A 114,344-nucleotide genomic window follows, 5' to 3' on the forward strand; every position below is an offset into this window, starting at 1 on the left:
CCGGACCGGGTTTCAGTGTTCAAGAAGGTCAAGCACGGCGCCGACTGGACGCCGGACCGGCCGACGCCGCGACGAGCAAGGCGACGCCGCCGCCCGGCCGTTACTCGCCGACGCAGCCGGTGACCCCGCACAGCCCCGACGGCTCGCGGCCCCCGGGCCCGCCCGGTGCGCCGACCCCGCCCGGTCCTCCCGGTGTGCCCGGCACCCCGCCCGGTGGTGTCGCGTACGCCGCGACGATGCTGGCGCACCCGGGCCAGATGGGTCCGGGCCAGATGGGTCCGGGGCAGCCCGGTCAGCCCAGCCAGGGTGGCAACACCCCGCCCCCGCCTCCGCCGCCGGGTGTCCCCGGCACGCCTCCGGGCGGTGTCGCGCATGCGGCGACGATGCTGGCGCAGCCCGGGCAGATGGGTCCGGGGCAGCCCGGTCAGCCCAGCCAGGGCGGCAACACCCCGCCCCCGCCCCCGCCGCCGGGTGTCCCCGGCACCCCGCCCGGTGGTGTCGCGCACGCGGCGACGATGCTGGCGCAGCCCGGCCCGGGTGGTCCCGGTGGCCCGGCCGGACCGCCCCCGCCGCCGGGACCCGTGCCCGCGCCCGGGTCCGCCGGGGGCCCCGGTGGTGCGTACGGCTACCCGCAGCCGACCGGTCAGCCGACCGTCGGCCCGGGCTATCAGGCCGTGCTGCGCTACCGCGCGCCCGACGGTTCGGAGCAGCAGCTCATCCGCCGCTCCGCGCCGGGCACCCCGCACCCGGAGTGGCAGATGCTGCACGAGCTGCGGGCGATGAACGTGCCGCCGCAGCAAGTGCTCGAACTCCACACGGAGTTGGAGTCGTGCGAGCTGCCGGGCGGTTACTGCGCGCGGATGATCCGGGAGACGTGGCCGCAGGCGCGTATCACCAACATCGCGCCGTACGGCCGTGAGCACGCGGGCCGTCGCCAGGGCATGCATCAACTCCTCACTCACCAGGGTGAGTTGCATCAGGTCGCGGACGGTCCGGCGCGCCCCGCGCCGGTGCGGGCGCCGCTGCCGCAGGTGCAGCCCGCGCCGCCGCTGCCGCCGGACGGGGTGGCGCAGGAGCTGGCCGGGGCGTTCGGCCCGGGCATCCTGCGCTTCGACCAGCGTGCGGTGTCCCGGCAGGGGGTGCCGGAGCTGGTGGCGGTGACGCTCGTGTGGGCGGGGCTGCCGGCCGACTTCGGTCCGTTCTTCTGGGCGCAGCCGCCGATGCCGGTGGTGCCGACGCTCGCGGAGCTGGCGCAGCAGCGGCAGATCCAGCCGGCGTCGGACGCGGGTTCGTATCTGGTGCTGGGGTCGGACTTCGGCCGGGCGATCTGTGTGCAGTACGGGACGGCGAACATCGTGGCCGTGCCGGTGGAGCCGGGTCCGGGCGGGCAGTCGGCGCCGCCGCAGTTCGTGAACACCGGGGTGCCGGAGTTCGTGCGCTGTCTGGCGCTGCTGGGGCGGATGTGGCGGCTGCGGTTCGGGCTGAACCCGGAGCAGGCGGGCCGCTGGACGGTCGACTTCCAGGCGCAGCTGGCGATGCTGGACCCGGCGGCGCTGTCGTCGCCGGAGAACTGGTGGTCGGTCCTGCTCGAACAGATGTGGGACGGCCTGCTGTAGGCCGCACGGCCCGCGCGGGGTTCCGTTCCGCGCGGGCATTCGTGTGAAGATTCAGCTGGTGTGACAAAAGGCGCTCGATGTGTGATCACATTGGGCGCCTTTTGTTCGTTTGCATGGCGCATCCTTGATTTTTGATGGCAAAAGCAGTCGAAGGGGCGTCGATGTTTTTCTCCGTGGGTCGCGGGCGTGGTTACCGTCCGGAGCAGGTCGACCGTCGGCTGGCGGACATCTCCGCGGAGCGCGACGCCGCCTGGGAACGGGCCGCGCGGCTGACCGTCCTGGCCAAGGAGATGGAGACGGAGGCGGCCCGGCTGCGCGAGCTCGCCGCGACGCTGCCTCCGCAGCGTTACGACTCCCTGAGCGAGCGCGCGCGCCGCATCCTGGCGGACGCGGAGGCCGAGGACGAGGCGTTGGTACGGGCCGCGGAGGCCGAGGCGCAGACGCTCGCGGAGACGACGGAGGCGGCCGTCGCGGAGCTGGCGGACACGGCCGCCACCTACGCCGAGGAGGTCCGTACGGGTGCCGACGAGGCGGCCCGCGAGACCCTGAAGACAGCAGGTGAGCGGGCCGACGCGCTGGGCGAGGAGGCCCGCCGTGACGCCCGCGAGCAGCGCGCCGCGGCCCGGCAGGCCTACGAGACCACCGAACGCGAGGCCGAGGCGCTCCTCGCCGACCAGGCCGAGCGGCAGCGGGTGGCGGAGGAGGAGGCCGACCGCGCGGAGACGGCCGCCCTCGCCGCGCAGCGGGCCCGGCACGAGGAGATGATCGCGCGCGCCGAGGAACGCCTGGAGGAGGCCCGCCGCGCCCTCGCCAGGACCGAGGAGGCCGCCCGCCACGGGCAGGAGGACGCGGAGGCGCGGGGAGCGGAGATCCTCGCCGCCGCGCGCGTTGAGGAGGAGCGCGTCGAGCGGACGACGGACCGGGTGCTGCGCGAGGACGAGGAGGAGCGCGAGGAGATCCGCTCCCACATGGAGCACATCCGCGCCTCGCTGGCGGCCCTCACGGGCGGCCGCCCGGGCCGCCGCGCGAAGGACACGGCGAAGGACGGGGCGAAGGACGGGGACGCGGCGGAGGCCACGGAGGCCGGGGGCGCGGCGGAGACCGGGCGTCCCGAGCGCGCGGTCGAGGAGTAATCCGGCGGGGGAATGTCTGCGGGCCCGTTCCGTGGGTACTCGCGTGGGCGGCGGGGGGTGGGTGCGGCACACGCGCGGACACGAGAGGAACGGGGAGATGAGCGAGAACACCCCCTCTGCGGACACATTCGGGGACGACGTCTACCAGCCGGCCGGCTCGGACAGCGCGAACCGGCCCAGCGGCCCGTACGACCCCGGCAACGCGCTCGACACCGACCCGACCGAGGACCTGGCCGAACCCGGCTACTCCCCGCCGGAGCGGCCGCGCGGGGTCGCCCGCCACGGGACGACCGCCCGCGAGCAGCGCGAGCGCGCGTCCCTCGACGACCGGCTCGCCGAGGAGCGCCCCGACGACCCGGGCGACGCCTGGCTCGGGGACGGCCTGGGCGACCTGCCGGGCGGCGAGGGCGAACCGCTGGACGAGGAGTCCGGTGCCCGCCGGGCGGGACGGCTGGCCTGGCGGTCCGACGACGGCGTCAGCGCCGTGGACGTGGGGACGGACGACGGTACGGCCCCGGCCGAGGAGGCCGCGATGCACCGCGACACTGGCATCGACGGCGCTTAGGCAGGCCGTGTCCGCGAGGTAGTGCCGTCTGCCTGCCCGGAGGGCGGGCCGTGTCGGGGTTTTGGTTCTTCCGTCGGATGCCGAGCAGCGATCGCAAGACGGAGGGTCGCCCCGGGACGTACGTGGTGGGGGCGCTTCCCGTGCCCGAAGGGCCACGGGGGGGCGCGCCGGGGGCACCTCCCGGGCGAAGCCTTGGGAGGAAGGGCATCGCGGACACGGCCCAGGGCCGGGCCCGGAGCCGGGGCGCTTGGCACGGGACCTGGCCGCGTTGCCGACCTGCCGGAACAGCTCCGCTGGGACATCGCTCCGTCGCCTCGCCATCCTTTCCCCCGCCGGAACCCCCAGGTCCTCCGGCGGATCTTCGCCGGGGGGCGAGGCCGGGGTCGGGTTCGGGGCCGGGGCCGTGACATCTGTTTCGACCGGCCCGGGTGGTGACCGCCGGAGGCCGGTCTCCCCGCCGCCCGCCGTCATCACTCCAGTGGCGCAACGCTGTCGGGCCCCGCGCGCCCGCCGTGTGGGGCCGTACGCGGCCCGGCGGGCGGGGCGGGGGCGGGCCGGAGCGGGGTGCGATCAGTACGGGCGGTTGCCTAGCCTGAGGCCGTACGAGCCCGGTGAGGTTCCCCCGGACGGCCCTTGGGCTGTTCGGCGGTACGTGCCGGAGCCCGGAGATCCGCCCGCCATCGCATGGGCCGTGCCCCCGCCGTTTCTCGCGCGCGGTGGTCCGCGCCCTTGCCGAGCGGAGGAAGGAGACCGATCGCCATGCTCATCCGCCACTCCTTCGAGGACGGCGTCCTGCACGTGTCGCTCCCGCATGATCTCGACGTCACCGGTCGGCCCGTGGCGGCCCTGGAGACCGAGCTCCTGGTCCATGTCCACCGTCCCCGGCGGGTCAGGGTCCAGCTCCCCACGTTCGATCCGTCGCCCGCCAGCCTGGGTGCGCTGTCCCGGACCCGCCGGCTCTGCGAGGCGCTGCGGATCCCGCTCACGGTCGTCGGGCCGGTCACGGTGGCCCGCCGCCTCGCCGCGAGTTTCGAGTCCGGTCCGGGCCTGAACCCTGGCCCCGGCCCGAACGCGGACCCGGACCCGAACGCGGGCTCCTTCGAGGTCGGCGACCCCGCGTAGGCGGCGGCAAAAGGCGAGCGGCGATCGCCGATCACGGCCTAGGGTGAGGGCCCGTTCACGCGATCCGGGGGATTCATGACCAGCCGCTTCACCGAACTGACCGTCGACTGCCACGATCCGGAGCGCCTCGCGGCCTTCTGGTGCGCGGTCCTGGACTTCGAGGTGATCGACCGGGGCGAGGACAAGGTCGAGATCGGTTCCTGGGTGCCGACCGTCGAGGCGGTCCGGGCCCGGCAGATGCCGCCGACTCTGGTGTTCATCCGGGTGCCCGAGGGCAAGACGGCGAAGAACCGGCTCCACCTCGATGTCAGCCCGATCGACCGTGGCACGGACGAGGAGGTGGAGCGGCTGCTCGCCCTCGGCGCCACCACGGTGGACGTGGGACAGGGCCCGGGCCGGAGCTGGGTGGTCATGGCGGACCCCGAGGGCAACGAATTCGACGTCCTGCGCACCCTGGCGGCGCCCGAGTAGCCCTGGCCTGACCCCTGGAGGACTGTGCGCCGGCCGGCCTCCCCGCCCGGCGCGCGCTCTCCCCTGCCCTTCTACCGGACGGTCCCGGGCCCTTCCTGAACCCGCACGTCCCCGGAAGTTCCCTCTTCTTCCTCCTTCTCTCCCTGTTCCTCGTGCTCCTTCAGGACGGGGAAGCGGCGTGGGGCGAGGGTGAGGAGGACCAGGAGGGCGAGGGCGGCGGCGCCCGCCGCGCCCAGGTAGACGTAGTCGACGGCGGCGGCGACCGCGCGCCGGAGGTGGTCGGCGGCCGGGGCGGTGAGGGCGCCGGGGGTCTTCAGGGAGTGGAGGAGGCCGTCGAGGTCGGCGCCGCCGGTCCGCGCGGTCAGTACGCCGTTGGCGATGGCCCCGAAGAGGGCGGCGCCGATGCTCTGGCCGATCTGGCGGACGAAGAGGACGGACGCGGTGGTGGTACCGCGTTCCTCGTACGGGACGGTCGACTGGACGCCGACGAGCAGCGGCAGTTGGAAGAGTCCGAGCGCGCCGCCGAGCAGCAGCATGAGCAGGGCGGGCTGCCAGGGTTCGCCGGGGAACGGAAGAAGCGGGAAGGCGAGCAGGACGAGCAGGGCCAGGGTCATGCCGAGGAGGGCGGTCCGGCGGAAGCCGATGCGGTTGTAGACGCGGTTGGACAGAGCGGCGCTGACCGGCCAGCTCAGGGTCATCACGGACAGGACGAAGCCGGCCGCGATCGGTCCGAGGCCGAGGACGGCCTGGGCGTACGTGGGGAGGAAGACGGTCGGGGCGACCATGAGGAGCCCGAGCGCGCCGAGGGCGAGGTTGACGGCGGCGATGGTGCGGCGGCGCCAGACCCAGCCGGGGATGATGGGGGCGGTGGCACGTCGTTCGATGACGACGGTCACGGCGGTGAGGACGGCGGCCCCGCCGAACAGGCCGAGGGACGGTACGGACAGCCAGGGCCAGGCGACTCCGCCCTGGACGAGGGCGGTCAGGAGGAGGGTTCCGGAGGCGAAGACGCCGAGGGCCCCGGCCCAGTCGACGGAGACCCGCGCCCGGCCCTGACGGATCTCACCCCGACCGCGACCGCGACCACGCCCTCGCCCCCGCTTCTCACCTGCGAGCTTGCCCTCCCCCGGCCCGAGATCCGCTCCCGACCCCTCCTCCTCGGCCTCCCCCTCGACCTCTCCGCGTCCCCCGACCCTTAGGGGTTCGGCGGCCCCTCTCAGGGTTGCCGCCCCCACCTCTTCCCTCGCCCCCATCCGTCCTGGTTCGACCAGATATCGGACGATCAGCCAGAGCGCGGCCCCGCCCACCGGCAGGTTGACGAGGAAGATCCAGCGCCAGTCCGCGTATCCGGCGAGGAGCCCGCCGGCCGCCGGTCCGGCGACGGCGGAGGTGGCCCACACGGTGGAGAGCCGGGCCTGGATCCTGGGGCGTTCCTTCAGCGGGTAGAGGTCGGCGGCGATCGTCTGGACCGTGCCCTGGAGGGCGCCGCCGCCGAGGCCCTGGACGACGCGGAAGGCGATGAGCGAGCCCATGTCCCAGGCGGACGCGCACAGGACGGAGCCGGCGAGGAACAGGACGATTCCGGTGACGAGTACGGGTTTGCGGCCGAAGGTGTCGCTGAGTTTCCCGTACACCGGCAGGGTGACGGTCACGGCGAGCAGATAGCCGGAGAACAGCCAGGAGAAGACGGACAGTCCGCCGAGGTCGCCGACGATCTGGGGGACGGCGGTGGAGACGACGGTGCCGTCGAGGGCGGCGAGCGCCATGCCCAGCATCAGGGCGGCGACGACGGGCCCGCGCCGCGTGTCGCCGGCGGCGCCTCCGCCACCACCGGGCCCCGTACGCCGTATCGCAGGTTCCGGTCCTGGTCCTGGCCCTGGCCCTGGCCCTGGTCCCGGTCCCGGTGTGCTCGCCCCGGACATCCTCAGCCGCCCCTTCCGCCCCGAACCCCCGCCCGTAGAACCACCGGTCGGTGCTTCGTACATCGAAAGGGGCAGGGGCAGCCTCTCACCGGTACCAGGGGCTGAGGAACCCCTAGGGGTGGCTCCCCCAGTAAGGCCAGGGGCCGTTCGTCCCGCCGGAGGACGAGGGAGGCCGGTCACCCTCCTTAGCTTGTTCTTACGTGGTCAGCGCATCGCATCCCGCGCCGCACACGCCGTCTTGACGCTCCGTCAAAAGCCGCGACCAAGACCGCCGACCAAGACCACCGACCGAGACACCACCACCAAGGAGAACGACCGTGACTTCGGCTGTGACCATCCCCAGGCTCGGGGGAAGCGGAGAGAGTACGGCCGTCGCCGCGCGGGCGCGTCAGGTCGTGAAGGCGTACGGCTCGGGGGAGACCCGGGTGGTCGCGCTCGACCATGTCGACGTGGACATCGCCCGGGGCCGCTTCACCGCCATCATGGGGCCCTCGGGTTCCGGCAAGTCCACGCTCATGCACTGCCTCGCGGGTCTGGACACGGTCAGCGGCGGTCAGATCTTCCTGGACGAGACCGAGATCACCGGTCTGAAGGACAAGAAGCTCACCCAACTCCGGCGGGACCGGATCGGGTTCATCTTCCAGGCGTTCAATCTGCTGCCCACGCTCAACGCCCTGGAGAACATCACGCTCCCCATGGACATCGCGGGCCGCAAGCCGGATGCGGAGTGGCTGCGGCAGGTGGTGGAGACGGTCGGTCTGACGGAGCGGCTGAAGCACCGGCCCAACCAGCTGTCCGGCGGCCAGCAGCAGCGGGTGGCGGTCGCCCGGGCGCTCGCCGCCCGCCCCGAGATCATTTTCGGTGACGAGCCGACCGGAAATCTCGACTCGCGTGCCGGGGCGGAGGTGTTGGGCTTCCTGCGTCAGTCCGTCGACTCGCTCGGCCAGACGATCGTCATGGTGACCCACGACCCGGTGGCCGCCTCGTACGCGGACCGCGTCCTCTACCTCGCCGACGGCCGGATCGTGGACGAGATGTACGCGCCGACCGCCGACCAGGTGCTCGACCGGATGAAGGACTTCGACGCGCGCGGGCGGACGTCGTGACCGTGCTCAAGACCTCGCTGCGCAACTTCCTCGCGCACAAGGGCCGCATGGCGCTGTCCGCCGTCGCCGTCCTCCTCTCCGTGGCGTTCGTGTCGGGCACGCTGGTGTTCAGCGACACCATGAACACCACGTTCGACAAGCTCTTCGCCTCCATCGCCGACGATGTCACCGTCCAGCCGGGGAAGTCGAAGGACGACGACGCGAGCCGGCTCACCGGCCGCCCCGACACGCTGCCCGCGTCGCTCGTCGAAAAGGTGCGGGCCGCCGAGGGCGCCCGTAACGTCGAGGGCGTCGTCAGCTCGGCGGCCGTGACCCTCGTCGACTCCAAGGGCGAGAACGTCGGCCCGACCTCCGGTGCGCCCACCATCGCGGGCAACTGGTCGTCGCGCGACCTGCGTTCGTTCGAGATAGCCTCCGGCCACGAGCCGCGCGGGCGGGGCGATGTGGTCGTGGACGAGACCACCGCCGAGAAGCATCACCTGAAGATCGGTGACGAGCTGCGCGCCATCGCCGTCACCGGCGACTTCACCGCGAAGATCTCCGGCATCGCCGCCTTCAAGGTCACCAACCCCGGTGCCGCCGTCGTCTGGTACGACCTCGCCACCGCACAGCGTGAACTCCTCGGCAAGGAAGGTGTGTTCACTCACATCACCGCCGAATCCGCGCCCGGCGTGAGCGACGACGTGCTGAAGAAGCGGATCGCCGAGAAGGTCGGCTCCGGCTACCGCCTCCAGACGGCCGCCGAGTCCGCCGACGCGAGCCGCGAGAGCATGAGTTCCTTCCTCGACGTCATGAAGTACGCGCTGCTCGGCTTCGCCGGGATCGCGTTCCTCGTCGGCATCTTCCTCATCGTCAACACGTTCTCGATGCTGGTGGCCCAGCGGACCCGCGAGATCGGCCTGATGCGGGCCATCGGCTCCAGCCGCCGCCAGATCAACCGTTCCGTGCTCGTCGAGGCGCTGCTGCTCGGCGTGGTCGGCTCGGTCGCCGGTGTCGCGTCGGGTGTCGGTCTCGCCGTCGGCCTGATGAAGATCATGTCCGCCGTCGGCATGGATCTGTCGACCGGCGATCTCACCGTCCGCTGGACGACCCCGGTCATCGGCCTCACCCTCGGCATCGTCGTCACCCTCCTCGCCGCCTTCGTCCCGGCCCGCCGGGCCGCGAAGGTCTCCCCGATGGCCGCCCTGCGCGACGCCGGCACTCCCGCCGACGCCAAGGCCGGCCGGGTCCGCGCCGTCCTCGGCCTGCTCCTGACCGCCGCCGGCGGGGGCCTGCTGTGGCTCGCGTCCCGCGCCGAGGAGGCCGGCCCGGGCTCGGGGCTCCTCGGTCTCGGTGTGGTCCTGTCCCTCCTCGGCTTCATCGTCGTCGGCCCGCTCCTCGCGGGCGGGGTGGTCCGCGTCCTCGGCGCGGTCGTCCTGCGGGTCTTCGGCCCGATCGGCCGGATGGCCGAACGCAACGCCCTGCGCAACCCGCGCCGCACCGGCGCCACCGGCGCGGCCCTGATGATCGGCCTGGCGCTGGTCGCCTGCCTGTCGGTGGTCGGCTCGTCGATGGTGGCCTCGGCCACCGAGGAGCTGGACCGGACCGTCGGTACGGACTTCATCATCCAGACCACCAACGGCCAGCCGGTCGTGCCGCAGGCCGAGGCGGCCGTGGCGAAGGTCTCCGGGCTCGACCACGTCACCCGCTACAAGGCGGTCGCGGCCACGGTCATCGATCCGAAGGGCAAGGCGGAGAAGAACGGCATCGTGGCCGCCGACCCGACGTACGCGACCGACCTGCGCCGCGACACCACGGCGGGCAAGCTGTCCGAGGCGTACGGGCAGGGCGCCATGTCCGTCGGCAGCACGTACGCGGCCGAGCACCACGTCACGGTCGGCGACACGCTCACCGTCGTCTTCCCGGACGGCAAGCGGACGAAGCTGCGGATCGCGGCCGTCACGTCCGACAGCAACAACATCGACAAGGGCGCGATGTACACCAGCATCGAGACGGCGGAGAAGTTCGTGTCCGCCGAGCAGATGCCCAGCCTGGTCCTCTTCGCCGCGGCGAAGGACGGCCGGACGGACGCGGCGTACAAGGACCTGAAGAAGGCCCTCAAGCCGTATCCCCAGTACCAGGTCGCCAACCAGGCCGACTACAAGAAGATCCTCCAGGACCAGGTCGGGCAGCTGCTCAACATCGTGTACGGGCTCCTCGCCCTCGCGATCATCGTCGCCGTCCTCGGCGTCGTGAACACTCTCGCCCTGTCGGTCGTCGAACGCACCCGCGAAATCGGCCTCATGCGCGCCATCGGCCTCTCCCGCCGCCAGCTGCGCCGCATGATCCGCCTGGAATCCGTCGTCATCGCCCTCTTCGGCGCCCTCCTGGGCCTCGGCCTGGGCATGGGCTGGGGCGTCGCGGCCCAGAAGCTCCTCGCCCTGGAGGGCCTGCGCGTCCTCGACATCCCCTGGCCGACGATCGTCGCCGTCTTCGTGGGCTCGGCCCTGGTCGGCCTCCTCGCCGCCCTGGTCCCGGCCTTCCGCGCGGGCCGCCTGAACGTCCTCACGGCCATCGCCACAGACTGACCAGACCCAAATGGGTGAGGGGCGACCGCGCGACCAGCGCGGTCGCCCCTCACTCATTTCCCCCACCCCACCAGCGGAACCATCCACTTTCCCTCAACCAGAGCCACCCCCACCCGAGCCCTCATCTCCGCCCCTTCCCCCCCATCCCCGCCTCTTCCCCTCTCTTTCCTCCCCTTTCAACCAGAGCCGGCCCCACCACGCTCACCCCCACCCACCTCCCCTCCCACCCACGGACGTGAGGCGCCCCCACCTACCCCACCCAGCGGGCGTGGGGGTGGGGCGCGACGGACGGGAGCGGGGGACGGGAAGGGGGTCGTGTTCGAAACGTAAAGCGTGATTTGTGGCGCGGAAAAAGAACGCTTTACGCACTACGGAGGCGACCGCGCCGTAAATCATGCAGTGCAGAACACGACCCCCGGACCGGCCCCCGCGCACCCACCCACCACGCCCCCCGCCCCACCCCCAACGCCCGCGCACCCTCCCCACGCCGCCCCCAACGCCCGCACCCACCCGCAAACGCCCACCCCCACAACCACCACGCCCACCCCCCAACCGCAGCGCCCCGCCCCACGCCGCGTCGTACGCTGGAACCCCCGCCCCGTCCCACGTGTCGGGCGTTCCGCGTTGCCCACTTGCCGGGATGGAAACCCCCATGAGCCTGCACGGTCTGCTTGACCTCGTCGTCCACGACCCTGCCCTCGCCGAGGCGGTCGACGCCGCCCGCGACGGCAACCGTCCCCACGTGGATCTCGTCGGCCCGCCCGCCGCCCGCCCCTTCGCCGTCGCGGCGCTGGCCCGTGACGCCGCGCGCACGGTGCTCGCGGTGACGGCGACGACCCGGGAGGCGGAGGATCTGGCGGCGGCGCTGCGCACGCTGCTGGATCCGGAGACGGTGGTGGACTACCCGTCGTGGGAGACGTTGCCGCACGAGCGGTTGTCGCCGCGTTCGGACACGGTGGGCCGCCGGCTCGCGGTGTTGCGCCGGCTGGCGCATCCGTCGCCGGACGATCCGGCGGCGGGCCGGGTGAGTGTGGTCGTCGCGCCGGTGCGTTCGGTGTTGCAGCCGCAGGTGAAGGGTCTGGGCGATCTGGAGCCGGTGGCGCTGCGCACGGGGCAGCGGGCGGATCTGGAGCAGATCGTCGCGGGTCTCGCGGCCGCCGCGTACTCGCGGGTCGAACTGGTGGAGAAGCGGGGCGAGTTCGCGGTCCGCGGCGGGATCCTGGATGTGTTCCCGCCGACGGAGGAGCATCCGCTCCGGATCGAGTTCTGGGGCGACGACGTCGAGGAGATCCGCTACTTCAAGGTGGCGGACCAGCGGTCGCTGGAGGTGGCGGAGCACGGTCTGTGGGCGCCGCCGTGCCGTGAGCTGCTGCTGACGGACGAGGTGCGGGAGCGGGCGGCGGCGCTCGCCGAGCAGCACCCTGAGCTGGGTGAACTCCTCGGCAAGATCGCCGAGGGGATCGCGGTCGACGGTATGGAGTCGCTGGCTCCGGTCCTCGTGGACGACATGGAGCTGCTGCTCGACGTGCTGCCCGCCGGGGCGATGGCGGTGGTCTGCGACCCGGAGCGGGTCCGTACCCGTGCCGCCGATCTCGTCGCGACGAGCCAGGAGTTCCTGGCGGCGTCGTGGGCGGCGACGGCGGGTGGCGGCGAGGCGCCGATCGACGTGGGCGCGGCGTCGCTGTGGGGGATCGCGGATGTCCGGGACCGGGCACGCGAGTTGGGGATGATGTGGTGGTCGGTGTCGCCGTTCGCGGCGGACGATCCGTCGGCGAACGGGGGTGCCGACACGCTCAAGCTCGGCATGCGTGCCCCGGAGGCGTATCGCGGGGACACCGCCCGCGCCCTCGCGGACACGAAGGGCTGGCTGGCGGACGGCTGGCGCACGGTGTACGTGACGGAGGCGCACGGCCCGGCGTCCCGTACGGCCGAGGTGCTGTCGGGCGAGGGGGTCCCGGCCCGGCTGGATCCGGATCTGCCGGGTGCCGCCGCGCTGTCGCCCTCCGTCGTCCATGTCTCGTGCGGGTCGATCGACTACGGCTTCGTGGATCCGGCGCTGCGGCTCGCGGTCCTCACGGAGACCGACCTGACCGGTCAGAAGGCGGCGGGCAAGGACGGCCGGCGGATGCCGGCGAAGCGGCGGAAGACGATCGATCCGCTGACGCTGGAGGCGGGCGACTACATCGTCCACGAGCAGCACGGTGTGGGCCGCTACATCGAGATGGTGCAGCGTACGGTGCAGGGCGCGACGCGCGAGTACCTTCTGGTGGAGTACGCCCCCGCGAAGCGCGGCCAGCCCGGCGACCGGCTGTACATCCCGACGGACCAGCTGGAGCAGGTCACCAAGTACGTGGGTGGCGAGGCGCCGACGCTGCACCGGCTGGGCGGCGCGGACTGGACGAAGACGAAGGCACGCGCGAAGAAGGCGGTCAAGGAGATCGCCGCCGATCTGATCAAGCTGTACAGCGCGCGGATGGCGGCTCCGGGGCACGCGTTCGGTGCGGACACGCCGTGGCAGCGGGAGCTGGAGGACGCGTTCCCGTACGCGGAGACGCCGGACCAGCTGTCGACGATCGCCGAGGTCAAGGAGGACATGGAGAAGTCGATCCCGATGGACCGGCTGATCTGTGGCGACGTCGGTTACGGCAAGACGGAGATCGCGGTACGGGCGGCGTTCAAGGCGGTGCAGGACGGCAAGCAGGTCGCGGTCCTCGTGCCCACCACGCTGCTGGTGCAGCAGCACTTCGGCACGTTCTCCGAGCGCTACTCCCAATTCCCGGTGAATGTGCGGGCGTTGTCGCGTTTCCAGACGGATACGGAGGCGAAGGCGACGCTGGAGGGGCTGCGCGAGGGATCGGTGGACGTCGTCATCGGCACCCACCGTCTCTTCTCCTCCGAGACGAAGTTCAAGGACCTGGGCCTGGTCATCGTGGACGAGGAGCAGCGGTTCGGTGTCGAGCACAAGGAGCAGCTGAAGAAGCTGCGTGCCAACGTCGACGTCCTCACCATGTCCGCGACCCCCATCCCCCGTACGCTGGAGATGGCGGTCACCGGCATCCGCGAGATGTCGACCATCACCACGCCGCCGGAGGAGCGGCACCCGGTCCTGACCTTCGTCGGCCCGTACGAGGAGAAGCAGATCGGCGCGGCCGTCCGCCGTGAACTGCTGCGCGAGGGGCAGGTCTTCTACATCCACAACCGGGTCGAGTCGATCGACCGGGCCGCCGCCCGGCTGCGCGAGATCGTGCCGGAGGCGCGGATCGCGACGGCGCACGGCCAGATGTCCGAACAGGCCCTGGAACAGGTCGTGGTGGACTTCTGGGAGAAGAAGTTCGACGTGCTGGTGTCGACCACGATCGTGGAGTCCGGCATCGACATCTCGAACGCCAACACGCTGATCGTGGAGCGCGGCGACAACTTCGGTCTGTCGCAGCTGCACCAGCTGCGCGGCCGGGTCGGCCGGAGCCGGGAGCGCGGCTACGCCTACTTCCTTTACCCGCCGGAGAAGCCGCTGACGGAGACCGCGCACGAGCGGCTGGCGACGATCGCCCAGCACACCGAGATGGGCGCGGGCATGTACGTGGCCATGAAGGACCTGGAGATCCGCGGCGCGGGCAATCTGCTCGGCGGCGAGCAGTCCGGCCACATCGCGGGGGTCGGCTTCGATCTGTACGTACGGATGGTCGGCGAGGCCGTGGCCGACTACCGGGCGTCCCTGGAGGGCGGCGTGGAGGAGGAGCCGCCGCTGGAGGTGAAGATCGAGCTGCCGGTCGACGCGCACGTCCCGCACGACTACGCGCCGGGCGAGCGGCTGCGCCTGGCGGCGTACCGGGCGATCGCCTCGGCGAACTCGGAGGAGGACGTCAAGGCGGTACGGGAGGAACTGACCGACCGCTACGGCAAGTTGCCTGAGCCCGTCGAGAACCTCCTGCTCGTCGCCGGCCTGCGGATGCTGGCCCGCGCCTGCGGCGTCGGCGAGATCGTGCTCCAGGGCCCGAACATCCGCTTCGCGCCGGTGGAGTTGCGCGAGTCGCAGGAGCTGCGCCTGAAGCGCCTGTACCCGCGTACGGTCATGAAGCCGGCCGTCCACCAGATCCTGGTCCCGCGCCCGACGGCCGGCAAGATCGGCGGCAAGCCGGTCGTGGGCCGCGAACTCCTGGCGTGGACGGGCGAGTTCCTGGCGGAGATCCTCGGGTCCTGACGGCTGACGGACCCGTGCGCTCGTCCCGCCCCGGTGCGGGCTCCGGCCGGCGCGCCGGGACGGGACGAGCGGCGCGCGGTCACGGTCGCTGTACGAATCGTCGGGGAACGCGGCGGCCGCGAGACCACCCTCGTCGGACAGGGGGCTCCCGGCACCGGGAAGGCCCCCGGCCCCGCATGAGCGCGGCGGCCGGGGGCCTTCCCGTCTATCGGATCAGTCCCGGATCAGTCCCGGATCGGACCCGGATCAGTTCCGGATCGGCCCCGGCGCCCGGGGCATGCGCGGGCAGCGGTGGGCGTCCCGGTTCCGGACTCAGACGATGCTGGGGATGTACGTGTTGCAGTAACCGGCCTTGGTGACCTTCTCGTCGTAGCCGTAGACCGGGTCGCCGTCCCACAGGAGGGCGTAGCCGGACTCCGGGCCGACGATGCCGTCGACCTGCCAGGGGAAGTACGCCTTCTGGAAGAAGCGGATCGCCTCGTCCGTCTCGGGCCCGAACTTGCTGTCCTCGGAGATCTGGCGGTGCGGGGTCACGCCGGGGCGCCAGTTCCAGTTGTTGGCGAAGAGGAAGTTCAGCTGGTGCTGCACGCACCACACGCCGTTCGGGTTGTTCGTCTGGCCGTATCCGATGTACGGGGCGCCGACCCGGGCCTGTGCCGTGCCGGAGAAGGCGAGGACGGACAGGGCGGCGGCCGCGGAGACAGCGGCGACGACCCGTGAGGCGGGCTTCTTGAACATGACGAACCTGCTTTCCGTGCGGAGCGGGGCGGGGATCGGTACCGGGGGCGGGCTTGGCCGGACGCCACCGGACAGCCGGAACACTAGGCCGGGTTCGGGCACTTCCCGGTGTCCCGGCCGTCCCGGGGCAGTCCCGGGCGGCCGGCGGGGCGCTCCCGGGAATCCGTCTTCCGTGGTCGGCGGGAGTGCACGGGGGACCGTCCCGCGAACCGGTCCGGGACGGGGCGCCCGTCCCGGAGGGCCGCCGCGCCGTCCCTGTGCCTGGGACGGCGTTCCCGTCCCGTGAGCCGGGCCCCACACGGGACGTCCCGGGGAGGGTTTCGGGCCCGAACCGCCGTACGCGGCCCCTACATTGCAGGCGTCGGACGGCCCCGGGCCCCGTGCGCGGCCCGCCCGGGGCCTGTCCTTCCCGACCCATCCCCATCCCCACCCCCTCCCGCCGAGCCGGCCCATGTTGCCGCCTGTCGCCGTGTGCCGCTGTGCGCCGCCCTGTGCCGCCGTCATGCCGGCCTGTGCCTTGGTGCGTCGCCTCACGCCGGTTCGGTGCGGATGTCACGGAACGGAGAGAGAAGACCCTTGAGACGACACGAACGACACAGACGACGGCCGTCGGCCGTCGCCGTGGTGCTCACCACGGCGACGGCACTGATGGCGCCGCTCACCCTGTCCGCCCAGGCGGCGTCATCCGCGGCTCCGGCCGCCCCCACGCAGAAGCCGAACCCGTCCGCACCGGGCGCCGACCGGCACCCCGCCGAGGTCCCGGCCCGCGACCGGGCCGAGGTGGTCGGTGGCGCCTCGGACCGGGCGTGGACCACGTCCGGGGACGCCTCCGGATTCCATGTGCTGGTCGCCGAGGCGAAGGAGGGCTACCTCTGGAAGACGGCGGCCACCCTCTCGGAGCCGGGCTTCGACACCGACGCCTGGATCGGCAACGCGTGCGTCACCGCCTCCGGTGACCGCGCGGTCGTGGCGTACGCGCCCCGTACGTTCACCAACAAGCCCGAGCTGATGACGCGCGGCGCGTTCACCGCCGTGGTCGAGCTGGCCACGGGCAAGGTGACGAAGCTTCCGGTGCAGGCGTCCCTGTCGTACTTCTCCCCCGGTTGCGGCGAGGGGGAGACGGCGGTGCTCTCCCAGTTCACCGACGACGAGTCGAAGGAGAACGCGACCCGGCTGATCACCGTCGACGCGAAGGCCGGCCGCACGGCGGCCCCGCTGAAGCTGACCGGCCAGGTCACCTCCGCGATTCCCTACGGCGGCGGCGAGATCGTCGCGGCCGATGGCGCGCGGCTGGTCCGTATCGGCAAGGACGGCGGCCGGCGCGCGATCGCGCGTACCGACCAGGTCCCGTTCCGGATCACCCGGGACGCGGCCGGCGGCATCACCTTCCTGGACGCACCCGTCGAGGCGGGCAAGGGCTCGAAGGCGAGCGGCCAGGTCAAGCACGTCGACGCCGCCGCGGTGCGCTCGGCGGGCAACGGCGCGGCGAAGCCGCGCCTGGTCGCCTCCGGGCGGCTCACCGCGCTGGACGTGGCCGGTTCCCCCTCCGGTGAGGTCTACGTCACCGGCGAGGCCGACAGCGACGGCACGCTGCCCGCGCACGTCCACAACCCCGGCGGCCTCGACAAGGACGCGGTGCTGAGCGCCCGCGGCCAGTCCGCGGTCTCCACCCGCTGGGCCCATGGCAAGGACGGCAGCCCGATCAGGCCCGAACAGGCCACCACCGAGCGGACCGTCGTCAACCACGTCACGGTGCTCGGTACCGGGAAGGACGTCGAGCTGGAGGCCACGCCCGGGGCCGAGCCCCTGGCTCCGGCCCGGCGTGCCGACGGCCTCGCGACCTCGCCCGCTCTGCACAGAGCGGGCGCGCCCGCGGCCGCCGCCCCCAGCGCGCGGACCACGCAGAAGGCATCGCTCGCGGCCCCCGCCGCCTCCGGTGCCTCGGCTCCCGCCGCCTCCGGTGCTTCGGCCCTCGCCGCCTCCGCCTCCGCCTCCGCCTCCACCTCCGGCGCCGCGCTGGCTGCCGCCGCCTCGCCGAACGACCCCGCCGAGGCGGAGCGCACCTGCGCCGTACCGCGCGGCGACGTGCGCAAGCAGGCGTTCCAGCCCACCCCGCGCCAGATCGAATGGGCCGTGGACCAGGCCGTGATCATGGCTCTGAACCAGCGTGTCAACCGGGTGTCCGACTGGAAGTCGATGGGCATGGCGGCCTACAGCCCGCAGGCACTGTTCCCGCTGCGCGTGCTGAGCGGCGACCCCAACGGCTATATCGACAAGGCCGACGACTGGCACATCCCCGCGCAGATCATGCTGGGTGTCATCACCCAGGAATCCAACATGTGGCAGGCCGGCCGGTACGTCGTCCCCGGTGCCACGGGTAATCCGCTGATCGGCAACTACTACGGCATCGAGTACGCCCCCGACGGCACCCAGGGTGATCCGTGGCTGGTCAACTGGTCCAAGGCCGACTGTGGTTACGGCCTCACCCAGATCACCGACGGGATGCGTCTGCCCGGGCACGACCAGCCCACCCTGTCGCCCGCGCAGCAGGAGGCCGCGGCGCTCGACTACACGGCGAACATCGCCGCCGGTGTCGACAAGCTCGCCGAGAAGTGGAATGAGACCCGCGACGCCGGTCTGATCATCAACAACGGCAAGCCGAGGTTCATCGAGAACTGGATCTACGCCCTGTGGGCGTACAACGCCGGTTTCCATCCGCAGGCCGACGCGGCGAAGAACAACGGCGCGTGGGGCGTGGGCTGGATCAACAACCCGGCCAACCCGCTCTGGAAGGCCAACCGTCCCCCCTTCCTGGAGGCGGTCAACGGCGACAACGACTACTCCGCCGCCTCCCACCCGCAGGACTGGCCGTACCAGGAGAAGGTGATGGGCTGGGCGGCCCGGCCCATCTCGGCGATGCTCAAGCCCGGCACGATGGGGGCCGGGTTCATCCAGGCGTGGTGGAACTCCAACGCCTACCGCACCATGGGGCTGAAGCCCTGGGAGTCGCTGTTCTGCGACGCCGAGAACGAGTGCGACCGCACCAAGATCGGCCCGGACGACAAGAACGAGCCGGGGCTCGGCGCCTGCACCCGTGCCGACCTGCACTGCTGGCAGCACCACGCGGTCACGTACCGAAACTGCGACAACGGCGAGTGCGGCTATCCCGTACACCGCTTCGACACCACCTACCCGGAGCAGCCGGACGAGAACGACTCCTACCGGCCGCGGTGCAACGCTGATTTGCCGGAGGGTTCGCTGGTCGTCGACGACGTACCGGACAACGTCTCACCGACGGGATGGGCTGCCCGCGGTTGCGGGACGGTGAAGTCGGCGGGGACCTTCGCCTTCGACTTCAACCTGTGGAACGGCACGTATCCCGGGAAGATCGACATGCATCAGGTCGGCGGCGGCTACCTGAACCACTTCTGGTTCTCCCACACCCGTGACACCGCCGGCAACGACGGCGGCCGGCTGCTGACCACCGGTACCTGGACGCTGAACCGGAACATCGGCGGCAGCGGCTGGGCCCGGGTGATGGTGCACATCCCGGACCACGGCGCGCACACCCGGCAGGCCAGGTACGTGGTGCACGGGACGGACTCCACCAGTCCCGTACGGGTGGTGCCGCAGCGCACCCAGGAGAACCGCTGGGTCGACCTCGGCGCGTTCCACTTCACCGGTACGCCGAAGGTCTCGCTGAGCACGCACGCCGACGGCGGCAACGGCTCCGAGGACGTGGCCTGGGACGCCGTCGCCTTCCAGCCGCTGCCCGGCAAGCCCGGCGAGTCCATCGTCGCGCTCGGCGACTCGTACTCCTCCGGCGAGGGCGCGTCCGTCTCCGGCGGATCCGACTACTACCGGGAGACCAACTACCAGGACCGCTCCAACGGCGCCACCCGCGACGCCTGCCACCGCTCCAAGCTGGCATGGTCCCGGCAGGCCACCCTGCCCGGCCGCGGCAGCTCGATCGGGGCGCTCGCAGACGCCCATGACCCGTCGCTCGACTACCACCTGATCGCCTGCTCCGGCGCCCGTACGTACAACGTCCTCGGCAAGTCGGACGGCGGCGGCAAGTCGGAGTACGGCGAGATGGCCCAGCTGGACCAGGGCTATCTGGACCAGAACACCACGCTGGTGACGATCTCCGTCGGCGGCAACGACGCCCTGTTCACACCCATCTTCCAGCAGTGCCTCTACCACCTCCCGTTGTGCCCGGGCGCCGAGATCGACGACGTCGACGCCAACGGGAACAAGACGGGCAAGAGCTCGGGGACCCTCTCCGACTACGCCCCCGCCCGCATCCACAATCTGGTGCGCCCGCAGATCGTGAAGACCCTGAAGGCCATCAAGGCGAGGGCCCCGCAGGCCAGGATCGTGCTGATGGGCTACCCGCCGCTCATGGAGTACAACGGGAACTGCCTGCCCGGCATCGACGACAGCGAGGGTTCCTGGCTGAACTCCATCGGCGATGTCCTGCTCCAGGAGATGGACGGCGCGGCCCAGGACGCGCGGGCCGAGGGGGTCCGGGTGTGGTTCTCGAACCCGAAGGAGGCGTTCAAGGGCCAGGCCATCTGCGGATCGCCCGAGACGGTCCATGGCATCGTCACGGACCTGGTGGAGAGCGACGGCCTGCTCGTCGACGCCGATGTGCTCAAGTTCGGTGTCTCGGCCCAGTCGTTCCACCCGAAGATCGCCGGCGCGCGCCACTACGCCGACTCTCTGGAGCAGACCCTGAGCGGCATGCCTCTGTCATGACCCTCACGCCCCTCATGACCCTCATGACCCGCTGACGAGACATCCCTCTCCCGTGCCGTTCCACGTCCCGTGGGACGGCACGGGACAGCGGGACGGGCGTGCGGTCTTGTCCCGGCGCCCCCCGGTTCTTAGCGTCGGTCCGCGACTTCCCGACCGGCTCCGCGAAGGGACCCACATGACCACGCCGACGGCACGCATGCTGCTCCACCGACGCTCCCTGCTCGCCGGCGCGCTGGGCCTGGGGGCGGCGCTGACCACCCTGGGTACGGGGGCGGGGCGGGCCTGGGCCACCGACGGGCCGCTGGTGTCCGGCTGCGAGGCATGGGGCGCGCGGCCGCCGAAGAGCCCCGTGAAGGTGCTCCCGGCCCGGGCGCAGAAGATCATCGTCCACCACACGGACACCCCCAACGTGACCGATTACGGGCAGGCCCAGGCATTCGCGCTGTCCCGTGCGATGCAGACGTACCAGATGGACGATCAGGGCTGGATCGACACCGGGCAGCACTTCACCATCAGCCGGGGCGCGTTCGTCACCGAGGGCCGGCACGGGAGTCTGGCCGCGCTCGACAGCGGTACGCAGATCGTCGAGGCCGCGCACTGCCCCGGCCAGAACACCGTGGCCATCGGCATCGAGAACGAGGGCACGTACATCACCGAGGAGCCCCGCCCCGAGCAGTACGCGACGCTCGTCGCCCTCTGCACCCGCATCTGCCTCCAGTACGGGATCCGGCCCTACCAGATCTACGGCCACCGGGACTTCCACAACACCGAGTGCCCCGGCGACCGCCTCTACGCCCGGCTGCCGCAGTTGCGCGCCGACGTGGCGGCTCGGATCGGCGGCGATCCGACGGCGCCGGTGTGGCCGGTGGTGGGCATGGGCGAGGTGAGCGAGCGGGTCCGCGTCCTCCAGCGTCTGCTTGTCCAGCGCGGGGCGACGATCACGCCGGACGGCGCCTTCGGGCCGGTGACCGATGCCGCGGTGCGCGCGTTCCAGAAGCAGATCGAGGCCGCCGTCGACGGGGTGGCGGGCAACCAGACCTGGAACCAGCTGTGCGCGCCGGTGGCGCGGGGCGCGGTCGGCGAGGCGGTGACGGCGATACAGGGCCGGCTGTCGGACCTCGGCTTCCCCACCACGGCGGACGGCGAGTTCGGGCCCGGCACCGCGGACCAGGTGACGGCGTTCCAGGGCTCGCGCGGGCTGCCGCAGGACGGCGTCGTGGACGCGCGGACCTGGAGCCGGCTGCTGGCCTGACCCGCCGTCCGGCAGGAGGGGCGATCCTGCGTCGACACGGCCCCCCGGGAGCGACACTCCGGGGGGCCACAACCATGGGGTGGTTCATTCGGGTGACTGGTACCGTTCGCGCGCCGAGGGCCAGGGGGCCCCGGAGCGAGACATGGGGAGTCACGTGATGGCAGGGGCACTTGGGGAGTCGGGCGGCGGCGAGGCCCCGAGAGGCGACCTCTTCGCCGAGATGCGGCGGATCAAGGACGCGTCTCGGCTGAGCTACAACCGCCTTGCGGACAAGACGCACTACAGCCGCTCCTCCTGGGAGCGTTTTCTCAATGGCAAGCAGGTCCCGGCCAGGATCGCGGTGGAGGAGTTCGCGGCCGCGGCCAGGACGGATCCCGGGCCGCTGCTGGCCCTTCTCGACCAGGCCGTCGTACGCGACGAGACGCCGGCGGAGGGGCCGGGGTCCGCGCCCGCGTCCGCCCCCACATCCACATCCACATCCACACCCACACCCACACCCGCGCCCGTGTCCTTGTCCGCGCCTGCGGAGAGCCCGATTCCGGTTCCGGTTCCGGAGCCGGGGGCGGAGTCCGGGCCTTCCGTCTCCGCGGCGATGGCCCCGGGGGAGGGGCCGGGCGCTCCGGGATCGGGAGCTTCGGAACCGGACGCTCCGGGACCGGATGCTCCGGGACCGGCAGAGGACGGGCCGGCACGGACGTTCTCCTGGTTGCCGCCCCTGCGCTCGGCGGCCGGGATCCTCGCCGGTGCCCTGCTCGGCAGCATCGTCACCCTCCTCTACATCGAACCGGCCGGCGCGGACAACGCCGGAGCGAAGGACTCGCCGTCGGCGGCGCCCGAGCGGACCCTGTCGAACGCACCGATCAAGGTCGGCTGCAAGAGCGACACGTGCCAGCTCCGCGAGCCGCAGGCGGAGGACTGCCAGTGGGACGCGCGGACCGTGCGTCGGACCTTCCTGCGCGGCATGAGCATCCAACTGCGCTACAGCGAGGCATGCCAGGCGGTGTGGGGCCGGATCGAGAACGGCGACATCGGCGACACGGTCATGATCAGGGACAAGCGCGGCTCGTCCGACGACGCCGCGATCCGGATGGAACACGACACCTACACGCGGATGCTGGCCGTCTCGCCGGACGCGCCGTGGGAGACCATCACGGTCTGCGGGGCGATCCCCAGCCAGAAGGAAGAGGAGTGCTCCCCGCTGGGCGCGATCCATCCCTGATCCATCCCTGATCCGGGCACGGACAGCGGCGGTACCCAGGCGGTACCCGGGCGGTACTCGGACGGTACTCAGGAGGTACCCAGGCAGTACTCAGGCGGGAACCGGACGGGACCAGGCGGGACCCAGGACGGGACGGTGTCCGGGACACCCCCGGGACGGTACGAGACAGGGTCCCGCCCGGCCCGGCAGCGCCCCGTAACCGCAGGTCCGGGGCCGTCCCGGAGCTGCGGTGGGAGGGGTGCGGGGCGGCCCGGCGGCCCCTGTGCCGGCGGACGGCGCGTTGCTAGTTTTCGACTCGCCGTCGTCCGCCGACACGGCCCAAGTCCATGACTCCCCGGGGGGATCCACTCATGAATCTGAAGCGCACTCTCGGATCGCTCGGCGCGGTCGCCGCGCTCACGCTCGGCGTACTCACCACGGGTTCGGCGCCGGCGAGCGCCGGCATCACCACCCAATGCACCGGGCACTCCACCTACACCGACACCGCGGGCTACTACGTGAAGGTCCCGACCGATTACATGGGCGGCAGCAACTTCTGCGCGATGAGCCAGGGCGCCTCCGGGGAGCAGGTCCGCTGGCTGCAGGAGACCCTCTGGCAGTGCTACGGCCAGAACATCGTGTCCGACGGCCAGTTCGGGCCGGCCACCGCGGCCGCCCTGAAGAAGGTCCAGGCCGCCCTCAACCTCAGCGCCGACGGCGTCTACGGTCCGCAGACCCGCGACGCGATCAAGTGGAACTGGATCCTCTGGGAGACCGGCGGCCACCGGTGCCTCCGCCTGACGCAGGCCCCGGGTCCGCTCCGCTAGACCGTTGCGGTGAAGCCGAGTTCAGTCGGAGCACCGGCCAGTGGGGTGGTCGGCGGTACCGGCGGAACCGGCGTCCATGGAGGGGGAGCGCGGGCGCCTCAGGAAAATCGTTTTCCCTGATCAGCGCCCTGTCGCTAGCCTGCCCCGCATGGACCTGAACATCACGACTCTCGCCGAACGCCCACACCTTCAGGGCAAGTTGTGGGACATGAAGCATCTCTGGCCGGAGTTCATGATGTACGACCCGGTCGGCTGGGGGTACATGGGCCGGATCGTCACCGACTTCCCCGAGTACGTCCTGGTCGCCACCGACGGGGCGGACGGTCCGGTCGTCGCGCGCGGGTTCAGCGTGCCGTTCCGGCTCGCGGCCCAGGGGCGCGGCGAACTGCCCGACACCGGCTGGGACCAGGTGCTGCTCTGGGCGTTCTCGGATCTGCGGGCGAAGCGCGAGCCCGACACCGTCAGCGCGATCGAGATCACCGTGGAGACGGGCGCGCTCGGCCAGGGCGTCTCGCACCGCATGCTGGCGGCGATGCGCGCCAACGCCCAGCGGCTCGGCCACACCGATCTGGTCGCCCCGGTCCGCCCCAACGGCAAGCACCTGGAGGCGCGTTCGTCCCTCCACGAGTACGCCTTCCGTACCCGCGAGTCCGACGGACTGCCGCACGACCCGTGGCTGCGCGTCCACGTCCGCGCGGGCGGCACGGTGGAGAAGGTGGCGCCCGCCTCGATGACCATCGGCGGCTCGCTGGAGCAGTGGCGCGCGTGGACCGGCCTGCCGTTCGACACCGACGGCCCGGTCGAGGTCCCCGACGCCCTGATCCCCGTGCACTGCGACACCACCGCCGGCTACGCGGTGTACGTGGAGCCGAACGTCTGGGTCCGCCACCGCCTTTGAGCCGGTACGCGGACCCGCGGACACGCGCGAAGGGGGTGAAGGCCGTTCCCCGGTGACGGCCTTCACCCCCTTCGCGTATCCCGGATCCCCCGGATCCCCCCGGATCCCGGATCCCCCCTGAGTCCCCCCAGACCCCCTGAGTCCCCCCAGACCCCCTGAGTCCCCCCGGACCCCCGGTCCCCCTGGGCCCTACCCCCTCGGGCCGGTCAGCCGAGCATCTTCTCGTCGACCATGTCCTTCTTCGCCGGAGCCGTGACCCGCACCGGCTTGCCGAAGTCCGAGAAGCCGATCGTCCCCGGCTCCTTGCCCCCGGTCACGCTGATCTTCAGGAGGTACGGCGTGCCCTCCGTCGCCACGTACGCGGTGCTCTTCTCGCCGCCCTCGCGCTGGGTGAGGACCAGCGCCTTCTTCCCGTCGAGCGTCGTCTCCGCGCCCTTCACCGTGCCGGCGCCGGAGGATGCCTCGAAGTCGGCGAGGAGTTCCTGGAGCCCGCAGAGCTGGAGCATGTCCTTCATGTCGGGGTCCTTGGGATCGACCTTCATCCAGCGGCCCTTGAGCTCCTTCAGCACGGCCGCCTGGACCTCGGCCGACTCGTCCTCGACCTGCCCCTTGATCATCCGCTCGTCGAAGCGGATGTAGGCGGTCTTGTCGGCGGTACGGATCAGGTCGGCCGAACCGGCGCCGCCGACCTGGATCGTGCCGGTGCACCGGCCCTCGCGGTCGGTCGAGACCTTCGCCTTCACGCGGCCGTCCGACATGCGCATGTTGACGTCCATGGTGAGGGAGTCCGCGCCCTTGGTCGCCGCGAGCGCCTTGTCGGATATCCGGGCGCCCGTCATGTTCCCGAACGGTCCGGTGGCCTCGGGCCCGGACGTGGGGCCGCACGCGGTCGCGCCGAGGGCGAGGGCGGCGGTGCACAGGGCGGTGGCGGTGAGAGCGGCGCGGCGGCGGGAACGGGGGCGGGGGTGGCTGGCGGCGAGCATGGTGGTTCTCCGTGCGAGAGAGGGGGGAGGGGGCGGTGCGGGTGTGGCGACTGCTTCAGGCGATGTGCGGGGTGCGTGCGGTGCGCGCGTGATGCGTGGGGCGAGAGCGGTGCGTGCGAGCGGTGCGTATGAGCGGTACGGAGACGGAGACCGTCAGCCGACCTTCAGCTCCCACTGCGAGCCGTCGTACGCGAAGCCCGGGCTGACCTCGACCGAGAGGTCCTTGGCGTCGGCCGGGGCGTCGAAGGCGTAGGTCGCCGTGGCCTTCTTGCCGGGCAGGAGGGCGCCGCTGAAGCCCTCGCCGACCTTCTCGTCCGTGATCTCCTCGGCGTCCTTGCCGTCGGCGCCGGCGCGGGCGGTGAGGGTCGTCAGGGTGCTGTCGAACTTCTTCTTGCCGCCGTTCTCGATGGTGACGGTGACCTGGTACGCCTTGTTGCCCTTGGTGTGGCCGATGGCGAACTCGCTGGGCGTGTACGGCGTGGCCTCGGAGACCGTGACCTTCAGATCGTCGTCGTAGACCGAGCTGTCGCCGGCCGCGAGCGGCGTGTCCTTGGAGCTGTCGCCGCCCTTGCCGCTCCCGCCCTTGCCGGAGTCCTTGCCCGGGGTCTTGGGGGCGGTCTCCTTGGCCGCCTTGTCGATCTCGTTGACCACGTCGTTGACCGCCGTGAACGTGATGACCGCGCCGACCACCGAAAGGATCATGGCCGCCAGGCCGAGCAGGGCGCCGGTCAGCGCCATCCCCTTGTTGTTCGCCTCGCCGCGCTTGGCCCGGCCCCGGCCGACCAGACCCAGGATCAGCGCGATCAGGCCGAGGACGCCGGCCATCCAGAAGAACAGCGGGATCAGGCCGGAGACCGCGCCGATGATGCCGAGGATCAGGGCGGCGGTGCCGAGCCCGTTGCGCATGGCCGCCACCGGAGCCGGGTGCTGCGGGAGCTGCGTGTCGTACGACATGGGTGTGTCCTCCAGGACAGTGAACGTGTCTGGCGCGATGGGTCAATCACAGCAGAGCCTGTGAACCGAGTCAACACGGTTCACAGGAAACGGGTCGGCTCACGCTGTGAAGGGTTGGCGCGCGTGTTCATCAGTAAGATCGGAGTCACACAGGGCCGGACGAGAGGAGTGGCACATGCGGGAGAACACGGAGCGCCCGGAGCACCCGGACACCCCGGAGGGCCCGGAGCGCCCGGAGAACACCGCCGGGGCCGAGGTGACCGCCGCGGGCATCGCCCGCCTCGCGGGCGTCGGCCGGGCCGCCGTGAGCAACTGGCGCCGCCGCCACTCCGACTTCCCGAAGCCCGTCGGCGGTACGGAGACCAGCCCGTCCTTCGCGCTCGGCGAGGTCGAGGCGTGGCTGCGCGACCAGGGCAAACTCGCCGAGGTCCCGCCGCGCGAACGCGTCTGGCAGCAGATCGCCGGCCACCCGGCGGGCCCCCTCGCCGCCCTCGCGCACGCGGGCTGCGTCCTGCTCCTCCTCCGCGACCGGCCCGCCGCCCGCCCCACCCTCGCCGCCACCCCCGACGAGCGGCTGGCGGAGGTCCTGCCGGGCCTCCTGGACGAGGTGCTGACCGCGCGTCTGGGCGCCGGCCGGGCGGTCCGCACCCCCGCCGCCCGCGACCTGGCTCCCTCCGTCCCGCTCCTGCGTGGGGTGGCCGAACTCGCCCACATGGAGTCCGCCACGGGCGGCCCGGGTGGTCCCATCGGCCCCGGCGCGGTCTTCGAGTTCCTGCTCGGCCGCCAACTCGACGCCAATCCGCGCCAGTTCACCCTCACCCCGCCCGGCCCGGCCGCCCTGATGGTGGCGCTCGCCGGCCCGGCCGCCACCGTGCTCGACCCCGCCTGCGGCACCGGCGCCCTCCTCCGCGCCGCCGCCACCGCCCAGGCCACGGAGGCGGGTGAGAACGCCCCCGCCCCCGAGACCGCCCCCGCCTTCTACGGCCAGGACGCCGACGCCGATCTCGCGGCCCTCACCGCCCTGCGCCTCGCCCTCGCCGAGCCCGCTCCGGCCCCCGCCCCGGCCTCCGACAGCTCCGCTGCCCCCGCCGCCCCCGAGGTTCACGTCCTCCCCGGCGACACCCTCCGCGCCGACGCGTTCCCGTCCCTCGCCGCCGACGCCGTCGTCTGCCACCCGCCCTTCAACGAGCGCAACTGGGGCCACGAAGAACTGGCCTACGACGCTCGCTGGGAGTACGGCTTCCCGGCCCGTACGGAGTCCGAACTGGCCTGGGTCCAGCATGCCTTGGCGCGGCTGCGCCCCGGTGGCACCGCCGTCCTGCTGATGCCGCCGGCCGCCACCTCCCGCCGCTCCGGCCGCCGGATCCGCGCCGACCTGCTGCGCCGGGGCGCCCTGCGCGCCGTCGTCGCGCTGCCGCCCGGCGCCGCGCCCCCGTACGGGATCCCGCTGCACCTCTGGGTGCTGCGCCGCCCCGTCGCCGGGGCCCGCCCGCCCGCCGAACTCCTCCTCGTCGACACGGCCGGTGCCTCCGGCGCCGCCGCCCAGACCGCCGCCGCGAACCCGGCGACGGGCCCCGGCGCGAGCACCGGCACCGGGGGTGGCGGGGGTGGCCGGGACCGGCTCGACTGGCCCGCCGTCGAGAGCGCGGTCCTCGCTGCCTGGCGCGCGTTCGACGCGGACGGCACGCTCGCCGAGACGCCCGGCGAGAGCCGTTCGCTGCCCGTGGTCGACCTGCTCGACCAGGACGTGGACCTGACCCCGGCCCGGCACCTGCCGCCGCCGGCCGCAGCCGAGGGCGCGGCGCAGCTCGACCAGATCCGCACCCGGCTGACGGATACCCTGCTCCGGACCCGCGAGCTGACCCCGCCGCCCGCCGCCGACACCGCGCTCGCGCCGGGCACGGCCGCCCCCGGCCCCGGGCCCGTCACGACGGTCGGCGAACTCGCCCGCGCGGGCGCCCTCGTGCTGCGCGCCGGCGGCTCCGGCACGATCCTCGCCGGGGCCGCGCCCGTCGCCGTCCTCACCGACACCGATGTCCTCGCCGCCCTCCCGCCCTCCGGTGTGCTGCCCGAGGCGGCGCCGGGCGAGAGCGCCGAGGAACCGGCGCTGCTCGCCGCCGGCGACGTCGTCGTGCCCGTCCTCGGCGGCGGCGCGGTCGCCCGGGTCGTCGACGCGGCCTCGGCCGGTGCCGCCCTCGGCCGCAACGTGCACCTGCTGCGCCCCGACCCGGCGACGCTCGACCCCTGGTTCCTGGCCGGGTTCCTGCGCGCGACCGCCAACAGCCGCCAGGCCAGCTCGTACGCCTCCACCGCCACCCGGCTCGACGTCCGCCGTCTCCAGCTGCCCCGGCTGCCGCTCGCTCAGCAGCAGCGGTACGGCGCGCGGTTCAAGGCCCTGGCGGAGTTCGAGGAGGCGCTGCGGCTGGCGGGCCGGCTCGGCGAACAGCTGATGCAGGGTTTGTACGACGGCCTGGCGGACGGCACGGTCGCTCCCTGAGCAGCCTCCGACCCGCCCCTGATTCGCCCCTGATCCGCGCTCGGGGGCGGGGCAAGGCAGCCACCGACACGCTCCGGGACCGCCCCTGACGTGCCCCTGACGTGCCCCTGGGGGCGCCCCTGATCCGTCCCCGATCCGGGCGGTCCGGGCCCCGGCCCGTACAACCCTTGGGCCCCGGCCCGAGTCCGTGTATACGCTCGTCTCAGATGTCTTCGACAGCAGGTTCGAACCGGGAGCAGGAGAGCAGGAATGTACGGCCAGGGCTTTCCGCCGGCCACGCCGCCGCAGCGACAGCGCGGTGTGCCGGCGTCCGTGATCGTGCTGCGGGTGCTGTTCGCCCTGCTGCCGCTGCTCTCCCTCGGGCTGTTGACCTGGGGTACGGCGCTGCGTATCGCGCTGATGACCCGGCGCGTCCTGGACTGGGTGCTGTTCGTGCTGTCGGTGGTGGTCGTCGTCGTCGCCATCGTGCTGATGCCGGACGAGAACGACACCTCGCTCACGGGCGATCTGATCGTCGGGGCGATGCTGCTGTGCGCGGTGGCGTTCACGGCGTACTTCCTGGTGGTGGACATGCGCCAGGGCGGTCGCCAGCGGCCTCGGCGGGCCGACGTCCGGCCCGGGTTCGCTCCCGCGGAGCCGTACAACCCGTACGCGCAGACCGTCCCGCAGGGGCACTTCCCGCAGCAGGCCCCGCAAGCCCCGCAGGCCCAGCAGCTCCCGCCCCACCAGCCCCACCCGTTCCACCACCTCCAGACCCAGCCCGGCTATGGCTACCCCCAGCCCCACCCCCAGCCGACGGCCGCACCGCCCGGCACGCCGCCCGGCACCCCGCCCCCGACCGCTCCTCCCACCCCCTCCACCGCCCGCATCGACCAGGTCCGCGCCGAACTCGACGAGCTGAGCGACCTGCTGCGCAAGGACGAGGGCGGCGGCCGGTGAACGGTCGGATCATCGCGGGCCGTTACGAGCTGGCCACCCTGATCGGCCAGGGCGGCATGGGCCAGGTCTGGACGGCGTACGACGGGCGGCTCGACCGCCGGGTGGCCGTGAAGCTGCTCCAGCCCGCCGCCCTCAGCGGCCCGGCCACCGCCGCCGACGAGCTGCGCCGCCGATTCGTGCGCGAGTGCCGGGTCACCGCCCGGGTCGACCACCCCGGTCTGGTCACCGTGCACGACGCGGGCAGCGACGGCGACGACCTGTATCTCGTCATGCAGTACGTCCAGGGCGCGGACCTCGCCGACCACCTGGCCGAGAACGAGCCGTACCCCTGGCAGTGGGCGGTCTCCGTCGCCGCCCAGTTGTGCGCGGTGCTGGCCGCCGTGCACGCGGTCCCGATCGTGCACCGCGACCTCAAGCCGGGCAATGTGATGGTCCGCCCGGACGGTTCGGTCACCGTGCTCGACCTCGGTGTGGCGTCCGTCCTGGACTCCGAGACCACCCGCCTCACCCACACCGGCTCGCCCATCGGCACCCCGGCGTACATGGCGCCCGAGCAGGCCATGGGCGGCGCCGTCGGCCCGTACACCGATCTCTACGCGCTCGGTGTGCTGCTGCACGAACTCCTCAGCGGCACCGTCCCCTTCGCGGGCTCCACGGCGCTCGGGGTGCTGCACCGGCATCTGTACGAGGCGCCCGAGCCGGTACGCCGGACCCGCCCCGAGGTCCCGGCGGAGCTGGAGGCGCTGGTGCTGCGGTTGCTGGCGAAGGACCCGCAGGACCGGCCGTCGGGGGCGCAGGAGGTGTACGAGCGGCTGTTGCCACTGCTGCCCGCGCATGGCGCGCCGGGGCCGTCGGCGCCGCTGGACCCGACCCGTCCGTTCCGCCGGCCGCACGCGCCGTGGCCGGAACGCGCCACGGCCCCCCAGCCCGCGCCTGTCCCGGTACCGGCCCCCGCGCCCGTACCCGCGCCGCCGAGCCTGCCGCCGTTCGCTCCGGCGCCGGTTCCGGCAGCGGCCCGGGACCCGAGGGTCTCTGGAGCGGCCGCCTTTGCCCCCGTCCCGGCCCCGGCCCCGTCCCGGGCCTCCGCTCCCACCTCCGCGAAGCCGGATGTGGCGGCGGCCGTGGACGAGGTGAAGCGGCTGCTAGGCGAGGGGTCGATCACGCGGGCCGTGGACGTCCTCGGCGGCATCCTTCCGGCCGCCGCCGCCGAGCACGGCGAACACTCGCCGGTGGTCGGCATCCTGCGCAAGCAGTACGCGAGCACGTTGATGGACGACGGCCAGTACCGCCGCGCCCTGCCCGAGCTGCGGCGGCTCGTCGCCGACCGCGAGGCGGCGGCGGGTCCGTCCGATCCGCAGGCCCTGCGGTTCCGTTACGACGTGGCTCAGTGCCTGGAGCAGGTGGGTGAGACGGGCGCGGCGCTCGCGGAGTACCGCGCCCTGCTGGCGTATCACGAGCCCGGCGAACGGAGCTTCGACATCCGCTACCGGATCGGTCTGCTGCTGCTCGCGACGGGCGATCACGGGGCGGCCGCCGCCGATCTGGGCGCGTTGCTGTACGACGTCGAGCGCGCGCACGGCCCGTACCACCCGCTGGCGGCCGAACTGCGTCGCGCGCTCGACCGCCAGCGCCAGATGGGCGGCCCTTACCGCTGACCGCCCACGCCCTGTTGTCCCTTGGCCCCGTCGTCCCTTAGGGGATCGTCAGAGCTGGGCCCCCGCCCCGGCGGCGAAGTGCGTCTGCACGGGCGCCGCGAACCCCTGGGTGGTCAGGCCCTGCGGGGCCGAGTGGGCCGAGGGGACGGAGTGCGCCGAGGGGGTGTTCTGGGTGGCGCCGGTGGAGGTCACGGGCAGCGGGTCGTGACGGATCCGGTCCTGCGGGACGCCCGCCTCCGTGAACCGCCAGCCGGCCGAGGCCACGAGGCCGGCCGGACCGCTGACGAAGACGGTGTGCCGCGACCAGTCGGCGCCCCCGGACCCGGACGCGGACCCTGACGTGGACCCGGAGCCGGACGCGGAGCCCGAACCGGCGGCCCCGGCCCCGGCCTTGAGGACGGTGTCCATGAGCAGGTCGCCGTGGCGCCCGTCGTCGATGACGCGGGTGACGCGCAGCCACGGGCAGCGCTCCTCCAGGCGTGCGAGGGCGGTCTCATCGTACAGTTCCGCCTCCGTCCGCGAGCCCAGGAAGAGGTGGGCGGACAGGCCCGCCGGGCGGCGGTGGGACAGCTCCTGGAGGAGGCCCTTGGCGTTGGCCCAGCCGGTGCCGCCCGCGACGATCAGGATGTCCCGGTCGAGCTGTTCGTCGAGCGTGGCGTGGCCCTGGGCGGGGCCGAGGCGCAGTTCGTCGCCGACGCGCGTCTGGGTGACGAGCGCGTCGCTGACGCCGCCGGGGCCGGTGCGCCGGACGTGGAACTCCAGCTCCTCGCCGGGCACGCAGGCCGGGGTGTACGGCCGCCAGGTGTGCGGCAGCATCGGCGATTCCACGCGCGCGTACTGACCGGCGCGGAAGGGGTACGGCTCGGCCGGCCGCACCCGGATGACGGCCAGGTCGGCGCCGCGCCGCTCATGTTCGGTGACGGTTGCGTTCCACGACACGGGCTCGCCAATGGCGCGTTGGGCCCCGTTCACCATGGCGGCGGAGACTGTACGCGTCATCCGGACCCAGGCCTGCTCGGCCTCGGCCGTCCATGCGTGGCCCGCGCATGAGCGCAGGGCCGTGACCAGGGACGCCTCGAACACCTCGTAGTGCACGGGAAGAACCCCGAGCCTGCGGTGGTCGCGGCCGAGCTGGGCGAAGGCCGCGGTGAGCTCGTCCGGCCGGTCGAGGTGGTCGATCATGTACCAGAAGGCCTTCTCAAGGTGGGCCTGCTGGAACTCCATCGCGTCCGGGAAGAGCTGCCGCAGATACGGGTGGTGGCTGAACATCGCCTCGTAGAGGCGGTTGATGAGGGTGCTGAAGGGGGTCACCGCGGCGAGGCTCCGGGTGATCGCCTCCTGGTCGGCCGCGCCGTCGTACGGCTGGAGCGGGGCGGGCGGGTGGCCGTTGTCCCCTCCGGTCGAACGGGAAGGCCGAAGGAGGTTGTCCCGCAGCTTCATCGCCTCACGTCGGGCGAGGAGCGCGTGGTAGTCGTCGTGATGACCGGTCATGTCAATGATCGAATCGCGGCCGAGTTATCCACAGGGAGGGCCGTTCGGCCCTATGAGGTGGGGTCGTCAGACCTCTGACCGACACACCACCCCTGAGGGTGTGATGTGCGCCGCAAAATTACGAGTCCGTATCTGATTGGGTTTCGGATCGATCTAGATCCTTTTTGGTCGTTTTGTGGTCTGTAGCGTGCGTGTTAGATCATGTCCACGCCGTTCAAGGATGATTCCGCGATGACTACGCCTCCGCAGTCCAACCCCTTCGCCGACCCGCAGGGTGCTCCGGTTCCGCCTCAGGCGCCGATGTCCGCTCCCGAGCCGGCTCCGCAGAAGAAGGGTTCCGCCGTGCTGAAGAAGGTCGGCGGTTTCGTCGCGATCCTCGTCGTCGGCACCGCCGTCAAGCTCGGCATCCCGTACCTCACGGGTGACGCCCCGGTCCACGCCGAGGTCGGCGAGTGCATCACCGTCACCGGTGCGGAGAACGACCCGAAGGTCGAGACCACGGACTGCTCCAAGGGTGGCGCCGATCTCTACAAGGTCACGCAGGTCCACAAGGGCACCTTCGACCTCGACAAGTGCGGCGAGGAGCTGTCGGCGGTCGCGCAGAAGCTCGGTCCGGACAAGTTCGTCCTGTGCATGGAGCCCGTCGAGAAGGGCTGATCTCGCGCGCGAGCGGTAAGGATCTTGGAAGGGGCCGGTCTTCGGATCGGCCCCTTCGGCATGTCCGGGGGAGGGGTCGGGGGCGGGGGCGGGATCGGAGGCCGGGGGTGAGGGCCGAGAAAGGGGCAGGTGGGGGGCCGGAACGTGGAAACGCGCGAGGCGGTGGTGAATGCCCCGGTGGCCCACGCGATCAAAGACTTAAGTACCGGAGGGAAGTACCCAACCCCACCCCTCCCCTCCTCCCCGTGGCAACGCTTGAGGGGGTTGTCACCTGGATGGGTGAACTGTGCCAAGTGGTCTGGATTTGCGGTCTGTTGCGTGCCATATGCTCGCCCTCGCCAAGTCAAAAAAGTCGGCCCCCGGCGGGACTTGCACTCCCGAGCCGAGGGCCTGACCAACACGGAAGCCAAACCTTCCTGATGGATATTCAGAACCTTAGCGGCCGCCGCCGCGTCCTGCCGCTGAACCGCATGACTGTGACCCGATCCGGTGTCCTTCACGTCAACTTGAAGCTCACGCACGGGTATTCGTGCGTCGCCGACGCGCTCTCCCAGCACAAGGAGATGTCGCTGATGGCCATCGGCCTCGGCGTCCACCTCCTGTCGCTGCGCGACGGCGCACCGGCGGACATCCGCACGCTCGCCCGCGAGTTCCCCGAAGGGGAGATCCGGATCGCCTCCGCGCTGCGCGAGCTGGAGGAGCACGGCTTCCTGTACCGCTTCAAGGAGAAGCTCCCCGAAGGGGGGATCATCAGCCGCACGATCTTCTACAACCACCCCGACGCCTGCTGGATCGAGATCGAGGGCCTCGACGGCGAGAGCGACGAGAAGGGCTGCGAGACGGTCTACGAGTCGCTCGGCGGCGGGGTCTACGCGCAGCTGGAGCCCGAGCCCGAGCCGGAGCCCGAGCCCGAGCCGGATTCGGACCTCTCCCCGGAGGAACGACGCTTCCTGCAAGCCGCCTTGGGCGTGGCGGCCCTGGGGCCCGCGTGGCCGCTGGAGGCGAGGTTCGTACCGCAGCAGCGGACCGGGCCCGTCCTGGCGGCGGAGAGCACGCCGGAGGCGGAGCGGGCGCCGGATCGGGAGCTGGAGGTGGAGCCGGAGCCGGAGCCGTGGTCGGAGCCGGGAGCGGAGGCCGTACCGCCCGCCGAGCGGCCCCCGACGCCCGCTGCGGAGCCCGACCCGGAGCCGGACCCCGACACGGACCCCGAGCCCGACCTGGACGCGGCCCCCGCCCTTGATGCGGACCCCGGCCCCGACGCGGGCCCCGAGCCGGATCCCGGCCCTGATGCGGGACCCGAGCCCGCCCCCGGCCCCGACGCGGATCCCGACCCCGACCCGGACCCCGAGCCGCCTTCGGGAGGCCGTGCACCGGCCCGTAAGGGTGCACCCCGTGCGGGGAGACGCACGTACACGTCGGGTGCGCAGCCGAAGCGGCAGCCCCCGGACATCCCGCCGCCCACCGGCCCTGCCGCCGAACTCCTCATGGGCCTACGGCAGTACGACCCCCGCCTGTTGCTCTCGGCGCGCGATGTCCACAAGTTGGTGCCGGGGGTGAACGCGTGGTTCGCACGCGGGGCCCATCCCGACGGCGTACGCCACACCCTCACGGCCCTCCTGCCGGACCGCCTGGCCCACCCGGCCGGCCTGCTCGCCTACCGCCTGAGAACCATGCTGCCGCCACCGCTCCCGGTCCCGGCCAGGGCGGCGGGGCCGATCCCCCTCCAGAACTGCGACAGTTGCGACCGCGCCTTCCGCTCCCCGCACCCGGGCACATGCGGCGGCTGCCGCTCCCAGGGGGAGCAACGGACCGCCGCCTGAGCCGAAGGCCATGGAGGCGGAAAACGAGCGCACAACGGGTGCGCGCAAGCCCTGCCGCAGGCCCGCTGATCACCCTTACGATCAAGCGGGAGGGGGCATCACACGCGCACCCCGGACAGAGGGGCTCGTCATGCGGTCGATCACTTCACGGCCGGTGTTCCGGCGGCTTGTCGGCACGGTCGTCGTCGGCGTGGCCCTGGCCACGACCTCGGGGTGCACGGTCCCGGTGGACGCCGTCGCCGGCGTCTCGGTGTCCGGCGAGGGGCAACTGCTCGGCGTGATGATGGTCTGCGGTCATCACATCGACGGCGCGACGCTCTTCGTGAGCAGCGAGGACCCCGACCTGGACGTGACGGTGGGCTCCTGGGCGTCCGACCGCCACCTCGCGCCGGGACTGACCACCTGGCCCCTGGACACCCCCGCCGACGGCTGGACCACGACCACACCGCTCGCCTCGCTCACCGCCGAGACCGTCTATTCGTTCTACGGGTGGACCAAGGACAGCTCCTGGTCGGCGGCCAGCGTTTCGTTCACCCTGGCCGACCGCGCCCGGCTCACCCCGGGGATGGTCCTCTACGACGACGGCGAGGAGCCGACGGCCCTGGTCCCGATGGAGGAGTTCAAGGCGAAGGCGTGCGCCCCGGAGAGCGGCACTGCCACCGCGTCTCCTTAGACCGATGAGGTGGGGTGGGTGCAGCTGCTCGGTCCGGACGGCGACGGCGACGGTGACGGTGACGGTGACGGTGGCTGCCGTGGGTGGGGGCCATTCGCATGGTCCCGGGTGCGGGGAAGAGCGTGTTGCGGTATACGGTCGCAGCAGGTTCACAAAATGTCATTTATGAGAAGAAGTCTGGCAAGAATCGGTCTGCTGATGGCGGCCCTCCTGCCGCTGGCCACCGCGCAGAACGCCTGGGCGCAAGACGACCGACTGACACAGCTCACCCTGGACAAGCACATGACCAGGGAGACCCGGCTGCGGGGAAATCTGCATCCCGGGGACGTGGCCCGGTACGAGTACGTCATCACCAACAACCGCGACACCACGGTCACCGGCGTCTATGTCACCGACGACCACAACCCCGTCCACTGCCCGGGCAGCGTGCTGCCCGGCCGCCGGCAGATGACGTGCACCGGGTCGTACACGATCACCCAGGCCGACGAGGACCACGAGTCCGTCACCAACACGGCCGTCGCACACGGCAGGGTCGGCATGGCCGAGATCGCCTCGCCGCCCATCCAGGAGATCGTGCCGACGGACGACGGCCCGCAGGCGGCGCCCTTCATCGTGCACAAGATCGATGCCACGACCGGCGAGCCCGTGCCCGATGCCGTCTTCGAGCTCTGGACGGAGAGCAACGGCATCCCCGGCCTCCAGACCACCGGGGACGACCCCGACTATTTCGTCGCGCGCTGCATCTCGAACATCATGGGCGAGTGCCGGGTCAACTCCCTCGTCTTCAGGGACTACTACCTGCTGGAGGCCAGGACTCCCGACGGTTACGAGCCCCCCGCCGACCCCGTCACGGGGCCCTTCGTCTTCAACGACGCCTACTATCCCGACGGCCTCACCATCACGCGCACCAACACTCCGATCGCGGAACCCTCCCGGGGCCGCATCACCGTCGTCAAACGCGCCGAGGAAACCGGCCGGCCCCTCGCGGGCGGCACCTTCCAGCTCTGGGAGGAGACCAACGGCATCCCCGGCCTCCAGACCGAAGGCGCCGACCCCGACACCCTCGTCAACGTCTGCACCACGGGCTCCTCGGGCACCTGCGGGTTCGACGACCTCGAACTCGGCACGTACTACCTGAAGGAAACCGCCACCCCCGATGGATTCCTCGCCCCGGCGGACCCGGTCTCCGGCCCCTACACGCTCACCGAGGAGAACGCGGAGGCAGGGCTGACCGCCGAAATCTCCAACAGCCGCGCCCCGGGCAAGCCCTGCAAGCCCGAACAGAAGCCCTACGGGGACGACACCTACGGGGACAGCCCCTACGGCGACGACCACTACGGAGACGAACAGCACGTGTGACCGGCGAACGGATCACTTGATCCCCTCCCGCCGATCTCCATGCCGGAAAATGCGGCGGGTGCCTCACCCCGAGAGGGGAGGCACCCGCCGCATGGTTGGTGCAGTCGACTACTTGACCCCGTCGACGAAGGTTCCCCAGACGCGCGTCGGGAAGACGAGCGTGGGTCCGGTGGGGTTCTTGCTGTCACGGACGGGGACGAGGGGAAGGCCGTCCGAGACTTCGAGGCAGTTGCCGCCGTCGGCGTTGCTGTAGGAGCTCTTGCGCCAGGAGGCGTGGGCGAGGAGGTCATCGGACACCTCGACACACTCGCCGCCGTCGGCGTTGCTGTAGGAGCTCTTGCGCCAGGAGAGGCGGCTCAAGTCGACGGATCGCACGGCATTTCCTCCGGTGACTCGGGAATCGGCAGGCGTCTCGGCGGCGAGCTTTCCCTTGCTTGCTGATCGTCATGCCGGAAAATGCGGCGGGTGCCTCACCCCGAGAGGGGAGGCACCCGCCGCATGGTTGGTGCGGTCGACTACTTGACCCCGTCGACGAAGGTTCCCCAGACGCGCGTCGGGAAGACGAGCGTGGGTCCGGTGGGGTTCTTGCTGTCACGGACGGGCACGAGGGGGAGGCCGTCCGAGACTTCGAGGCACTGCCCGCCGTCGGCGTTGCTGTAGGAGCTCTTCCGCCACGTGATGTGGTTCAAGTCGACGGATCGCACTGCGCTTCCTCCAGCGTCTTCAGGATCAACTTCTGTGTCTGGACCGGTGACAGGGCCCGATCGCGGACGTGATCGTAACCGAGCTGAAGGCGCTCGATCGCGCTTGCGTCCGTGAGGAGTTCACCTGTGTGGAACGTCTCGACCCAGGCCACAGTACGGCCGTCTGCAAGGCGCAGGAACATCACGTCCGTGCTGGACAGGGCGTAGAGCCCTTCGGAGGCCGGCATGACCTGAATGGTGATGTTGGGGCGTTCGCTCAGCATCAGCAGGTATTCCAGCTGCTCACGCCACTCGCCGAGGTCGCCCAGCGGCGTACGCAAGACAGTCTCGGAGAGAATCGTGCGGAACTGCGGGGCCTGATCTCCGGACAGCAGCTCGCGACGCCCTATGCGTGCCGCTACTTGCTCCTCCAGTTCCTTTCCCTTCAGACCGCCGGATGCCAGCAGTGTTCGCGCATATGCCTCGGTCTGAAGCAGCCCTGGCAACACGCTCACGGCGTGATGCCACAGGTTCACTGCCTCGGCCTCAAGCGCCATGTACCGCCGGTATCGCTCCTTGAACTGCGTCGGGTCCCCCAACGCCAGTTCCCAGAGTGCCAGGAGCAGCCCTGGCACCTTGTAATACGTCTCCAGCGCCTGGATGACCTCCGGGCCGCCGATCGTCTCGCCTTTCTCCATCTTGGAGAACAGGGACCAGTCCCAGCCCAGCGCGTCGCCCAGGGCCCGGAAGGTCAGTTTGTGGTGTAGCCGCAGTTGCCGCAGTTCTTGAGCGAACCGCGTGCGCGGTTCCTGACTGCGACCCGTGATCACCCTTCTTGGTGGCATCACGCACTCCCTCTGGAAGGTGTGGAAGTACCGGAGCGACGCCGTGAGCGACGTCCCCTGATCCGGCTGTGCCAGCCTGCCCAGGGTCCATTCTCGACATGCCCCACTACAGAGGGTATTCGCCGAGAGGACCGGTTGTCATGGAATGCGGCTCTTTTGTGTATGACGAAGTGGCGGGTGTGGTAGGGGAGTTCCGGGGTGATGACGGACCGTATGTGATGCTGCGGCCCATCGGCGGCGGGCGGGAGTGGTCGGCGGATCCGCGGCGCGTCCGGCCCGCCACCCCGGCCGAGCGGCTGAGCGCGGGGGTTCGCGTGGTCAACGACCGCGCGCGGGCCGCCGTGGCCTCGCAGCTGGACCGGGAACTGCCGCCGCTGCCCGTGCCCGTAAAGGGCTGCGTGGCCTGTGACGACCTGGCCGGGCTGTGGCGGAAGGCGCTGGTGCGGTACGACGGGAGCGCCGAGACCGACGTCATCGTGCTCCTGCGCCGTCATCTGGCGCAGGAGCACGATGGTGGGTGAAGGGCGTCAGCCCTTCGTGGAGTACTGGCCGACCTTGTACTCGCCCGCCGGGAGGCGGAGCATGACGTTGATCCGGTTGAAGGCGTTGATCAGGGCGATCAGGCCGGTGAGGGCGATCAGCTGGTCCTCGTCGAAGTGCTTGGCCGCCGCCTCCCAGACGTCGTCCGGGATGCCGTACCCGTCGGCGAGACGGGTCCCGTACTCGGTGAGGGCGAGGGCCGCGCGCTCGGCGTCGGTGTAGACGGTGGCCTCGCGCCAGGCGCCGACGAGGGCGAGCCGCACGGAGGTCTCGCCGGCGGCGGTGGCCTCCTTGGTGTGCATGTCCAGGCAGGCGCCGCAGCCGTTGATCTGGCTGGCGCGGATCTTCACCAGCTCCTGGAGGGACTCCGGGAGTGTGGAGTCGGTGACCAGGGCCATTCCGGCGCCCGTGAGGTGCTTGAACATCTTGAGGGCGAGCGGGTTGCCGAAGGGGTTGATGCGGGGTTCCATGACGCTCTCCTCTGTCGTGTGTCAGCTTCACCCCTACGACGTCGCGAGTCGGGGAGTTGTGACAGGGATCCGAGTGACCCCCGTCACTCCTCCTCTCACAGGGGGTGCGCGGGTGTCGAGCGAGCCCTGGAAGGTTCAGTCGATCCAGTGAACTGTGGGCGGGGAAGGCGAAGTTCGGGCGAGAGGCGTCGTACTGTCCTCCCAGAGGCTCTTCCGCGAACCTCTTCCCTCCTTGTCCGGTCGGCCCCGCCCCCACGGCCCCCAGACGCCGGGCCCCAGCCGCCTCCCCGTTGGCGGTAGGGGCCCGGTCCCTTTTCCGGCTCTGCTCTTCGGCTCCAGGTCTAAGGTCGGGGCGTGACGACGACCGACGTGGTGAATCTGTGGCGGCGGGAACTGGGTGAGGTTCCGGAGTCCGTGTGGGAGCGCACCGACCTGCGCGTGCTGATCCTCGCGGACAACGGGCTCACCGAACTCCCCTCCTCGATCGGCGGTTTGCGGGCCCTGTCCACCCTGGACCTCGGCCACAACCGGCTGACCGAACTGCCCGTCGAACTGGGGGAGCTGGCCGCGCTCGACGGCTTCCTCTACGTCCACGACAACGAGCTGACCGAACTCCCCGAGGCTTTGGGCCGGTTGACCCGGCTGCGCTACCTCAATGCCGGGGAGAACCGGCTCGCCGCGCTGCCGGAGGCCGTAGGGCGCATGGCCGGCCTGATCGAACTGCGCGCCCAGCACAACCGGCTGACCGCCCTGCCCGACACCCTCGGCGGACTCACCCGCCTGCGCGAACTGTGGCTCCGGGGCAACCTGCTCGACCGCCTGCCCACGTCCACGGCCGGGCTGCGCGAACTGCGCCACCTGGACCTGCGGGAGAACTCCTTCACCGAGTTCCCGCCGGTACTCGCCGGACTGCCCCTGCTCCGCCACGTCGACCTGCGCGCCAACCGCCTCACCCGGCTGCCGGATTGGGTGACGGACCGGCTGCCGTCACTGGAGAAACTCGACCTCCGCTGGAACCCCTGCGAGCTGCCCCCGGAGCTGTCGACGGCGCTGGAACGGCGCGGGTGTGTGGTGCTGCTGTAGGGCGGGCCGGGGGTGTTCTCCCCGGCCCGTCCGTCCGTCTCTGTTCCGTCCGTCCTACGAAGCTGCCGGGGTGCCGTAGGGGCTGGTGAGGATCTCCATGTAGTGCCCGGACGGGTCCACGAAGTACAGACCGCGCCCGCCGTGGTTGTGGTTGATCTCGTTGACCCGCGTGCGGTGGGGATCGGCGTAGTACGTGATCCCGGCCTCCTTGATGCGCTCGAAGGCGGTGTCGAACACCTCGTCGGAGACGAGGAACGCGTAGTGCTGCGTGGTGATGTCCTCCGCCGGAACGGTGGCGTAGTCCAGGGTCACCCCGTTGGCGGTGGTCACGGGGATGAACGGGCCCATCCGGTCGCCGACTTCGAGGCCCAGGAGATCGGCGAGGAACTTGGCCGATTCCAGGTCGTTCAGGGAGTGGACGATGGTGTGGTTCAACTCGACTGACATGAGTGGATGCCTCCGTGTGAGAGGAGTGAATGCGCTTCCGGGCACTGCGTGTGGAGGGGCAGCGCCCGCCCGGACGGGCGGTATTCCGCGCAGTGACCGTTTTCGGCCAAAGAAGCGTCACCCCTGCGCGAGCCCGCCTGACATGAAGACGCTCGCCGAGGGGATGTCGTGACGGCGTACGGTCGGCCGTGTCGGGAGTGAGAGCAGGGGGGGGCGGCGGTATGTGCGTGGTGACCGGGGCGATGAAGGAAGAGGCCGTCGCACGGCTCCTGCGTGCGTATCCGTGGCTGGAGGGGCCCGCGTCGGCCGGCCATCCCGCGTTGGCGGGCTGCGAGGAGGTCAACTGGTCCGGGATCCACGGATGTCCGGCCGGCGTCCCGCTCGTCCTCCGGGCACTCCTTGACGACACCGGCGGCCCCGAGGCCCTGCGTGCGCTGGACTGCGTCACGATGGACAGCCCGTTGCACATCGGCGGGGCGATGCCGGCCGTCCTGCCGTTCGTGATCCGGCTGGCGGCCGATCCCGGTCTCGTGGTGCGCAAGGGCTTGATCGAGCTGGTGGTGTTCGCCGCCATGATCTCCGAGCCGGACGAGTCCGACGCGGCCGACACGGGCGGCGGGCTCGGAGAGCCCTTGGGCCCGATGGACCGCGACCGCCGGGAACGCGCCGCGTGCCGGGCCGCCTTCGCGGCCCATGCCCCCGAGGTGCACGCGCTGCTGGCGGACCCGGGACTCACGGACCCGCTGCTCAGTGCCGACGACCGGGCGTGGCTGCTGAAGGCCGTGGAGTGGGAGCGCGCCCCCTCCTGACGGAGTCACGGCGCCCTGGAGTCATGGTGTTGCGGCGGCCCCGGGCCGGTTCTTCCTTCGGCTTCGGCCTCGGCGGCTGCTCGCCGTCACCCACGCCGTGAGCAGCAGCAGAGCCGCGCCCGCCGTCCCCAGTCCCGCGCGCAGGCCCGGGGGACGGAAGGAGCAGGTGACGGTGCGCGCGGTCGGGGTGGCGGGGGCGGCCGAGGTGGCCGGGGTGGCGACGAGGCCGGCGTAGGAACCGGCCGGGCGGCCGTCGCAGGTCCAGCCCGGGATGCGGGGCGCGGAGAGGACGACGGTGCCGGTGGTGCCGGGGCGCAGGGTGGCGCGGACGCCGGTGCCGGTGACCTCGATCGCCGTCGGCGCGGCGGCCCGCAGCGCCGCCACCGCCGTCCGCAGCCGGGTCCGGTCCAGACAGGCGACCTGCCCGCGCGCGGGGATCAGGGCGCGCAGACCGGGGATCCGCTGGACGCCGAGGGAGGTCAGGGCCGCGCGCCGCTTGGGCAGCCCGCCGCGCAACTCCACGGTGCGGGTGCCGAGCCGGGCCGTCCCGGTGAACTGCGGCGCCCACAGGAACACTTCGGTGCCCACCCGGCACGCCCCGGTCGCGCGGGCCGGCGGCTCGTAGACCCGGGCGCCGAGCAGGAGTTCCTGATTGCGGAACGGCGAGGCGCCGAACCGGGGCGCCGGGCCCGGGGGCCGTACCGTCAGCAGCGGGGCCACCGGTCCCGTACGTACCACCGCACCGTCCCGCCAGCGCGCGCCGACCGCGAACAGCGCGTCCGTCACCGGGTTGTCCAGGCTCTGGAGATTGCGGCCCCGGGAGGTCCAGCCGCCGCCGAGCGCGGCCATCGTGCGGGTGAGGACGTCCGGGGTGAGGCTGCTGTAGTACGCGCCGCCCTGGCCGCCGACCGACATCGGCTCGTTGCCGGTGACCTGGGGGCGGCCGGAGTCGGTGCGGTACGCGGGCCAGCCGTCCGCGTCCGCGAGCGCGGCGGCCCGGCGGGAGTCGGCGGCGGTCCAGGGACGGTAGTCGTCGAGCCGGCCGAGACGTTCCTTGTTGCCCCACGCCGTCGTCGCGGCGGCCTGCGCCACCAGGACGGCGGGCAGGAGCGCGAGCGCCGCCACGCGTACGGAGGGGCGGGAGGCGGCCTCCCCGCGCGCGTACGGGAGGGCGAAGACCGACAGCAGGCCCGCCGCGAACAGTGCCCAACCCCACACCGTCGCCTCCCCGCTGCCCAGCGCCGCGAGCGCCAGGGCCCCGATCAGCGTGGTGCCACCGAGGAGCGAACGGCGGTCCGGCAGGCCGTCCGCGAGCGCCGCCCACGCGGCGATGACGAGGACGCCCGCGAGGACGAACGTCTGCCGGTACGGGCTGCCGTTCGGCGTGGTGAAGACATGCCACACCAGATGCGTCGGCTCCCACTGGAGCGACAGCGCGACCCCCGCCACCAGGCACGGCCACCGCCACCGGCGGCGGAACACCAGCGACGCCACGAGTACCGGGACCAGCGTCGCGACGAACAGCGCCGGGGTCGAGAACCCGTACGTGGCGGGCATCAGCCGCGCCGCGAGATCCGCGCCGCCCGCCGGGGCGAAGTCCTTGACGAGACCCGGGTAGGCCGAGCGCGTCCCGAGAAACACCGGCACCAGGACCGGCGCCGCGAGCCCGATGCCGAGCAGCACGGTCGCCGTGCCGCGCAGCACCACCCGCCAGTGCGGCGCCGTCACCAGGAGGACGAGCGCGGCGCCGAGGGTCGCCATGTACGCGGTGTAGAAGTTGGCGGTCCAGCACAGGGCCACGACCAGCGGCCCGAGCAGGGGCCGCCGGCGCTCCCGTACCCACACCCCGCCCACCAGGCACAGCAGCGGGAACGCGATCAGGCCGTCCAGCCACATAGGGTTGTAGACGGCTTCGAGGATCGACCAGCCGCACAGCCCGTACGCGGCCCCGAGCAGCGCCGGCGCCCACCGCTGCCATCCCGTGTTCGTGGCGGTGGCGGTGGCGGTGGCGGTGCCCGTGTTCGTGTCGGTGCCGGTTGGCGCCTTCGGGGGCAGCAGGCGTGGCAGGACGTGGGCCATCGCGGCGGAGGCGGTGGCCATCTTCAGGAGGGTGACCGCGTAGAGGGCGTACTCCAGGTCGGCGCGCGGGGCGAGGGCGACCAGCGGGGCGAACGGGCTGGTCAGATACGTTCCGAGGTCCGGCAGGAAGCTGGTGCCCCAGCCGGACTGCCAGTTGAGCAGCAGACCGCCGTCGGCCCGTCCGTGCAGCAGGTCCCACAGGTGGGCGTGGAACGGCAGGAACTGGTTGGCCAGGTCGTTGACCGAGCGGTGATGACGGCCGAAGGGCCAGGTCGTGGCGACGGCGTCCCCGGCGCAGACGGCGAGGACGGTGAGCAGCCCGGCGAACAGCGGCGCCAGACCGGCTCGGCCCAGGCTCCGGCCCAGGCTCCGGCCCAGGCTCCGGACCCGTGCTTCCGACCGCGGAATCCTGATCTTCATGGTGAGACGAATATGGCAGGGGGGAATACGTAAACAGGCTTCTCCGCCGGGCAGTTCACGCGATGGACGCCTGCGCGTCACCGGGCGAATCCGGCATCGACACACGGGACCGTTGAGGTGTCGTGCGTGCTGCTCTCGATCGTGGTCCCGTGCTTCAACGAAGAAGAGATCATCGGTCGTTTCCACGACCAGGTGACCCAGGAACTCTCGCGCCCCGGCGGTGATTCCGCTTTCGATTTCGAAATCGTCTATGTGGACGACGGAAGTCGTGACCGGACCCTTCCGCTTCTGGAAGGGATCGCCGCCGGCGACCCCCGGGCGCGCTACGTCTCCTTCAGCCGCAACTTCGGCAAGGAGGCGGCGATGCTCGCCGGGCTGCGGCACGCGCGCGGCGACGCCGTCGTCATCATGGACGCCGACCTCCAGCACCCGCCGGAGCTCGTCCACCGCATGCTGGACCTGCACGCGGAGGGATACGACCAGGTCATCGCCCGGCGCTCGCGCACCGGCGACCGGTTCACCCGCACCCTGACCGCCCGCGTCTACTACTGGGCGATCAACCGGCTCGTCGACGTGGAACTCGTCGACGGTGTCGGAGACTTCCGGCTGCTGTCCCGCCGTACCGTCGACTCGATACTCGAACTGACCGAATACAACCGTTTCTCCAAGGGCCTGTTCGCCTGGGTCGGATTCCGGACGACGACCTTCGCGTACGAGAATGCCGTGCGTGACCAGGGAACTTCCAAGTGGACCTTCGGAAAACTCCTCAACTACGGTCTCGACGGCCTTCTCTCCTTCAACAACAAACCGTTGCGGGCCGCCGTCTATCTCGGAATGACCCTCGTCGCGGTCGCTTTCGCCTATGCCGCCTGGATCGTGGGTGTCGCCCTGGTGAACGGCGTGGACACCCCCGGTTATGTGACCCTCCTCGTGACGGTCACGGCGCTCGCCGGTGTCCAGATGGTGATGCTGGGATTGGTGGGCGAGTACGTCGGCCGTATCTACTACGAGGTGAAGCGCCGCCCGCACTACCTGGTGCAGGCGACGAACACGGCCGTCCCGCCGGCGCCGCGTTCGGGGGAGGGGCGGGACGGGCGGGACGGGCGTCCTGAGCGGGCTCAGAGTGTGCAGGGCTCGGCGGACGGGCTCACGGAGGAGTTGGCGCGCCGATGACGACGGCCTGGCAGGTGATCCGCTTCGCCCTCGTGGGCGCCGTGAACACCGGGACGTACTACGGGCTCTACCTGCTGCTCGGCCAGTGGCTGCCGTACCTCGCCGCGCACGTCGCCGCGTTCGCGCTGTCGATGGTCGGCTCCTTCTTCCTCACCACGTACGTCACCTACCGCACCCGCCCCACCTGGCGGAAGTTCCTGCTCTTCCCGCTCACCAACGCGGCGAACTTCGTCATCACGACCGTCGGCGTCTACGTCCTCGTCGAGCTGGCGGGCGTCGACGGGCGCTATGCCCCGCTGCTCGCCGCGGCCGCCGCGATCCCCGTGACGTTCCTCGTCTCCCGGACGATCATGCTGCGACCCGACACCCCCCGAACGCGCGCGTCGTTGACCGAAGCGACGACCGGACCGGCCGGATCGACCGAAACGAGCCAGACAGTCACCGCCAAGTAGTGGCCCGCGCCACGGCGACTGCCTACCATCGATCACCGCACGGTCGTCCCATCTGACGCACGACCCACGCCGGGAGGCTCCTTTGCACCGCCGCACAGCGCTCTCCGTCTCCGCCGCCGCCCTGATCGCCGCGGCACCGCTCCTCACCGCCTGCGGAAGCGACGCCCATCCCGGGGCCGCGGCCGTCGTCGACGGTCAGCGGATCGAGGTCTCCACCGTCCAGGCGCAGGTCAAGGACGTCAGGACCGCCCAGGCCGCGTCACCCGAAGCGGACCGGCTGATCAAGGCGACCGGCGACCTCACCCGGCAGAAGCTGCACAGCCTGATCTTCGACCAGGTGGTCGCCCGGGTCGCCCGGGACAACGGAGTCACCGCCAGCCGCGCCGAGATCCAGCAGGCCCGCGCGTCCTTCGCGCAGCAGAGCGGCGGCGAGAAGCCCATGGCCGCCACGCTGCTCCAGCAGCAGAGCGTGGCACCCGACGAGATCGACGACGTCGCCCGCCGCGCCGTCCTCATGGACAAGATCGCGACGAAGCTCGGGGCGACGAACAGCCCCGAGGGGCAGCAGAAGCTGACCGAGGCGTTCAGTACGGCGTCGAAGGCGCTGCGGATCGACGTGAACCCGCGGTTCGGGGCGTGGGACAACGAGCGGATCACGCTGGGGACGTATGCCGCGCCGTGGGTGCGGCAGGCGCCGGGGGGCGCGGTGGAGGCCGGCGCGTAGCGCTGCGCGCTGCGGTGCGGTGGGGGTGGCGTGGCGTGGGCGTGGCGTGGTGGTGCGGGGCGCGGTCGGGGTTGCGGGGCGGTGCGCTGGGGGTTCGTGGTGGGTGCGCGTGGGCCGGTCCGGGGGTCGCGTTCTGCACTGCATGATTTACGGCGCGGAGCCCTTGCTTGTGCGTGAAGCGTCCTTTTTCCGCGCCACAAATCACGCTTTACGTTCCGAACACGACCCCCTTCCCAGCCCCCGCTCCCGTCCCGCGTCGTGGCGCACCGCCCCGCACCCCTCCCGCTGGGGTGGGTGGGGGAGGGGCGGGCGCCGGTGGGTGGGGAAGTGGGGGTGGGTGGAGGGAAGGTTTCCCTTCCGTCCACCGTCTGCGTACCGTCCCGCAGCCCTCCCGCTGGGGTGGGTGGGGTGTGGGGCGGGCGTCGGTGGGTGGGGGGGAAGTGGGGGTGGGGGTCTGGGTGGGTGGGCGGGGTAGGTTCGAAGAGTGAAGTCTGAGAACCCCGGTCGTGTCGTCCTGCTCACCGCCAGCCATCGGGTGGCGCCCGGGCTGCTGTCCTGGCCCGCGTGGCAGACGCTGCACGCCGCCGACCGGGTGCTGTGCCCCGACGCCGGCCACCCCCAGTTGCCGTACTTGCGGGAGGCCGGTGTCGCCGTCGAGATCCTGCGGCCCGCCGCCGACGAACTCGTCGAAGCGTGCGCCGGCGGGCGGACCGTCGTCGTCCTGCCCTCGGGCGAGGGTGACGGGGCCCTGACCGACGGACTCGCGCGGATGGCGGGGTCCGGTCGTTTCACCATGCCCGACCTGGAACTCCTGCCCGGCTCGTACGACCTGCCCGGCGCCCGCCTGCTCGACCTCGTGCAGGTCATGGACCGGATCCGCCGGGAATGCGCGTGGTCCTCGCGGCAGACCCACCAGGGACTCGCGAAGTACGGCATCGAGGAGATGTACGAACTCGTCGAGGCCATCGAGGACGGCGACCGGGAAGAACTGCGCGAGGAACTCGGCGACGTACTCCTCCAGGTCGTCTTCCACGCACGGATCGCCGAGGAGGACGAAGAGGAACCCTTCTCGGTGGACGACGTGGCCGGCACGATCGTCGCCAAGCTGATCAACCGCCACCCGCACGTCTTCGGCGACGCCACCGCCGAGACGCCCGAAGAGGTCCGGGCCCAGTGGCTGCGGAGCAAGGCCGTCGAGAAACAGCGTGAGTCCGTCACCGACGGCGTCCCCGTCGGCCAGCCGGGCCTCGCGCTCGCCGCGAAGCTCGCGAGCCGCGTCCGCACCGCCGGCCTCGATGTCCCCACGCCCACCGGCGACGGCATCGGCTACGAACTCCTCGCCCTCGCCGTCCGCGCCGAAGCCGCCGGCATCGACCCCGAAACCGCCCTCCGCGCCGCCGGCCGCGTCTACCGCGACACGATCCGCGCCGCCGAGGGCCTGTCCGTCAAGGCAGAGGCAGAGGAAGAGGCAGGGGAGTAGGGCCCCGTCCCTGCCTGGGCGGGGCGGCTGTCGTGGTCGCGTCGGAGAGGCGGGCTCCCTTCGGGGCCTGGCCGTCGCGCCGCCCGGCGGCAGGTGCATGTGCGTGTGCGGTCGTCGCTCAGGCCGGGGGATGTCGCACGGTGGCTTCGCCCGCGCGCTGACCTTTGTTGTCGGTTGTCGGTTGTCCGCCGGGCGCCGGTCACGTCCCGGTCGGGGCCTCGCGTATCCGTCCACGCCCTGTGGACAGGCGCGAACGAGGTCACCCGAGGGCGGGGATGTCTTCCTGTGGGGACTCGAAGGCGGCCAACTGGTCTGCGGTGCCCGTGAACGCCGGACCTTCGTGGGGCGGCAGGCGGTCGAGGACCGCTGCCACCGCCTCGTAGGGGCTGTGGGTCTCGATGATGCGTGGGGCGCGGCGGCTCGGACCCTCGACGTAGTAGGCGTCGGATCGCAAGATGCCGATGTAGGGGATGTCCCAGGTGTACGGGACTTCCGTGCACCGGCTGAGATGGAGCTCCCACATGCCCGTCCAGGGGAAGAACCGGCGCAGCCCTGGTTCCGCGTGCGCGACCCGGATCAGTTCGGCGAACGCGCCGTGGAGCGGTGACTCCGAGACGCGCATTCCGCCGCCCGGGGCGAGCAGCTCGTTCCACTTCGCTTCGACCATGTCCGACATCCCACGATGATCGACCAGGTGGAGACGGCCGGTCCATTGGCCGCGAGGTGAGCCGGTGGCCCGGCTCCCGGAAGCCCGGGACGGCGGCACCCGGGACGGCGGCACCCGATGGGGCGGCACCCGGCGGGGTGGTACTCGGTGGGTGTTGGGCACGTCGGCACGCCGCTGACAGCGGGGCGTGGACGTGGGCGGGCCGTGGAAGCGGTCGGGGTGAGGGCGTGGTGGGGGTGTCGTGGACGGCGGCCGGTGTGGGTCGGGTGGGAGGGGCTTGGGTCGGTGTCGGTGCGGGCGGTGGTGGGGCTGACCGTGGAGGTCAGCGCGTAGGGCCTCGGGTCTCCTTCGGTGTCGAGTCGGGTCGTCTCCCGCCCGCCTCTGTGCCGGGTCGGGTCGGGCGGGAGGTGAACTGGCTGCCTGTCAGTACGCCCGGGGCGCGCGGGCGTCCGGGTTGTGCCAGTGGAGGGACGGGCGGCTCATGCGGCGTTCGGAGAGGGACATCGGGCGGGCCGGTGCCGTGGAGGTGGTGGCGCGGGTGATCGGGGGAATGCGGTCGTGGAAGATGCGGACCGGGTCCGTTCCCAGCCCCGCCAGGATCGACGAGACCTGGGTCAGGAACTCCGGCGGACCGGCGAGATAGACGTCGTGGGCCGGCCAGTTGACGCCGGAGCGCAGTGCCTGGAACAGCCGTTCCGTGGCCTGACCGCGCGGTGCGCGCGGGGCGGCCGTGATGGAGGTGAGGCGCATCCCCGGGATGTGCGCGGCCAGCCGCTCCGCGTCCGCCCGGCCGTAGAGGTACTCCCGGGTCCGGGCGACGAGGAACAGCCGTCCCTCGCACGCCGGCTCGTCGGTCGCCGCCTCTTCGAGCAGGGCCCGGATCGGCGCCCAGCCCGTGCCTGCCGCGATGTAGGTGCGCGGCTTGCCGGGCGGGGTGCGGGCGGTGAGCGCGCCGCTCGGGGCGGACAGCCGCACCGTGTCGCCCGGCCGGAGCCGGTCGGACAGCGCGGTGCTCATCGCCCCGCCCTCGACCCGGCCGATGTGCAGATCGACCGTGCCGTCCGGGCGCGGCGCGTTGGCGAGCGAGTACGTACGCCAGATCCTCGGCGCGTGCGGCGTGCTGACACTCGTGTACTGGCCCGGCAGGTAGGGGAACGGCGTCCGGGGGCGCAGGGTCAGCAGCGTCAGATCCGGCCCGTACCGCTCGTGCCGCACCACGTCGGCGTCCCACCAGGCCGGCTGCCCCGCCTCGGCGGACCGCCCGGCGCCGGCCTGCATCAGGTCGGACACCAGCCCGTACGCCTCCGTCCACGCCTTCTCCGCCTCCATGCTCCAGGCGGCCCCGGACGCGTGCGCGAACGCGGCGAGGAGGCTCGCGCCGACCGCGCTGTAGAGCGCGGGCGTCGCCAGGAACTTCCGGTGGTCGCGGCCCAGCTGCCCCAGGTACTCCCCGAGCGCCGGGTCGTCCAGATGCGTCACCACATGGGTCAGCGCGGCGAACAGACGGTCTCTCTGTGGCGCCATGTCGGCGGGGAACAGCTCGCGGACGCGCGGGTTGTTCCAGAAGAGGTGCGAGTAGAAGTAGGTGACAGCGTGCTCCGCTCGTCTCTCGACGACCGCGAACGTGCTTTTGAGTAGCTGGGCATCCACTTGACAAGATCTAAGCACCTCACGCGCCGGCCAAGCGCCGCAGCCGGGGCCTTCAGGGTGTGAGAAAGGTCCGTCACCCCGCCTTCGCGCCGAAGGAGTCGGGTCACCTCGCCTTCGCGCCGAAGAAGTCGGCGAGGGCGGGCGCCAGGACCCCCGGGGCTATCGCGTGTTCCTCCCCGGGGAAGACCCGCAGGGTGAAGTTGTCGCCCGCCGTGGCCAGCTCGCGAGCGCCGGTCAGGATGTGCGGCGCGCCCCGGTCGCCGCTGCCGACGAACACCGGCACGGTCACCGACGCCCAGCGGCCCAGCGGCAGCGGGCGCCCTGACATGATGTCGCCCATGACCCGGCCGTCGTAGGAGAGCGTGGGGGCGAGAGCCTCCATGCCCGCCCAGAACGGGGCCTGACGCATCCCCGCGACGACCTCCTCGGGCACGCCGACCGCCGCCGTCATGAAGTATTCGACCGCGTCCCCGTACGCCCCACGGCCGACCAGCTCGGTCAGCCGTGTCACGTAGTCGGCGGGCAGCGGCGGGCGGCTGTCGTCGGTGATGAACGGCGGCTCGTAGACCGCGAGACGGGTCACCGCGCCGCCGCCGATCCGGGCCGTGGCCTCCAGAGCGAGAGCGCCGCCGGACGACATCCCGAAGAGCGCGGCGGAGCCGCCGGCCGGTCCCTGGATCAGCGCCTCCAGGTCCTCGATCTCCCGCGCCACCTCGTACGGCGCGGTGTCGCCGCTGCCGCCCCGGCCCCGGCGGTCGTAGGTGATCACGGTGAAGTGCTCGGCGAGCAGTCCGGCCAGTTCGGCGGATTCGGCGCCGGTCATCAGCGCCCCGCCGACCAAGACGACGGACGGGCCGGTGCCACGGACCGTGCAGGCGATCGCGGTGCCGTCAGCGGAGACGACCTTGTGCGTGGTCGTGGTCGTGGTCATGAGAGATCCCCTTCCCCCGAGTTCGCACGGAACTCGATCCCGATGCTTGCTGACGCGGCGGCCGTGGGAGGGGCCGTCGATCAGGTACTAGACCGTACAGTACTCAGGTGGGTACTGGTCGGTCCAGTACTCTTTCGGGTGAGCGTTTCCGGCGGGGACGGGGGCGGAGAGAAGAAGAGAGAAAAGGGAGAGGGGAACGGCCATGGACAGCCGCTCGGCACTCAAGCACCAGTCGATCCTGGAGGCGGCGACCTCCGTGTTCCTGACCAAGGGATACGCGGGGACGAGCATGGACGACATCGCGAAACTGGCCGCGGTCTCCAAGCAGACCGTCTACAAGCACTTCGCCGACAAGGACACCCTCTTCGCCGAGATCGTCCTCGCCACGACGGACGACGTCGACGGGATCATCGGGGCGGCGGCCGAGTTCCACACCGTCGTGAATGGCGGTGGCGGTGGCGAGGGGAGCGGGGCCGGGGACGGGAGTGGGGTCGAGGCCGGGGCCGGGGCCGGGGCCGGCGGTCTGGAGGAGGGGCTGGCCCGGCTCGCCCGGAGCTTCGTCCGTACCCTCACCCAGGACCGCGTTCTGCGGTTGCGGCGTCTGATCATCGCCAACGCCGACCAGTTCCCCGAGCTGGGCGCCGACTGGTACGAGCGCGGCTTCGAGCGGGTGCTCGCCGGTCTCGCCGACACCTTCCGGCAGCTCGACGCCGAGGGGCGGCTCACCGTCCCGGATCCGAAGCTCGCCGCGCACCACTTCGCCGGGCTGCTGCTCTGGATCCCCGTCAACGCGGCCATGTTCCACGGCTCCGCCCAGCACACCGACGCCGATCTGGACCGGTACGCGGAGGAGGGTGTCCGGGTCTTCCTCGCCGCCTATCGCGGGAAGGGTGGAGATGGGGCCGGCGATAGGGGATAGGGGAGAGGGCGGGGGCATGGGCGTGGGCTGACAGCCCGGGGCGGGGCGCTCCGGCTCCGCCCGGCCCGGCTCCGCCCGGCTCCGCCCGGCTCCGCCCGGCTCCGCCCGGCTCCGCCCGGCCCGGCCCGGCCCGGTCCGGCCGGGACCCATGGGCCCCATGAGGCCCATGGTCCCCGTGGTGTCCCGCCAGGCGCCTTGTACCGTCGGAGCATGAGCACACCCCCCGCCCCCGAGCTGTTCACCTGGGAGTTCGCCACCGATCCGTACCCGGCGTACGCCTGGCTGCGCGAGCACGCGCCCGTCCACCGGGCGACGCTGCCCAGCGGGGTGGAGGCATGGCTGGTGACCCGGTACGCGGACGCCCGCCAGGCGCTCGCCGACCAGCGGCTGTCGAAGAACCCGGCGCACCACGACGGGCCGGCGCACGCCAAGGGCAAGACGGGCATCCCCGGCGAGCGCAAGGCCGAGCTGATGACGCACCTGCTCAACATCGACCCGCCGGACCACACCCGGCTGCGCCGCCTCGTCTCCAAGGCGTTCACCCCGCGCCGCGTCGCCGAGTTCGCGCCGCGCGTGCAGGAGCTGACCGACCGGCTCATCGACGGCTTCGCGGAGCGCGGGAGCGCGGACCTCATCCACGAGTTCGCGTTCCCGCTGCCGATCTACGCGATCTGCGACCTGCTCGGCGTACCGGCCGAGGACCAGGACGACTTCCGCGACTGGGCCGGGATGATGATCCGGCACGGCGGCGGGCCGCGCGGCGGCGTCGCGCGCTCGGTGAAGAAGATGCGCGGCTACCTCGCCGAACTCATCCACAAGAAGAGGGAAGAGCCGGGAGACGACCTGATCTCCGGACTCATCCGCGCCTCGGACCACGGCGAGCACCTGACCGAGAACGAGGCCGCCGCCATGGCCTTCATCCTTCTCTTCGCCGGCTTCGAGACCACCGTCAACCTCATCGGCAACGGCGTCTACGCGCTGCTGCGCGACCCCGGGCAGCGCACCCGCCTCCAGGACTCGCTCGCCGCGGGGGAGACCGGCCTGCTGGAGACCGGGATCGAGGAGCTGCTGCGGTACGACGGGCCGGTCGAGCTCGCGACCTGGCGCTTCGCGACCCAGCCGCTGACCATCGGCGGGCAGGAGATCCCGGCCGGCGACCCGGTCCTCGTCGTCCTCGCCGCCGCCGACCGCGACCCGGCCCGCTTCGACCAGCCGGACACCCTGGACCTCGCCCGGCGCGACAACCAGCACCTGGGATACGGCCACGGCATCCACTACTGCCTGGGCGCGCCGCTGGCCCGGCTGGAGGGCCAGACGGCGCTCGCGACGCTCCTGACCCGGCTGCCCGACCTGAAGCTCGGCGCCGATCCGGCCGAGCTGCGCTGGCGCGGCGGGCTCATCATGCGTGGCCTGCGGACCCTTCCCGTGGAGTTCACCCCGGCCCCTCGGCGCCACGAAAGCTGACGACAGGTCAAAAATGTGATGTTCGCGTGATCTGCGGTGCATCGACTTGTGACGCCCGTTCGAATGCGGCTACGTTCACCCGCAGTCCACGCCGTCACGCGAAAGGCACTCCGCATGCGCTCCGGGAACGGACGTCACCGTCGACCTCGCCAGGCCCCCGCTATCGTCGTCGCCGCGGGAGTGACCGGATCGGCCCTGGCCCTGCCCCTGCTCGCCACCGGGTCCGCTTCCGCCGCCGATGCCCAGACCTGGGACCGGGTCGCCGAGTGCGAGTCGGGTGGCGCGTGGAGCGCCAACTTCGGCAACGGTCTCTACGGCGGGCTCCAGTTCACCCAGGACGGCTGGGAGCGGCACGGCGGTCTCGCCTACGCGCCCAGCGCCGACCTGGCCAGCCGGGCCCAGCAGATAGCCATCGCCGAGAAGGCGTTCGCCGCCGGCGACACCCAGTGGGACACCTGCGCCCCGATCGCCGGGCTCCAGCACGACGGCAAGGCGCCCGCCGTCGACCCGGGCTCCGGCCCGCTGCCCAGCGCGTCGCACTCTCCCGTCGCCGAGTCGAACCGCACCGACGGCCTGCCGTCCGAGGCCGGCCAGAGCAACGGCAGTCAGGGCAACGGCAACCAGGGCAACGGCAGTCAGGGCAACAACGGCCAGGGCAACCAGGGCAACGGAAACCAGGGCGACCAGTCCGGTCACGGCCAGAACGGCAACCAGGCCAACCAGGGGAACGGTCAGAACGGCCACGGCCAGGGCGGCCAGAGCGGTCAGGCCGGTCAGGGTGACCCGTTCGGCCAGTCGCAGGGCAACCAGGGGAACCAGGGCAACCAGGGCGACCAGGGTGGTTACGGGCAGGGCACCGGCCCGGCCGCACCCGGCGGCTCCGTGGACTCGTACCCGGGCGGGATGGCCACTCCGGCCACCCCCGACGCCTCCGCCGCCCCGGCCACCCCGGCGCCGGCGGCCACTCCCTTCGGCCCGATCGCGCCGGGCGTCTCGCTCCCGCAGGCGCCGACCGGCCTCCTCGCCATTCCCGGCGTCCTCCAGCTGCCCGGCCTCCCGGGCGCGCCCACGACCCCGGCCGCTCCCGCGGCTCCGGCCGCCCCGGACACGTCCGTGACGCCGGGTCTGCCGACCGCGCCCGGGACGGCCACCCCGGGTCAGACAACGGGGCAGAGTCAGAGCCACGGCCAGGGCCAGGGCCAGAGCGACAGCAAGGGCAAGCACCGGGGTGACGCCGCGCCGGAAGGTACGGACGGCTCGGACGCCGCGCGTGAAGCGGGACGGCACGCCGCCCCGGCCGGCAGTGACACCGACGCTGCCGATGCCGCCGAGGGCGCGAAGGGCGCGAAGGGCGGCGAAGGCGGCGCCGCCAAGAGCGAGGTCGTGGCCGGAAACGCCGTCACGGCGGACAAGGCGGACGAATACACCGTCAGACCGGGAGACAGTCTGACGGAGATCGCACGGCGTACGGGCCTCGTGGGTGGCTGGTCCGCGCTCTACGACGCCAACAAGAAGGAGCTCGGCTCCGACCCTGACCTCATCGTCCCTGGTCAGAGCCTCAAGCTGGGGTCGCAGAACTCCTCGTCCGACGAGTAGTCAGGGGCTGAATGTCCGTAATGCCGCAGTGAGACATGGATCTCTCTTGCCGAACGGGCGTGCGGCCGTCGTGGGCTGTGATCGAATCGCCCCTCACCTGCACAAACACCCCCTGACGGGGAGCAAGTAGGGGCGATTTTTCCGGGTTGATGGGCTTTGATCTTCTCCCCGGTCTGTGTCTACGGTCAGGACCGCTCGCCACCGCGGGCCCCGTCGGGCGGTACGCCGAATCCTGCCGCCGGCCGATGGGAACAGTCGTCGCGTCATGCGCCGAAGGCAGGAGCGGGGGACCCAAGGTAAGCGCCGGGCCCGGCCGTTGAAACAGACGGCCGACGACCGGCTTGGGGTGGAGCCGCGTGCAAGGACACGCGGCCGGACAACTCACAGGTCCGAACCCGACAGCTCACCTCGTAGGCGTCGGTGAGGAGAATCTCCATGCTGTTTTCCGGCAAGGGCAAACGCCGTCGTCCCTCCAAGGCCACCCGTGTCCTCACGCTGACGAGCGTCGCGGGCGTCGCCGTCGCCGCCCCGCTGATGGCCGCGGGCAACGCCTCCGCCGCCACCGCCGCCGAGTGGGACCGCGTCGCGCAGTGCGAGTCCGGTGGCAACTGGTCCATCAACACCGGCAACGGTTACTACGGCGGCCTCCAGTTCTCCGCGTCCACCTGGGCGGCGTACGGCGGCACCTCCTACGCCTCGCGCGCCGACCTGGCCTCGAAGACCCAGCAGATAGCCGTCGCCGAGAAGGTCCTGGCGGGCCAGGGCAAGGGCGCGTGGCCGAGCTGCGGCGTGGGCCTCTCCGGCGCCGCGTACTCGGGCTCCGCCTCGTCGTCGTCCTCTTCGTCGGCCGCCTCGTCTTCGTCTTCTTCCTCGGCGGGCTCGTCGTCTTCGGCGGCCTCTTCCTCCTCCTCTTCCTCGTCCTCGGCGAGCAAGAGCACCGGCTCCTCCGCCGGCTCGGCCACCGGTTCCATGACCGCGCCGCAGCGCTCCACCGAGCAGCCGACCACCCGCGGCACCCAGCGCCAGGCCCCGCAGGCCGCTCCGCAGGACGCCGCCAAGAAGACCGTCACCACCCCGACCGGCAAGAAGGTCAAGAAGGGCGACGGCGAGTACAAGGTCGTCTCCGGCGACACCCTCAGCAAGATCGCCAAGGAGAACGGCGTCAAGGGCGGCTGGCAGCAGCTGTTCAAGCTGAACAAGGACATCGTCGAGAACGCCGACCTGATCTACCCGGGCCAGCAGCTCCACCTGAAGTGAGCCGCGCGCTCGTGTGAGCCCCCACCTCTCACGAGCGGCACCTCGCGCGGGTTCGGCGACTGTCCCCCGTGGTGACCCCGTGACCGTCCCCGACCGGCCCGGAGCGCGTGCTCCGGGCCGGTCGCGGTTCGCGGCCGTGGCGCATGGCCGCAGTTCGTGGGTTGGGGCGCACGGCCGTGGTTCGCGGTTCGCGGTCGCGGGTCGCGGGTCGTGTTCGTCGGTCACGCCGTTTTCGCGCTCCCCGAGCCGCTCATCGGTCCGATTCCGGGTCCGCCCGTCGCTTTCCTCCGGATCCATACCGATGAGTAACCCAGGGGATTCGTCCCCATGTGCATGCCCCCGGGTCCTTTTTCGTCTTAGGGGGCGGGCGCCCGGTGGCCGTCGCCACCGCGCCGGTTAGGCTCTTGTCGCAAGGCGAACGAGACCTTGCGCATGCGTCACACTCAGCGTCACATCCCAGAAGGAGATGCTCGTGCCGTCCATCGACGTCGTCGTAGCCCGGGAAATCCTGGACTCCCGAGGCAACCCCACCGTCGAGGTCGAGGTCGGCCTCGACGACGGCAGCACGGGTCGTGCTGCCGTTCCGTCCGGCGCCTCCACCGGTGCGTTCGAGGCCCTGGAGCTTCGCGACGGTGACCCCAACCGCTACCAGGGCAAGGGTGTCGAGAAGGCCGTCCTCGCGGTCATCGAGCAGATCGGCCCGGAGCTCGTCGGCTACGACGCCACCGAGCAGCGCCTGATCGACCAGGCCATGTTCGACCTGGACGCGACCCCGGACAAGTCCTCGCTCGGCGCCAACGCCATCCTCGGCGTCTCCCTCGCCGTCGCGCACGCCGCCTCCGAGGCGTCGGACCTGCCGCTCTTCCGCTACCTCGGCGGCCCGAACGCGCACCTGCTGCCCGTTCCGATGATGAACATCCTGAACGGCGGCTCGCACGCCGACTCCAATGTGGACATCCAGGAGTTCATGATCGCGCCGATCGGCGCGGAGTCCTTCTCCGAGGCCCTGCGCTGGGGCACCGAGGTCTACCACACCCTCAAGAAGGTCCTGAAGGACAAGGGTCTGTCGACCGGCCTCGGCGACGAGGGCGGCTTCGCCCCGAACCTGGGCTCCAACCGCGAGGCCCTCGACCTCATCCTCGAGGCCATCAAGCAGGCCGGTTACGTGCCCGGCAAGGACATCGCGCTCGCGCTCGACTGCGCCGCCTCCGAGTTCTACAAGGACGGCGTGTACGAGTTCGAGGGCAAGTCCCGCTCGGCCGCCGAGATGACCGAGTACTACGAGGAGCTGGTCGCGGCCTACCCGCTGGTCTCCATCGAGGACCCGCTGTTCGAGGACGACTGGGCCGGCTGGAAGGTCATCACCGACAAGCTCGGCGCCAAGGTCCAGCTCGTGGGCGACGACCTGTTCGTCACCAACCCGGAGCGTCTGGCCCGCGGCATCGAGGAGGGCTCCGCCAACGCCCTCCTGGTCAAGGTCAACCAGATCGGTTCGCTGACCGAGACCCTGGACGCCGTCGAGCTGGCCCAGCGCAGCGGCTTCAAGTGCATGATGTCCCACCGCTCCGGCGAGACCGAGGACGTCACCATCGCCGACCTGGCCGTCGCCACCAACTGCGGCCAGATCAAGACCGGTGCCCCGGCCCGCTCCGAGCGCGTCGCCAAGTACAACCAGCTGCTGCGCATCGAGGAGATCCTCGACGACGCCGCGGTCTACGCCGGCCGCAGCGCCTTCCCGCGCTACAAGGGCTGACACCCGGGCGGGCCCGCGCCCGGCGCGGGTGATCTCCCGTCAGGGCCGATCCGCGTCAGGGCCGGTCCCCGGCAGGGGCGATTCCCGGCAGGGCCGATCCGCGTGAGGGCCGGTCCCCGACGCGGGTGATCTTCCTGCCGGGGCCGATCCCTCGCCGGGGCCGATGTCCCGCCAGGGCCGATCTTCGGCTCGCCGCTTCCGTCCGTCCCCGCACCCGGTCCCGTACCGTGTGCGGGGACGTACGTTTGACCGGCACGTGCCGCCGCCGCACCGCGCCGACACGCGCGCGTGCGTGTGGTGGTCGTACCAGCGCATGGCGGACCGCGACGGATGGCGCGACGTTTAGCGCGACGTATGGCGCGACGGATGGCGCGACGGATGGGGAGACGCAGGACATGGCCGTGAAGGACCGGGACCGGTTCTCGACCGCGACCCGGATCAGGCTGCTCGGCGAGCAGACCGCCGCCCGTGTCTACCGTTCCCAGACCCGCCGCCAGGACCGCCGCTCCCGGCTCACGGGGCGCGCCGCGTTCCTCGCGCTCGTCGTCTGTTCCATGGTGGTGGCGCTCGCGTACCCGATGCGGAGCTACGTCTCCCAGCAGGGCGAGATCGCCGACCAGCGGCAGAAGGCGGCCGAGGCCGCCCGCCGCGTCGAGCAGCTGCGCGACGAGAAGGCCCGCCTCCAGGACCCCGCGTACATCCGCCGGCTGGCCCGTGAGCACCTGCACTACGTACGGCCCGGCGAGACGGCCTTCACCGTGAACGACCCCGAGGCGGACAGCCGGCCGCGTTCGGACCGGGGGGCGGAAGACCAGCCCTGGTACGACAATCTGTGGGACGGCGTGGACAACGCCGACCGCCACTGACCCCCGTCCCCCCCACCCCACCGCACCCCCGCTCCTTATTCTTTTCCCCCCACTCCCACCTACTTCAGCAAGGCAGACCGAGGCAGACATGGACACGCCCCCTCCGCAGACCGAGAGCACCGAGCCCACCGCCGCGGACATCGCCGCGTTCGAGGCCCAGCTCGGCCGGCCGCCCCGCGGCCTGCGCGCCATCGCGCACCGCTGCCCCTGCGGCAACCCGGACGTCGTCGAGACCGCGCCCCGGCTCCCCGACGGCACCCCGTTCCCGACCACGTACTACCTGACCTGCCCGCGCGCCGCCTCCGCCATCGGCACCCTGGAGGCCAACGGCGTGATGAAGGAGATGCAGGCCCGGCTCGCCACCGACCCGGAGCTGGCCGCCGCGTACCGCGCCGCGCACGAGGACTACATCGCGCGCCGTGACGCCATCGAGGTCCTGGAGGGCTTCCCGAGCGCCGGCGGCATGCCCGACCGGGTCAAGTGCCTGCACGTGCTCGTCGGCCACTCCCTGGTGGCGGGCCCGGGTGTGAACCCATTCGGCGACGAGGCCCTGGCGATGCTGCCCGAGTGGTGGGCGAAGGGCCCGTGCGTCACCCCGTGCGTGGAGAAGAACCAGCAGGCCGAGCAGGCCGAGCAGGGCGAGAAGAGCGGCCAGGCCGAGTCGAGCAGCCAGACCGAGCAGGGCGAGAAGAGCGGGGAGGGGTCCGCGGAATGACCCGGGTCGCCGGAATCGACTGCGGTACGAACTCCATCCGCCTCCTCGTCGCGGACGTCCACCCGGAGACGGGCGAGCTGATCGAGCTGGACCGGCGGATGACCATCGTCCGGCTCGGGCAGGGCGTCGACCGGACGGGCCGGCTCGCGCCCGAGGCGCTGGAGCGGACCTTCGCCGCCTGCCGTGAGTACGCGGCGGTCATCGAGGAGCTGGGCGCCGAGCGGATCCGCTTCGTGGCCACCTCCGCCTCGCGCGACGCCGAGAACCGGGACGACTTCGTCCGCGGCGTCGTCGGGATCCTGGGCGTCGAGCCCGAGGTCATCACCGGCGACCAGGAGGCCGAGTTCTCCTTCACCGGCGCCACCGGCGAGCTGCCCGGCGACGACCGGCGGCTGGTCGTGGACATCGGCGGCGGCTCCACCGAGTTCGTGGTCGGCGTCCGGCACGTGGAGGCCGCCCGGTCCGTGGACATCGGCTGCGTACGGCTGACCGAACGCCATGTGCGCACCGACCCGCCGGCCGCCGACGAGATCGCCGCGATCCGCGCCGACGTCCGGGCCGCGATGGACCTGGCCGCCGAGAAGGTGCCGCTGGGCGAGGCCGAGACCCTGGTCGGGCTCGCGGGCTCGGTCACCACGGTGGCCGCGATCGCGCTGGGCCTGCCGGAGTACGACTCCACCAAGGTCCACCACGCCCGGATCTCCCGTGCCCAGGTCGACGAGGTGGTCACCCGGCTGCTCGGCTCGACCCACGACGAGCGGGCCGCGATCCCGGTCATCCACTCGGGCCGGGTCGACGTGATCGTCGCGGGCGCGGTCGTCCTCGCCGAGATCATGGAGCGCACGGGCGCCGCCGAGGTGGTCGTCAGCGAGCACGACATCCTCGACGGAATCGCGCTCTCGGTGGCGTAGGCGTAGGCGTAGGAGACGGAGTAGGCGGCGGGCGTCCCGGCGGGTGGCCGGCGGGACCGTCCCCGGGGCTGCCGGAGGGGTCGGACCGGGGGTCCTTCGTGGACATCCGGCCCCGCCCCACTCGTCTCACCAGAGTCCCCCCGCCCCACCATGTGATCCCGCTATCCGTCACATAGCGGTCGGCTATGACTGCCTGTGAGGGGCTTGCGAGGGGGTCGAAACAGGCCCGGAAGGGGCCCGCGAGGGCCCTTTGGTGACGTCCTGTCGAAAAGGTTCGTGAAGTTCTTCACAAGAGAAAGGCCCCCGAAAGGGCCCTGTAGGTGCCTCTGGAGGGACTTTGGTCCCATTCGGGGGGTGCCCACGGTCCTTTCGCAGGCGCGCGCAGGCATTCGCTCATTGATTCCATCGTGTGAACGCGCCCTGTCGTTCAGCGTGAAGGAACGGCCTCCAGGCCAGTTCACAAGGGGTGCCCAACGTCCAACCGGAGCCCCCGGTTCCTTTGCTGGATCATGACATCCGTCACGTGGGCGGCGGAGTGTAGCAGAGGTACCCGGCAACCTTGTGAAGGGGCGCACGAGGTACCCCCTCCCGCGGGGTGGATACTCGATGCCATGAGCACCACGGAGCGTCCCAGGATCCTCGTAGTAGGCGGCGGGTACGTAGGACTGTACGCAGCTCGGCGCATCCTGAAGAAGATGCGCTACGGCGAGGCGACCGTCACGGTCGTCGACCCCCGGTCGTACATGACCTACCAGCCCTTCCTCCCCGAAGCCGCCGCCGGCAGCATCTCGCCGCGCCACGTCGTCGTCCCGCTGCGACGCGTCGTGCGTGGAGCCGAGGTGCTCACCGGCCGGGTCACCACCATCGACCAGGACCGCAAGGTCGCGACGATCGCGCCGCTCGTCGGCGAGGCGTACGAGCTGCCGTTCGACTACCTGGTCATCTCGATGGGTGCCGTCTCCCGTACCTTCCCGATCCCCGGCCTCGCCGAGCAGGGCATCGGTATGAAGGGCATCGAGGAGGCCATCGGCCTGCGCAACCACGTCCTCGAGCAGCTCGACAAGGCCGACTCGACGACCGACGAGGAGATCCGCCGCAAGGCGCTCACCTTCGTCTTCGTCGGTGGCGGTTTCGCCGGTGCCGAGACGATCGGCGAGGTCGAGGACATGGTCCGCGACGCCGCGAAGTACTACACCAACGTGAAGCGCGAGGACATGCGCTTCGTGCTGGTCGACGCCGCGGACAAGATCCTTCCCGAGGTCGGCCCCAAGCTCGGCCAGTACGGCAAGGAGCACCTGGAGAGCCGGGGCATCGAGATCTACCTCCAGACCTCGATGGACTCCTGCGTCGACGGTCACGTCGTGCTGAAGAACGGCCTTGAGGTCGACGCCAACACGATCGTGTGGACCGCCGGTGTGAAGCCGAACCCGGCGCTCGCCCGCTTCGGTCTGCCGCTCGGCCCCCGCGGCCACGTGGACACCTCCGAGAAGCTCCAGGTCCAGGGCATGGACTACGTCTGGGCCGCCGGCGACAACGCCCAGGTTCCGGACATGGTCGGCCGCGACGCCGGCAACCCGAACGCCTGGTGCCCGCCGAACGCGCAGCACGCCCTGCGTCAGGCCAAGGTCCTCGGCGACAACGTCGTGTCCGGCATGCGCGGCTTCCCGCAGAAGGAGTACCGCCACGCCAACAAGGGCGCCGTCGCGGGTCTCGGCCTGCACAAGGGCGTCGCGATGATCGTCATGGGCAAGATGAAGATCAAGCTCAAGGGCCGTCTCGCCTGGTACATGCACCGTGGCTACCACGGCATGGCGATGCCGACCTTCAACCGCAAGATCCGCATCTTCGCCGACTGGACCCTGGGCATGTTCCTCAAGCGTGAGGTCGTCTCCCTCGGTGCCATGGAGACGCCGCGCGAGGAGTTCTACGAGGCGGCCAAGCCCGCCCCGAAGCCGGCCGCCCCGGCGCAGGAGCCCGCCAAGGCTTCCTGACCCGGGAGCTTGCGCGCGGGTACCGGCGTACCGGCGCGCACCGCACCTGAGCAGGGTCTGAGCAGGATCCGCAGGATCCAGCACAGCACCTCGTAGTACCCGTAGTACCCCCGAAAGGGCCGTCCGCCATCCGTGGTGCGGGCGGCCCTTTCGTTTGCCCTTTCGTATGTTTTTACGGACGCGTGCGTCCGGGCGGGAGTGAAATCACCTACCGACGGTGTTCCTCTGGTGACAGGCATTTCTGGGGCACGGGATCACGGAGGTGTTGCATCATGGCCGACGCCGCATCGCGGCTGACCGCACTCGCCGAGGACGTCATGGGAGCCCCGCTCCCCGTCCGGTTGCGGGCCTGGGACGGCAGCGAAGCAGGACCCGCGGGCGGCCCCGTACTGATCATCCGCGACCGCCGCGCGCTGCGCAGGCTGCTGTGGAAACCGGGGGAGCTGGGCCTCGCACGCGCCTGGGTGGCCGGCGAGATCGACGTCGAGGGGGATCTGTACGTCGTCCTGGACAAGCTGGCCACGGCGGTCTGGGAACGGGGCGAGGGCGAGGAGGCGCGCGGCGCGCTCGACGCCGTACGCGATCCGAAGGTACGGGCCGCGGCCCGCGCCCTGCTGAAGCTGGGCGGTCCGCTGCCGCCGCCGAAGCCGCCCGTCGAGGAGGTGCGCGGGCGCAGCGGGGTCCGGCACTCCAAGCGCCGCGACAAGCAGGCGATCAGTCACCACTACGACGTGGGCAACGAGTTCTACGAGCTGGTCCTCGGACCCTCGATGGTCTACTCCTGCGCCTACTGGGGCCAGAGTGACGAACGGGCCGTGGGGACGGAGGGAGCCGCCGAGGCCGCGGGCATCCTGGAGGACGCCCAGCGCGACAAGTTGGACCTGATCGCCCGCAAGCTGCGGCTGAAGGAGGGCGACCGGCTGCTCGACGTCGGCTGCGGCTGGGGTTCGATGGCCATCCACGCGGCCCGCGAGTACGGGGTCAAGGTCGTCGGCATCACCCTGTCCCGGGAGCAGGCCGCGTTCGCCCGCAAGCGGGTCGCCGACGAGGGGCTGACGGACCGGGTGGAGATCCGGGTCCAGGACTACCGGGACGTCCCCGACGGCCCGTTCGACGCGATCTCGTCCATCGGCATGGCCGAGCACGTGGGCGCGGCGCGTTATCGGGAGTACGCGGACATCCTGTACGGGCTCCTCAAGCCGGGCGGGCGGCTGCTCAACCACCAGATCGCGCGCCGCCCGGAGGCGGACGAGTCCGCGTACCACGTGGACGCCTTCATCGACGCGTACGTCTTCCCGGACGGCGAACTCGCCCCGATGGGACGCACCCTGACGACCCTTGAGGACGCGGGCTTCGAGGTGCGCGACGTCGAGGCGATCCGGGAGCACTACGCGCTGACGCTGCGTCAGTGGGTGACCAACCTGGAGCGGGAGTGGAGCCGGGCGGTCCGGCTGGTCTCGCCGGGGCGGGCCCGGATCTGGCGGCTCTACATGGCGGCGTCGGCGGTGTCGTTCGAACGCAACCGGATCGGCGTGAACCAGTTTCTCGCGGTGAAGACACCGGAGTCGGGGGCCTCGGGGATGGCGCTGCGGCCCCGGGAGTGGACCGAGACGGGGGCGGGGGCGGGGTCCGGGACCGACGGCTGATCGGGCGGGGCGGCGTACCGGGTTCCCGCTTCGGGCCCCGGTCCCCGGTCCCCAGATCTCAGTCCCAAGTCCCGAGTTTTGTTAAACCCGTTCGGCCGATCGATACGTTCAGCCCTTTCGGCTCCGGGTAGGCGGGGTGCCAGTGCGAACCGGCACCCCGCTTTTCCATGGGCCCGGTTCGTTCGTCCCGACTGACCCGACTGACCCGACCACCGGCCTGTCCGAACCACCGCGTCCGTCTCACAGGGGGAACTGTGCGCCGTCGTCCCGTCACCCGTCCGCCGCTGGCCCTGCCCCGGGCCCTCGCCGCCGCCGGCCTCGCCACCACCACGCTGCTCGCCCTGTCCGCGGTCCCGGGCCGCGCCGCACCCGCGGGCACCACCGTGAACAGCGCGGCCGCCGCGGTGACGGCCACCGCCACCTTCAACGACCCCGGGGGCGACGCCGCCGCCCAGAACCGCATCCGCGATCACATCGTCGACCTGGTGAACCGGGCCGAGAGCGGCTCCACGATCAGCGTCGGCATGTACAACTTCACCGACGACGACGTCTCCGCCGCGCTCGCCGCCGCCTCGGCGCGCGGGGTCGGCGTACGGATCCTGCTCGACCACACCACCCGGGTCACCACGGGCGGCGAGTACGACAACCTCGCCGCCAAGCTCGGCACCGACCGTACGAAGAACTCCTGGGTGTACGCGTGCCCGGCCGGCCGGGGCTGCCTCGGCGACCGGAAGCTTCCCGGCGACCCCGACGGGGCCATCAACCACAACAAGTTCTTCCTCTTCTCCGCCACCGGCGGGGCGAAGGACGTCGTCGTGCAGTCCTCGGCCAACCTGACCGGCGTCCAGCGCACCGATCTGTTCAACAACGCCGTCACTCTCCCCGACAGCGGCCTCTACGCCGTCTACCAGGACTATTTCGCGGATCTACTGGCGTACGGCACCTCGGCCAAGGGCCTCGACCACTACTACAAGACGCCGACCGCGAGCCCGTACAAGGCGTACTTCTTCCCGCGCAAGGAGGCCGCGGGCACCTCGTACGACTCCGACGCGAGCACCGACACCGTCAAGCTGATCCTCGACAACGTCGACTGCGCGGGCGGCGCCACCAAGATCCGGATGGCCGCCAACCTCTTCACCCGCCGCGAGGTCGCGAGCAAGCTCGTCGCCCTGAAGAACGCCGGCTGCGGTGTGTACCTCGCGCACGACGGCGCGCCCGGCTCGATGGGCGCGGGCGTCGAGTCGATCGTCTCCGGCAAGCTCACGCAGCGCGTGCAGTGCTACGAGGACCGGGGCGCGAACGTCGCCAAGGCCGGGCTGCACTCCAAGTACCTGCTGGTGGAGGGCACGTACGACGGGGTGTCCGGCCGCAAGCTGGTGTGGACCGGCAGCCACAACTACACCTACCCGGCGCTGCGGGCGAACGACGAGACGCTGCTGAAGATCGACGTACCGGCGCTCTACGACCAGTTCCGGGCGAACCACGACCGGCTGATGACGTACTGCGCGGGGAGCTGACGCGTACCCAAGCACCCACGTACCCCCACACGCGCACACGCGCACGGGCCGGGTTCCCGAAGGAACCCGGCCCGTGCGACGTACCGCCGGCTGCTACTACCGCCTACCGCTTACTGCGCCTTGATCGCCTGGAGCATGTTCAGCTTGGCCGCGCTGCGGGCCGGCCACAGCGAGGCCAGCACGCCGACCAGGGCGGCGAGCAGCAGGAAGATCCCGAGCCGGCCCCACGGCAGGACCAGCGTGTAGTCCGGCAGGCTGCTCTTGATCGTCTCGCCGATCGCCCAGCCCAGGAACGAGCCGAGGCCGATGCCGACGACCGCGCCGAAGAGGCTGATGACCACGGCCTCCAGGCGGACCATCCGCTTCACGCGGCGCCGGTCGAGACCGATCGCGCGCAGCATGCCGATCTCCTGCTGCCGTTCGAAGACCGACATCGCCAGGGTGTTGACGACGCCGAGGACCGCGATGAGCAGAGCCATCGCCAGCAGGCCGTACATGACGTTCAGCATGGTGCCGATGGCGCCGCTGAAGGAGTCACGGATGTCCTGCTTGTCCATGACCAGCATGGCCGGGTTGTCGCCGAGCGACTTCATCACGGCCTTCTCGGCCGCGTCCGACGGGCCGCCGTCCATCTTGACGAAGACCTGCGGGATGTACGGCTTGGGGTCGTGCGCGTTGAGGACCTCGGTGTCCACGAGGATGTGCGAGACGAAGCCGCTCTCCGCGTAGACCGCGCCGACCTTCAGGTCGCCCTTCTTCTTGTCGGCGAAGGTCACGGAGACGGTGGAGCCGACCTTCCAGCCGCGCTTCTTCGCGGTCGTGTCGTCGACCGCGATCGCGCCCTGGGCGAGGGAGTCGAGTGAGCCGTCGGTGACGTCCAGCTTGACCAGCCGGGCGATGGCGTCCGGGGTGACACCGGAGACGGAGGCGAAGCCGCCCTTCACGAAGTCGATGTAGCCGGACTGCTGCGGGGAGACGGCGACCGCGCCCGGGGTCTTCGCCACGGCGTCCAGGGCGGCCTGGTTGAGGCCGTCGCCGCTGGCCATGGCGATCATGTAGTCGGCCTTGATCTGGTCCGTGGTCGCCCGGTCGACGGCGCCGCCGGCGGAGGCGCCGATGACGGACAGACCGGTCACCAGGGTGAGGCCGATGGCGAGCGCGGAGGCGGTGGCGCCGGTGCGGCGCGGGTTGCGGACCGCGTTCTGGCCGGACAGCTTGCCCGCGACACCGAACGCCTTGAGCACCGGGCGGGCCAGCGCGATCACCGGCCGGGACAGCAGCGGGATCAGCACGATCACCCCGAGGAGGGCGAGGAACGCACCGCCGGCGATGAACATACGGCCGTCGTCGCCGCCCTTGCCGGCGCCGAGGACGATGCCGATCGCGCCGAGCGAGGTGAGGATCGCGCCGATGGTGTTGCGCACGACCAGCGACTTGGTGGTGGCGACCGCGTGGACGCTGCTCATCGCGGCGACCGGCGGGATCTTCGCGGCGCGGCGGCCCGGCAGCCAGGCGGCCAGCATGGTGACGAGGACACCGACGGCGAGCGAGGCGACGAGCGGGGTGGATCCGATGATCAGATCGCCGGCCGGGACCTTCAGGCCGAAGGCGGACATGGCGGAGCGCAGACCGGCGGCGAGCCCGATGCCGAGCGCGAAGCCGATGACCGAGGCGACCAGGCCGACCAGACCGGCCTCCGCGAGCACGGAGCGGGTGATCTGCTTGCGCGAGGCGCCGACGGCGCGCATCAGCGCGAGTTCCTTGGTGCGCTGGGCGACCAGCATGGTGAAGGTGTTGGAGATCAGGAAGATGCCGACGAAGAGCGCGATGCCGGCGAAGCCGAGCAGCATCTGGTTGATCGCGCTCATGCTGGACTCGATGTCCTTGGCCTGCTCGTCGGCGAGGGCCTGACCGGTCTTCGCGTCGGCGATGTCGTGGACGATCGGCTCCACGGCTCCGAGGATCTTGTCCGCGTCGGCGCCGGGCGCGGCGCGCACGGTGATCTCCATGAAGTGGCCCGGCTTGAGGAACAGCTTCTGGGCGACCGGAGTGTCGAACAGGACGAGGCTGCCGCCCGCGTTCACGGCACCGTCCTCGGTGGTGAAGACACCGGTCAGCTCGTACGTCTCGACGGGGCCGTTGGTGGCCACCCGGACCTGGTCGCCGACCCGGTAGCCGCCCTTGTCGGCGGTGTCCTTGTCGAGGGCGATCTGGTCGTCCTTCACCGGGCCGGTGCCGGAGACGAAGGCGTACGCGGTGTCCTTGCCGTCCTTGCCGGGGGCGAAGTTGGTGCCCTTGTTGGACCAGCCGGAGCCGATCAGCTTGCCGTTCTTGTCCGGCACGCCGGCGAAGCCGTTGACCCGGCCGGTGGCGTCGGCCACCCCGTCGAGCGCGGCGATCTTCTGCCGGGTCTTCTCGGACAGCGCCGGGGACGCGTTGGGGTCGTTCACGGCCCCCGTGGCGGTGACGGCGACGGCGACGTCGTCGTAGCTCTTCGCGGACTGGTTGCGGAAGGCGTTGGAGAGGGTGTCGGTGAAGACGAGGGTGCCGGACACGAAGGCCACGCCGAGCATCACGGCGAGCACGGTCATCAGCAGCCTGGCCTTGTGCGCGAGCACATTGCGCAGGGCGGTGCGGAACATGGGAGGTCTGGGTCCTGATTCCTGAACGGAGGAGGGCGACGGAGACGGGCGCGCCGGGAAGGGGCGGCGGGGAAGGGCGGCGGAGGGTGCCGGAGAAGAGCGCCGGAGAAGAGGAGGGGCGGGCCCTCAAGAGGAGGGGCGGGCCCTCGGCTCAGCTCGTGCGGCCCTTGGCGTCGAACGCCTTCATGCGGTCGAGCACGTCGTCCGCCGTCGGGTGCAGCATCTCGTCGACGATCCGGCCGTCCGCGAGGAAGACCACCCGGTCCGAGTAGGAGGCGGCGACCGGGTCGTGGGTCACCATCACCACGGTCTGGCCGAGTTCGCGCACCGAGTTGCGCAGGAAGCCGAGGACCTCGGCGCCGGAGCGCGAGTCGAGGTTTCCGGTCGGCTCGTCACCGAAGATGATCTCGGGCCTGGAGGCCAGGGCACGGGCCACGGCCACGCGCTGCTGCTGGCCGCCGGAGAGCTGCGAGGGGCGGTGGGACAGCCGGCCGGACAGACCGATCATGTCGATGACGCGCTGCACCCACTCCTTGTCCGGCTTGCGGCCGGCGATGTCCATCGGGAGGGTGATGTTCTCCAGGGCGGTCAGCGTCGGCAGCAGGTTGAACGCCTGGAAGATGAACCCGATCTTGTCCCGGCGCAGCTGGGTGAGCTGCTTGTCCTTCAGGCTGCCCAGCTCGGTGTCGCCGATCCGGACGGAGCCGGAGCTGAACGAGTCGAGGCCGGCGACGCAGTGCATCAGGGTCGACTTGCCGGAGCCCGAGGGGCCCATGATCGCGGTGAACTCGCCCTGCCGGAAGTCGACGCTGACGCGGTCGAGCGCGACCACCTGGGTCTCGCCGTGGCCGTAGACCTTCGTCAGGTCGGTGGCGCGAGCGGCCACCGCGGTGGAGCGGGGCACGGTGGGAGTGGTGGTCACAGGGGGGACTCCTGTTCGTCAGGTCAATCCGGGTTGTTCAGGAACCACTCCATCGTGTCGAGCGTTAAGGCCGAGATCGTCCGTCCATATGCCCGTTCCCGGGGCCGTCTGGAGTCGCACCGTAACGACCGCTTCTCCTCCTGAGGTATGACAGGAACCCTGATAGATGATCATGGTCGGCGGGTGCGGATTCCGGGGCCGGGCCTGGGGGTGGAGTGGTGGCGGGGCTGGTGGCGGGCCCGGCGGAGGGGCCTGCGACGGCTTGTCGGCGGGGCCGGTGACGGGGTCGGTGACGGGCCCGACGGAGGTCCGGTGGTGGTCCTGGTGGCGTCGACTTGCCAAGGTCGCCCCCGGACATGCGGCGAGTTTCCGTCAATCCGGTGATGGTGACTTCTCGGCCGCGACCGCCGTTCACCTTCGGCAAGGGGCTTCCACCAGCGCTGACGCTCCCTCAGCTGTCAATAAAATAAGACAACATCGGTTTGCGGTTCCTCTGATCGGGCGACGCCGCCCCGATAGGCTCGTGTGCCAGCGCGGGGCTTCGCGCCACGCCCGGATGGTGGAATGCAGACACGGCGAGCTTAAACCTCGCTGGCCTTCGGGTCGTACCGGTTCGAGTCCGGTTCCGGGCACATTCCCCGACCGCCGCACCAGGGGCGTCTCGGGTTTCTCGCACCTCCGTCGGAGTGCTTTCCCGGCTCCCCCTTAAGGGGGGAGTCCGGGGCTCCCCGACCGATTCGTGATGAAGATCCTCCCGCAGCACGAGGCCGTTTCCTTTGCCTTCGCATTACTCTGGTCGCAGCGCCGCGCCGTGCGGCCCATGGAGGAGTGAGATGAGGAGCAGCAACCCGGTCTTCTCGCGACGGGGGTTCAGCCGCGACAACGGCTACGCGGGCTTCGGCGCGCAGCCGCAGGCCGGGGGCCCCGCCGTCGGAACGGCCCAACACCCGAACGGCAACCCCTTTGCCGCCGGTGCCGCGAACCCGTACGCGACCAACCCCTACGCGACGCAGGACGCCCAGTTCGGCGCCCCGCAGCAGGCGCGCGGCAATGTGATGACGATCGACGACGTGGTGAGCCGCACGGCCATCACGCTCGGCACGGTCGTGGTCACCGCCATCGCCGCCTGGCTGCTGCTGCCGGTCGACCCGGCGAACCTGGGCAAGTCGTACGGCATCGGCATCGGCTCCGCGCTCGTCGCGATGGTCCTGTCGCTGATCCAGTCGTTCAAGCGCAAGCCCAGCCCGGCCCTGATCCTCGGTTACGCGGCCTTCGAGGGCGTCTTCCTCGGTGTGATCTCCGCCGCCGTCTCGACGTACATCGCCGACGGGGTGGTCACCCAGGCGGTCCTCGGCACCATGGCGGTCTTCGCCGGCGTGCTGATCGCCTACAAGATGCGCTGGATCCGCGTCACCCGCCGCTTCTACGGCTTCGTGATGGCCGCCGCGCTCGGCTTCGTGCTGCTGATGGCCGTCAACATGCTGTTCGCCGTCTTCGGTGGCGGCGACGGCCTGGGCTTCCGCTCCGGCGGCCTCGGCATCGTCTTCGGCATCGTCGGCATCATCCTTGGCGCGTGCTTCCTCGCCCTCGACTTCAAGCAGGTCGAGGACGGCATCACCTACGGTGCGCCGCGCGAGGAGTCCTGGCTGGCCGCGTTCGGTCTGACCATGACGCTGGTGTGGATCTACCTGGAGGCCCTGCGCCTCCTGTCGATCCTCCAGGGCGACGACTGACCCTGTGGACGACTGACCCCGTGTGAGACACGGGAAGACATACGGGAAGGGCTCGTCCGGCAGCAGCCGGGCGGGCCCTTCCCGTATGTCGGCTTCCGTGTGTGAGGGGGAGAGGCGGGGGCCTGGGTGGGACCCGGGTGGGGGCGTTGGCGAGGGGCCGCGCGGGGCGCATAGGGTCGCCGGGTGCGCGATACGACTGAACTGACCACCGCCGCCGAACGCTTCGCCGACCGGCTGCGGGCCGCCCCGCAGAGCCGCCTCCAGCGCGGTGCCGCCGCCGAGGGGCTCGCGCTCGCGCGGGAGCTGGCCGACCGGGCGCAGCGCCTGGAGTTCCCGGGCGAAGAACCCCGGACGATGCCCGACGCCGGCGTCTTCGCGGTCGCCGACCAGCTGGCGGTCGCCGCCGCGGATCTGGCCGAAACGCTGCGCACGGCCCCGCCCGGCGCCGAGGAGGCGCTGGACGAGGCCGTGCGGCTGGTACGGGAGTCGGAGGCCCGCTCGGGGCTCTGAGGGCTCTGAGGCGGCTGCGAGAGGCCGTGAGGGGCCTTGAGGGGGCCTGGGGGCCGGGCGGGGCCGGGCCTTGGGGTCGCGAGTCGGGCGCGGGGCCGCGGAGCCGGGTGCGGGCCCGTGGGAAGCGCCGGGCAGGGGGTTGGGCGCGGGCGTGGTGGGCGCCGGCCGTCAGAGGCTGGCGATCACACGGTCCGCGAGGATGTACACGGTGTCCTCGGCGCTCTCGCCGTACGAGAACGTGAGCGCGTACGCCCCCGAGACACCCGAACCGCCGAGCAGGACCGGGGTACGCCCGGCCCGCAGCGCCTCGGCGAGCCGCTCGGCCGTCTCGCGGTGACCCGGCGTCATGCAGAGCGTGGTGCCGTCGGCGAAGACGTACACGTCCAGCGTGCCCAGCGGGCCGGGACGGACATCGGTCAGCGCCGTCGCCGTCTCGGCGAGCTCCTCCAGCCGGTCCACCGTGCGCTCGTGGTCCGTCGCCACCGGGGTCCGCACCGGAACGAAGTCCGGGTGCGAGGGGTGCCGGCGGCGGGCCGCGGCCAGCTCGGGGGAGTCCTCCGCGTAGTCGCCGGCGCCGGTCAGCTCCGGCAGGTCCTCCAGGGTGTCGAGGCCGTCGAGCGCGTCGAACGCGTCCAGCGCCTCGCGCGCCTCCCGGTTGTCGAGCGCGGCCGCCTCCGCCTCCATGGCCTCCAGGGCCATCGCCTCCAGACCCGCGAAGTCGGCCTGGCGCGGCACGTAATAGGGACCGTCCTCGGTGGGGCCGGTGAGACCACCCAGCAGAGACGGCGCGTCGGCGGCGTCACGGGCCTCCTGCGCGGCCCAGAAGGCCCGCGCCTCGGCCAGCTCCCGCTCCCGCTCCTCGGCGAGGGCCTCGGCGACCGCGGCCCGTATCTCGGCGGTGTCCGACTGCCGCGGCTGCGGGACCGACCGGCCCTGCTCGGTGGCGAGTTCGCCACGCAGCGCGATGATCTGCTGACGGAGACCGTGGGCGGCGTACAGAGCGGCGGCGCCGACAGCCGTGGCGGCGGCCGTGCTCACCAGCAGGGCAAGAGACAGTGCGCTCACTGACGTACTCCCGATTCCGAGTCGATCCCCCGACTTCCTACATCAGCTTGCGGCGGGGCTGCTCCAGCTGTCAGTGCATTACGTCACGAAATGGACAGGTATTTCTGTCGGGTATTTGGCCCCGAAACTGCGCTGACCTGCGAAAACGACCCTCCCCCAGGATGTATGTCACATCCTGGGGGAGATTCGGTCACGGCTTGGACGCGGGAGGGTTGACGCTGTAGCCGGTTGGTTACGGGGCGTCGGCCTCAAGGCGTTTGGCCCAGTTCAGAGGGGGTTGAGCGGGACTCAGCTCAGCCGTCTTCTTCCCTGGTCGCGCTGAGCTTCGCCACCGCGGAGGGCAGGTGCCGCCCTCGTTCCTCAGGCGACCCCTACCCTCCGCTCCGGCTCAGCTCCTCGTCGTCAGCTAAGGCGCCCTCTTTTTTGCTCGCGCTGAGCTTCGCCACCGCTGCGGGCAGGTCCCGCCCTCGTTCCTCGGGCGACCCCTACCCTCCGCTCCGGCTCAGCTCAGCCGCTCGATCACCATCGCCATGCCCTGCCCGCCACCCACGCACATCGTCTCCAGGCCGAACTGCTTGTCGTGGAACTGGAGGCTGTTGATGAGGGTGCCGGTGATGCGGGCGCCGGTCATGCCGAAGGGGTGGCCGATGGCGATGGCGCCACCGTTGACGTTGACCTTGTCCAGGTCGAAGCCCAGGTCGCGGTAGGACGGGATGACCTGCGCGGCGAAGGCCTCGTTGATCTCGACCAGGTCGATGTCGTTCGTGGTCAGACCGGCCCGCTTCAGGGCCTGGTTCGACGCCTCGACCGGGCCGAGGCCCATGATCTCGGGGGACAGCGCGGAGACGCCGGTGGAGACGATCCGGGCCAGCGGGGTCAGGCCCAGCTCGCGCGCCTTCGTGTCGGACATGATCACGAGCGCGGCGGCACCGTCGTTCAGCGGGCAGCAGTTGCCCGCGGTGACCAGGCCGTCGGGGCGGAAGACCGGCTTCAGGCCGGAGACGCCCTCCAGGGTGACGCCGGCGCGCGGGCCGTCGTCCTTCGACACGACCGTGCCGTCGGGCAGCGTCACCGGGGTGATCTCACGCTCCCAGAAGCCCTTCTTGATGGCTTCCTCGGCGAGGTTCTGCGAGCGGACGCCGAACTCGTCCATGTCCTCGCGGGTGATGCCCTTCCAGCGCGCCAGGTTCTCGGCGGTCTGGCCCATGGCGATGTACGCGTCGGGGACGATGCCTTCCTCGCGCGGGTCGTGCCAGGTCGAACCCTCGGACGCGGCGACGGCGGCCGTACGGGCCTCGGCGTCGGCGAAGAGCGGGTTGTGCGTGTCCGGCAGCGAGTCCGAGTTGCCCTTCGCGAAGCGCGAGACCATCTCGACACCCGCCGAGATGAAGACGTCGCCCTCGCCCGCCTTGATGGCGTGCATGGCCATCCGCGAGGTCTGGAGCGAGGAGGAGCAGTAACGGGTGATCGTGCAGCCCGGGAGGTGGTCCATGCCCATCTGCACGGCCACGATCCGGCCCAGGTTGTTGCCCTGCTCGCCGCCCGGCAGGCCACAGCCCAGCATCAGGTCGTCGATGTCGCGCGGGTCCAGCTCGGGGACCTTGGCGAGCGCGGCCTGGATGATCGTGGCGGTCAGGTCGTCGGGCCGCAGATCCTTCAGGGAGCCCTTGAAGGCCCGGCCGATCGGAGAGCGGGCGGTCGAGACGATGACGGCTTCGGGCATCACAGCTCCAGAAAAATGCGGAGTGGGTGGACAGAAAGGGAAGTTACCCGTACGTACCGCGCGGGTCACCGGGCTTGGCGTGTGATGCGGGCCTCTTTTCTAAGCGCTCGCTCAGGAGTCCTGCCTCAGGAGCCCTGTCTCAGGAGTCCTGGGGGAGGGGCGTCTCCTGTCCTCCGGACGCGCCCCCGTCCGTACCCGGTTCCCCGGGCCCGGCCCTCCCGGATCCGTCGCGCTCCTTGCCGTACTTGTCGCACTCCTTGGAACCGCCGGGGACCTGGGATTCGTTCCCGGGACCGGTACCGCCCGCGTCTCCGGTTCCGTTTCCACTCCCGGTCTTGTCCTCGTGCTCCGCCGCTTCTCCCTCTCCCTCCCCCTCCTTCTTCTCTCCCTTCCCGCTCTCGTGCCCGTGGCCGTTCCCGAAGCCGAGCCCGTGCCAGTGGCCTTTCCCCTTCCCGTTGCCGTGCCCATGGCCATGCCCGTGGCCGTGGCCGTTCCCGTTCGGTACCGGGATCCGCCACCGCCTGCGGTGCTTGAGCAGGGCCCACGGCGTGCGGGTGGCCGCCACCTCCGTACCGGCCACCTCCGTGCCCGCCTCGCTCGCCGCCTCGGCCGCCGCCAGCGCCACCGGCAGCAGGTTCTCGTTCCGCGCCGTCTCGATCCGCTCCGGCTCCGGCCAGATCGACAGCGCCGCGCAGACCGTGGGCAGGACCGCCATCGCCGCCGTCGCGTAGCCCTCGGCCGACGGGTGGAAGTTGTCCACGCCGAACATCTCGCGCGGATTGGCCTCGAACTCCGGCCCCAGCAGGTCGCCCAGCGACACCGTCCGCCCGCCCTGCTCCACGACCACGATCGTCTGGGCCGCCGCCAGCTGCCGGGAGGCCCGCCGGGCCAGCCAGCGCAGCGGCTGGTAGACCGGCTCGATCGTGCCGAGGTCCGGGCAGGTGCCGACGACCACCTCCGCGCCCGCGGTCCGCAGCCGCCGGACGGCCGCCGCGAGGCAGCGCACCGACTCGGTGGCGGGCACCCGGTGGGTGACGTCGTTCGCGCCGATCATGATCACGCACACATCCGGGGTGCCGGACGGCGGTCCGGACAGCAGCAGGGACACCTGCCGCTCCAGATCGTCCGAGCGCGCCCCGGGCAGGGCCACCACCCGCAGGTCCACCGGCCGCTCGGCCACCGCCGCGAGGCCGGAGGAGAGCAAGGCGCCCGGGGTCTGCCCGGTGCGCCGTACGCCCTGACCGGCCGCCGTGGAATCACCCAGAAGGGCCAGCCGCAGGGGCTCCTCGGTGTCGTACGACCGCCCGTAGCGCCCGTCCGGACCCGGGGGCAGCGGGGCCACCCCGTTGCCGACCGACCGCCGGGCCAGCGCCGCCTCGGCGAGCAACACCCCCACCGCGGCGACCCCGAGCAGTCCGATGCCTCCGCCGCCGTACGCCGCTCCCGCGGCGATCCGCCGTGCCACCCTCGCCCTGGACATCGGGGCCGTCACCTCCCGTGCGTCGTGGTGCGGCCGTGGAGCAGCCGCCATGCCGTCGTGAAGCTGTGATGCCTGAAGCTGTGATGCCGTCGTGCCTTCGTGCCGTGTAGCTGTCGTGCCGTGTAGCTGTGGTGCCGTCGTGCTTTCGTACCGTGCGGCCGTCGTGCCGTGGTGCCTTCGTACCGTGAAGCCGTGATGCGTGAAGCCGTGATGCCGTGCGGCGGTGAAGCCGTCTTGACGTGTACTGCCCCGGAAGCGGCTCCACCTACGCATTCCAGCGAATACGCTGGCTGCACCATTACGGAGACCCCGGAGACTACGGTGCAATTCCACGATTCGATGATCAGCCTCGTCGGCAACACCCCGCTGGTGAAGCTCAACAACGTGACCGCCGGCATCCAGGCGACCGTCCTGGCCAAGGTGGAGTACTTCAACCCCGGCGGTTCGGTCAAGGACCGCATCGCGGTCCGGATGATCGAGGCCGCCGAGCAGAGCGGTGCCCTTCAGCCGGGTGGCACCATCGTCGAGCCGACGTCCGGCAACACGGGTGTCGGCCTGGCGATCGTGGCCCAGCAGAAGGGCTACAAGTGCATCTTCGTCTGCCCGGACAAGGTGTCGACGGACAAGATCAACGTTCTGCGGGCGTACGGCGCCGAGGTCGTGGTCTGCCCGACCGCGGTCGACCCGGAGCACCCGGACTCGTACTACAACGTGTCCGACCGCCTCGTCCGTGAGACGCCCGGCGCCTGGAAGCCCGACCAGTACTCCAACCCGAACAACCCGCGTTCGCACTACGAGAGCACCGGCCCCGAGCTGTGGGAGCAGACGGAGGGGAAGATCACCCACTTCGTCGCGGGCGTCGGCACCGGCGGCACCATCACCGGCACCGGCCGTTACCTGAAGGAGGCCAGCGGCGGCGCCGTCCAGGTCGTGGGCGCGGACCCGGAGGGCTCGGTCTACTCCGGCGGCTCCGGCCGCCCGTACCTGGTCGAGGGTGTCGGCGAGGACTTCTGGCCGACCGCGTACGACCAGAAGGTGACGGACCGGATCGTCGCCGTGTCCGACAAGGACGCCTTCCAGATGACCCGCCGCCTCGCCAAGGAGGAGGGCCTGCTCGTCGGCGGCTCCTGCGGCATGGCGGTCGTCGCCGCCCTTGAGGTCGCCAAGGAGCTGGGCCCGGACGACGTGGTCGTCGTGCTGCTCCCGGACTCGGGCCGCGGCTACCTTTCGAAGATCTTCAACGACGAGTGGATGGCCGACTACGGCTTCCTGGAGGACACCACCTCCGCCACCGTCGCCGACGTGCTCGGCCACAAGACGCACGGTCTGCCCTCGCTCGTCCACATGCACCCGGACGAGACCGTCGGCCAGGCCATCGAGGTGCTGCGCGAGTACGGCGTCTCCCAGATGCCGATCGTGAAGCCGGGCGCCGGCCACCCCGACGTGATGGCCGCCGAGGTCGTCGGCTCGGTCGTCGAGCGCGAGCTGCTCAGCTCGCTGTTCAACCAGAAGGCCTCCCTGGAGGACCCGCTGGGCGACCACATGTCCGCGCCGCTGCCGCAGGTCGGCTCGGGCGAGCCGGTCGCCGACCTGATGGCGGTGCTCGGTGACGCGGACGCGGCGATCGTCCTCGTCGAGGGCAAGCCGACCGACGTGGTCAGCCGCCAGGACCTGCTGGCCTTCCTGGCCGCGAACCCCGGCGTGAAGTAAGCGGTACGAGCGGTACGGAACGGGGCGGCGCGCCTTCGGGCGCGCCGCCCCTTCCCGTACCCGCTCTACGCGTGCGGCGCGGGTGTACGTGAACGCGTACGTATGCGTGTTCGCGTGAACGGAACGCGCGCGACACACGTCCGCAGCGCCCGCGTAACAAGACGGCGGGAGAGTGATCCCTGTCGGCGTCACGGACCTCCGGAGCGGCTCCCGGACCTCCATGGACGCCGGCGGACGCGGGTCACCGGCCCTGACCCGGGCCCGGCGTCCGCTCGGGGGGACCGCCGTCGTCCCGACCTCTGCGCTCGCGCAGGGGGCGGCGGTCCCCACGCCGAGCCTCCGTTCGGGCCCTGGCGTCCCGCCCGGACTCGCGCGAGAGCGGCCGTCACGAAACGAAAGCCGGCACGGAGCCGAAGCCCCGTGCCGGTCACTGTCCCTCTGAAGCTCCGCGGAACTCAGAAGGGGCAGTCGTCGAGCTGTTCGTTCGTGATGCGCTTCCCGGCCTTCAGCCCGTCCGGGAAGGCGAACGCGACGCACCGGAAGGAATCCTTCTTCCCCGGCACCGCGTACTTCACCACGAGGCGCGGCGGCCGGTGGTCCTTCTCCATCCGCCGCTCCTCGCCCGCCGCCCAGGCGGTCTCCTCATCGGTCAACTCGCCGTCTCTCAGCGCCTCTTGAAGGCGGACCTGGGTCAGTCCGGCCTTTCCTTCGAGCGCTCTTTCCTCGGCGGACGGCTCGGGCCGGTCGAAGAACGCCGGTACGGCGTAGGCGACCCACAGGGCGATCACCACATACGCCAGAGCGGCCAGGCCCAAGGCCGCGCCCACGCACCCGATCAGCCACTTCGCCCAAGGAGCCGCCCCGGTGCGCGGGCTCGGTTCTCGCGTCATGTCAGGAACCCGTGTATCCGATCTCGTTGAGACGGCTGCTCATCACCTGAGCGTAGCCCGTCGTCCCCGCGTTCTTGGGGTGGAAGGATTCACGGCTGAGGCAGTCGCCGCCGAGCCAGTCCCATGTGCAGAGCTGGGAAGCGGGGTCGTTGGCGTGGAAGTCGCCGTCGCCGTTCGGGCCGATGACGATCTTGTTGATCCATTCCGGATCGTCACAGCCGCCGTGGCCCACGAAGGCGTCGACGGGGTTCGCGTACTGGACCCTGATCTGCTCCGGGCCGGTGCGCAACGCGTCCACCATCTTGCGCTGTTCCGTGTTGGCGTAGTTCACGAGCTTGGCGAGGGCGGCCACTTCCGGCATGTCGTAGTACCACGATCCCGCGCACTTGACCGTGCGGCTGAGCAGCTCGGGGTAACCCATGAGCATGACCGTCGCGTTGGGCGCCTTCGACGCGATGGTCTTCAGGACCTCCTTCAGGTCCGTGATCATCCTGTTCACGATGGCCCTCTTGCGAGGCAGGAAGGTCGAGTCCTTGCTGCAGTCGCCCAGGTCGCCGCACTCCTGCATGGCGCCCGCGAAGCCGCCCTCGTCGTTGCCGCCGAGGGTCAGCATCACCAGTGTGGTGCTGGAGTCCAGGACACCGGAGTCGACCTGGGTGATCTCGTTGAACTGGCCCTCGCGGTAGGCCTGGGGATCGTTGCCGGACGGCACGTAGGCCACGTTCTTGGTCATCGCCCCGGAACAGGTGACGTTCTGGAACTCGACGGCGGTGCTGAAGCTGTCGGAGAGCGCGCCGATGCCACTGGTCTGGGAGGGCAGGACGACCTTGCGCCCCCAGGAGTTGGCGCTGCGCCGGCAGGCGTTCCAACGGCTCGTGCCGTGGGAGGTGTTCGACTCCGGCGAGTAGCTTCCGGCGCCCTCGCCGGAGGAGTACGAGTCGCCCATGGCGACGACCACGTGCCGGGGCTTGCCCGGCAGCTTCTGGAACGCGACGGCGTCCCAGGCCACGTCCTCGTCGGCGGTTCCGTCGTCGGTGGTGTTCGACAGCTCCACCTTCGGCGTTCCGGTGAAGTTGTAGACCCCCAGATCGACCCAGCGGTTCGCCTGGAAGTAGGTGTTGACGTACCGGTCGCGGTCGCCGCCGGCGACGCCTCTGATCACGTAGTGGGCCTGCTGGGTGTGCGTTCCGGTGTCCGGCATGTGGGCGAAGACGCGTGCCCACTGCCCGAGGTTCTGGCCGAGGGTCCAGGTGCCCTTCACGGTCATTCGCCCGCCGATACCGCCCAGATGCGCGTAGTCGCGGGTGTGGGCGTACCAGAAGTGCCCGCCGTAGCCGCCGCCGATCTGGTGCAGGTCGCCCTTGGCCTCGTACAGGCCGTCGCTGTCGGGGCTGAACTCGAACCCGAAGCTTCCGGCCGACGCGACCGCGCCGCACTCGCCCCAGGTCTGCGTCCCGTTCGCCACCGCCTCGACGATGAGCGCTCCGCCGGGGAGCCCTCCGGGAGACTGCTTCGTGGCGTCACAGGCCGGCGTGCCGTACTGAAGACGGGTGCCGCGACCCGGCTCGGCGCGCAGGGTCAGGTACTTGATGTTCTCGTTGCCGCAGGTGTTGGAACAGGAGGCTTTCCAGGTGACGTTGGGGGAGTGGTACCAGTACTGGGTGTAGCAGTCCTCGGTGTCGCAGTGCGGCGGGTTGAACGGGTCGCAGTTGTTGTTGCTGTTGCAGAAGGCGCTCAACGGCGGCTTGACCAGGCTGCGTTCGGTGTCGGTGACCCACCATGCGGGGCGGAAGCCGGCCGAGGAGAAGCCGGAGTCGCCGGGCCAGTCCTGCCGGCCGTCGGTCGCGTAGGAGTGGCCGGTGTCGATGGACCAGGCGGCCCAGCCCATCACCTTCTCCTCGTACGGCCAGCGCTCCGGGTGCGCCGCGTCCTTCGCGGCCTCCGGGTCGATGAAGGTGTCCATGAACGGGCCGCGGTTCGCCGGGTACATGGGGTTGGCCGGGTTGTTGTACCAGCCGAGGCCCCAGGCCTGGCCGGAGGCGCTGCCCGGCGGGTTGAAACCGAGGTTGTAGTTCCACAGCGCGGTGAACCAGTTCTCGGGCTTGGCCGGGTCGTCGTTGTTGACGGTGATCTTCTGGCCGTCGGTGTGCACCTCGTTCCACTTGTCCGCGAGGATGTACATCGACGCGGCGATGTTCACCGTGTAGTCGAGCGCCACGGCCCGCTGCGTGGCCGCCGGCAGCGAGGTCTCGTGGTCCTTCTCGTGCCCGGCCATCCGCATGCCGTCGGTGACCTGGCCGACTCCATAGCCGCAGTCGGACTTGTCCCAGTGGATCTTCCAGTACGCGTCGGCGTCGGCGCCCTTGTGGCCGTAGTAGCCGGCGACCGCGGCGAGCGGGCTGCCCATCTGGCCGGGGATCGCGCCCGATTCCGCCTGCCACAGGTTCGACTCCTGGGCGAGGACGCCGAGGAGGACCTGCGCCGGGATGCGCCCGCCGCCCTTCAGCGTCGGGGGCGGGAACAGGCCCTGGGGGTCGATCGTGCCCAGGCCCGTCTGGGACCGCCAGCCGCCCTGGGTGACCCAGGTGGAACGCAGCTCGCCCCGTACGGCCATGTCGACCGCCCACTCCACCTGGTTCGGCGTCGGCTGCAGGGCCAGGCTGTTCACGTCGTTCCGGGGCACCGAGCACCAACGGTCGGTGTCGACCGGGTCGTTGGAGAGGGCGGTGGCCGCGACACCCTTCGACGCCTGGCCGGAGTTCTTCGCGCCGGACGGGACGCCGGAGGACGAGGCGCGGGAGGGGGAGGCGGTGGTGTTGCCCGACCCGCCGTCCTGGCCCTGGGCGGTACGGGTGATTTTCTTGCCGGTCGCGGACGCCGTCGCGGTCATCGACAGCGGCTGCGCGCCACCCGTCTGCGGGGGCAGTGCGTCGTGGTCCCGGGATACCGGCTCCGACCGTGTGAAGCCGCGGCCCGAGCCCTTGATCCGCTCCAGACCGGCGCGGACGGCGGGCGACACGACCGGGGCGACGGTGAGCCGTCCCTCACTGGAGACGTCGGAGTCGGCCGGCACCGCGAGGGCGGTCACGTCCGTGCCGCCGAGGTGGCGGTCACCGGTGGGGTGACCGGTGAGGAACACCCGTGAGGTGCCGCCCTGCTTCAGGGACAGGTCGCCGAGCTTGCCCGTGGCCAGGGTCGACGGGCGTCCGTGCCCGGTCCACAGGCGTGCGCGGGCGGTGCCGCCCTGGTGGTCGAGGAAGGCGATGCCGCCGCGGCCGGTCGCCCGGATGTCGTACGGCACGCCGTCGGACTCCGCCAGCTCCCGTAGCGTTCCGGGCCGGGCGACGTGCACGAGGCTGCTGCCCCGGGCGGCGACCACACCGTCCCGGACGGGCACGGCGGACGTCAGCTGCCCCCGCGCGGTCGTGTCCGCCGCGACGGTGCCGGACGTGCCGACGGTGACGAGACGTGTCCGGTCCTCGCGGAACGCGCTGAACGCCGCCGTCTTCGTGGCCGGGTTGCACGAGGGGTCGAAGTAGGCGAGCGACACCGTGAACGGCAGCTTCGTGACCTTGCCGGTGTCCAGCTCGACGACGGCGGCGAACGCGCCGCCCTGCATGAGGTCCGGCTTGTTGACGAACGCGCGCGGCGCGTAGACGACGGCGGCATGCGTCCGGTCCATGACGCACTGGTTGCCGATCCACAGATCCGCCGTGATGCCGGGCTCGGCGAGAACGGCGGCGGTCTTCCACGCGTACGCCTTCGCGCTGTCGGCCACTGTGATCCGGTAACCGTCGGCGTCGGCAGCACCGACGACGGCGCGGTCGCCGGAGTTCGCCCAACCCTTCCCGAGGGTGGCGTCCGGGTTGGTCTCCGGAGTCGGCTTCGGGGTCGTCTCCGGGTTCGGATCGGTCTTCGGCTGCGAGGACGTGGTCGCCGCCCGCCCCGAGTCGTCGAGGGCGGCTGCCGAGCCGGGGGACGCGGCGGCCTGGAGCAGCCCGCCGGTGAGTGCGGCGCACGCCACCGCGGCGGCCACGCGTCGCGAACGGACGGCTCTTCGCTTTCTGTCTCTCTGCCTGCTCAACGTTCTGCACACTCCTGGGAAGTCGTGAAGGAACGGAAAGGTCCTGGACGTGTCGTCAAGGGAGCGCCGCCGCCCGTACCGCTTCCCGGGCGCGACGCTCTTGCGGGTGGCGCTGTACTCGCTTGCCTTGGAGAGCGATGTCCGCGAGCGGGATCGCTCGCGTCGCGCGTGTTCCCCGGTGAGGGACCGCCGTTCCCGCGCGGCCGAACGGGGCGGGGCGGGGTGGCTGGTCGGTGAGGAGCGCGCTCACTGTAGCCAGCGGGTCCGGACTCCCGGTCGCACTCCGCCTCGCCCTGTCCGGAACTCGTCGATCCCCCGGTCGTGCGGAATCGGCGCTTCACACCTGATGGCAAGCGCGTTCCTCGGTGTTCGTCCATGGCGCCGCCCTGCGGGGAAAGCGTGCGCATCGTGATCGAACCGGCTGATTCTCGTCCCGCGCCTGCCGGGGTGCGTGGCGTAGGGGAGCGCGGTGACGGGGGCGCGGTGACGGGGGCGCCGGGAACGTCCCGTCGCCGCGCACCCCACCGACTGCATATGCTTATGCAGAGTTCTTGGTGCGTGAATATTCGGCGGGTGGAAGGGGAGGGGACGGCATGAACGACAGCCCCGCTGGACGGCTGCAGTCACTGTTCGAAGGACACCGGCTCACGCCGACGCAGCGGCGGATCGCGCACTGCATGGTGCGCAGGGCCGCCGACGTGCCGTTCCTGTCCAGCGTGGAACTGGCCGAGCTGGCCGGGGTGAGTCAGCCGTCCGTCACCCGGTTCGCGGTCGCGCTCGGCTTCGACGGCTATCCCGCTCTGCGCCGGCATCTGCGCGAAAGCGTTCCCGCGGCCCCCGAGCGGACCACCGGCCACAACGAGTACCAGCAGGCCGTGCTCGGCGAGATCGAGAATCTGCGGCACCTCGCCGAACTGCTCGCCGACCCCGCGCCCGTCGAACGGGCCGGCCGTCTGCTCGCCGCCTCCCGCCCGCTGCCCGTCCTCGGCCTGCGGGCCGCCTCCTCGCAGGCGCGCGGCTTCGCGTACTTCGCGGGCAAGGTCCATCCGGACGTACGGCTGCTCGACGAGGGCGGTTCGATGCTGGAGGACCGGATCGACGCGGCGGTACGGGCCGGGGCGTCGGCGCTGCTCTGCTTCGCGCTGCCGCGCCATCCGCGCGAGGTCGTGGACGCGCTGGCCTTCGCCCGTACGGCCGGGCTCACCGTGGTGACGGTCGCCGAGTCCGCGTTCGCACCCGTCGCCGCGCACAGCGATCTGCTCATCCCCGCCGCCGTCGGCACCGGCCTCGCCTTCGACACGGCCTGCGCGCCGATGCTGCTCGGGCGGGTGCTCCTGGAGGCGATGGCGGACGAACTGCCGGACGCGCAGGCGCGCTTGGAGGAGTTCGACGCGCGGGCGGCGGCACGAGGTCTGTTCACCGACTGAGTCGGCTGGGTCGGCCGGGCCGGGTGAGTCGGATGGGGCGACTGGGGCGACTGGGGCGGCCGGGTCGGCTGGGATGACTGGGTCGGCTTGCGGCCGACGGCCGGGCCGCCTTGGTCGTACCCGGAGCCGGGGATCAAGAGGCCGGGAGCGGCCGGGAGCGGCCGTGCCCCCGGCCGGTCGGCCGGCTCATCGCCGACCGGCCGGGGGCACGGCCCGCGGGCACCAGGCCCGCCCTGGAGCCGGACTCAGATCTCCAGCTCGTTCTCGATCTTCTTCAGCTGGTGGCGGGCCATCGCCAGGTTCGCCCGGCTCTTGTCCAGCGCCAGGTACAGGAAGAGGCCGTTCGCGCCACGCGTCTTGAGCAGCCGGAGCAGGTGGTACTGGCTGCCCAGGGTGATGAGGATGTCCTCGATCTCGTCGTTGAGACCCAGCATCTCCATCGCGCGGACCTTGGCCCGGACGACGTCCGTGTTGCCGGCCGCCGCCACGTTCAGGTCCAGGTCCTTGCCGCCGCCGATGGTGCCGAGGGCCATGCCGCTCGTGTAGTCGACGAGCGCCGCGCCGATCGCGCCTTCGATCTGGGCGGCTTCCTTGAGGGAGGTCTCGGTGTTCGCCATGGTGTGGTTCCGTTCTTCTTTCCGTGGGATGGGCGTGCGTTCTCGGTGTGCGATCGGTCAGTTCAGGTCGGTTCGTGTCATGTCATGTCAGGTCGGGGCAGGACGGGTCGGGGTGGGCCGGCCGGGGTCGCCGCGCGAGCGGTGGGGCGTGACGCCGGCCGGCGGTCAGGGAGCGGGGCGGTCGACCGGCCGCTGGGGCAGCCGGCCGCCCGGCGCGGCGGGCCGGGTCTGCTCTCTGCGGTCCAGCGCGCCGTCGACGAGTTCGGCGATCCGGGCGCTGGACCGGCGGGCCTCCAGATGGAGCCGGCCGACGTTGATCCGGGGCTCGGCGAGCAGCGTCAGGACGGCGGCGCCGCCTGCCGCGTACGTCGCCACATAGCCGTTCTCGCCCCGGACGAGCAGCTCCTTGAAGCCGCCCTGCCCGGTGGTGTCCGCGAGCCGCTGTCCGACGCCGAGCGCGGCGGCGGTGAGCGCGGCCACGCTCTCGGCCTGGTTGCCCACGGTGTCCTGGGCCAGGACCAGTCCGTCGATGCTGGCCGCGAGCGCCCCGGTGAGCTGGGGCAGCCGGGCCCGCAGACGTCTCAGCTCGCCGAGCACCTCGGCCTCGGCAGTCATCATGTGTCTCCTCTCGGCGCGCAGGCGCAGGGCACGCCTCATCACAGGGCTGCCTCCAGCGCGTCGCGGAGCCGGCGGAGCAGGGCGATGTCGGGGTCGGGCGTGGCGACCTCGCCGACCCAGGCGGGCACCAGGGGCGGGGTGGGGGGCGCCGCTTCGTAGGGGGTTTCCACCAGACCGGCTGCGGCGAGCCGTCGTACGTCCAGCAGCGTGTGGAAGGCGGGCCGGCCCAGGACGCGGGCGAGGTCCGCCGGGGTCCGCGTCCCGTCGGCCGCCGCGAGCAGCGCCCGGTGCCGGGTGCCGACCGGCTGGCCGGGAGCGGGCGGGCGGGGGATCACGGGGGTGGTGTCGACGGCGGGGTACGGCCAGACGCTGTCGAGGAGTTCGCGGCGGCGGACCGTCTCGCGCTCCACGGCCTCGGTGTCGACCGGGCGGACCGTGCCGAACCAGTGCGCCGCCCCGGGGCGGAAACGGGCCGGGCCGCCGGCCGGTCCGAGGGCGAAGAACGCGGCGTCGTAGACGGCGCCGAGGTGGCAGATCTCCAGCTCGCCGTCGTGCAGCCGGCCGCTGTCGACGAGATGGCGGCCGACGGCGCCGCGCGCCCCGGCCTGGTTCACGGCGTCCTCCCACCCCTCGCGGGGCAGCCGGCCGGCGGCGGTGAGCAGTACGTCGACCCCGGGTGAGCTGGGGCTTTCGGCGTGGACGATCCGGCCTTCGACGAAGTAGACGGTGCCGTGGTCGCGCAGCAGGGCGCCGGTGGCCTTCTCGGCGGCGAGCCGCAGCAGCATGGGTGAGACGGGGGTGGCGGCCTCATGCTGCTGCGGCTCGGGGGAGGGGGAAGGTGCGGAGGAGGGCGAGAAAGCGTGCCGGGGAGCGGAAGTGGAAGCGGAAGGGGGAGCGGGGGGCGGAGGGGGAGCGGCGGCCGGGAGGGCCGCGGGCACGGGAGCCGCGGGGAGGGGGAGCGGGAGGGGTGCGGGGAGGGCGAAGGAGGTCGGGGTCGCGGGGGCCGGGACGCGGACCGGGCGTATCGGGGGCAGGGCGCTCATCCGAGGACCAGCCTCTCGGCGAGGTCGCCCAGTTTGATGCGGGCGAGGGCGAGGTTGCCAGTGGAGCGGTCGAGCCAGAGATGCAGGAAGACGCTGCTGTCGAAGTCGGTCTCAACGAAGCGGATCACGTGGTAGCCGACCCGGGTGCTGACGATCAGGTCCTCGACCGGAGGGGCACCGGCTTCGGGGGGTAAGGAGCCGGCGTCCGTACCGGCCGGTGACTCGAACTCGGCTGCCGCGCGCGCCAGTTCGGCGCTCTCGGCGGCGGTCGTCTCATGGTCGCCGACCGGGGATTCGCCCGCCGATCCGAGGGCCAGGCCACTGGTCCAGTCGACCAGCCAGGCCCCGCGTGCCCCCGGCAGGCTCATGGCCTCCTGTAGGCACTCGTCGATTCCGGGCACGCGAGATCCCCTCCCGATACGGCGTGCGGGCGTAAGGCAGTAACGGTGACGCTACTCAACGTCGCGCTCCCGGTCAGGAGTTCTGGCATTTTCCAAAGGAATTTGTCAGCGGACGATCATGAGGGGATCGGCATATAACCGGAACGCACACATGTTCCCCGGCCTCACCATCCTCGGTCGCGCGGCCCGCTGCCCTGCGATTCCCAGCCCGGCTCCAGTCCGGCTCCAGTCCGGCCTCGGTCCGGTCTCAGCCCGGCGGCCTCGGCGCCAGGGCCCCCGGCCCCGAAATCCCGGCCCGAGCCCACGGTGGCCCCCGGCCCTCTTGCCGCGCCGGACCTCGTTCCCGCGCCGGACCGCGCCCCGCCACCCCTCAGCCCCGCGTCTCCACCGCCCGCGCGATCTCCTCCAGATCCCGCGCGAGCGCCCGCGCCGTCACCCGCGTCCCCAGCCGCCCGAGGATCCGGGTGAGGGGCGTCGGGGCGCGGTCGTAGCCGGGGCGGGCCGTGTACGTCAGGCGCAGGGTGGTCGCGGTGGCGCGGGCGTGCGGCCCGTCGGGGGCGAGGGCGAGTTCGCGCGCGTAGTGCATGCCGGCCGAGTCGGCCACCGTGACGAACCGCTCGGCCGGCTCGCACACGGTCACCGTCAGCTCCTCCGTGGCCTGCCGGCCCAGCGTCCGCCGGGTCTCGCGCCAGCGGGTGCCGACCGCGAAACCGCCCACGGTCAGCACCTCGACCCGGTCGACGGCGGACAGCATCCGCGGCAGCTCGGGCAGATCGGTGACCATCAGCCAGACGCGTCCGGGGGAGGCGGCCACCTTGCGCTCCACGACCACCGAGGTGCTTGCTGTCATGGGTCCATGGGAGCACCGCCGCCGCTCCCGCGCAGGGCTATGACGACAACGCGTCCGGCCGGTCGCCACCCGATTCGGCCACGATCTGCTCGACGGTCTGGGCCCGGCGGACGGTGCTGAAGGCGACGCCGCCCTCGTCCGTCGGGGTGAATCCGTACACGGCGGGCCGGGGCAGGCTGTTGTACGCGTAGTGGTGGGCGAAGTAGTACGCGCCGGTGTCCGGCACCGCCACCACGTCGCCCGGCCGCAGCGGCGGCAGCGCGCGCCCGGTGGCCAGCAGGTCCCCGGCGAAGCAGGCGGGCCCGGCCACGTCCTGTACGACCGGCGGCTCGCCGCGCCGGGGGCGGCCCTCCGCGTCGTACGCGAGGATCCGCAGCGGCCAGGACTCCGGGGCGTAGACGGTGCGGGTGGCGAGCTGGACGCCGGCGTGGGTGACGGCGATGGGCCGGCCGCCGGAGGTCTTGGTGTACTCGACCCGGGCCAGGATCGTGCCGTGCTTGGCCAGCAGCGACCGGCCGAACTCGGTGACCAGCGCGTACCGTCCGTCGAACAGCCCGGGGACGGTGGCGGCGAGCTGCCGCACGTACGTGGCGTAGTCCGGGGTGTCCTCGTCGGAGGCGAAGTTCACCGGGAGCCCGCCGCCGATGTCGAGGGTGTCGATCTGCCGGCGGCCGGCCCGTTCGTTGATCTCCTCGGCGAGCGCGTGAGCCGCCCCGACCCCCTCGGCCATGAGGGGGAGCGGGACGCCCTGCGAGCCGGTGTGGGTGTGCAGCCGGGTGAGCCAGGGGCGGTCCAGATACGCCTGGACGACGGCCTCGCGGGCGCCCTCGTCGCGCAGTGCCACACCGAACTTGGAGGTGGCGGTCGCGGTCGACAGGGCCCCGATCGCACCGGCGCCGACCTGCGGATTCACCCGCAGTCCGATAGCCGGGACGGCCGTCGTGCCGTGTACGAGGGCGACGAGGGCGTCGAGCCGGTCCAGTTCCTGGAAGTTGTCGGCGTTGACCGCGATCCCGAGGGTGAGGGCCTGGCGCAGCTCGTCACGCGTCTTGGCGGGGGAGTCGAGGACGGTACGGGACGGGGGCACCCCGGCCGCCCGGGCGAGGGCCAGCTCGCCCGGGCTCGCCACCTCGGCGCCGAGCCCCGCCTCGTACAGCAGGCGCAGGACGGGGACGAGCGGGGCGGCCTTCACGGCGAAGGCGTGCAGCACCGGGGCGTCGGTGACGGCGGCGAACGCGCTGGTCAGAGCGGCGGCGGAGGCGCGGATGCCGGTGGTGTCGAGGAGCGCGACGACGGGTTCGGCGGCGGAGAGGAGTCCTTGGGCGACGGCGGCGCGGACGGCGCGGTCGCGAGCGTGTTCCCGGCGGTTCGGCGAGGTCGTTCCGAGGGAGGAGGTCATGGGGGCATCCCACCACCGGGCGGGTCGCCCCCGCAGCTGTTGACTAAGTCTATTCAGCGGTCCAGGATGTGAATACCAGAGTGAATAACCGAGGAGGCCACGCCATGTCAGGACCCCGCCCCGTACGAGCCCCGCGCGGTACGGAACTGAGCGCCCTGGGATGGCAGCAGGAGGCCGCCCTCCGGATGCTCCAGAACAACCTCGACCCCGAGGTCGCCGAGCACCCCGACAAGCTCGTCGTCTACGGCGGCACCGGCAAGGCCGCCCGCGACTGGCGCTCCTTCGACGCCATGGTGCGCACCCTGCGGACGCTGAAGCAGGACGAGACCATGCTGGTCCAGTCCGGCCGCCCGGTCGGCGTCATGCAGACCCACGAGTGGGCCCCGCGCGTCCTCATCGCCAACTCCAACCTGGTCGGCGACTGGGCCAACTGGGAGGAGTTCCGGCGCCTGGAGGCCCTCGGCCTCACCATGTACGGCCAGATGACCGCCGGTTCCTGGATCTACATCGGCACCCAGGGCATCCTCCAGGGCACCTACGAGACCTTCGCCGCCGTCGCCGCGAAGAAGTTCGGCGGCACCCTGGCCGGCACCATCACCCTGACCGCCGGCCTCGGCGGCATGGGCGGCGCCCAGCCGCTCGCCGTCACCATGAACGACGGCGTCGCGATCTGTATCGACTGCGACCCGCGCGCCATCGAGCGCCGCATCGAGCACCGCTACCTGGACGTCAAGGCCGACAGCCTGGCCCACGCGCTCCAGCTCGCCACCGAGGCCCGCGACGCCCGCCGCCCGCTCTCCATCGGCCTCCTCGGCAACGCCGCGGACCTGCTGCCGCAGATGCTCGCCGAGGGCGCGCCGATCGACATCGTCACCGACCAGACCTCCGCCCACGACCCGCTCGCCTACCTGCCGACGGGCATGGCGTTCGAGGACATGGCGGACGCCGCCGCCAAGGACCCGGCCGGCTTCACCACCCGCGCCCGCGAGTCCATGGCCAGGCACGTCGAGGCGATGGTCGGCTTCATGGACGCCGGCGCCGAGGTCTTCGACTACGGCAACTCCATCCGCGGCGAGGCCCAGCTGGCCGGCTACGACCGGGCGTTCGCCTTCCCCGGCTTCGTCCCCGCGTACATCCGTCCCCTCTTCTGCGAGGGCAAGGGCCCGTTCCGCTGGGCCGCCCTGTCCGGCGAGGCATCCGACATCGCCAAGACCGACAAGGCGATCCTCGACCTCTTCCCGGAGAACGAGTCGCTGCACCGCTGGATCAAGATGGCCGGCGAACGCGTCCACTTCCAGGGCCTGCCCGCCCGGATCTGCTGGCTCGGCTACGGCGAGCGCGACCGCGCCGGCGAGCGCTTCAACGACATGGTGGCCTCCGGTGAACTCGCCGCCCCGCTCGCCATCGGCCGCGACCACCTCGACTGCGGCTCCGTCGCCTCCCCGTACCGCGAGACCGAGGCCATGCTCGACGGCTCCGACGCCATCGCCGACTGGCCGCTGCTCAACGCCATGGTCAACGTCGCCTCCGGCGCCTCCTGGGTGTCGCTCCACCACGGCGGCGGCGTCGGCATGGGCCGCTCGATCCACGCCGGCCAGGTCACCGTCGCCGACGGCACCCCGCTCGCCGGCGAGAAGATCCGCCGCGTGCTCACCAACGACCCCGGCATGGGCGTCATCCGGCACGTCGACGCCGGGTACGACATCGCCGAGCGGGTCTCGGGCGAGCGCGGTGTCCGCGTCCCGATGCGCGAGGGTGAAGGTGCGGGCGAGGGTGCGGGCGAGGCCGGTGCCACTGCCCAGGCCGGCGGCTCCTCCGAGGTCTCCGCGTGAGCGCCTCCTTCCACGCCATGTGGACGTCGCTGCGGCCGCTCGGCCGCTGCGACGCCTCGGGCGGATACCGCCGCTACGCCTGGACCGGCGCCGACGCCGACTGCCGCCTGTGGTTCCGGATGCAGGCCGAGGCCCGCCGCCTCGACGTCGAGACCGACCGCAACGGCAACCAGTGGGCCTGGCTCGGCGACCCCACCGCGGGCGACGCCGTCGTCACCGGCTCCCACCTCGACTCCGTACCCGACGGCGGCGCCTTCGACGGCCCCCTCGGCGTCGTCTCCGCCTTTGCCGCGCTCGACGAACTGCGCGCCCGGGGCGTCTCCTTCAAGCGCCCCCTCGCCATCGTCAACTTCGGCGACGAGGAAGGCGCCCGCTTCGGCCTCGCCTGCGTCGGCTCCCGCCTCACCTCCGGGCAGCTGACGAAGGAGAAGGCGTTCGCGCTGCGCGACGCCGACGGCATCGGCCTCCCCGAGGCGATGGCCGCCGCCGGATACGACCCCGAGGCCATCGGCCCCGACCCCGAACGGCTCGCCCGGATCGGCGCGTTCGTCGAACTCCACGTGGAACAGGGCCGCGCCCTCGACCTGTCCGGCGACCCCGTCGGCATCGCCTCCGCGATCTGGCCGCACGGCCGCTGGCGGTACGACTTCCACGGCGAGGCCAACCACGCCGGCACCACCCGGCTCGTCGACCGGCACGACCCGATGCTGCCGTACGCCGAGACCGTCCTCGCCGCCCGCCGGCAGGCCGAACTCGCGGGCGCCGTCGCCACCTTCGGCAAGATCGCGGTCGAGCCCAACGGCGTCAACGCCATCCCCTCCCTCGTCCGGGGCTGGCTCGACGCCCGCGCCGCCGACCAGGAATCCCTGGACACCGTCGTCGCCGGCATCGAGACCGCCGCCCGCGAACACGCCGCCCGCCAGGGTGTCGACCTCGCCGTCGTCCGCGAGTCCTTCACCCCGGTCGTGGAGTTCGGGCACGCGCTGCGCGACGAGATCGGCCGCCTGCTCGGCGAGACGACCGGCGCCAAGGTCCCCGTCCTCGGCACCGGCGCCGGACACGACGCGGGCATCCTGTCCGCCTCGATCCCGACCGCCATGCTGTTCGTCCGCAACCCCACCGGCGTCTCCCACTCCCCGGCCGAGACCGCCGCCGAGGACGACTGCCTCGCCGGAGTCCGCGCCCTCGCCGACGTACTGGAGGGCCTCGCGTGCCGGTGACCCCGCCCCCGACCCCGAACCCGCCCGTGGCTGCGACCGCCGGGGCGGTCCCGACCACCGGGACGGCCCCGGCCGCAGCCGCAGCCGCCTCCACGGTTGCCGGTACGGCCACGGCCACGGCCGTCACCACGACCCCGCCCCAGGCCCCGCCCCCGACCGGCGCCACCACCTACTGGCTGGAGCACGCCTGGATCGACCCCGTCGTCGAACCGGGCGTGGCCCTGGACGTCGCGGGCGGCCGGATCACGGCCGTCCGCACGGGCGTGCCGACCCCGCCGCCCGGCGCGGAGGTGTTGCGCGGCCTGACGATCCCCGGCCTCGCCAACGCCCACTCGCACGCCTTCCACCGGGCGCTGCGCGGCACCGTCCAGGTCGGCTCCGGCACCTTCTGGACCTGGCGCGAGGTCATGTACGACATCGCCCAGCGCCTCACCCCGGACAGCTATCACGCCCTCGCGCGGGCCGTGTACGCGGAGATGGCGCTCGCCGGCATCACCGCCGTCGGCGAGTTCCACTACCTCCACCACGCCCCCGGCGGCCGGCCCTACGCCGACCCCAACGCCATGGGCGAGGCCCTGATCGCCGCCGCCGGCGAGGCCGGTATCCGCATCACCCTCCTCGACACCGCCTATCTCTCCTCCGGTTTCGGCGCCGCCCCCGAGTCGCACCAGCTGCGCTTCAGCGACGGCACGGCCGACGCGTGGGCCGCCCGCGCCTCGGCCCTCAAGGAACGCGACGGCGTCCGGATCGGCGCGGCCGTCCACTCCGTACGCGCCGTCCCCGCCGACCAGCTCGCGACCGTCGCCCGCTGGGCCCAGGACCGCGAGGCCCCCCTGCACGTCCACCTCTCCGAGCAGACCGCCGAGAACGACGCCTGCCTCGCCCACCACGGCCGCACCCCGACCCAGCTCCTCGCCGACCACGGCGTGCTCGGCGCGCGGACCACCGGCGTCCACAACACGCACATGACGGACGGCGACATCGCGCTGATCGGCGCGTCCGCCACCGGCACCTGCATGTGCCCCACCACCGAACGCGACCTCGCCGACGGCATCGGCCCGGCCGCCGCCCTCCAGCGGGCCGGCTCCCCCCTCTCCCTGGGCAGCGACAGCCACGCCGTCGTCGACCTCCTCGAAGAGGCCCGCGCGATGGAACTGAACGAGCGCCTGCGCACCCGTACCCGAGGCCACTGGACGGCGGCCGCGCTGCTGCGCGCCGCCACGGCCGACGGCCACGCCGCCCTCGGCTGGACCGAGGCCGGCCGCCTGGAGCCGGGCGCCCTCGCCGACTTCACGACGATCGCCCTCGACTCGGTCAGGACAGCCGGGCCCCTGCCGCGTCTGGCAGCCGAGACGGCGGTATTCGCAGCGTCGGCCGCGGACGTACGGCACACGGTCGTCGGCGGGCGTACGGTCGTACGGGACGGGGTCCATACGTCCGTCCCGGACGTGCCCGGCGCCCTCGCGGACTCGATCGCCGCCCTGCGCGGCTGAAGGAGACACCTCTCATGACCACGGGCCCCGAGGCGACGAACAGCCCGGCGGCGACCCCCGCCCCCACGAGCGCGAACAGCGCCGTGGCGACCGCCGCCACCGCCATCGTCAACATCGCCAGTCTCGTCACCAACGACCCCTCCCTCGGTGATGGATCCCCCCTGGGCCTGATCCAGGACGCGGCCGTCGTCATCGACGGCGACCGGGTCGTCTGGGTCGGTGAGACAAGCAAAGCACCCGCCACTGACAACCGGGTCGACGCCGCCGGCCGGGCCGTGATCCCCGGCTTCGTCGACTCCCACTCCCACCTCGTCTTCGCGGGCGACCGGACGGCCGAGTTCCACGCCCGGATGTCCGGCCGGCCATACGAGGCGGGCGGCATCCGCACCACCGTCGCCGCCACCCGCGCCGCGACCGACGAGCAACTGTCCGCCAACGTCGCCCACTACATGGCCGAGGCCCTGCGCCAGGGCACCACCACCTTCGAGACCAAGTCCGGCTACGGCCTCACCGTCGAGGACGAGGCCCGCGCCCTGCGCATCGCCGCCGCGCACACCGACGAGGTCACCTACCTCGGCGCGCACATCGTCTCCCCCGACTACGCCGACGACCCCGCCGGCTACGTCGACCTCGTCACCGGCCCCATGCTGGACGCCTGCGCCCCGCACGCCCGCTGGGTCGACGTCTTCTGCGAGAAGGGCGCCTTCGACGGCGACCAGGCCCGCGCCATCCTCACCGCGGGCCAGGCGAAGGGCCTCATGGCCCGGATCCACGCCAACCAGCTCTCGTACGGCCCCGGTGTCCAGCTCGCCGTCGAACTCGGCGCGGCCAGCGCCGACCACTGCACCCACCTCACGGACGCCGACGTCGACGCGCTCGCCTCCGGCGACACCGTCGCCACCCTGCTGCCGGGCGCAGAGTTCTCCACCCGCGCCGAGTGGCCGGACGCGCGACGCCTGGTGGACGCGGGAGTGACCGTCGCCCTGTCCACCGACTGCAACCCCGGCTCCTCCTTCACCTCCTCCGTCCCCTTCTGCATCGCCCTCGCCGTCCGCGACATGCGCATGACCCCCGACGAGGCCCTCTGGTCCGCCACCGCCGGCGGCGCCGCGGCCTTGCGCCGCACGGACGTCGGCCGCCTCACGGCCGGAGCCCGCGCCGACCTCGTCCTCCTCGACGCCCCCTCGCACGTCCACCTCGCCTACCGGCCGGGCGTCCCGCTGGTCTCCCAGGTCTGGCACAAGGGTGTACGAGTGGCCTGACCAGTACGTACGTTGGCGCGCATGAAGATCACCCCGCGCCAGTTCCGCGACTCCGCCGGCACCGAGGACTGGCGGGTCCTCGGCGAAGGAGCCTGCGCCCGCTTCCGTACGGGCTCCTTCGCCACCGGAGCCCGCTTCGCCGCCGCCCTCGCCGACCTGCCCGAACTGGCCGACCACGCCCCCGACGTGGACCTGCGCCCCGACGCCGTGACGGTCAGGCTGGTCGCGGTGACGGACACCCTCTACGGCCTGACCGAGGGCGATCCCGCCCGCGCCCGCGCCGTCTCGACCCTGGCCCGCAGCCACGGCCTCACCGCCGAACCCGCCGCGCTCACCGCCGTCCAGGTCACCGTCGACGCCCTGTCGATCCCGGCCGTCACCCCCTTCTGGCGTGCGCTCCTCGGCTACGACCACCGCGCGGGCAGCCCCGAGGACCTCATCGACCCGGCCCGCCGCAACGCCGCCTTCTACTTCCAGCGGATGGACGCTCCGCGCCCGCAGCGCAACCGCCTCCACGTCGACGTCTGGATCCCGTACGACGAGGCCGAGGCGCGCATCAAGGCCGCCCTCGCGGCCGGCGGCACCCTGGTCACCGACGCCTACGCCCCGTCGCACTGGGTCCTCGCGGACCCGGAGGGCAACGAGGCGTGCGTGGGCACGCTCTGACGGTGCTGGGATCGCGGTTGGTCATGGTCATGGTCATGCCTCAGGCCATCCAGAGCCCGCCGCGGCGGTGCCGGGCGGGCGGGATGTCCGCCGCGTCCTCGTCCGCCGCGTACGGGTCGCCGGCGGAGTTCACCAGCCCGACGACCACGCCCACCCGCGCCCGCAGCCGCTGCCGGGCCCGCCGCTCCTCCCGCGCGGCCCAGTGCCCGACGGACGGGTCCCGCTGGTAGCGCGGGAACGCGTACACCGCCACCGCCCGTCGGACCATCCGAGGCACCGCCCGCCGCCCCTCCCGGGCGGCATCGGCGCGCTCGCGCGCGTCGTACCGCAGGCCGTACAGCACCAGGGCATGCCAAGGACCGCCGGGACGCTCGTCCCCTCCCTCCCCGGCGGTACGCGCGCGGGGTGTGCGGGTGGGGAACGTGCGGCGGTGGTGGTGGGCGGTGCGCGACATCGGGGCTCCTCGGCAGCGACCGCCAGGTCTCTCCTGGCGGGCTACCGGAAGCCGAGAGGCCCGTACGCCCGGAGGATGTCGTGAGTCATCCCGTGATTCTCGTGCGGGGAAAGCCTTGGCGGGAGGGGGACGGGGCATGTGAGGGTGGGCCGCTGGCCCGGACCGGCCGGAAGCGCGCAGTACGACGGAGTGCAGGTGGTGTTCCACCACGACGATGTCGAACTGGACCCGGACCGATGCACCCCCACCCACACCGTCTTCCTGCACGTCCACCGGGACTGCCCGCCCGCACGCGTCCGCGAACTGGCCGCCCTCGCGGGCTGCGCACCGCTCGGCGAGGCGCGGATCGGCTGGTAGACGGGGGTGAGTCGAGACGGACCCGATTCGCGGCTGCGGATCGGCGGACGATCTGCGAGGGTCTCGCGTTGTGACGACTGACGGTGTGATTCTTCGCCGCGCGGGCAGCGCCGACGCGCCCGCGATGGCGGATGTGTGGCTGCGTTCCTTCTCCGCCGCGCTGCCCTCGGTGCGCCGCGCGCACGACGACGCCGAGGTACGGGCCTGGTTCTCGACCCTGGTGGTGCCGTGCCACGAGACCTGGGTGGCGGTCGCCGACAGCGGTGTGGTGGGGCTGCTGGTACTCGACGGCGGCGAACTCGAACAGCTCTACCTCGACCCGGCATGGCGCGGGAGGGGCCTGGGCGATCGGTTCATGGCCCTGGCCAAGCGACGGCGCCCGGACGGGCTGGCGCTGTGGACGTTCCAGGTCAACGCGGCGGCGCGACGCTTCTACGAGCGGCACGGCTTTCGCGAGGCCGGGCGGACGGACGGGGCGCGCAACGAGGAACGAGAGCCGGACATCCGCTACGCATGGGGGAACGGGAAGCAGTACCGGGCCGAGGACACTGTCGCGCCGCCCGCCCCTCCGCCGTGAGATGCGGATCGGGCGGCGCGGGCGATGCGTGGGACGGGGGTAGCCGTGGCCGGCGAGCGCGCGCATGACGCGGTCCTAGGGTCCGCGTCGCCACCGTCGTGGTGGCGGCGCAGGACCCATTCCTCGTACGGCACCCGGAGCGCGCACACATCGGCGGACCGCCCGGCCCCGGCAACTAGCCCTCGGGGCAGGGAGGTTGAGCCCTGCGTGTTTCGCGCCCCGGCTCCGTCGCTCACGTCATTCCTCCAGCGTAAGTCCCTTGCGCAGCCGCGCCAGTGTCCGGGAGAGCAGGCGCGAGACATGCATCTGGGAGATGCCCAGCTCGTCGCCGATCTCCGACTGGGTGAGGCCCGCGGTGAAGCGGAGGGAGAGGATGCGGCGCTCGCGCATCGGCAGCGAGGCGATCATGGGCTTGAGCGATTCGACGTACTCGATGCCCTCGATGCCGTGGTCCTCGTAGCCCAGACGGTCCGCGAGGGTCGCACCGTCGGGCTCGGTCTCCTCGGGCGGGGCGTCGAGCGAGCTGGCCGTGTACGCGTTGGCGGCGGCCATGCCCTCGACGACCTCCTCCGGGGAGAGCCCCAGCTCCTCGGCCAGCTCGTCGACGGTCGGCGACCGGTCGAGCCGCTGGGCGAGCGCGTCGCCCGCCTTGGCGAGGTCGAGACGGAGTTCCTGGAGCCTGCGCGGGACGTGCACCGACCACGAGGTGTCGCGGAAGAAGCGCTTGATCTCGCCGATGATCGTCGGCATCGCGAAGGTGGGGAACTCGACGTTGCGGGCGAGTTCGAAGCGGTCGATCGCCTTGATCAGGCCGATCGTGCCGACCTGGATGATGTCCTCCATCGGTTCGCTGCGGGTGCGGAACCGTGAGGCGGCGAACTTGACCAGGGCCAGGTTCAGTTCGATCAGAGTGTTGCGGACGTACGCGTACTCGTGCGTGCCCTCCTCCAGTTCGCCGAGACGGGCGAAGAGGGTCTTCGAGAGCGCGCGGGCGTCGTGCGGGGCGATCTCGTCGACGGGAGGGATCGGCGGGATCAGCGGGGTCGAGTCCGACGGGGTCGCATCCGGCAGCGTCGAATCCGGCAGGGGTGCCGGGGCCGACAGAGCCGACGGGGTCGGCGGCTGCGGCGAGTTCGCCGCGGCCGGCGAGCTCGGAGAGTGCGGAATCGACGGGATCGGCGACGTACCGACGGGTTCCGTGACGTCGAGCCGGGGGGACATGGTCTCCTCCATTGCTGGTCTTTTGCTGCGGTTTGCGGCGCCTCCATGGCCGGCCGTGTGGCGGGTGTCCCTACTAGCCCTACCCAATCGACGGCGATGGTCGCAAGTGGCAATTGTCCGGTTGGGGATGGTTTGAGGTGGAGCGCATGTGCGCGGAGAGAGCCCGGACTTGTATGGTTCGACGCATGTACCGCCAGCACATCGGCAGCGCACCCGGGCGATTTCGGGTCGACGTCAGAACCGTGGGGGCGAGCGAGGTGCTCACCCCGGTGGGTGAGCTCGATCACCACACCGCCGAACTGTTGCGTGCGCCACTCGACCAGGCCGTCGACGAGGGCCGGGTCCGTCTCGTACTCGACTGCTCGGGGCTTGAGTTCTGCGACTCCACCGGGCTGAACGTGCTGCTCGGGGCCCGGTTGAGAGCCGAGGCCGCGGGCGGCGGGGTCCATCTGGTGGCGATGCGGCCCACGGTGGCCCGGGTCTTCGAGATCACCGGGGCGGATGCCGTCTTCACCCTGCACGACACGATCGAATCCGCCCTCCCTGGCTGAACGGGGCCCGCTTCCGGCCCCTGGACCCCGCGCCGCGCACCATGTGCCGCGCGCCGGGCCCGTGATCCCGTCCCGCCTTTCTTGTTGCCCGCGTTGAATCGGTGAGGTGAAGCACTGATGGAGACTGCCTCCGGCGGCCCCGACGTCCGCCAGCTCGCGCTCGGGGCTACCGCCGGCACCGTGCCGCTCGCCCGTGACTTCACCCGGACCGCCCTCCACGACTGGGGCTGGCTCCCGGCCGCCACCGCCGACCGCCGGGCCGCCGCCGAGGACGTCCTGCTCGTCGTCTCCGAACTGGTCACCAACGCCTGCCTGCACGCCGAGGGCCCGGAGAGCCTGCGGGTGCTGCGGCTCGCCGAGGTGCTGCGCCTCGAAGTCGTCGACCGGGGTGCCGGCCAGCCCGCCCCCCGTACTCCGCACCGGGCCGGACGGCCCGGCGGGCACGGCATGTTCATCGTGCAGCGCCTGTGCCGCGCGTGGGGGATCGAGCGCACCCCCGGCACCCCCGGCAAGACCGTCTGGGCCGAACTCGCCGCACCCGCGTAGGTCTTGCGCGGGTCCGGCGAGGGTCCCGTGCCGGCTCCGTGCAGGATCTCTACGGGCTCCGCACGGGGCGCGTCCGGCCGGTGTGCCGCGCGTGTGCGGGGCGCGCGTTTTCCCTTCCCTCCTCGACGCCCGGGGCGTACCTTGACGGCGCATCTGATGCTCCGTCAGGAATCGTGCCGTGAGGGGTGTTTGTGGTGCCGAACCGGAGGAGAGCGGCGAGCGCGCCGACGATGGCGGTGACGACGACGGCGAGGGTGACGGTCGCGATGACGGTGGCGGCGGCGGCCGGATCCGCCGTCCTGTTCGCGGCCCCCGCCGCCCGCGCCACCGTCGTCGACGTGAACTACGCCTGCGAGACGAAGATCGGCCCCAAGAACGCGATCTCGCCCGTCGACGTCACGGCTGAGAAGAAGGGCGACGCGTACACGATCACGATGTCCTTCGACAGAGGCGTCTCCGACAGCCCCGTCGAACTCCCGAAGGGCGTCATGACCCCGCGCGCCGAACTCGTCGTCGGCGGCGCCGACACCGGCAAGGTCCGGGTCGAGGGCGTGCCGAACGCGGCGGCCATCCCGGCCGGCACCCCGATCAGGATCGGGAAGCTGACGGGTACGTACACCCCGAAGAAGAGCGGCAAGGTCACCTTCACCGCCGGCACCCTCACCGTCCACGCCCTCGGCATGGACGCCGCCGTCTGCAAGCCGTCCAACGACCCTTCTCCCTCATTGGAGTTGAGTGTCACGGCGGCCTCGGGCGGGTCGGGCGGATCCGGTGGCGGTGACGGATCCGGTGGCGAGGGCGGTGGCGGTACGGGGTCGGGGGCGGGCGGCGGGCAGTTGCCCAGGACGGGCCCCCTGGACTCGGCCGTCGCGCTCGGCACCCTCGGCGGCACGGTGCTGCTGACCGGCGTGGCCGGAGTGCTCTGGCTCACCCGGCGCCCGTCACGGCACACGGCACGCTGATGGGGGCGGTGCGGGCGGTGCGGGAGTTACGGGCGTTACGAGGGGTACGGGCGGCGCGGGCCGCGCGGTACGGGCTCGCGGCCCTCGCGCTTCCCGCCCTCCTCGCCGCCGCCCCCGCCCCCGCACCTGCCAGGACCCCCGCCCCCGCCGACTGGAGCGCCGGGCCCGCCGCCGGCCGGCCGTACGTCTATCTGGAAGGCGCCGCCGGGAGCGTCGTGACCGACACCCTGTCCGTCACCAACCCCACCACCCGCCCACTCACCGTCCGGCTCACCGGCGGGGCCGGGCAGACCGACGAGCCGGACGCCCTCTCTCTTGCCTTCGCCGCCCGCACCGTGACCGTCCCCGCCCGCACCCGTGCGGACGTGCCCTTCACCGTCACCGTCGGCGCGGGCACCCCGCCCGGCGACCACCGGGGCTCGATCCGGGCGACGGCCGGGGTACCGGCCCGTACCGCCGCCATCCCGCTCCACCTGCGGGTCGCCGGCCCGCGCCTGGCCGCGCTGACCATCGAGGACGTCCACGTCCAGCACCCCGGCGGCTCTGGCAGCTCCGGGATCGTGCGCTACACCCTGGTCAACCGGGGCAGCACCACCCTCGCACCGCGCCTCGCCGCCCGCGCCGAAGGCGTCCTCGGCACCGTCCTCGACCGGCCCGAACGCCCACTCCCGCTCACCCTGCGCCCCGGCGAGCGCGTCACCCGCACCGAACCGTGGCCCGATCCGCCCGCGCTCGACGCGGTCACCGTCCACCTGACGGCCACCGCCCCGGGCGCCCCGCCCGCGACCGCCCGCGCGGCCGCCACCTTCACCTCCGCGCCGGGCCTCGCCGCCGCGACGGCCGTCCTCCTCGCGGGGGCGGGCGCGGTCGCGTACGCCACCAGGCCCGCGCTACGGATGTGGACACGGATACGGACACGAACACGGATGCGGATACGGGGGAGACGATGACCCGCGCACGGCCCACGGCGCCGTGCGCGGCGCTCCGGCTCGCCCTGTCCGCCGTCCTGCCCCTCCTGCTGGCGGCCCTCACCGCCCTCACCGCCGTCGCCCTCCCCGTCGCGCTCGCGCCGCCCGCCTCAGCCTCAGCCTCAGCCTTTGCCACCCGAGCCGTCCGGGCCGCCGAGCCGCCCGCCGTCGTGCTGTCGCGGAAGGAGGGCGGCAAGGGCGGCACCCTGACCGTCAGCGGCTCCGGCTGGCGGCCCGGCGCGCTGCTCATGCTGCTGATCTGCGGCCAGGGCGCGCCCGGCACGGGCGTCATCGGCGGCACCAACTCCTGTGCCAACGCCGACGGCCGGGCCGTCACCGTCGACACCCGGGGCGCCTTCAGCATGCGGCTGCCGGTCGCCGAACCGCCCAAGCCCTGCCCGTGCGTGGTCCATGTCGCCGCCGTCACCGCCCCCCAAGGCCCCGGAGGTACGGACACGGTGGACGTGGCATTCACCGTCGCCGGGCACCCGACCGCCCCGCTGCCCGCCGCCGGCGGTGACGGCCGGCTCGCGGTCCTCACCACCGCGCGGCTCGAAGGCTCCGGCGGAGTCCTCGTGTGGTTCGGCGCGCCCGCCCGCCGGAACGTGGTCGTGACCCTCGGCAACCTCGGCCAGAGCGCCGTCAAGGACCCCGTCTTCGAGGTCGGCACCCGGCATGGGGTCCTCTCGCCGGGCTACGAGGAACAGCAGTGGCACGGCACGATCGCACCCGGCCGGAAAGCCTTGGTGAAACTGCCCGTCGAACTGCCGGCCGGCGCCCACGGCGACTACCGGGTCTCCGTCAGGTACGGCGGAAAGGTGCTGGTCGAGCAGCCGTGGACGGTCGGACGGCCCTGGGGCGTGACGCTGTTCTGGCTACTGCTCGCGCTCGTCGTCCCGGCGGCCCTGTTCCGTATCGGCATGGCGATCGTCGACCGGGTCCGCCCCCCGGACGACCGTGCCCCGGCCCTGTCCCGTACCCCGGCCTCATCCCGTACCCCCGCCACCATCACGCCCGCGCCCGCCCGCGCGCCCGCGTCCACGGACGCGCCGACCGCGGGCCTGCCGTGGTTCACCCCCGACTCCGCACCGTCAGACAACAGCCCGACGACGAAGGGACGGTCGTGAGGACGACACGTACGACGACACGTACGACGAGACGGAGGATCGGCGCGGCCGGTGTCGCGATGATGCTCGGCGGCGCGGGGATCCTGCTGGCCGCCGGCCCCGCCGCCGCGGCGGAGGTCTCGTACCCGACCGAGTGCGTCCCGCCCGCCGTCTCCGGCCTGCCACCCGTCGAGGGGACCACCTCGGTACGGCTCACCGCGCCCGCCGAGGCCACGGTCGGCGACGAGGTGGAGGTGGTGTGGACGACGGTCGCCGCCGCCTCCAAGAACCCCGACTTCCTCGACCTGGAGAAGGACACGGTCCAGCCCAGCGGAGTGGTCAGGCTGGGCGGCGCGGCGAGCGGCACGCTCACGATGACCGGCCCCCGCGAGAACCCGCCGATCCCGAAGAACAGCCCGATGATCCTCTCCGTCATGAAGGGCACGCTGAAGCCGACCGAGGCGGGCGAGATCACGCTGACGCCGGACGCGTACACGATCAACGTCTCCAAGCCCCTGCCGACCGACACGAAGTGCAGCCCGAAGGCGCCGGTCGCGCCCGCCGCCACGATCAAGGTGTCGGCGGGCGGAGGAACGACCACGTCGGGCGGGACGACGGCATCAGGCGGTACGACGACCTCGGGTGGCACGGCCGGTGGCGGCGGTACGGCGGCCTCGGGAGGTACGTCCTCCTCGGGAGGCGCATCCGGCTCCTCAGGCGGCACATCCGGTACGTCCGGCACATCCGGTACGACATCGAGCACCGGCGGCTCCAGCGGCTCGACCGGCACCAGTACCAGCGGCTCGGGCGGCTCCAGCGGCGGTTCCGGTGGCGGCCGGACCGACTTCCCCGGCACGGAGGTCGCGGTGAGTTTCGCCTGCCAGGCCCCCGGCCCCTCCTCCATCACCTCCAAGGTGACGATCGGCGCCAAGAAGAACGGCGGCTCCTACGCCCTCACCGTCAAGACCGCCAAGGGCGTCATGGACAGCCCCGCCGCCCTGCCCAAGGGCGCCCTCAAGCCCTCCATGGACGTACGGCTCGGGGGCGCCGACTCCGGCTCGGTGAAGGTCACCGGGCCCGGCAACCCGGAGCCGCTGGAGGCGGGCAAGCCGGTCGACCTGACCGACATGACCGGGACGTACACCCCGGGCGCGACCGGCCGGACCACCCTGGCGCCCGGGAAGCTGACCATCAGCGTCTCGCTGGGCGGCACGCCGATCGTGATCCCGTGCGAGGTCAAGGGCTCGGCCGGGGCGTCGCTGACCCTGGACACCGAGAAACAGGCCGGAGGCGCCTCCGGCGGCACCACGAGCGGCACGAGCGGTACGGGCGGTACCTCCGGCGCCACGGGCGGATCCGGCTCCACCGGCGGCGGCCTCGCCGAGACCGGCGCCGCCGATCACGGCACCCTGCGCGCGCTCGCGCTCGTCGCGGGCACGGTGATCCTCCTCGGCGGCGCGGTGTTCACCTTCACCCCGTGGGCGCGGCTGCGCCGCTGACGTACCCAGGAGAGAGAAAGGGAAAGACGGCTCAGCAGGGGAAAACGACGGAGGGCCGCCGCACCGATACGGTGCGGCGGCCCTCCGTGTGCCGTTCAGGCGAGGAGCAGAGGCGCGAGGTGCGTCAGTGGACGGTGCCCATGAGCGCCTGGACCTTCTTGCGGTACATGTAGATCGCGAAACCGGCCGCGACGGCGAGCGACGCTTCCATCGCGATCATTCCGGTGCCGTTCAGGTCCACACCGGCCAGCGAGAGCAGACCCGTGGTGCAGTCACCGGCGGTGACGGCGAGGAACCAGACACCCATCATCTGGGAGGCGTACTTCTTCGGCGCCATCTTCGTGGTGACGGAGAGGCCGACCGGGGAGAGGCACAGCTCACCGATGGTCTGGATCATGTAGATCGAGACGAGCCAGAGCGGGGAGACCTTGGTGCCGTCGCCGGCCATGTTCATCGGGACGATGAAGATGAAGAAGGAGGCGCCGACCAGGACCAGACCCATCGTGAACTTCACGATGGTGTTCGGCTCCTGGTTCTTGCGGGCCAGCCACAGCCACAGCCAGGCGAAGACCGGCGCGAGGCTCATCACGAACAGCGGGTTCAGCGACTGGTACCAGGTGGCCGGGAAGCCCAGGCCGAAGACGGTGCCGGTGGTCTTGCTGTCGGCGAACAGCGACAGGGTGGAACCACCCTGGTCGTAGATCATCCAGAAGATGGCGGCGGCGACGAAGAACCAGATGTAGCCGGTCATCTTCGACTGCTCGGACTTGTCGAGGTCCTTGTCCCGCTTGATGCGGACCAGGACGGCGACCGGGATCAGCAGACCGGCGAGGGTGATCGGGACGAGCGCCCAGTTCAGCGTGTAGACGCCCATGCCGACGATGACGCCGTAGAAGGCGGCGGCGGCGACCACGACGACGGCGACCTTGACCAGCATGCTGTTGCGCTCGGCGGCGCTCAGCGGGTTCGGGACGACCGAGCTCTTCTCGCTCAGGTGCTTCGTGCCGAAGAGGAACTGGATCAGACCGATACCCATGCCCGCCGCGGCGAGCAGGAAGCCGAGGTGCCAGTTGACCTTCTCGCCGACGGTGCCGACGACGAACGGTGCGATGAAGGCACCCAGGTTGATGCCGATGTAGAAGAGGGTGAAGCCACCGTCACGGCGCGGGTCGTCCGGGCCGTCGTAGAGGTGGCCGACCATCGTCGAGATGTTGGCCTTGAGCAGACCGGAACCGGCGGCGACGAGCGCGAGACCGACGAAGAACGCGGCCTGGCCCGGCAGGGCCAGCGAGCCGTGACCGGCCATGATGACGAAACCGGCGATGGCGACCGTCTTACGGGCACCCCAGACGCGGTCACCGAACCAGCCACCGGGCATGGCCATGAGGTAGACCATCGACACGTAGACCGAGTAGATCGCCACAGCCGTGGCGCCGGTCATGGCGAGTCCACCGTCCTGGCTGCCCCGGGCGGCGTCGGCGCCTCCGGAGACCAGGTACAGGACGAGAAGGGCCCGCATGCCGTAGTAGGAGAAGCGCTCCCACATCTCGGTCATGAAGAGGGTGGCCAGGCCGCGAGGGTGGCCGAAGAAGGTCTTCTCGGAACCAGGGGTTCCGGTGGAAGCCTTCGCCAGGCTGGACGCCATGTCGATCCTTGCTCTGTCGGGACGCGTGCTTCGTGAGCGGGGTGCGCCCGGTGGGGGAGGCCGGCACCGGCGGGAGAGCGGTCGCGCTCCACCGGGATCCACGCCCTCGCGACGCCTCATCGCGCCCAAGGACCCGGCCCACAGGTCATTCACTGTTCTCAAGCCCGCCGACGGCGGCCTTGTGCAGAAAGAGACCCTTGGCTCGCAACACGGCCAAAGGTCCCCGATTACCGCAACTGAACTCAGGCCACCATACGACACGACAGTGCCGGATAAGGAAGGACTTGAGAGATGGATCACAGGGTCCGAGGGAACCGCCGACCTGCAATCGAAGGTGTTCGTCACCCTACGGGCCAAGATCCACAGGGCCCCTTCCGGCCCTCGGGATCACGCCCCGGCAGAGGCGCCGCGCGGACTACCATCACCTCATGACCCGTGTACTGCTCGCCGAGGACGACGCCTCCATTTCGGAACCGCTGGCCCGCGCCCTGCGGCGCGAGGGATACGAGGTCGAAGTGCGGGAGGACGGTCCCACCGCTCTCGACGCCGGACTTCAGGGCGGGATCGATCTGGTCGTGCTCGACCTCGGACTGCCCGGCATGGACGGCCTGGAGGTGGCCCGGCGGCTGCGCGCTGAGGGGCACACGGTGCCGATCCTCGTGCTCACCGCCCGCGCCGACGAGGTCGACACCGTCGTGGGACTCGACGCCGGCGCCGACGACTACGTGACCAAGCCCTTCCGCCTCGCCGAACTCCTCGCCCGCGTAAGGGCGCTGCTCCGGCGTGGCGCCACCGAGCCGGCCGCCGCGCCCACCACCCACGGTGTGCGGATCGACGTCGAGTCGCACCGCGCGTGGATGGGTGACGAGGAACTCCAGCTCACGGCCAAGGAGTTCGACCTGCTGCGCGTCCTGGTCCGGGACGCGGGCCGGGTGGTCACCCGCGACCAGTTGATGCGCGAGGTCTGGGACACCACGTGGTGGTCGTCCACCAAGACCCTCGACATGCACATCTCCTGGCTCCGTAAGAAGCTCGGCGACGACGCGGCCAACCCGCGCTACATCGCCACGGTCCGGGGCGTCGGCTTCCGTTTCGAGAAGAATTAGAGGAACGGAAGGGGCCGGGGGACCGAAGCCCCCGGCTCCGGGACGGAGCGGGGCGCGGGCACGCCTACGGGCGCGACAGCGCCCGGTGCGCCCGGTGCGCCCGGTGCGCCCGGGATGTCCGAGCCTCCCGCCCGAGGCACCCGAGCCGCCCGCCCCGCCCCGGAACGACAGACAGAACGAGAGAACTGGGTACGTGACCAGGTGCGCCGCCGTCTGATCAACTCCACGCTCGCCGTGGTGCTCGTCGTCATCGCCGTCTTCGGCGGATCGCTCGTGTTCGTCGAGTCACGCACGATCACCGCGGGCGCCCAGGAGAGCGTGGACTCCGAGGCCCTGCGGATCGTGTCGATCGTCGACAGCCGGCTGATCGGCGGCGAACCGGTCACCCCCGCCATCCTGGCGGACCAGAGCGGCGCCAAGCGGTACGCCCATGTCTCCATCCCCGGCCGCGACCCGATCGAGCTGGGCGCCCGCCCGGACGGCGGGGTCGTCCGAGGCCACGCCGAGGGCGAGCGCGGCGAGGTCGTGGTGGTCGAGGAGCCCCGCTCCACGATCACCGCCGAGGTCGTCCGCACCTCCCTGACCACGGGCGGAGTGGCGCTGCTGTGCGTCGTGGCGGCCGTGCTCCTCGCCGTGCGCCAGGCCAACCGGCTCGCCTCCCCGCTCACCGACCTCGCCGAGACCGCCGAACGCCTCGGCTCCGGCGACCCCCGCCCCCGCCACAAGCGGTACGGGGTGCCCGAGCTGGACCGGGTCGCCGACGTCCTGGACGCCTCCGCCGAACGCATCGCGCGGATGCTCACCGCCGAGCGCCGGCTCGCCGCCGACGCCTCCCATCAGCTCCGTACGCCCCTCACAGCGCTCTCCATGCGCCTGGAGGAGGTCGCGGTGGCCGACGACCTGGAGACGGTCCGGGAGGAGGCCACGATCGCGCTCACGCAGGTCGAGCGGCTCACGGACGTGGTGGAACGGCTGCTGACCAACGCGCGCGACCCGCGCACCGGCTCCGCCGTCGCCTTCGACCTCGACGAGGTCGTCAAGCAGCAGATCGAGGAGTGGCGGCCCGCCTACCGCAGCGCGGGCCGGGCCATCGTGCACTCCGGCAAGCAGGGCATGCGGGCCGTCGCCACCCCGGGCGCGGTCGCCCAGGTGCTCGCCGCGCTGATCGAGAACTCGCTCATGCACGGTGGCGGCACGGTCGCGCTGCGCACCCGGGTCACCGGCAACCAGTCCGTGATCGAGGTCACCGACGAGGGCGCGGGCGTCCCCGCCGACCTCGGGGCGCGGATCTTCGAGCGGGCGGTCAGCGGACGCAGCTCCACGGGCATCGGGCTCGCGGTCGCCCGGGACCTCGCGGAGGCGGACGGTGGCCGGCTGGAACTGCTCCAGCAGCAGCCGCCGGTCTTCGCGCTCTTCCTGAGCCGCGAGGTGCGCGGCCGTACGGAACCGGAGCCGGAGCGCCCGGTCCGGTAGGCGGGCCCCGGAGGTCTGGAGGACCGGGAGGCCCGGGAGGCCCGCAGGCTGCGGGCAGGGGCTGCTCGGACCCGCTCAGACCCGGTCGGGCTGCTTGCGGGTGTCGCGGGTGGCCTGGCGCGGGGTCTTCTCCAGCAGCGCCTCGGCACTCCGTACGGCCGTCCCGGACGCGGACGCCGCCCCCGCTCCCGCCCCGGACGGCTTCCCCGCCCCGGACGACTCCACCGGCATCGCCTTGAAGACCCAGCTGCGGTACGACCAGAAGCGGAACAGCGTTCCGACGCCGATGCCGAAGAACTTGAAGAAGTTGCTCTGCAACGGGGTGTCCCAGCCCGCGCCGTACGTCGCCGCGTACAGGACACCGTTCTCGATGACCATGCCGATCGCGCTGAACACCAGGAACAGCGTCATCTCACGGGTACGGCCGGACTTGTCGCAATCGCGGTACGTGAAGTAGCGGAACCCCACGTAGTTGCAGAGGATGGCCACGACGGTGGCGATCAGACTGGCCCGCACCACCGGCAGGTCGGAGAAGTGCCGCACCAGGTTGAAGACGCCCATGTTGACCAGGACGCCGACACCGCCGACCAGGCCGAACTTGGCGACCTCGCGGGCGAGGCGCTCGATCCGCGGACGCAGTGTGCCGGGTTCACTCATCGTGATGGCTCTCTGTCCTGTCCGTTCGGGAGTGCTTCGAAAGCGCTTCGGGGCTTCGGGGGCCTGGGCCTGGGGCCAGGGCAGGGGGACTGCGCGGAGCCTTCGGGGGCGCACCGGGGGCGCGCGGAAGAAGGCATTGACCACGCCATGCTAACCACCCGTACGGCCGCCCGCCCCCCTTGCTCGCGATCCGCGCCCGCGCGCTCGCGATCCGTGTCCGGTCCCGGTCCGAGTCCCGCCCCGAGCCTGGCCCGAGTCACGCCCCAAGCACGCCCCAGACGCGTCTGAGTCCCGCCCGAGCCGGCGCCCGATCCCGCCCCCGAACCCCGGCCCGCTGTCGCAAAACACAGCCGGACGAGTGGCCGGAACTTGTGCGGATACCCTAAGAGGGTGACGTTCCCGGTAGTCGGCATGGTCGGTGGCGGGCAGCTCGCCCGTATGACCCACGAGGCGGGCATCCCCCTCGGCCTGAAGTTCAAGCTCCTCAGTGACACCCCGCAGGACTCGGCGGCCCAGGTGGTGAGCGAGGTCGTCATCGGCGACTATCGCGACCTGGACACGCTGCGCGAGTTCGCGCGGGGCTGTGACGTGATCACCTTCGACCACGAGCACGTGCCCGCAGAGCACCTCGCGGCCCTGGAGGCGGACGGCGTCGTCGTCCGGCCCGGCCGCGCGGCCCTCGCGCACGCCCAGGACAAGGGGGTGATGCGGGCCAGGCTCGACGAGATCGGCGCCCCGAGCCCACGCCACCGCCTCGTGGCCGACCCGGCCGACGCGGCGGCCTTCGCCGCCGAGGGCGACGGATTCCCGATCATCCTCAAGACCGTGCGCGGCGGGTACGACGGCAAGGGCGTGTGGTTCGTCCGTACGCCCGAGGACGCCGAGGACGCGTTCCGCGCCGGCGTCCCCGTCCTCGCCGAGGAGAAGGTCGACTTCGCGCGCGAGCTCGCCGCGAACATCGTCCGCTCCCCGCACGGCCAGGCCGTGGCGTACCCGGTCGTCGAGTCCCGTCAGGTCGACGGCGTCTGCGACACCGTGATCGCCCCCGCGCCCGGGCTCTCCGAGGAGCTGTCCGGCCAGGCGCAGGAACTGGCGCTGCGCATCGCCAAGGAACTCGACGTCGTCGGCCACCTCGCCGTCGAACTCTTCGAGACCCGCGACGGCCGCATCCTCGTCAACGAGCTGGCCATGCGTCCGCACAACTCCGGTCACTGGACCCAGGACGGTGCGATCACCTCGCAGTTCGCCAACCACGTCCGCGCCGTGCTCGACCTCCCGCTGGGCGACCCGCGCCCGCGCGCGCGGTGGACCGTGATGAGCAACGTGCTCGGCGGCGACTTCCCGGACATGTACTCCGCGTACCTGCACTGCATGGCCCGCGACCCGCAGCTCAAGATCCACATGTACGGCAAGGACGTGAAGCCCGGCCGCAAGGTCGGTCACGTCAACACCTACGGCGACGACCTGGACGACGTGCTGGAGCGCGCCCGTCACGCCGCCGACTACCTGCGAGGGACGATCGTTGAGTAACACGCCCGCCGGACACCCGCTCGTCGGCATCGTCATGGGCTCCGACTCGGACTGGCCCGTGATGGAAGCCGCGGCCGAGGCCCTCGACGAGTTCGAGATTTCGTACGAGGTCGACGTCGTCTCCGCGCACCGGATGCCGCGCGAGATGATCGCGTACGGCGAGGAGGCCGCCGGACGCGGTCTCAAGGCGGTCATCGCGGGCGCCGGCGGCGCGGCCCACCTGCCGGGCATGCTCGCCTCGGTCACCCCGCTGCCCGTCATCGGCGTACCCGTGCCGCTGAAGTACCTCGACGGCATGGACTCGCTGCTCTCCATCGTGCAGATGCCGGCCGGTGTCCCGGTCGCCACCGTCTCGGTCGGCGGCGCCCGCAACGCGGGCCTGCTCGCCGCCCGGATGCTCGCCGCGCACGACCCGGCGCTCCAGGAGCGGATGCGGGAGTTCCAGCAGAAGCTCAACGACCAGGCGACGGAGAAGGGCAAGCGGCTCCGTCAGAAGGTCGAGGGCTCGGCGTCCTTCGGGTTCGCCCGATGAGCGCGGCGGACGGCGCGGGCGCGGCTGACCCGACCGGCACCCAGGACTCTGCGGGTACGCAGGGCACCCAGGGCGCTGCCGGCACCCAGGGCGCGCAGAGTGCTCCCGGCGTGAGCGAGGCGGCGTCCGCCCGGCTCGCCGAGGCGCTGGAACTCCTCGCCGAGGCCCCGGTCGTCGACGGTCACAACGACCTCCCCTGGGCACTGCGCGAGCACTGCGGCTACGACCTCGACAAGCTCGACGTCTCCGGCGACCAGCGCGGTGTGCTCCACACCGACCTCGCCCGGCTGCGGGCCGGCGGCGTCGGCGCCCAGTTCTGGTCGGTGTACGTACCGGGCCGGCTCGCCGGCGACCACGCCGTCAGCGCCACCCTGGAGCAGATCGACGCCGTCGACCAGCTCCTCGCCCGCTACGGTTCCGAGCTGGCGCCCGCGCTGACCGCCGACGACATGGAAGCGGCCCGCGCCGAAGGCCGGATCGCCTCCCTGAAGGGCGCCGAGGGCGGTCACTCGATCGACAACTCCCTCGCCACCCTGCGTGCCCTGCACGCGCTGGGCGTCCGCTACATGACGCTCACCCACAACGAGAACAACGACTGGGCGGACTCGGCCACCGACACGCCCCGGCACGGCGGGCTCACCCCGTTCGGCCGCGAGGTCGTCCGCGAGATGAACCGCACCGGCATGCTGGTCGACCTCTCGCACGTCGCCGCGACGACGATGCGCGACGCGCTCGACACCTCGGCCGCGCCGGTGATCTTCTCGCACTCCTCGTCGCGCGCGGTCTGCGACCACCCGCGCAACATCCCGGACGACGTCCTGGAGCGGCTGCCCGGCAACGGGGGCGTGGCGATGGCGACCTTCGTACCGAAGTTCATCCTGCCCGCCGCCGTGGAGTGGACGGCCCGCGCGGACGCCAACATGCGCGCCCACGGGCTGCACCACCTGGCCACCACGCCGGACGCGATGGCGGTCCACCGCGCCTTCGAGGCGGAGAACCCGCGCCCGATCGCGACGGCGGCCACGGTCGCCGATCACCTCGACCACATGCGCGAGGTCGCCGGCATCGACCACATCGGCATCGGCGGCGACTTCGACGGCACCGCCTTCACCCCGGCGGGCCTCGACGACGTCGCGGGCTACCCGAACCTGATCGCGGAACTCCTCACCCGCGGCTGGTCGCCGGCCGACCTGGCCAAGCTGACCTGGTCCAACGCGGTCCGCGTACTGCGCGACGCGGAGGCCGTGGCCCGCGACCGGCAGAGCAGGACGAGCCCGTCGGTGGCGACGATCGCGTCGATGGCCTGAGGCGTCTCCCGGCGCCGGTGACAGGCGCGTAGACGCGGTGGTGCGTAGACGGCTGAGGGGCCCGGTCCCGTACGGATATCCGTACGGGACCGGGCCCCTCACTCGTCAGTGGACGCGGCGGATCAGGCAGCCGGCAGCCGACAGCCGGCACCGGCAGACCCGACAAGCCAGGCCGTCATTCAGCAGGTCAGGCGGTCGGGCGCCCCATCGCGCGGTACGTCCAGCCGGCCTCGCGCCAGCGGGCCGGGTCGAGGGCGTTGCGTCCGTCGAGGATGACCGGCGAGGCGACGACGCCGGCCAGCTCGGCCGGGTCGAGCGTGTCGCGGAACTCGCGCCACTCGGTGAGGTGCAGCACCACGTCCGCGCCGCGCACGGCGTCGATTGCCGAGTCCGCGTAGCCGAGGGTGGGGAAGACCCGGCGGGCGTTGGCCATGCCCTTCGGGTCGTAGACGGTGACCTGGCCGCCCTGGAGGTGGATCTGACCGGCCACGTTCAGGGCCGGCGAGTCGCGGACGTCGTCCGAGTCGGGCTTGAAGGTCGCGCCGAGCACGGCGACCCGCTTGCCGAGGAAGCCGCCGCCGAGCGCCTCGCGCGCCATCTCCACCATGGACGCGCGGCGCCGCATGTTGATGGAGTCGATCTCGCGCAGGAAGGTCAGCGCCTGGTCGGCGCCCAGCTCGCCCGCGCGGGCCATGAAGGCGCGGATGTCCTTGGGCAGACAGCCGCCGCCGAAGCCGATGCCGGCCCGCAGGAACTTCGAGCCGATCCGCTCGTCGTGCCCGATCGCCTCCGCGAGCTTGGCCACGTCGCCGCCGCCCGCCTCGCAGACCTCCGCCATCGCGTTGATGAAGGAGATCTTGGTGGCGAGGAAGGAGTTGGCCGCGGCCTTGACCAGCTCGGCGGTCGGGTAGTCGGTGAGTACGAGCGGCGAGCCCTCGGCCAGCGGCGTCGCGTACACCTCGCGCAGCACCTTCACGGCCCGCTCGCCGGCCGCGTCCTCGGGCACGCCGACGACGATGCGGTCCGGGTGCAGGGTGTCCTGCACGGCGAAGCCCTCGCGCAGGAATTCCGGGTTCCAGGCCAGCGCGACCCCCTCGGGCAGCAGCCCGCCGAGCCGCTGGGCCGAGCCGACCGGCACGGTCGACTTGCCGACCACCAGGGCGTCGCCGCGGACGACCGAGGCGAGGGAGGTGAAGGCGGAGTTGGCGTACGACATGTCGCAGGCGTACTCGCCGTGCTTCTGCGGCGTGTTCACGCACACGAAGTGGACGTCGCCGTCGAAGGCCGCCAGATCGTCCCAGGAGGTGGTGAAGCGCAGCCGGCCGGTGGATCCCTCGATCGTGTCGACGTGGCGGGCGAGGAGTTCCTCCAGGCCCGGCTCGTACATCGGGACGCGACCCGCGGCGAGCATCTCGATCTTCTCGGGGGCGACGTCGAGGCCGAGGACCTCGAAGCCCAGCTCCGCCATGGCCGCGGCGTGGGTGGCGCCGAGGTAGCCGGTGCCGATCACGGTGATCTTGAGGGCCATGCGAACTCCAGTGAGGTCGGGCGGAATGCCTGCCCGAGCATAGTCGGGGCCGCGCGGAACCCTGGATCGGGACCTGATCTCGCCCTACCATGCGGGTTACTTAGTGGTAGTTAACAAGCCTGGGAGAGTGTGACGGTGGCGGGATCCGCTGATTTCGACCTGTATCGCCTGTCCGAGGAGCACGAGATGCTCCGGGAGACGGTCCGCTCGCTGGCGGAGGCGAAGATCGCTCCGTTCGCCGCCGCGGT

Annotated in this window: 91 protein-coding genes, 1 tRNA gene, 2 pseudogenes and 1 riboswitch; of the genes and pseudogenes, 62 read left to right on the forward strand and 32 right to left on the reverse strand. The window is 71.9% G+C overall.

Annotated features, from left to right (window positions below; all coding sequences use genetic code 11):
- The 5 genes from ABZ990_RS16410 to ABZ990_RS16430 all read left to right on the forward strand — a co-directional run.
- Window positions 1-1,616, forward strand: a 1,616-nt coding sequence (locus ABZ990_RS16410) for an SUKH-4 family immunity protein (protein ID WP_361231351.1), incomplete at its 5' end; no start/stop codon positions are given.
- A 173-nt stretch (window positions 1,617-1,789) separates the two neighbouring features.
- Complete coding sequence (locus ABZ990_RS16415; RefSeq protein ID WP_361231353.1) at window positions 1,790-2,749, forward strand: cellulose-binding protein; 960 nt, start codon at window positions 1,790-1,792, stop codon at window positions 2,747-2,749.
- Between the two features lie 97 nt (window positions 2,750-2,846).
- The gene (locus ABZ990_RS16420; protein WP_361231355.1) at window positions 2,847-3,314 is read left to right on the forward strand and encodes a DUF5709 domain-containing protein; all 468 of its coding nucleotides are present in this window, start codon (window positions 2,847-2,849) and stop codon (window positions 3,312-3,314) included.
- 759 nt (window positions 3,315-4,073) lie between these two features.
- Entirely contained in the window at window positions 4,074-4,436 is a 363-nt protein-coding gene (locus tag ABZ990_RS16425; RefSeq protein ID WP_361231357.1) for a hypothetical protein, read from the forward strand.
- A 75-nt stretch (window positions 4,437-4,511) separates the two neighbouring features.
- The gene (locus tag ABZ990_RS16430; protein WP_361231359.1) at window positions 4,512-4,907 is read left to right on the forward strand and encodes a VOC family protein; all 396 of its coding nucleotides are present in this window, start codon (window positions 4,512-4,514) and stop codon (window positions 4,905-4,907) included.
- Window positions 4,908-4,978: 71 nt separating this feature from the next.
- Here ABZ990_RS16430 and ABZ990_RS16435 read toward each other — a convergent pair whose 3' ends face one another.
- Entirely contained in the window at window positions 4,979-6,682 is a 1,704-nt protein-coding gene (locus ABZ990_RS16435) for an MFS transporter (protein WP_361231361.1), read from the reverse strand.
- A gap of 464 nt (window positions 6,683-7,146) precedes the next feature.
- Here ABZ990_RS16435 and ABZ990_RS16440 point away from each other — a divergent pair, with 464 nt between their 5' ends.
- The 3 genes from ABZ990_RS16440 to mfd all read left to right on the forward strand — a co-directional run bounded on the left by ABZ990_RS16440 (window position 7,147) and on the right by mfd (window position 14,703).
- On the forward strand, window positions 7,147-7,935 hold the full coding sequence (locus tag ABZ990_RS16440) for an ABC transporter ATP-binding protein (RefSeq protein ID WP_361231363.1): 789 nt from the start codon (window positions 7,147-7,149) through the stop codon (window positions 7,933-7,935).
- Complete coding sequence (locus ABZ990_RS16445; protein ID WP_361231365.1) at window positions 7,932-10,502, forward strand: FtsX-like permease family protein; 2,571 nt, start codon at window positions 7,932-7,934, stop codon at window positions 10,500-10,502. Before ABZ990_RS16440 ends, ABZ990_RS16445 begins: the two co-directional genes overlap by 4 nt.
- Before the next feature lie 652 nt (window positions 10,503-11,154).
- Window positions 11,155-14,703 carry a transcription-repair coupling factor gene (gene mfd, locus ABZ990_RS16450; protein WP_361231367.1) on the forward strand — a complete coding sequence of 1,183 codons (3,549 nt, stop codon included), beginning with the start codon at window positions 11,155-11,157 and terminating at the stop codon, window positions 14,701-14,703.
- 312 nt (window positions 14,704-15,015) lie between these two features.
- On the opposite strand, the gene ABZ990_RS16455 is transcribed toward mfd, so the two are convergent.
- A complete protein-coding gene (locus ABZ990_RS16455) occupies window positions 15,016-15,441 on the reverse strand; it encodes a peptidoglycan-binding protein (protein ID WP_361231369.1) in 426 nt (141 codons plus the stop codon).
- Between the two features lie 576 nt (window positions 15,442-16,017).
- Here ABZ990_RS16455 and ABZ990_RS16460 point away from each other — a divergent pair.
- From ABZ990_RS16460 to ABZ990_RS16485, 6 genes and pseudogenes are all read left to right on the forward strand, one after another.
- A complete protein-coding gene (locus ABZ990_RS16460; RefSeq protein WP_361231371.1) occupies window positions 16,018-20,199 on the forward strand; it encodes a NocE in 4,182 nt (1,393 codons plus the stop codon).
- Window positions 20,200-20,374: 175 nt separating this feature from the next.
- Complete coding sequence (locus ABZ990_RS16465) at window positions 20,375-21,451, forward strand: N-acetylmuramoyl-L-alanine amidase (protein ID WP_361231373.1); 1,077 nt, start codon at window positions 20,375-20,377, stop codon at window positions 21,449-21,451.
- Window positions 21,452-21,671: 220 nt separating this feature from the next.
- A pseudogene (locus ABZ990_RS16470) lies at window positions 21,672-21,827 on the forward strand (helix-turn-helix domain-containing protein); the annotation flags it as partial.
- A 330-nt stretch (window positions 21,828-22,157) separates the two neighbouring features.
- The gene (locus ABZ990_RS16475) at window positions 22,158-22,670 is read left to right on the forward strand and encodes a DUF2690 domain-containing protein (protein ID WP_361231512.1); all 513 of its coding nucleotides are present in this window, start codon (window positions 22,158-22,160) and stop codon (window positions 22,668-22,670) included.
- Between the two features lie 350 nt (window positions 22,671-23,020).
- Entirely contained in the window at window positions 23,021-23,476 is a 456-nt protein-coding gene (locus ABZ990_RS16480) for a peptidoglycan-binding domain-containing protein (RefSeq protein WP_361231375.1), read from the forward strand.
- A gap of 148 nt (window positions 23,477-23,624) precedes the next feature.
- Entirely contained in the window at window positions 23,625-24,374 is a 750-nt protein-coding gene (locus ABZ990_RS16485; protein ID WP_361231377.1) for an N-acetyltransferase, read from the forward strand.
- Between the two features lie 206 nt (window positions 24,375-24,580).
- Here the strand turns inward: ABZ990_RS16485 and ABZ990_RS16490 are convergent, their stop codons facing one another.
- Together ABZ990_RS16490 and ABZ990_RS16495 are read right to left on the reverse strand one after the other, a co-directional pair.
- Window positions 24,581-25,357 (reverse strand): hypothetical protein, encoded by a 777-nt coding sequence (locus tag ABZ990_RS16490; RefSeq protein ID WP_361231378.1) that lies wholly within the window; start codon window positions 25,355-25,357, stop codon window positions 24,581-24,583.
- A gap of 153 nt (window positions 25,358-25,510) precedes the next feature.
- The gene (locus ABZ990_RS16495) at window positions 25,511-26,311 is read right to left on the reverse strand and encodes a DUF4352 domain-containing protein (protein WP_361231380.1); all 801 of its coding nucleotides are present in this window, start codon (window positions 26,309-26,311) and stop codon (window positions 25,511-25,513) included.
- Between the two features lie 256 nt (window positions 26,312-26,567).
- On the opposite strand from ABZ990_RS16495, the gene ABZ990_RS16500 reads away from it, so the two are divergent.
- From ABZ990_RS16500 to ABZ990_RS16510, 3 genes are all read left to right on the forward strand, one after another.
- Window positions 26,568-28,808 (forward strand): N-6 DNA methylase, encoded by a 2,241-nt coding sequence (locus ABZ990_RS16500; protein WP_361231514.1) that lies wholly within the window; start codon window positions 26,568-26,570, stop codon window positions 28,806-28,808.
- Between the two features lie 249 nt (window positions 28,809-29,057).
- The gene (locus ABZ990_RS16505; protein ID WP_361231381.1) at window positions 29,058-29,747 is read left to right on the forward strand and encodes a hypothetical protein; all 690 of its coding nucleotides are present in this window, start codon (window positions 29,058-29,060) and stop codon (window positions 29,745-29,747) included.
- Window positions 29,744-31,402, forward strand: coding sequence for a protein kinase (locus ABZ990_RS16510; RefSeq protein ID WP_361231383.1), 1,659 nt, complete (start codon window positions 29,744-29,746; stop codon window positions 31,400-31,402). The genes ABZ990_RS16505 and ABZ990_RS16510 overlap by 4 nt, the downstream gene beginning before the upstream one ends.
- 48 nt (window positions 31,403-31,450) lie before the next feature.
- On the opposite strand, the gene ABZ990_RS16515 is transcribed toward ABZ990_RS16510, so the two are convergent.
- Window positions 31,451-32,893, reverse strand: coding sequence for a globin domain-containing protein (locus ABZ990_RS16515; RefSeq protein WP_361231385.1), 1,443 nt, complete (start codon window positions 32,891-32,893; stop codon window positions 31,451-31,453).
- A 231-nt stretch (window positions 32,894-33,124) separates the two neighbouring features.
- Between ABZ990_RS16515 and ABZ990_RS16520 the strand changes: the two genes are divergently transcribed.
- From ABZ990_RS16520 to ABZ990_RS16535, 4 genes are all read left to right on the forward strand, one after another.
- A complete protein-coding gene (locus ABZ990_RS16520) occupies window positions 33,125-33,550 on the forward strand; it encodes a hypothetical protein (protein ID WP_361231387.1) in 426 nt (141 codons plus the stop codon).
- A 470-nt stretch (window positions 33,551-34,020) separates the two neighbouring features.
- Complete coding sequence (locus ABZ990_RS16525) at window positions 34,021-35,370, forward strand: hypothetical protein (RefSeq protein ID WP_361231389.1); 1,350 nt, start codon at window positions 34,021-34,023, stop codon at window positions 35,368-35,370.
- 130 nt (window positions 35,371-35,500) lie between these two features.
- Entirely contained in the window at window positions 35,501-36,043 is a 543-nt protein-coding gene (locus ABZ990_RS16530) for a hypothetical protein (RefSeq protein WP_361231391.1), read from the forward strand.
- A 165-nt stretch (window positions 36,044-36,208) separates the two neighbouring features.
- Entirely contained in the window at window positions 36,209-37,402 is a 1,194-nt protein-coding gene (locus tag ABZ990_RS16535; protein ID WP_361231393.1) for a SpaA isopeptide-forming pilin-related protein, read from the forward strand.
- Between the two features lie 108 nt (window positions 37,403-37,510).
- On the opposite strand, the gene ABZ990_RS16540 is transcribed toward ABZ990_RS16535, so the two are convergent.
- The 3 genes from ABZ990_RS16540 to ABZ990_RS16550 form a co-directional block, all read right to left on the reverse strand.
- Window positions 37,511-37,777: a DUF397 domain-containing protein gene (locus ABZ990_RS16540; RefSeq protein ID WP_361231395.1), complete on the reverse strand. Its 267-nt coding sequence runs from the start codon at window positions 37,775-37,777 to the stop codon at window positions 37,511-37,513.
- Window positions 37,778-37,917: 140 nt separating this feature from the next.
- Window positions 37,918-38,106, reverse strand: coding sequence for a DUF397 domain-containing protein (locus tag ABZ990_RS16545; protein ID WP_361231397.1), 189 nt, complete (start codon window positions 38,104-38,106; stop codon window positions 37,918-37,920).
- A complete protein-coding gene (locus ABZ990_RS16550; RefSeq protein WP_361231398.1) occupies window positions 38,088-38,930 on the reverse strand; it encodes a helix-turn-helix transcriptional regulator in 843 nt (280 codons plus the stop codon). The genes ABZ990_RS16545 and ABZ990_RS16550 overlap by 19 nt, the downstream gene beginning before the upstream one ends.
- Window positions 38,931-39,148: 218 nt before the next feature.
- Between ABZ990_RS16550 and ABZ990_RS16555 the strand changes: the two genes are divergently transcribed.
- Window positions 39,149-39,451 carry a hypothetical protein gene (locus ABZ990_RS16555; RefSeq protein WP_361231400.1) on the forward strand — a complete coding sequence of 101 codons (303 nt, stop codon included), beginning with the start codon at window positions 39,149-39,151 and terminating at the stop codon, window positions 39,449-39,451.
- 6 nt (window positions 39,452-39,457) lie between these two features.
- Here the strand turns inward: ABZ990_RS16555 and ABZ990_RS16560 are convergent, their stop codons facing one another.
- Window positions 39,458-39,940 carry a carboxymuconolactone decarboxylase family protein gene (locus ABZ990_RS16560; protein WP_361231402.1) on the reverse strand — a complete coding sequence of 161 codons (483 nt, stop codon included), beginning with the start codon at window positions 39,938-39,940 and terminating at the stop codon, window positions 39,458-39,460.
- Window positions 39,941-40,294: 354 nt separating this feature from the next.
- On the opposite strand from ABZ990_RS16560, the gene ABZ990_RS16565 reads away from it, so the two are divergent.
- Window positions 40,295-41,023 carry a leucine-rich repeat domain-containing protein gene (locus ABZ990_RS16565; protein WP_361231404.1) on the forward strand — a complete coding sequence of 243 codons (729 nt, stop codon included), beginning with the start codon at window positions 40,295-40,297 and terminating at the stop codon, window positions 41,021-41,023.
- Between the two features lie 54 nt (window positions 41,024-41,077).
- Here the strand turns inward: ABZ990_RS16565 and ABZ990_RS16570 are convergent, their stop codons facing one another.
- A complete protein-coding gene (locus ABZ990_RS16570; RefSeq protein WP_361231406.1) occupies window positions 41,078-41,470 on the reverse strand; it encodes a VOC family protein in 393 nt (130 codons plus the stop codon).
- A 242-nt stretch (window positions 41,471-41,712) separates the two neighbouring features.
- Here ABZ990_RS16570 and ABZ990_RS16575 point away from each other — a divergent pair, with 242 nt between their 5' ends.
- Window positions 41,713-42,279: a hypothetical protein gene (locus ABZ990_RS16575; RefSeq protein WP_361231408.1), complete on the forward strand. Its 567-nt coding sequence runs from the start codon at window positions 41,713-41,715 to the stop codon at window positions 42,277-42,279.
- A gap of 21 nt (window positions 42,280-42,300) precedes the next feature.
- Here the strand turns inward: ABZ990_RS16575 and ABZ990_RS16580 are convergent, their stop codons facing one another.
- Window positions 42,301-44,778, reverse strand: a complete 2,478-nt coding sequence (locus ABZ990_RS16580; protein WP_361231410.1) for a YfhO family protein — start codon at window positions 44,776-44,778, stop codon at window positions 42,301-42,303.
- 126 nt (window positions 44,779-44,904) lie between these two features.
- On the opposite strand from ABZ990_RS16580, the gene ABZ990_RS16585 reads away from it, so the two are divergent.
- The 4 genes from ABZ990_RS16585 to ABZ990_RS16600 all read left to right on the forward strand — a co-directional run bounded on the left by ABZ990_RS16585 (window position 44,905) and on the right by ABZ990_RS16600 (window position 48,607).
- Window positions 44,905-45,951 carry a glycosyltransferase family 2 protein gene (locus ABZ990_RS16585; protein ID WP_361231412.1) on the forward strand — a complete coding sequence of 349 codons (1,047 nt, stop codon included), beginning with the start codon at window positions 44,905-44,907 and terminating at the stop codon, window positions 45,949-45,951.
- A complete protein-coding gene (locus ABZ990_RS16590) occupies window positions 45,948-46,403 on the forward strand; it encodes a GtrA family protein (RefSeq protein WP_361231414.1) in 456 nt (151 codons plus the stop codon). The genes ABZ990_RS16585 and ABZ990_RS16590 overlap by 4 nt, the downstream gene beginning before the upstream one ends.
- An 82-nt stretch (window positions 46,404-46,485) precedes the next feature.
- A complete protein-coding gene (locus tag ABZ990_RS16595) occupies window positions 46,486-47,127 on the forward strand; it encodes a SurA N-terminal domain-containing protein (RefSeq protein ID WP_361231416.1) in 642 nt (213 codons plus the stop codon).
- Window positions 47,128-47,611: 484 nt separating this feature from the next.
- Window positions 47,612-48,607, forward strand: coding sequence for a nucleoside triphosphate pyrophosphohydrolase (locus tag ABZ990_RS16600; protein WP_361231418.1), 996 nt, complete (start codon window positions 47,612-47,614; stop codon window positions 48,605-48,607).
- A 259-nt stretch (window positions 48,608-48,866) separates the two neighbouring features.
- Here ABZ990_RS16600 and ABZ990_RS16605 read toward each other — a convergent pair whose 3' ends face one another.
- The 3 genes from ABZ990_RS16605 to ABZ990_RS16615 all read right to left on the reverse strand — a co-directional run bounded on the left by ABZ990_RS16605 (window position 48,867) and on the right by ABZ990_RS16615 (window position 51,855).
- Entirely contained in the window at window positions 48,867-49,283 is a 417-nt protein-coding gene (locus tag ABZ990_RS16605; protein WP_361231420.1) for a DUF6193 family natural product biosynthesis protein, read from the reverse strand.
- 414 nt (window positions 49,284-49,697) lie between these two features.
- Window positions 49,698-50,924, reverse strand: a complete 1,227-nt coding sequence (locus tag ABZ990_RS16610; protein ID WP_361231422.1) for a globin domain-containing protein — start codon at window positions 50,922-50,924, stop codon at window positions 49,698-49,700.
- 103 nt (window positions 50,925-51,027) lie between these two features.
- Window positions 51,028-51,855: an alpha/beta hydrolase gene (locus tag ABZ990_RS16615; protein ID WP_361231424.1), complete on the reverse strand. Its 828-nt coding sequence runs from the start codon at window positions 51,853-51,855 to the stop codon at window positions 51,028-51,030.
- Window positions 51,856-52,057: 202 nt separating this feature from the next.
- Here ABZ990_RS16615 and ABZ990_RS16620 point away from each other — a divergent pair, with 202 nt between their 5' ends.
- From ABZ990_RS16620 to ABZ990_RS16670, 11 genes are all read left to right on the forward strand, one after another.
- On the forward strand, window positions 52,058-52,774 hold the full coding sequence (locus ABZ990_RS16620; protein WP_361231426.1) for a TetR/AcrR family transcriptional regulator: 717 nt from the start codon (window positions 52,058-52,060) through the stop codon (window positions 52,772-52,774).
- A 210-nt stretch (window positions 52,775-52,984) separates the two neighbouring features.
- Window positions 52,985-54,238, forward strand: coding sequence for a cytochrome P450 (locus ABZ990_RS16625; protein WP_361231428.1), 1,254 nt, complete (start codon window positions 52,985-52,987; stop codon window positions 54,236-54,238).
- A gap of 180 nt (window positions 54,239-54,418) precedes the next feature.
- On the forward strand, window positions 54,419-55,834 hold the full coding sequence (locus ABZ990_RS16630; RefSeq protein ID WP_361231430.1) for a transglycosylase family protein: 1,416 nt from the start codon (window positions 54,419-54,421) through the stop codon (window positions 55,832-55,834).
- A gap of 258 nt (window positions 55,835-56,092) precedes the next feature.
- Window positions 56,093-56,266, forward strand: a riboswitch (cyclic di-AMP (ydaO/yuaA leader).
- A 3-nt stretch (window positions 56,267-56,269) separates the two neighbouring features.
- Window positions 56,270-57,091 carry a transglycosylase family protein gene (locus tag ABZ990_RS16635; protein WP_361231432.1) on the forward strand — a complete coding sequence of 274 codons (822 nt, stop codon included), beginning with the start codon at window positions 56,270-56,272 and terminating at the stop codon, window positions 57,089-57,091.
- Between the two features lie 472 nt (window positions 57,092-57,563).
- Entirely contained in the window at window positions 57,564-58,844 is a 1,281-nt protein-coding gene (gene eno, locus ABZ990_RS16640) for a phosphopyruvate hydratase (RefSeq protein WP_361231434.1), read from the forward strand.
- A gap of 395 nt (window positions 58,845-59,239) precedes the next feature.
- A complete protein-coding gene (locus ABZ990_RS16645; RefSeq protein WP_361231436.1) occupies window positions 59,240-59,710 on the forward strand; it encodes a septum formation initiator family protein in 471 nt (156 codons plus the stop codon).
- A gap of 88 nt (window positions 59,711-59,798) precedes the next feature.
- Complete coding sequence (locus ABZ990_RS16650) at window positions 59,799-60,425, forward strand: DUF501 domain-containing protein (protein WP_361231438.1); 627 nt, start codon at window positions 59,799-59,801, stop codon at window positions 60,423-60,425.
- Window positions 60,422-61,336: a Ppx/GppA phosphatase family protein gene (locus tag ABZ990_RS16655; protein ID WP_361231440.1), complete on the forward strand. Its 915-nt coding sequence runs from the start codon at window positions 60,422-60,424 to the stop codon at window positions 61,334-61,336. Before ABZ990_RS16650 ends, ABZ990_RS16655 begins: the two co-directional genes overlap by 4 nt.
- Window positions 61,337-61,947: 611 nt before the next feature.
- Window positions 61,948-63,327: an NAD(P)/FAD-dependent oxidoreductase gene (locus ABZ990_RS16660; protein ID WP_361231442.1), complete on the forward strand. Its 1,380-nt coding sequence runs from the start codon at window positions 61,948-61,950 to the stop codon at window positions 63,325-63,327.
- 272 nt (window positions 63,328-63,599) lie between these two features.
- Complete coding sequence (locus ABZ990_RS16665) at window positions 63,600-64,973, forward strand: cyclopropane-fatty-acyl-phospholipid synthase family protein (protein ID WP_361231443.1); 1,374 nt, start codon at window positions 63,600-63,602, stop codon at window positions 64,971-64,973.
- 254 nt (window positions 64,974-65,227) lie between these two features.
- Window positions 65,228-66,490: a phospholipase D-like domain-containing protein gene (locus tag ABZ990_RS16670; protein WP_361231445.1), complete on the forward strand. Its 1,263-nt coding sequence runs from the start codon at window positions 65,228-65,230 to the stop codon at window positions 66,488-66,490.
- 110 nt (window positions 66,491-66,600) lie between these two features.
- Here the strand turns inward: ABZ990_RS16670 and ABZ990_RS16675 are convergent, their stop codons facing one another.
- Window positions 66,601-69,132, reverse strand: a complete 2,532-nt coding sequence (locus tag ABZ990_RS16675) for an FtsX-like permease family protein (protein WP_361231447.1) — start codon at window positions 69,130-69,132, stop codon at window positions 66,601-66,603.
- A gap of 151 nt (window positions 69,133-69,283) precedes the next feature.
- Window positions 69,284-70,054, reverse strand: a complete 771-nt coding sequence (locus ABZ990_RS16680) for an ABC transporter ATP-binding protein (protein WP_361231449.1) — start codon at window positions 70,052-70,054, stop codon at window positions 69,284-69,286.
- Window positions 70,055-70,604: 550 nt separating this feature from the next.
- Here ABZ990_RS16680 and ABZ990_RS16685 point away from each other — a divergent pair.
- The 3 genes from ABZ990_RS16685 to ABZ990_RS16695 all read left to right on the forward strand — a co-directional run bounded on the left by ABZ990_RS16685 (window position 70,605) and on the right by ABZ990_RS16695 (window position 72,297).
- Window positions 70,605-70,686: transfer RNA gene (locus ABZ990_RS16685), tRNA-Leu, on the forward strand.
- Window positions 70,687-70,887: 201 nt separating this feature from the next.
- Window positions 70,888-71,787 carry a Bax inhibitor-1/YccA family protein gene (locus ABZ990_RS16690; RefSeq protein WP_361231451.1) on the forward strand — a complete coding sequence of 300 codons (900 nt, stop codon included), beginning with the start codon at window positions 70,888-70,890 and terminating at the stop codon, window positions 71,785-71,787.
- Between the two features lie 183 nt (window positions 71,788-71,970).
- The gene (locus tag ABZ990_RS16695) at window positions 71,971-72,297 is read left to right on the forward strand and encodes a hypothetical protein (RefSeq protein ID WP_361231453.1); all 327 of its coding nucleotides are present in this window, start codon (window positions 71,971-71,973) and stop codon (window positions 72,295-72,297) included.
- A gap of 168 nt (window positions 72,298-72,465) precedes the next feature.
- Here the strand turns inward: ABZ990_RS16695 and ABZ990_RS16700 are convergent, their stop codons facing one another.
- From ABZ990_RS16700 to ABZ990_RS16710, 3 genes and pseudogenes are all read right to left on the reverse strand, one after another.
- A complete protein-coding gene (locus tag ABZ990_RS16700) occupies window positions 72,466-73,362 on the reverse strand; it encodes a hypothetical protein (RefSeq protein WP_361231455.1) in 897 nt (298 codons plus the stop codon).
- 502 nt (window positions 73,363-73,864) lie between these two features.
- Window positions 73,865-75,085, reverse strand: coding sequence for an acetyl-CoA C-acetyltransferase (locus tag ABZ990_RS16705; RefSeq protein WP_361231457.1), 1,221 nt, complete (start codon window positions 75,083-75,085; stop codon window positions 73,865-73,867).
- Between the two features lie 505 nt (window positions 75,086-75,590).
- Window positions 75,591-76,565 (reverse strand): annotated as a pseudogene (locus tag ABZ990_RS16710) (SGNH/GDSL hydrolase family protein); the annotation flags it as partial.
- Between the two features lie 321 nt (window positions 76,566-76,886).
- Here ABZ990_RS16710 and ABZ990_RS16715 point away from each other — a divergent pair.
- Complete coding sequence (locus ABZ990_RS16715; protein ID WP_361231459.1) at window positions 76,887-78,275, forward strand: cystathionine beta-synthase; 1,389 nt, start codon at window positions 76,887-76,889, stop codon at window positions 78,273-78,275.
- A 455-nt stretch (window positions 78,276-78,730) separates the two neighbouring features.
- On the opposite strand, the gene ABZ990_RS16720 is transcribed toward ABZ990_RS16715, so the two are convergent.
- Together ABZ990_RS16720 and ABZ990_RS16725 are read right to left on the reverse strand one after the other, a co-directional pair.
- Window positions 78,731-79,165, reverse strand: a complete 435-nt coding sequence (locus ABZ990_RS16720) for a hypothetical protein (protein WP_361231461.1) — start codon at window positions 79,163-79,165, stop codon at window positions 78,731-78,733.
- 1 nt (window position 79,166) lies between these two features.
- Window positions 79,167-83,201 (reverse strand): SGNH/GDSL hydrolase family protein, encoded by a 4,035-nt coding sequence (locus ABZ990_RS16725; protein WP_361231463.1) that lies wholly within the window; start codon window positions 83,199-83,201, stop codon window positions 79,167-79,169.
- A 641-nt stretch (window positions 83,202-83,842) separates the two neighbouring features.
- Here ABZ990_RS16725 and ABZ990_RS16730 point away from each other — a divergent pair.
- Window positions 83,843-84,676: a MurR/RpiR family transcriptional regulator gene (locus ABZ990_RS16730; protein ID WP_361231465.1), complete on the forward strand. Its 834-nt coding sequence runs from the start codon at window positions 83,843-83,845 to the stop codon at window positions 84,674-84,676.
- A gap of 245 nt (window positions 84,677-84,921) precedes the next feature.
- On the opposite strand, the gene ABZ990_RS16735 is transcribed toward ABZ990_RS16730, so the two are convergent.
- From ABZ990_RS16735 to ABZ990_RS16760, 6 genes are all read right to left on the reverse strand, one after another.
- Window positions 84,922-85,293 carry a hypothetical protein gene (locus tag ABZ990_RS16735; protein ID WP_361231467.1) on the reverse strand — a complete coding sequence of 124 codons (372 nt, stop codon included), beginning with the start codon at window positions 85,291-85,293 and terminating at the stop codon, window positions 84,922-84,924.
- Between the two features lie 165 nt (window positions 85,294-85,458).
- Window positions 85,459-85,950: a roadblock/LC7 domain-containing protein gene (locus tag ABZ990_RS16740; RefSeq protein WP_361231468.1), complete on the reverse strand. Its 492-nt coding sequence runs from the start codon at window positions 85,948-85,950 to the stop codon at window positions 85,459-85,461.
- The gene (locus tag ABZ990_RS16745; RefSeq protein ID WP_361231470.1) at window positions 85,950-86,696 is read right to left on the reverse strand and encodes a transcriptional regulator; all 747 of its coding nucleotides are present in this window, start codon (window positions 86,694-86,696) and stop codon (window positions 85,950-85,952) included. Before ABZ990_RS16745 ends, ABZ990_RS16740 begins: the two co-directional genes overlap by 1 nt.
- Window positions 86,697-86,950: 254 nt before the next feature.
- A complete protein-coding gene (locus ABZ990_RS16750; RefSeq protein ID WP_361231472.1) occupies window positions 86,951-87,355 on the reverse strand; it encodes a roadblock/LC7 domain-containing protein in 405 nt (134 codons plus the stop codon).
- A gap of 370 nt (window positions 87,356-87,725) precedes the next feature.
- Window positions 87,726-88,205 carry an SRPBCC family protein gene (locus ABZ990_RS16755; protein ID WP_361231474.1) on the reverse strand — a complete coding sequence of 160 codons (480 nt, stop codon included), beginning with the start codon at window positions 88,203-88,205 and terminating at the stop codon, window positions 87,726-87,728.
- Between the two features lie 37 nt (window positions 88,206-88,242).
- Window positions 88,243-89,604 carry a diaminopimelate decarboxylase gene (locus tag ABZ990_RS16760; RefSeq protein WP_361231476.1) on the reverse strand — a complete coding sequence of 454 codons (1,362 nt, stop codon included), beginning with the start codon at window positions 89,602-89,604 and terminating at the stop codon, window positions 88,243-88,245.
- 104 nt (window positions 89,605-89,708) lie between these two features.
- Between ABZ990_RS16760 and hutU the strand changes: the two genes are divergently transcribed.
- From hutU to ABZ990_RS16785, 5 genes are all read left to right on the forward strand, one after another.
- Window positions 89,709-91,436, forward strand: coding sequence for a urocanate hydratase (gene hutU / locus ABZ990_RS16765; protein WP_361231478.1), 1,728 nt, complete (start codon window positions 89,709-89,711; stop codon window positions 91,434-91,436).
- Window positions 91,437-91,453: 17 nt separating this feature from the next.
- The gene (locus ABZ990_RS16770) at window positions 91,454-92,656 is read left to right on the forward strand and encodes an allantoate amidohydrolase (protein WP_361231516.1); all 1,203 of its coding nucleotides are present in this window, start codon (window positions 91,454-91,456) and stop codon (window positions 92,654-92,656) included.
- 176 nt (window positions 92,657-92,832) lie between these two features.
- On the forward strand, window positions 92,833-94,149 hold the full coding sequence (locus ABZ990_RS16775; protein WP_361231518.1) for a formimidoylglutamate deiminase: 1,317 nt from the start codon (window positions 92,833-92,835) through the stop codon (window positions 94,147-94,149).
- A 14-nt stretch (window positions 94,150-94,163) separates the two neighbouring features.
- A complete protein-coding gene (gene hutI / locus ABZ990_RS16780) occupies window positions 94,164-95,411 on the forward strand; it encodes an imidazolonepropionase (RefSeq protein WP_361231480.1) in 1,248 nt (415 codons plus the stop codon).
- Window positions 95,412-95,432: 21 nt separating this feature from the next.
- A complete protein-coding gene (locus ABZ990_RS16785; protein ID WP_361231482.1) occupies window positions 95,433-96,077 on the forward strand; it encodes a VOC family protein in 645 nt (214 codons plus the stop codon).
- 40 nt (window positions 96,078-96,117) lie between these two features.
- Here ABZ990_RS16785 and ABZ990_RS16790 read toward each other — a convergent pair whose 3' ends face one another.
- Window positions 96,118-96,531, reverse strand: a complete 414-nt coding sequence (locus tag ABZ990_RS16790; protein ID WP_361231484.1) for a hypothetical protein — start codon at window positions 96,529-96,531, stop codon at window positions 96,118-96,120.
- Between the two features lie 195 nt (window positions 96,532-96,726).
- Here ABZ990_RS16790 and ABZ990_RS16795 point away from each other — a divergent pair, with 195 nt between their 5' ends.
- Window positions 96,727-96,888, forward strand: coding sequence for a hypothetical protein (locus ABZ990_RS16795; protein WP_361231486.1), 162 nt, complete (start codon window positions 96,727-96,729; stop codon window positions 96,886-96,888).
- A gap of 70 nt (window positions 96,889-96,958) precedes the next feature.
- Window positions 96,959-97,465: a GNAT family N-acetyltransferase gene (locus ABZ990_RS16800; protein ID WP_361231488.1), complete on the forward strand. Its 507-nt coding sequence runs from the start codon at window positions 96,959-96,961 to the stop codon at window positions 97,463-97,465.
- A gap of 237 nt (window positions 97,466-97,702) precedes the next feature.
- Here the strand turns inward: ABZ990_RS16800 and ABZ990_RS16805 are convergent, their stop codons facing one another.
- On the reverse strand, window positions 97,703-98,698 hold the full coding sequence (locus tag ABZ990_RS16805) for an RNA polymerase sigma factor SigF (RefSeq protein WP_361231490.1): 996 nt from the start codon (window positions 98,696-98,698) through the stop codon (window positions 97,703-97,705).
- Between the two features lie 173 nt (window positions 98,699-98,871).
- On the opposite strand from ABZ990_RS16805, the gene ABZ990_RS16810 reads away from it, so the two are divergent.
- From ABZ990_RS16810 to ABZ990_RS16835, 6 genes are all read left to right on the forward strand, one after another.
- Window positions 98,872-99,237, forward strand: a complete 366-nt coding sequence (locus ABZ990_RS16810) for an STAS domain-containing protein (protein ID WP_361231492.1) — start codon at window positions 98,872-98,874, stop codon at window positions 99,235-99,237.
- Window positions 99,238-99,354: 117 nt separating this feature from the next.
- The gene (locus tag ABZ990_RS16815; protein WP_361231494.1) at window positions 99,355-99,783 is read left to right on the forward strand and encodes an ATP-binding protein; all 429 of its coding nucleotides are present in this window, start codon (window positions 99,355-99,357) and stop codon (window positions 99,781-99,783) included.
- Between the two features lie 230 nt (window positions 99,784-100,013).
- Complete coding sequence (locus tag ABZ990_RS16820) at window positions 100,014-100,745, forward strand: peptidase (RefSeq protein WP_361231520.1); 732 nt, start codon at window positions 100,014-100,016, stop codon at window positions 100,743-100,745.
- 17 nt (window positions 100,746-100,762) lie between these two features.
- Complete coding sequence (locus ABZ990_RS16825) at window positions 100,763-101,695, forward strand: hypothetical protein (RefSeq protein WP_361231496.1); 933 nt, start codon at window positions 100,763-100,765, stop codon at window positions 101,693-101,695.
- Complete coding sequence (locus ABZ990_RS16830; RefSeq protein ID WP_361231498.1) at window positions 101,692-102,840, forward strand: hypothetical protein; 1,149 nt, start codon at window positions 101,692-101,694, stop codon at window positions 102,838-102,840. Before ABZ990_RS16825 ends, ABZ990_RS16830 begins: the two co-directional genes overlap by 4 nt.
- A gap of 62 nt (window positions 102,841-102,902) precedes the next feature.
- Window positions 102,903-104,318, forward strand: a complete 1,416-nt coding sequence (locus ABZ990_RS16835; protein ID WP_361231521.1) for a hypothetical protein — start codon at window positions 102,903-102,905, stop codon at window positions 104,316-104,318.
- Between the two features lie 124 nt (window positions 104,319-104,442).
- Here ABZ990_RS16835 and ABZ990_RS16840 read toward each other — a convergent pair whose 3' ends face one another.
- On the reverse strand, window positions 104,443-105,963 hold the full coding sequence (locus ABZ990_RS16840) for an oligopeptide:H+ symporter (protein WP_361231500.1): 1,521 nt from the start codon (window positions 105,961-105,963) through the stop codon (window positions 104,443-104,445).
- A 428-nt stretch (window positions 105,964-106,391) separates the two neighbouring features.
- Between ABZ990_RS16840 and ABZ990_RS16845 the strand changes: the two genes are divergently transcribed.
- The gene (locus tag ABZ990_RS16845; RefSeq protein ID WP_361231502.1) at window positions 106,392-107,069 is read left to right on the forward strand and encodes a response regulator transcription factor; all 678 of its coding nucleotides are present in this window, start codon (window positions 106,392-106,394) and stop codon (window positions 107,067-107,069) included.
- Between the two features lie 201 nt (window positions 107,070-107,270).
- Window positions 107,271-108,542, forward strand: a complete 1,272-nt coding sequence (locus ABZ990_RS16850; RefSeq protein ID WP_361231504.1) for an ATP-binding protein — start codon at window positions 107,271-107,273, stop codon at window positions 108,540-108,542.
- 75 nt (window positions 108,543-108,617) lie between these two features.
- Here the strand turns inward: ABZ990_RS16850 and ABZ990_RS16855 are convergent, their stop codons facing one another.
- On the reverse strand, window positions 108,618-109,199 hold the full coding sequence (locus ABZ990_RS16855; RefSeq protein ID WP_361231506.1) for a GtrA family protein: 582 nt from the start codon (window positions 109,197-109,199) through the stop codon (window positions 108,618-108,620).
- A 411-nt stretch (window positions 109,200-109,610) separates the two neighbouring features.
- Between ABZ990_RS16855 and ABZ990_RS16860 the strand changes: the two genes are divergently transcribed.
- Genes ABZ990_RS16860 through ABZ990_RS16870 form a run of 3 tightly spaced genes read left to right on the forward strand, consistent with a single transcriptional unit; the run spans window position 109,611 to window position 112,568 of the window.
- Window positions 109,611-110,729: a 5-(carboxyamino)imidazole ribonucleotide synthase gene (locus tag ABZ990_RS16860; protein ID WP_361231523.1), complete on the forward strand. Its 1,119-nt coding sequence runs from the start codon at window positions 109,611-109,613 to the stop codon at window positions 110,727-110,729.
- A 34-nt stretch (window positions 110,730-110,763) separates the two neighbouring features.
- On the forward strand, window positions 110,764-111,261 hold the full coding sequence (purE, locus tag ABZ990_RS16865) for a 5-(carboxyamino)imidazole ribonucleotide mutase (protein ID WP_361231525.1): 498 nt from the start codon (window positions 110,764-110,766) through the stop codon (window positions 111,259-111,261).
- Window positions 111,258-112,568 carry a dipeptidase gene (locus tag ABZ990_RS16870; protein WP_361231508.1) on the forward strand — a complete coding sequence of 437 codons (1,311 nt, stop codon included), beginning with the start codon at window positions 111,258-111,260 and terminating at the stop codon, window positions 112,566-112,568. The genes purE and ABZ990_RS16870 overlap by 4 nt, the downstream gene beginning before the upstream one ends.
- A gap of 187 nt (window positions 112,569-112,755) precedes the next feature.
- Here the strand turns inward: ABZ990_RS16870 and ABZ990_RS16875 are convergent, their stop codons facing one another.
- Window positions 112,756-114,096, reverse strand: a complete 1,341-nt coding sequence (locus ABZ990_RS16875; RefSeq protein ID WP_361231510.1) for a UDP-glucose/GDP-mannose dehydrogenase family protein — start codon at window positions 114,094-114,096, stop codon at window positions 112,756-112,758.
- Window positions 114,097-114,344 lie beyond the last annotated feature (248 nt).

This window comes from Streptomyces sp. NPDC046203 (assembly GCF_040646255.1).
Lineage (GTDB): Bacteria > Actinomycetota > Actinomycetes > Streptomycetales > Streptomycetaceae > Streptomyces.

Coding starts and splice junctions, on each gene's coding strand:
- ABZ990_RS16675 (WP_361231447.1), bottom strand. CDS start 69,132: ATGTTCCGCACCGCCCTGCGCAATGTGCTCGCGCACAAGGCCAGGCTG.
- ABZ990_RS16785 (WP_361231482.1), top strand. CDS start 95,433: ATGAAGATCACCCCGCGCCAGTTCCGCGACTCCGCCGGCACCGAGGAC.
- ABZ990_RS16435 (WP_361231361.1), bottom strand. CDS start 6,682: ATGCTGGGCATGGCGCTCGCCGCCCTCGACGGCACCGTCGTCTCCACC.
- hutI (WP_361231480.1), top strand. CDS start 94,164: ATGACCACGGGCCCCGAGGCGACGAACAGCCCGGCGGCGACCCCCGCC.
- ABZ990_RS16815 (WP_361231494.1), top strand. CDS start 99,355: ATGGAGACTGCCTCCGGCGGCCCCGACGTCCGCCAGCTCGCGCTCGGG.
- ABZ990_RS16465 (WP_361231373.1), top strand. CDS start 20,375: ATGACCACGCCGACGGCACGCATGCTGCTCCACCGACGCTCCCTGCTC.
- ABZ990_RS16665 (WP_361231443.1), top strand. CDS start 63,600: ATGGCCGACGCCGCATCGCGGCTGACCGCACTCGCCGAGGACGTCATG.
- ABZ990_RS16455 (WP_361231369.1), bottom strand. CDS start 15,441: ATGTTCAAGAAGCCCGCCTCACGGGTCGTCGCCGCTGTCTCCGCGGCC.
- ABZ990_RS16550 (WP_361231398.1), bottom strand. CDS start 38,930: ATGCCACCAAGAAGGGTGATCACGGGTCGCAGTCAGGAACCGCGCACG.
- ABZ990_RS16805 (WP_361231490.1), bottom strand. CDS start 98,698: ATGGAGGAGACCATGTCCCCCCGGCTCGACGTCACGGAACCCGTCGGT.
- ABZ990_RS16660 (WP_361231442.1), top strand. CDS start 61,948: ATGAGCACCACGGAGCGTCCCAGGATCCTCGTAGTAGGCGGCGGGTAC.
- ABZ990_RS16730 (WP_361231465.1), top strand. CDS start 83,843: ATGAACGACAGCCCCGCTGGACGGCTGCAGTCACTGTTCGAAGGACAC.
- ABZ990_RS16515 (WP_361231385.1), bottom strand. CDS start 32,893: ATGACCGGTCATCACGACGACTACCACGCGCTCCTCGCCCGACGTGAG.
- ABZ990_RS16555 (WP_361231400.1), top strand. CDS start 39,149: ATGCTGCGGCCCATCGGCGGCGGGCGGGAGTGGTCGGCGGATCCGCGG.
- ABZ990_RS16420 (WP_361231355.1), top strand. CDS start 2,847: ATGAGCGAGAACACCCCCTCTGCGGACACATTCGGGGACGACGTCTAC.
- hutU (WP_361231478.1), top strand. CDS start 89,709: ATGTCAGGACCCCGCCCCGTACGAGCCCCGCGCGGTACGGAACTGAGC.
- ABZ990_RS16645 (WP_361231436.1), top strand. CDS start 59,240: ATGGCCGTGAAGGACCGGGACCGGTTCTCGACCGCGACCCGGATCAGG.
- ABZ990_RS16650 (WP_361231438.1), top strand. CDS start 59,799: ATGGACACGCCCCCTCCGCAGACCGAGAGCACCGAGCCCACCGCCGCG.
- mfd (WP_361231367.1), top strand. CDS start 11,155: ATGAGCCTGCACGGTCTGCTTGACCTCGTCGTCCACGACCCTGCCCTC.
- ABZ990_RS16810 (WP_361231492.1), top strand. CDS start 98,872: ATGTACCGCCAGCACATCGGCAGCGCACCCGGGCGATTTCGGGTCGAC.
- ABZ990_RS16530 (WP_361231391.1), top strand. CDS start 35,501: ATGCGGTCGATCACTTCACGGCCGGTGTTCCGGCGGCTTGTCGGCACG.
- ABZ990_RS16560 (WP_361231402.1), bottom strand. CDS start 39,940: ATGGAACCCCGCATCAACCCCTTCGGCAACCCGCTCGCCCTCAAGATG.
- ABZ990_RS16835 (WP_361231521.1), top strand. CDS start 102,903: ATGCTCGGCGGCGCGGGGATCCTGCTGGCCGCCGGCCCCGCCGCCGCG.
- ABZ990_RS16875 (WP_361231510.1), bottom strand. CDS start 114,096: ATGGCCCTCAAGATCACCGTGATCGGCACCGGCTACCTCGGCGCCACC.
- ABZ990_RS16855 (WP_361231506.1), bottom strand. CDS start 109,199: ATGAGTGAACCCGGCACACTGCGTCCGCGGATCGAGCGCCTCGCCCGC.
- ABZ990_RS16505 (WP_361231381.1), top strand. CDS start 29,058: ATGTACGGCCAGGGCTTTCCGCCGGCCACGCCGCCGCAGCGACAGCGC.
- ABZ990_RS16760 (WP_361231476.1), bottom strand. CDS start 89,604: ATGACCTCCTCCCTCGGAACGACCTCGCCGAACCGCCGGGAACACGCT.
- purE (WP_361231525.1), top strand. CDS start 110,764: ATGGGCTCCGACTCGGACTGGCCCGTGATGGAAGCCGCGGCCGAGGCC.
- ABZ990_RS16535 (WP_361231393.1), top strand. CDS start 36,209: ATGAGAAGAAGTCTGGCAAGAATCGGTCTGCTGATGGCGGCCCTCCTG.
- ABZ990_RS16480 (WP_361231375.1), top strand. CDS start 23,021: ATGAATCTGAAGCGCACTCTCGGATCGCTCGGCGCGGTCGCCGCGCTC.
- ABZ990_RS16485 (WP_361231377.1), top strand. CDS start 23,625: ATGGACCTGAACATCACGACTCTCGCCGAACGCCCACACCTTCAGGGC.
- ABZ990_RS16615 (WP_361231424.1), bottom strand. CDS start 51,855: ATGACCACGACCACGACCACGCACAAGGTCGTCTCCGCTGACGGCACC.
- ABZ990_RS16820 (WP_361231520.1), top strand. CDS start 100,014: ATGGCGGTGACGACGACGGCGAGGGTGACGGTCGCGATGACGGTGGCG.
- ABZ990_RS16830 (WP_361231498.1), top strand. CDS start 101,692: ATGACCCGCGCACGGCCCACGGCGCCGTGCGCGGCGCTCCGGCTCGCC.
- ABZ990_RS16490 (WP_361231378.1), bottom strand. CDS start 25,357: ATGCTCGCCGCCAGCCACCCCCGCCCCCGTTCCCGCCGCCGCGCCGCT.
- ABZ990_RS16840 (WP_361231500.1), bottom strand. CDS start 105,963: ATGGCGTCCAGCCTGGCGAAGGCTTCCACCGGAACCCCTGGTTCCGAG.
- ABZ990_RS16570 (WP_361231406.1), bottom strand. CDS start 41,470: ATGTCAGTCGAGTTGAACCACACCATCGTCCACTCCCTGAACGACCTG.
- ABZ990_RS16520 (WP_361231387.1), top strand. CDS start 33,125: ATGACTACGCCTCCGCAGTCCAACCCCTTCGCCGACCCGCAGGGTGCT.
- ABZ990_RS16620 (WP_361231426.1), top strand. CDS start 52,058: ATGGACAGCCGCTCGGCACTCAAGCACCAGTCGATCCTGGAGGCGGCG.
- ABZ990_RS16635 (WP_361231432.1), top strand. CDS start 56,270: ATGCTGTTTTCCGGCAAGGGCAAACGCCGTCGTCCCTCCAAGGCCACC.
- ABZ990_RS16425 (WP_361231357.1), top strand. CDS start 4,074: ATGCTCATCCGCCACTCCTTCGAGGACGGCGTCCTGCACGTGTCGCTC.
- ABZ990_RS16430 (WP_361231359.1), top strand. CDS start 4,512: ATGACCAGCCGCTTCACCGAACTGACCGTCGACTGCCACGATCCGGAG.
- ABZ990_RS16870 (WP_361231508.1), top strand. CDS start 111,258: ATGAGCGCGGCGGACGGCGCGGGCGCGGCTGACCCGACCGGCACCCAG.
- ABZ990_RS16625 (WP_361231428.1), top strand. CDS start 52,985: ATGAGCACACCCCCCGCCCCCGAGCTGTTCACCTGGGAGTTCGCCACC.
- ABZ990_RS16755 (WP_361231474.1), bottom strand. CDS start 88,205: ATGACAGCAAGCACCTCGGTGGTCGTGGAGCGCAAGGTGGCCGCCTCC.
- ABZ990_RS16790 (WP_361231484.1), bottom strand. CDS start 96,531: ATGTCGCGCACCGCCCACCACCACCGCCGCACGTTCCCCACCCGCACA.
- ABZ990_RS16580 (WP_361231410.1), bottom strand. CDS start 44,778: ATGAAGATCAGGATTCCGCGGTCGGAAGCACGGGTCCGGAGCCTGGGC.
- ABZ990_RS16605 (WP_361231420.1), bottom strand. CDS start 49,283: ATGTCGGACATGGTCGAAGCGAAGTGGAACGAGCTGCTCGCCCCGGGC.
- ABZ990_RS16690 (WP_361231451.1), top strand. CDS start 70,888: ATGAGGAGCAGCAACCCGGTCTTCTCGCGACGGGGGTTCAGCCGCGAC.
- ABZ990_RS16575 (WP_361231408.1), top strand. CDS start 41,713: ATGAAGGAAGAGGCCGTCGCACGGCTCCTGCGTGCGTATCCGTGGCTG.
- ABZ990_RS16720 (WP_361231461.1), bottom strand. CDS start 79,165: ATGACGCGAGAACCGAGCCCGCGCACCGGGGCGGCTCCTTGGGCGAAG.
- ABZ990_RS16770 (WP_361231516.1), top strand. CDS start 91,454: ATGTGGACGTCGCTGCGGCCGCTCGGCCGCTGCGACGCCTCGGGCGGA.
- ABZ990_RS16655 (WP_361231440.1), top strand. CDS start 60,422: ATGACCCGGGTCGCCGGAATCGACTGCGGTACGAACTCCATCCGCCTC.
- ABZ990_RS16590 (WP_361231414.1), top strand. CDS start 45,948: ATGACGACGGCCTGGCAGGTGATCCGCTTCGCCCTCGTGGGCGCCGTG.
- ABZ990_RS16495 (WP_361231380.1), bottom strand. CDS start 26,311: ATGTCGTACGACACGCAGCTCCCGCAGCACCCGGCTCCGGTGGCGGCC.
- ABZ990_RS16740 (WP_361231468.1), bottom strand. CDS start 85,950: ATGAGGCGTGCCCTGCGCCTGCGCGCCGAGAGGAGACACATGATGACT.
- ABZ990_RS16860 (WP_361231523.1), top strand. CDS start 109,611: ATGGTCGGTGGCGGGCAGCTCGCCCGTATGACCCACGAGGCGGGCATC.
- ABZ990_RS16705 (WP_361231457.1), bottom strand. CDS start 75,085: ATGCCCGAAGCCGTCATCGTCTCGACCGCCCGCTCTCCGATCGGCCGG.
- ABZ990_RS16525 (WP_361231389.1), top strand. CDS start 34,021: ATGACTGTGACCCGATCCGGTGTCCTTCACGTCAACTTGAAGCTCACG.
- ABZ990_RS16845 (WP_361231502.1), top strand. CDS start 106,392: ATGACCCGTGTACTGCTCGCCGAGGACGACGCCTCCATTTCGGAACCG.
- ABZ990_RS16745 (WP_361231470.1), bottom strand. CDS start 86,696: ATGCTGCTGCGGCTCGCCGCCGAGAAGGCCACCGGCGCCCTGCTGCGC.
- ABZ990_RS16735 (WP_361231467.1), bottom strand. CDS start 85,293: ATGGCGAACACCGAGACCTCCCTCAAGGAAGCCGCCCAGATCGAAGGC.